The sequence below is a fragment of the Curtobacterium sp. MCPF17_051 genome, from assembly GCF_003234595.1.
In the GTDB taxonomy this organism is placed as follows: Bacteria; Actinomycetota; Actinomycetes; order Actinomycetales; family Microbacteriaceae; genus Curtobacterium; species Curtobacterium flaccumfaciens.
In genome coordinates this window covers 1-88,413 of the sequence record NZ_QKSE01000018.1, presented here as the reverse complement: position 1 = coordinate 88,413, position 88,413 = coordinate 1, and the positions used below count along the sequence as shown (strand labels likewise).

Below are 88,413 nucleotides of genomic sequence, written 5' to 3'. Positions count from 1 at the left end.
GGTTCGGCGGGTGGTCAGGACTTGCGCGGGTGCGGGGCGGCGGGTGGTCAGCACTTGCGCGGGTGTGGCGCGCCAGCGGGTCGAACTTCGTCGTCGTCCTCGTTCGTCGCGCGGTCACGACCCGTCGTGAGTGGAACGTCGAGTGGTCAGGAACGGACGGCTGCTGATGTGCCGGACGACGGTTCGTGACCGGTCGGGGGAACTGAGCGGGGTGTTGCGACCGGTGGGGCAGGCAAGCAGGCAAGCAGACGGGCGGGGGGACGACCGGACGACCGGACGAGCGGGACGAGCGGGACGGACGGGCGGCGCGCCGCGGCGTTGCGTGAGTGAGCGCTCACGTGCCAGGATGTGAGCGCTCACTGGGGACGACGAGGTTCTGGAGGAACGCATGGGTGACGACCGCCGACAGCGGATCGTGGACGGCCGCACCACACTCGGGATCGAGCTCGGCTCCACCCGCATCAAGGCCTGCCTGGTGGACGAGGACCTCGTGCCCATCGCGGCCGGTTCCCACGAGTGGGAGAACGAGTACGTCGGCGGTCGCTGGACCTACTCGCTCGGCGCCGTCGAGACCGGACTCCGCGCCGCGTACGCCGCCCTGGTGGCCGACGTCGAGGCGCAGTACGGAGTGACCCCGACCACGTACCGCGCCGTGGGCGTGAGCGCGATGATGCACGGCTACCTGGCGTTCGACGCCGCGGGCGAGCTGCTCGTGCCGTTCCGCACCTGGCGCAACACCTCCACGGGCCCCGCGGCCGAACGGCTCAGCGAGGCGCTCGGCTTCAACATCCCGCTGCGGTGGTCGATCGCGCACCTGTACCAGGCGGTCCTCGACGACGAGCCGCACGTGGCCGGGATCGCCGGTGTCACGACGCTGGCCGGCTACGTGCACCGCCGCCTGACCGGGCGGAACGTCCTGGGCGTCGGTGACGCGAGCGGCATGTTCCCGATCGAGGGCGGCCCCGTCGACAGTGGCCCCGGCGACCCCGGCGCGAAGGACTTCGACCACGCCATGCTCGCCACCGCGCAGGACCTGATCGGCGTGCCGGACCTGCGGTCCCTGCTGCCCGAGGTCCTCGTCGCCGGTGCCGAAGCCGGCGAGCTGACCCCCGAGGGCGCGGCCTGGCTCGACCCGACCGGCGCACTCGAACCCGGCGCACCGCTCTGCCCGCCCGAGGGCGACGCCGGAACCGGCATGGTCGCGACGAACGCCGTCGCCCCGCGCACCGGCAACGTCAGCGTCGGCACGAGCATCTTCGCGATGGTCGTGCTCGAGCAGCCGCTGACCACCGCGCACGAGGAACTCGACGTCGTCACCACCCCGGCCGGCGACGCCGTGGCGATGGTGCACTGCAACAACGGCGCGAGCGAGATCGCGAGCTGGGCCCGGGTGTTCGGACGCTTCGCCGAGGCCTCGAGCGAGCGGACCGGCGCGACGCCGATCGGCATCGACGACGTCTACGCCACCCTGCTCGCCGAGGCCGTCGCCGACGACACCGACCCCGACGCCGGCGGCCTGCTCTCCTTCAACTACCTGGCCGGTGAACCCGTCACCCACGTCGAGGACGGTCGGCCCCTGCTGCTCCGCACCCCCGGCGCACGCTTCACGCTCGGCAACCTGGTGCGCTCCGAGGTGCACGGCGCCTTCGCGACCCTGGCCATCGGCATGGACGTCCTGCACGGCGAACAGGTGCAGGTGGACCGGATGACCGCGCACGGCGGGCTCTTCCGCACGCCCGGCAGCCCGCAGCGGCTCCTCGCGGCGGCGTTGCGCGTGCCGATCGCGCTCGAGGAGACCGCGGGCGAAGGCGGCGCGTGGGGGATCGCCGTGCTCGCCGCCTACCTCGAGCACACCGACCAGCAGCTCGCCGACTACCTGTCCGACACCGTGTTCGGCGGGGACGCCGTGCACGTTGCCGAACCCGAGCAGGCGGACGTCGCCGGGTTCCAGACGTACCTGGAGCGCTACCGGGCCGCACTGCCCGTGCAGGACGTCGCGGCGGCGGCGACCCGCCCCGGCGCGACCACAGGACCGACCGAGCAGACCGACGGCGCCGACCCGCGCCTCCAGACAGAGGAAGTGACCCGATGACGGACGCGATCGACGAGACCACACGCCAGGTGGTGGCGACGACGCGGGAGCGCGTCGCGCGCCTGCACGGCGAACTCGTCCGCTACGGCCTCGTGATCTGGACCGGCGGCAACGTCTCCGAGCGCGTGCCAGGGACGGACCTGTTCGTCATCAAGCCGAGCGGGGTGTCGAGCGACGACCTGACGCCGGAGAACCAGGTCGTCTGCACCCTCGACGGCGTGCCGGCCGAAGGCTGGGGCAACGAGCACGGCCCGTCCAGCGACACCGCCGCGCACGCCTACGTGTACCGGAACATGCCCGAGGTCGGCGGCGTCGTGCACACCCACTCGACCTACGCGACCGCCTGGGCCGCCCGCGCCGAGGCGATCCCCTGCGTGATCACGGCGATGGCTGACGAGTTCGGCGGACCCATCCCGGTCGGCCCGTTCGCGATCATCGGCGACGACTCGATCGGCCACGGCATCGTCGACACCCTGAGCGGCCACCGCAGCCGTGCGGTCCTGATGCAGAACCACGGCGTCTTCACGATCGGCAAGGACGCGAAGGACGCCGTCAAGGCGGCCGTGATGTGCGAGGACGTGGCACGGACCGTCCACATCTCGCGGCAGCTCGGCGACGCGGTGCCGATCCCCGAAGCCGACATCGATCGACTCTTCGATCGCTACCAGAACGTCTACGGACAGAACCCCGAAGGAGCCATGCGATGACGCAGGACACCACCGTCGACCCCCAGGCCACGCTCGACAGCTACGAGGTCTGGTTCCTCACCGGCTCCCAGGGGCTCTACGGCGAGGAGACCCTGCGCCAGGTCGAGGAGCAGAGCAAGGCGGTCCACGCGGAACTCGCCGGGCACCTGCCGGTGAAGCTCGTCTGGAAGCCCGTGCTCAAGGACGCCGACGGCATCCGCCGGGCGCTCATCGAGGCGAGCGCCGACGACAAGGTCATCGGCGTCACCACGTGGATGCACACGTTCAGCCCGGCCAAGATGTGGATCGGCGGCCTGCAGGCGCTGACCAAGCCGCTGTTGCACCTGCACACGCAGGCGAACGTCACGCTGCCCTGGGCGGACATCGACTTCGACTTCATGAACCTCAACCAGGCCGCGCACGGCGACCGTGAGTTCGGCTACGCCCTGGCCCGCCTCGGCGTCCGGCACGCCACGGCCGTCGGCCACGTCTCGGACCCCCGCGTCCAGCAGCGCGTCGCGAACTGGACCCGTGCCGCCGCCGGTGCCGCCGCTGTCCGCGAGCTGAAGCTCACCCGCTTCGGCGACAACATGCGCTACGTCGCCGTCACCGAGGGCGACAAGACCGAGGCCGAGATCGAGCTCGGCGTGCAGGTCAACACGTGGGCCGTCAACGAGCTCGCGGCAGCGGTGGAGGCCGCAGAAGCGGACACGGCAGCGGTCGACGCGCTCGTGGCCACGTACGAGCGCGACTACGACGTGGACCCGTCACTCCGCAGCGCCGGCGGCGAACGGCACGCCGCGCTCCGCGACGGTGCCGCGATCGAGATCGGCCTCCGCACGCTCCTGCAGCAGAACGGCAGCGCCGCGTTCACCACGAACTTCGAGGACCTCGGCTCGCTCAAGCAGCTGCCGGGCCTGGCGGTGCAGCGCCTGATGGCCGACGGCTACGGCTTCGGTGCCGAGGGTGACTGGAAGACGGCGGTCCTGGTCCGCGCGATGAACGTCGCCGGTGCCGGCCTGCCCGGTGGTGCCTCCCTGATGGAGGACTACACCTACGACCTCACCCCGGGCGCCGAGAAGATCCTCGGGGCGCACATGCTCGAGGTCTCGCCGACGCTCACGACCACGAAGCCGACGCTCGAGATCCACCCCCTCGGCATCGGTGGCAAGGACGACCCGGTCCGCCTGGTCTTCACCGCCGACTCCGGCGAGGCCGTCGTCGTCGCGCTGTCCGACACCCGCGACGGCTTCCGCCTCACCGCCAACGTCGTCGACGTCGTGCCCCCGACCGAGGCCCTGCCGAAGCTGCCCGTCGGCCGCGCGGTCTGGGAGCCCCGGCCGTCGTTCCCCGTCGCCGCCGAGGCCTGGCTCACCGCCGGCGCCGCCCACCACACCGTGATGACGACGGCGGTCGGCCTGCAGGTCGTCGAGGACTTCGCGACCATGGTCGGCACCGAGTTCCTGGTCATCGACGAGCACACCACCGCACGCGGGTTCCGCGACGAGCTGCGTCTCCAGCAGACGTGGCACCGTCTCGACCGCGGCTTCTAGAGGAGTCAGGACCCACGATGGACGACGTGATCGCGGCCGAGCGCACCCGCACCAACTGGGCGGGCAACGTCACCTACCGCGCCTCGGCGCTGGCCCGGCCGACGTCGGTGGACGAGCTCCAGCAGCTCGTCGCCTCGACGCCGCGCCTGACGGCGCTCGGCTCGCGACACTCGTTCAACACCATCGCCGACACCGACGCCGTCCAGGTGTCGCTGTCGGACCTGCCGCCCGTGCTCGACATCGACGCGTCGCGTCGCGTCGTGCGGGTCGCGGCCGGCATGACGCACAGCCAGGTCGCGGCCGGTCTGGAGGCCCGTGGCTGGGCACTCGGGAACCTCGCGTCCCTGCCGCACATCTCCACGGCCGGGGCCGTCGCCACGGGCACGCACGGCTCCGGTGTGCGGAACCCGTCGCTCGCGCAGGCGGTGGTCGGCCTCGACGTCGTCCGCGCCTCCGGTGAGCTCGCGCACGTCGACGCCTCGTCGCCGGACGGGCTGCTCGACGCCCACCGGGTGGGGATCGGCGCGCTCGGCGTCGTCACCGCGGTGGAGCTCGCGATCGAACCGACGTTCCAGGTCGCCACGACGGTGCACCTCGACCTGCCGTGGGACGCCGTCGCCGAGCAGTTCGACCAGGTGATGTCCGACGCGTACTCGGTGTCGATGTTCACGTCGTTCGACGACCGCGGTGCCCGGCAGGTCTGGGCCAAGCACCGCGTCGACGAGGCCGCACCGACCGTCGACCTCGTGGCACTGGGAGCCCGAGCGGCCTCGGGTCCGGTGCACCCGGGCGAGAACGACCCTGCCGGGGTCACCGAGCAGGGCGGCGTGCCGGGGCCGTGGTCCGAGCGACTGCCGCACTTCCGGTCCTCGTTCACCCCGTCGACCGGGGCCGAGATCCAGGCGGAGTACCTGATCCCTGCGGCGTCTGCCGTTGCGGCCCTCGAGTCGCTCCGACCGCTGGCGTCGCTGTTCGCCCCGATCCTCATCGCCGCCGAGGTCCGCACCATCGCAGCCGACACCGCCTGGCTCGCGCCGTCGTCCGGACGGCAGTCGGTCGGCCTGCACTTCACGTTCCGTCGCGACCCCGCCGCCGTGGCCGCGGCGGTGGCCCGGATCGAGGACGTCCTGGCACCGTTCGACCCGCGGCCGCACTGGGGCAAGGTCTCCGCCGCGAGTGCCGAGCGGCTGCACGAGGCGTACCCGCGGCTGTCCGACTTCGCCGCGCTCGCCCGGGACCTCGACCCCACGGGGCGGTTCCGCAACGCGTTCCTGGCGCGCATCCTGTCCTGAGCCGCGCCGGTTCCCAGGGGATCGGGATGCGTTGCGCGGGTGTCGCACCGGAGCAGCGCCGGGCCTTCACATGTGAGGACGGAAAGGTCGGGGCATGGCGAACCTCAACCGCATCCTCGGCATGGCCTCCAAGGCCATCGACAAGCAGCTCCAGAAGCGTGGGCAGGGGGGAACCGCACCCGGCGGATCGCAGCAGGGTGGTACCGACTGGCGCGGCATCGTGCGCAGCGCCGCGGACAAGCTGACCGGCGACGACCGGAACCAGCAGCAGCCGCAGCCGCAGCCGTACGGCCAGCCGCAGCCGCAGCAGTACGGCCAGCCGCAGCCGGCGCAGTACGGCCAGCCGCAGCAGCACGCTGGCACGCCGCAGCACGGGGCCGACGCCGACAAGGTCGCCCTGGCGAAGTACGACTACCTGCTCCGCACCTCGTCGCCGGAGCAGCTCGAACAGGTCCACCACGACGCCTTCGCGCGGCTCACCCCCGCGCAGCGCCAGCAGGTCCGCGACCGCCTCAACTCCGAGCTCCCGCCCCACGAGCACCTGCGCGACGACTCGGCGGGCGGCATGGCCCGTGCGATGACCCGCGGTGAGATGTCGCGTCCGGGTCTGGTCCGACGGGTCCTCGGCGGTTCCGGCGGCTCGGGTCGGTCGGGTCCCGGCCGGGGCCGTGGCGGCGCCTTCGCCGGTGGTGCAGCGGTCGGCGCCGGCGCGATGGCGTTCGGTGGCCTCGCCGCCGCGGTGGCCGGGGGAGCGGTGCTGAGCGCCGCCGCCGGGCCGGTCCTGGCAGGGGCCGCCGACCTCGGCGTGGACTTCGAGGGCATCGCCTCGGGCATGGGCGACCTCGGGCTCGGTGACCTCGGTGGTGGCGTCGAGGGACTCGTCGGTCAGGGCGAGCAGTTCCTCGGCGGGTTCGGCGAGCAGGCCGCGGGCTTCGGCGAGCAGGCGTCCGGTCTCGGCGAGCAGGCATCGAACCTCGGCAACGACTTCCTCGGTGGGCTCTTCGACCGCTGACGCACCGCTGTGCGAACGCATCGGGAATAGCGGGACGGCGTGCGGCGCTTGCAATGTTTCGTCGTGCGTCGTCCGAGGCGCGCGAGATTCGGACGGGCCACCGTCGCGGTGTCAGGATGGACGCCGCCCGGCGGGTGAACCGTTCCGCCGCCGCAGCGACCGCCACCGCGATCGCGACCCCCTTCCCCGAGGAGCAGCACCGTCATGAGACGCCCCAACCGCCTGACGATCACCGCGGCCGTCGCCGCAGCAGCAGCCCTGGTGCTGACCGGCTGCTCGGGTGGGGGTTCGTCCGACGACGGCGCCGAGGGCACGGCGAAGGGCGGCACGCTCAACATCCTGACGCCGCAGACCTCGTTCCACCTCGACCCCGCGACCAGCCAGAGCCTCGGCATCACGTCGCTGGGCCTCGTCGCCCGACGGCTCACCACGTGGGACGTCGAGCCGGGCAAGACGGCGAAGGTCGTCCCCGACCTGGCGACCAACACCGGGGTCTCGAGCGACGACGGCAAGACCTGGACCTACACGCTGAAGGACGGCGTCGAGTTCCAGGACGGCACGCCGATCACGACGAAGGACATCAAGTGGGGCATCGAGCGCTCGTTCGCGCCGACGCTGAGCGGTGGCCTGAGCTACCACAAGTCGCTCCTGGTGGGCGGTGCCGACTACAAGGGTCCGTTCGACGGCGAGTCGCTCGACAGCATCGAGACCCCGAACGACAAGACCATCGTCTTCAAGCTGAACGACGCGTACGGCGACTGGCCGTGGCTCGCGTCGATGCCGGCCTTCACGCCGGTGCCCGAGGGGGACGGCAAGGACACCGGCGCCTACGACCTGAAGCCGGTCGCGTCCGGTCCGTACCAGGTGCAGTCGAACACGCAGGGCTCGCAGGTCACGCTCGTCCGCAACGAGAACTGGAGCGCGAAGACCGACGAGGTCCGCACCGCCGGCCCGTCGAAGATCGTCTTCAAGGAGAGCCAGGACCAGTCCACGGCGACGCAGACGCTGATCGCGGACAACGGGGACGCCAAGAACTCGTTCGGCGCCATCTACCTGGGTGCCGCCGAGCTCAACCAGGTGCGCAGCAACCCGGCAGCTCAGGAACGCCTGGCCACGTCGAAGGCCGGCCCGATCAGCTACATGGCGATCAACACGCAGCGCGGTGACCTCAAGGACCTCAAGGTCCGCCAGGCGCTGCAGTACGCGGTCGACCGCAAGTCCTTCCGGATCGCCGCCGGCGGTGCGATCGCCGGTTCGTACGCCTCGACGCTCATCACCCCGGGCATCGCCGGTCGCCAGGACTACGACCTGTACGAGACGAAGGCCACGGGCGACGTCGACAAGGCGAAGCAGCTGCTCAAGGAGGCCGGCGTCACGGGCCTGAAGCTGACCCTCGTGACGCAGAACGACCCGACCTACCTCGCCCAGGCCCAGGCGCTGCAGTCCGGCCTGAAGCGCGCTGGCATCGCCGTGACGCTCAAGCCGCTCGACTACGACTCCTTCACCCAGGCGACCACCAACGGCACCGACTTCGACCTGTCGCTGTCGAGCTGGCAGCCGGACTTCCCGAGCGCGAACGCCAACCTGCAGCCCCTCTACGACTCGTCGCAGATCGGCGGCGGTGGCTACAACGTCTCGAAGTACAGCAACCCCGAGGTGGACGCCCTCATCGCGAAGGCGAGCTCCACGGTCGACCAGGACGACGCGCAGAAGCTCTGGGCCCAGGCGGACCAGAAGATCATGGCCGACGCCCCGGTCGTGCCGCTGATCTACGCGAAGCAGTCCTTCCTCGCCGGTTCGAGCGTGCAGAACTTCCAGATCGCGGACTTCCCCGCGTACCCGAACTACCTCAAGGTCTCGCTCGAGCAGTGACCGAACCGATCCTGCAGGTCGAGGGGCTCCGCGTCGCGTTCGGTGACGCGGAGCCCGTCGTCCGTGACGTCTCCTTCGACCTGACGCCCGGCCGGGTCCTCGCCCTGGTGGGGGAGTCCGGTTCGGGCAAGTCCGTCAGCGCCATGAGCGTGCTCGGGCTCCTGCCGCCGCAGGCCTCGGTGTCGGGCAGCGCCCGGTTCCGTGGCGAGGAACTCATCGGTGCCGCCGTCGAGACGGTCCGCGCTGTCCGCGGTGCGGGCATCGGCGTGGTGTTCCAGGAGCCGATGAACTCCTTCACGCCGGTCCTCTCGATCGGCACGCAGATCGCCGAGGCCGTCCGGGCACACCCGACCGGGCTCGACCGCGCCGGGGTCCGGGCACGCGTCGACGAACTGCTCCGTGACGCCGGCCTCACCGACCCGGAGCGCATCCGGAAGGCCTACCCGCACGAACTGTCCGGCGGCCAGCTCCAGCGCGCGATGATCGCGATGGCCCTGGCCGGCGACCCGGTCGCACTCTTCGCCGACGAGCCCACGACCGCGCTCGACGTCACCGTGCAGGCCGGCATCCTCGACCTGCTGCGGCGGCTCGGCCGCGAGCGTTCCCTCGCCGTGCTGCTCATCACCCACGACATGGGCGTGGTCGCGGACGTCGCGGACGACCTGCTGGTGCTGCGCCGCGGCGACCCGGTCGAGCACGGCACCGTCGCCGAGGTCTTCGCCCACCCGACCGCCGACTACACGCGCGAGCTCCTGGCGGCCGTCCCCAGCCTGGAGGCCCGCCCCGCGTCCGACGAGCCGCTCGCGTCGACCGAGACTCGGCCTGCCGGACAGGATGCGGCCTCCGAAGGCCGCGATCTGTCCGCAGCGGCGAGTCTCGGACGGGCGCAGGCGGGCCCCGCAGCGGCGAGTCGCGCCTCCCGGCCGCCCGTCGCGCGCCTGCGCGACGTCGCCGTGCGGTACTCGCGCCGGGGCGGACCGACCGTGTCCGGCATCGACCTCGACCTGCACGCCGGCGAGACCGTGGGCCTGGTGGGCGAATCCGGTTCCGGCAAGTCCACGATCGGGCGTGCGCTCGCGGGGCTGGTGCCCGTCGTCGCCGGCTCGGTCGAGGTGGACGGCAGCGACCTGCGCACCGCTCGCGGACGACGACTGCGCGAGCTGCGCAGTCGGGTCGGCATCGTGTTCCAGGACCCGGCGTCGTCGCTCAACCCGCGACAGACCATCGGCTGGAGCATCGCGGAACCGCTGCTCGTGCACGGCACCGACTCCGCCGCCGACCGCGCCGAGCGGGTCCGAACGCTGCTGACCGCCGTCCAGCTCGACCCGACGTGGGCCGAGCGGTTCCCGCACCAGCTGTCGGGCGGACAGCGGCAGCGCGTCGCCGTCGCACGTGCGCTCGCACTGCGGCCGGCACTCCTCATCGCCGACGAACCGACCTCGGCACTCGACGTGACGGTGCAGGCCGCCGTGCTCGACCTGCTCGCGGGGCTGCAGCAGGAGTTCGGCTTCGGCATGCTGCTCATCAGCCACGACCTCGCCGTCGTCCGCCAGCTCGCCGACCAGGTGATCGTGCTGCGCGACGGCCGGGTCGTCGAGCGGGGGAGCACCGACGCCGTGCTCGACGACCCGCAACAGGACTACACGCGCATGCTCCTCGCCGCAGCACCCGTCGCCGATCCCGTGCGACAGGCCGCTCGCCGCGAGGCGTGGCGCGCGTGGGAAGGAGTGGCCTCGTGACGGCCAACGTCGTCGACCGACCGGTCGCACCGTCCGGCCGCACGACCGGCTTCCGGGCCGTGGTGCGACGCGTCCGGCAGGACCGCTGGGCGGTGGCCTCGGCCGTCGTCATCGCGGTGTTCCTGGTGGTCGCCGTGGCCGCCCCGCTCATCGCGAAGGCGTCCGGGCAGGACCCGTACTCGTACGACATCGACGCGCTCAACTCGTTCGGTGCACCCCGGGGCGCCGGCGGCGGCATCAGCGGCGAGCACTGGTTCGGCGTCGAGCCACTGACCGGGCGTGACCTGTTCTCGATCGTCACGTACGGTGCGCGGACCTCGCTCGGCATCGGACTCGCCGCGACCCTGGTGTCGATCGTCATCGGCGTGCTCGTCGGCGTCACGACCGGGTTCTTCGGTGGCTGGTACGACCGGGTGCTCTCGCGGGTCGTCGACGTGATCTTCGGGTTCCCGTCGCTCGTGTTCATGATCGCCCTCACCGCGATCGTGCCGTCGACGTTCCCGAAGCCCGTGCTCGTCGTGCTCGTCATCGGGTTCTTCGGCTGGCCAGCCGTGGCCCGTGTCGTGCGGGGGCAGACGCTGTCACTCGTCAGCCGCAACTACGTCGTCGCCTCCACCGCGATGGGCGCCGGGCGCTGGCACGTCATCCGCACGCAGCTGCTGCCGAACCTCGCCGCGACGATCACCGTCTACGCCACCATCTCGATCCCGTCGATGATCGGCGCCGAGGCCGCGCTCTCGTTCCTGGCCGTCGGCGTCAACCCGCCGACGCCGTCGTGGGGTCGCAGCATCGGCGACGCCATCGGCTGGGTGCAGACCGATCCCATGTACCTCGTGTTCCCCGGAGCCGCACTGTTCCTCATCACCCTCGCCTTCAACGTGCTCGGTGACGCTCTGCGCGACGCCCTCGACCCGCGAGGGGGCACCGCGTGAACGCTGCCACCCTGCGGTTCCTCGCGATCCGCGTGCTCGGGGCCGTCGTCGTGCTGCTCGTCGTCGCGGCCATCACGTACGCGCTCTTCATGCTCCTGCCGACCAACCCGGCGCGGGCGATCTGCGACAAGCCCTGCACCGCCGACCGGTTGCGTGAGGTGCAGGCGTTCCTCGGTACCGACAAGCCCTGGCTCGCACAGTTCGGCGCCTACCTCGGCGGCATCTTCGCCGGCCGGACCTTCGGCAGTGGCAACAGCGTGATCGAGTGCGCGGCGCCGTGCTTCGGGTACTCGTTCCAGCTGCACGAGAGCGTCACCGAGCTGATCCTGGCGCGCCTGCCCGTCACCGCCTCGATCGCCGTCGGCGCCGCCGTGCTGTGGCTCGTCGCCGGGGTCTTCGGCGGCACCGTCTCGGCGCTGCGCCGCGGCACCTTCGTCGACCGGGCCGTCATGACGGTCGCGGTCGCCGGCGTCTCGTCCCCGGCGTACCTGGTCGGGCTGCTCGGCATCCTGCTCTTCGGCTTCGTGCTCGGGATCCTGCCGACCAGCGGGTACGTGGCCTTCAGCGACGACCCGGTCGGCTGGTTCACCCACCTGATCCTGCCGTGGTGCGTGCTCGCCTTCATCAGCGCTGCGATCTACGCCCGGTTGACCCGTGGTGAGATGCTCGAGTCGATGTCGCAGGACTTCGTCCGGACCGCCCGGGCCAAGGGGCTGCGCGAGCGCCAGGTCGTCGTGCGGCACGGCCTCCGGACGGCGATCCTGCCCGTGGTGACGCTGTTCGGGCTCGACCTCGGGTCGCTGCTCGGCGGTGCGGTCATCACCGAGAAGGTGTTCTCGATGCAGGGCCTCGGTGCACTGCTCATCGACGCGGTGCACACCCTCGACCTGCAGGTGGTCGTCGGCTTCACGGTGTTCTCGGCGCTGCTGATCGTCACGGCGAACGTCATCGTCGACGTGGTCTACGCATTCGTCGACCCGCGGGTGCGGCGCCGGGCGTAGGGCCGCCTCCGCTCGCGCCCCACCACGCGGGCGACGTCCGTCAGAAGTACGTGATGCCGTGCGGCGTCCGCGGCGGCAGCAGCAGCGCGCGGAGCAGCTCCACCGACGCCGGGTCCGCAGCGCGGACGAGCCCCGCGGCGGCCAACGTGACGGGGGAGACCGAGCCGATCAGCAGCGCACCGAGCTCGGCGACGTCGAGCTGGACGTCGGACCCGGCCACGTCGACGTCGTCGGCGATGCGCGTGACGGTGCCACGGGCCTCCTGGACGTCGAGGCGGTACGTGCCGGTGGTGAAGCCGAGTGCGTCGGTGACCCCGAGTGTCAGGGACCCGTCGACGGCGAACGGCCGCGAGGCCAGCACCGCCGGCACGTCGAGCACACGCAGCCAGACATGGTCCTCTTCGTGGTCGACGTCGTACGCACGGTTGTCGCCGAGCGCGGCGACGATCGGGTCGTCGAGGCGGGAGCGGTTGTACTTCACGACGTCGTTGAGGTCGACCGAGAGCAGGAACTCCCACAGGGCGGTGTAGGCCTGGTCGTCCGCGTACACCAGGTCGACGATCTCGAGCGCGGTGTCGGAACCGCGGTCCTCCTTGACGCGCCAGGTGACGTAGCCGTCGATCTCGTCGGAGCTGTCGGGACGGTGCACCGCCGCACGGACGTCCTTCGCCTTCTGCCCGTCGTGGCCGAGCAGGCCGAACGCGACCGGCCAGGTGCCGGTGTTGCGGACCATCGAGCCGGGGGTGCGGGCGTGGAACCGGTCGAAGACCGCCTTGCCCGGGCCGTCGGCCAGCCACTGCGGCGTGACGACCGACACCGTGCCGGACGTCGGGGCGAGCAGGGGGAGCGCACGCTCGCGGCGCACGTGCACGGCACGCTCGCGGATGGCGCAGCCGAAGCCGAAGCGGCGGTAGATGGTGCCCTCGGACGCGGTCAGCGACGCGACGGCGTAGCCCTCGGCGACCCCGCGCTCGAGCGCGTGCGTCATCATCCGGCGCAGGATGCCGCGGCGACGCTCGGTCGGGCGGACGGTGACCGCGGAGATCGCCTGGGTGTCGACGGAGGAGCCGTCGCCCCAGCTCAGCGCCTTGCGGAACCACGTGAAGGTGCCGGCCGGCCACGTCTCGTCGACGGACCCCGGGAACGGCTCGCGTACGTAGACCCCGAGGAACGTCTCTTCGTCGGCGATGAAGTACGACGCCATGCGGGCCGCGCCCTCGGGGTCGGGGTCGGCTTCGTGGAAGCCCATCCCGACGGCCTGCATCCACGCTGCCGTCTCGGCGTTCGGTGCCCCCTTGTCGTCCGTCCCGGGCGCGAACTCGCGCAGCTGGTAGCGGTCGTCGAATGCCTCGTTGCTCACGTCCCGACACTATCGGGACCGGGTGACGTCGCGACAGGCGCGTGGTCGGTCCGGTCGGCCTGGAGGCCCGGATCGCGTCCGGTGGACCGTGTGCCGTGTGGGGTCGGCCGGCTCAGGGCCCGTGCCCGGTGCCGCGTCAGTCAGTCGCGCCCCGCGGGGGATCGACGAGCAGCCCGACGCGGTCGTCCAGGTAGTCGGCGAGGGGGACGGCGGCGCCGGCCGTCGGGGACCACCGGACCGACGGCACGTCGTCGATGACGACGAGCACGCCCTCGGCGTCGAGCAGGGAGTCGTCGACGGGGATCGGGGCGGCGCCGTGGTTCACCGTGTCACCGGCGCTGAAGTGCCCCTTCGCGGCGGCGGCTCGGTAGGCGCGACGGACCTCGGCCGAGACCGACTGGTACTGCGACCGACCGGGTTCGGTGACGCGGGTGATCGACCCGGTGGCCCAGACGCGGCCGGCGGTCTCGGGGGACGACCCGATCAGGAGTGCCCCGACCCGCCACACCCGACCGAGGGGCCGCATCGTCGGGTCACGACGAATCCCGAGGACGGCCTTCGGCTGCACGTACTCGCCGAGTGCTTCGTCCGGGACGTCCGCGGCGCGGAGCCGTCGGGCCGCTGCGTCGAGGAGCTCCCGCGCCCGCTGCACTCCGTCCGTCACGTCCACCGAGCCTAGACCGGGTGGTGGTCGTCGTCTCGGTGGTGGTCCGTTCGACGTGGTGCGCTGCGCTGCGTCGTCCGTGGCTGGTGCCGACGCGGCGGGTGTCGGCGCGGCTGGTGTCGGCGCGGCGACGGCGTGCGGCGCTCACGAAGCCCGCGGTCATCATGACCGCCCCGTAGGTCAGGAGCACGCCGGCGACCGCGGGGACGAGCCAGCTCCGCGACCCGTTGACGACCTGGTTGACGATGCCGATCTCCGGCACGGAGTACCAGACCACGCCACGGATCTGCACGGCGGTGACCGGTGCCGGGTCGGCCTCGGCGTTGTTGTCGCCCTTGAGCACGAAGGTCCGCTCGCCGTCCGACGACGACGACACCGAGACCACGCGGTGGCTGACGACCGCGGGCTGGCCGGACACGATCTGGTAGGTGACGACGTCGCCGACCCGGATGTCGTCGATCGGGGTCGGACGGACCACGAGCAGGGTCCCCGGGGGCAGGGTCGGCTCCATCGACTGCGTCAGGACGGTGAGCGGCATCGAGCCCGTGGCCTTCGGCACGACGATCAGCACGACCGCCAGGGCAGCGACGAGCAGCAGGAGCCCGGTGCTGAGGCCGAGCACGACGGCGTGGACGACGGCGCGCCAGCCGGACCGCGGGGTGGGGGTGCTCATGCGCCGCATCGGATCGCCGCCCCGTTGTCCTGCGTGAGGAGCGTGACCTTGCCGGTGCCCGCGACGGTGCTCGTGGGGTTGCCGGCGCTGTCGAGCACCTTGACGGTGACGGTCAACGTGCCGGAGGCGCCGGCGCTCGCGGGGACGTCCGTCGGTGCGATGGTGATGAACGCGGAGTAGTCCTGTGCCTTCTGTCCGACCGGGGTCGAGCCGACGAAGGCCCCGTACCAGGTGTCCATCGGGCGGTTCGCGGCGTCCCACCGGATCTCGACGTACCAACCGCCGTGGTCGGTGCAGACCAGCGAGGGGGTCGTGTCGACGACCGCAGCCGGGGTGGTCAGGGTGAAGCCGCCCGCCACGACGCCCGAGGTCCAGGTGCCGCTCGTGACGGTGAGGTTGACGTTCACCTTGGCGGTCGAGCCGGCCGGGGCCGACGACTGCAGGGTGCTGCGCGTGCACCAGACGGCGGAGGCACCGGCGGCGAGCTTCGCGCTCATGCTCGGCAGCGACGCCCAGGTGCCGGTGACGGACCCGGAGCCCACGGCCGTGCTCGTGGTGCAGCCCGCGGTCGAGGCGACCGGCCAGGCGACGACGGTGACGGCCTTGGCGAGTGCGGTCGAGCTGCCGGACACGACGGAGACCGTGGTGGTGGCGGTGCCGGCGAGGGTGCCCGAGTCGGTCAGGGTGATCGGCTTCGTCGTCGAGGTGACGCTCGACGAGAACGCCGTGGTGAGGGCGCTCGTGCCGCTGATCGACGCCGTGACCGTGCCGACGGTGGTGCTCGCCGCGGTGGTGCCCGACGCGCTCCACAGTGCCCACGCGGCGCTCGAGGTGCCACCGACGAACACGGCGGTGAGCAGCACGGCGACGAGGAGTCGGAGGCGGCGGTTCATGCGGAGACCTGCGTTCCGGTGACGGTGAGGGTGAAGTCGGTGGTGGCACCGGCGACGGTCTGCGGGGCGTCGGCGTCGAGGCCCATCTCGAGGCACGCGATCCCGCTGACCCCGGCCGGCAGGGTGAAGGACCCGGTGCCGGTGTCGAAGGTGGCCAGCCGACCGCTCGTGCCGGTGAGTCCTGGTGCGCACTTCGCGGCCGACGACACCATCGCGAGGTGGAGCGTCAGTTCACCGGTCGCCGCCGCGACGGACGACTTCGAGGCCGTCGTCGTGACGCGCACCGACAGCGGGACCGACCCGGTGTTCCGCACCGTGAAGGTGCCGGTGGTGCTCGTGCCCGGCCCGAGGACCGCGGTGTTCATCGCCGTGGTGCTGCTGACGCTGACGGTCGCCGTGGCGGAGCGCACCGTGGTGGCCGCCGTGCTGGCGGTCCCGTTCCAGAGCGCGTACGTGCCGCCGGTGCCGAGGAGCGCTGTTCCGACCGCGACGACCAGGGCGAGCGCGACCGGCCAGACCCAGCGGTGCCGTCGGGCTGCGCGGTGGCGTCCCGTCGTCCGCGGTGTGGCGGTCATGTGCCTGCTCCTGGTCGTCGTGGTCGGTGGGGTGCGATCGGTGGATCAGGAACCGATCGCGGTCTGGGTGAGCGTGAAGGCCAGCGCGCTGAGGTTGATCGAGCCGCCCTGACCGGTGGTCGCCGACGCGGGGAGCGTCACCGTGAAGACGACCTTGACGGTCGACGTGGACGAGGACGGCGAGACCACGAAGGTGTTCGCGTTCGACGAGGACTGCACCACCGAGGCGCTCGTCGAGGTGACGGCCAGCGTCTTCGTCGTGGCGGCGAGCAGCGCGGCGTCACCGGTGATGCTCTGGTTGGCGTAGGTCAGGTTCGCCTTGAGGTCCTGTCCGGTCGCGCCGATGTTCAGCGTCTGCGTGAACTGGAACGTGTTGCCCGGGACCATCAGGGCCTTCGTCGGGTCGATCGCGGTGGAACGACCGTTCGTGATGTCCGTCCAGGCGCCGTCGTTGTTGGCGCTCAGCGTCAGGGTGCCGGCGCTCACGGCGGACGCGGCGCTCGAGGCGCTGGCGTTCCAGAGGGCGAACGTGCCCGCACCGCCGAGGAGGAGTGCGACGCCTGCTGCGCCGGCGATGGCACCGGTGACGATCTTGTGCATGGGGAGGATCCGTTCCTGCGTGCTCGGGGCACGCTGAAGCCCACCGGGGACATTCGGGCGTCGTGTCCGGTGGGGAGGTTGTCATCGACCCAGTGGTTGGAGGGGGTCGCGGCTGACCGGTGCCGAGAGCGGTCGCCGGGCCCCGGAGCGCATGTGCTGCTGCTCGGGCGGGCTGGACTCGCTCTGGTGTCGACGTTACCTGTCCCCCAAAGTGCGGACAAGTGAGAACGATCGTTCACGTGAACCCAGAACGGGGGTCATTTTGGTCCCCGACAAGGAGGACACGTTTTGTACCCCGATATTCTGAGTGTGCGCTTTGCGTGCGCAGAGCGATCACAGAAGGAATGCCGGTAGGCACGGCGTCGTTGCACCGTCCGGAAACGAGGAGGGCCCATGGACATCGTGCGCTGGTTGTTCGACGCGCAGATCGTCATCGGTGACCAGACGGTGCTCTGGCGCGAGGTGATCGGCAACGTCTTCGGGCTGCTCAGCGCGTTGGGCGGCATGCGTCGGAAGGTCTGGGCCTGGCCCGTCGGGCTGGTCGGCAACGCCCTGCTCTTCACCGTCTTCATGGGGGCGCTCTTCGACACCCCGAACCCCGTCAACCTGCTCGGGCAGGCCGGCCGCCAGGTCATGTTCATCATCGTGAGCATCTACGGCTGGTACCGGTGGACGCACCGCCCCGAGGACGCGACGACCGTGATCGACCCGCGCTGGGCCTCCTGGCGGACCCGTCTGCTGCTCGTCGTCGGGATGATCGGCGGCACCGCCCTGCTGACCCCCGTGTTCCGGGCGCTCGGGTCGTACGAGCCGGTGTGGAGCGACGCGTGGATCTTCGTCGGCTCGCTGCTCGCCACCTACGGCATGGCGAAGGGGTGGGTCGAGTTCTGGCTCATCTGGGTGGCGGTCGACCTGGTCGGCGTGCCGCTGCTGTTCTCCGCCGGGTACTACGCCTCCGGGCTGATGTACGTCTTCTACGGCGTCTTCACCCTGACCGGGTTCTTCGTGTGGATGCGCCAGCGGGTCCGCCCGCCGGCGGCGCCCGTGACCGTCGGCTGACCGCCGTGGTGCTGGCGCGCTGACGCGGCGGGGAGCACGGCCCCCGCTCTGGGACGAGACAAACGGCCCGGAATGCGCTGAGATGGTCGGATGGAACCCCTGCACGGCGAACGCGTCGAGGACGACGAGTCCCTCGCAGAACGCACGGTGCGCGCGGCGATCCGCGCCTACCGGTTGCACCCGTTCGACGACGTCGACGCGGCAGTCGTCGCCGACGTCGCGGGCATCCCGCTCGAGACCGTCGAGCGGCTGTTCCCGACCTGGGACGCCCTGCTCCTGGTCACCTACGACCGGTGGTCGCAGCTGCGGGGGACCCGGCGGAAGAACCCGCCGGCGTGCACGATCGAGCACGTCCGCCTGACCCTCGCCGAGGACGTCGCGGACCCCGGGCTCGTCCGGGTGCTCGCGGGGCTGATCACCGTGGCCAGCTCGGAGTCCGGGTTCGCCGAACTGTTCCGCAAGCGGTTCGAGGAGTACGCCGAGCAGCTGACCGTCGGGCTGCAGCGTGACTTCGACAAGGGCGCGGAAGAGGCCGGCATCCCCGCCTACCAGGCAGCGACGCAGCTGCTCGCGGTCTTCGAGGGGCTGCAGATCCAGATGCTCGTCCGCCCGCACATCGACGTCCTGGTCGAGTTCGACCGTGCGGCGAACACGCTGCGCCAGGGATGGAAGCGGCACGCTGTCCCGTCGTGGGACCTCGACGAGGCACCCGTCCGCGTCTGACGCCGCGCGGCGACGACCGACGGGGTCAGCCCCGCCGCCCCCGCCACGACAACACCTGCCGCACCGTCACCTTCGACCCGTACTGCGCGACCGAGTGCCGGAACAGGTACTCCGCGAACCACAGCAGCAGCCCGGCGACGACGAACACCTCGACGATGCAGACCACCGACTCCGTCACGGTCAGGGCCCCGACGGCGTTCCGCACCATCGCGGTGATCGGCGTGAAGGTCGGGAAGTACGTGAAGAACTGCGCGACGGGCGACGTCGGCGTCGTCATCACGAAGAACGCCGCGTACAGGGGGATGATCAGCGCGAAGATCGCCGCCGACTGCAGGGCCGAGGCGTCCTTGATCGACGGCACGGCGGCCCCGACGGCGACGAACAGCCCGGACGCCAGCAGCACCCCGCCGACGAGCAGCAGCGCCCCGGTCACCATCCGCCACGGGTCGACCGTCAGCCCACCGAGCTGCGACGACACCAGCGGCAGGGCGACGAGCAGCCCGACCAGGCCGGGCACGACGAACACGCTGACCTGCACGAAGCCGACGAGCAGCATGGCGACGACCTTGCCGCGGATCAGGTCGCCCGCGGTCACCGTCGTCAGGATCATCTCGGAGATCCGGTTCTCCTTCTCCTCGACCACGACGGTGACCATCCGGGCGGCGAGCAGGATGACGAGCCCGAAGAACGCCGCGACGAACAGGAACGGCGGCACGACCGACAACCAGCCCGGCGCGACCCGGCGGTCGGCGTAGGTGGTGACGTCGGTGGCGGGTGGACTGCGGAGCAGCTCCACGGTCTCGGGGTCGTCGACCGAAGCGGCGACGCTCTGCTCGAGCACCCGTTCCGCCAGCGACGACCAGACCCCGTTGGCGAAGAGCCCGCGGTCGGCGGCGTCGACCCGGATGGCCGTCGTGGACGGCGACGACGGGAACACGATGAAGGCGTCGAGGTCGCCGGACCGCACGGCGGCGCGGTCGGCGGCGGCATCGGTGGACGGGGTCCCGCCCCACTTCGCAGCGACGGACTCGGACACCAGGCCGGACTCGTCGACGTAGTGGAACGGGGTCTTCGTGGCGGACGACCCGGACACCACGGAGTTCGTGCCGGCGGCCTGCCCGATGCCGACGAGCAGCGAGACGACCACGATGACGACCGGCAGCGCGAGGGTGCCGATCCAGAACGCGGGCTTCTTGACCGCGCGGACGAACTCGAACCGGACGACCGTGCCGAGGTTGCTCATGCCGCGGCTCCGTCCGACGACGCAGCGGCGAGGGCGTCGTGCCCGTAGACCTGCACGAAGATCTCGTCGAGCGGGATCCGGCGCATCTCGAACGAGGTGACGTGCACCCCGGCCGCGACCAGTTCTGCCAGGACGTCCGCACCGTCCGGAGCGGCGGCCCGGGTCGGGACCAGGTAGGCGACGTGCCCCTCGTGGCGGGCGAGTCGGTACAGCGGCGACTTCGGCACCGGGCCGTCGAGCCCCACGCGGGCGACGGCGCCACCGAAGGCGTCCTGCACGTCGGGCACGGATCCGTACGCGGCGGCCCGCCCGTCCTTGAGGAGCAGGATGCGGTCGCAGAGCCGCTCGACCTCGTCCATGTGGTGCGTCACGAGGACCACGGTCGCGCCGTCGGCCTTCCGTTCGTCGACCAGGTCGAGCAGGAGTCGCCGGTTCACCGGGTCGAGCCCCTTCGTCGGCTCGTCGAGGATGAGCAGCCGCGGCCGGTCCATGATCGTGATGCCGAGCTGCACCTTCTGCTGCTGCCCGCCGGACAGCTTGTCGACGCGCAGCTTCGCGCGGTCGGCGAGCCCCACCCGGGCCAGGTAGTCCATGCTCCACGCGGTCGCCTCGGCACCGCGGAGCCCGCGCAGGCGCCCGAAGTAGGTCATCACGTCGATGACGGACTCCTTGCGGTACAGCCCGCGCTCTTCGGGCAGGTAGCCGATGCCGCCGGTGGCCGGCCGGTAGGGGAGGCCGTCGATCGTCAGCGTTCCCGCCGTCGGGGTGGTGATGCCGAGCAGGGCCCGGATCGTCGTGGTCTTGCCGGAGCCGTTGCTGCCGAGCAGCCCGAACGTCTCACCGGGGGCGACGTCGAACGACAGCCCGTCGACCACGTTGCGGTCGCCGAACCGCATCACGAAGTCCTGCACGCTGATGCTCGCCCCGCTCATGCGGCGACCCTACCGGGACTTTCTTCCCAGAACGGCCGCGATGGGATGCGAGAACGGGCGTACCTGGTCAGAACTTTCGACCCAGTACGCCCGTTTCCGGCAGGTACGCCCGTTTCCGCCGGACGGGAGGCGCGGTGTCAGCCGGCACCGCGCCTCCCGTCCGTCGTCCGCTCGCGCCCAGGGCGCGAGCGTCGCGTCAGGAACGCAACCAGGCCGTCCCCACGCCCGACAGGGCGCCGTCGACCACGGGGGCCGAGGCGAGCAGCAGCTCGCCGGCCGGCAGCGCGAAGGGGTCGTCGCCGAAGACCGTCACGCTGGTCCAGCCGTTCGGCCGACGGAATGCCAGCACGTCGTCTCGGCCGGTCTCGATCCACTCGAGCTGTTCCTCGGACTGCAGCTGGCCTCGCAGGCCGAGCGCCTTCCGGTACAGGTTCAGGGTGGAGTCGGGGTCGGCGTCCTCGGCCTCGACGCTGGAGTCCGCGAACCACGCCGGCTGCGGCAGGTGCGATCCGTCCGGACCGAAGCCGAACGACGAGCCGGTGCGCGTCCACGGGATCGGCACGCGGCAGCCGTCACGACCGACGTCGACGCCGGGGTTGCGGAAGAACGCCGGGTCCTGGCGGTCGGCGTCCGGGATGTCACCGACCTCGTGCAGGCCGAGCTCCTCGCCCTGGTACAGGTAGGCGGAGCCGGGCAGGGCGAGCTCGAGCAGCGTGGCGGCCTGTGCGCGGCGCAGGCCGAGCGACCGGTCGAGCGCGTCCTGCGAGCCGCCGGCGAGCAGCCAGGCGCTGCCCTGCTTGTCGGTGCCACCGGCGCGGGGCGGCAGGGCGTAGCGGGTGGCGTGCCGGACGACGTCGTGGTTCGAGAACACCCACGTGGTCGACGAGCCGGACTGCTCGGCGAGGCCGAGGTTGAACTCGATGATCGTGCGGAACTGGCCGGCGTCGAAGTCGGCCTCGAGCAGGTCGAAGTTGAACGCCTGACCGAGTCCCTCGGCGCTGGCGTAGCGGGCGCGGCGGTGGGCGGGGACCCAGGCCTCGGCGACCGCGGTGCGGGCCGGCGTGTACTCGTTGAAGACCGTCCGCCACTCGGCGTAGATCTCGTGCACGTCATCGCGGTCCCAGAGCGGGTGCGTGCCGTCCTTCGGCATCTCGGCGAGCTCGGCCCAGGTGGGCAGGGTCTCGCCCAGGTCCTTCGCCAGGCCGTGGGCCACGTCGATGCGGAACCCGTCGACGCCGCGGTCGGACCAGAAGCGCAGGGTGTGCAGGAAGTCGTCGCGGACCTCGCGGTTCGCCCAGTTCAGGTCGGGCTGCTCCTTCGCGAAGCTGTGCAGGTACCACTGGCCGTCGCCGACGGCGGTCCAGGCCGGGCCGCCGAAGATCGAGATCCAGTCGGCGGGGGCGTCCTCGCCGGAAGGTCCGCTGCCGTCGCGGAACACGTAGCGGTCGCGGGCGGGGGAGCCCTTGGGTGCCGCGAGGGCCTCGCGGAACCACTCGTGCCGGTCACTCGTGTGGTTCGGGACGACGTCGACGATCACCCGGATGCCGGCGGCGTGCAGTGCCTCGACCATCCGGTCGAAGTCGTCGAGTGTGCCGAGGCGCGGATCGACGTCGCGGTAGTCGTCGACGTCGTAGCCGCCGTCGGCCAGGGCGGACGGGTAGAAGGGGCTGAGCCAGACGGCCTCGATGCCGAGCGAGGCCAGGTACGGCACCCGCTCGGTGATGCCGGGCAGGTCGCCGATGCCGTCGCCGTTCGCGTCGGCGAACGAGCGGGGGTAGATCTGGTAGACGCTGGCCTGGCGCCACCAGGTCTCGTCGTGCGTGGTGGCGGCGGGCTGGGCGAGGGTGTCGGTCACGTCGGGCCTTTCGTGGTTCGAGGGGTTCGAGGGGTGTGTGTCGGTCGGGCCTGCGCCGGCGATCGCGGTCGGGCCCGCACCGGCGGTGTCGGTCACTTGATGGCGCCCTGGGTCACGCCGGCCATCACCCACCGCTGGGTGACGAGGTAGACGATGATCGCCGGGGCCATCGCCATCAGGTACGAGGCGAACGACACGTTGTAGTTGTTGCTGAACTGCGTCTGGAACATCTGCTGCAGCACCGGCAGGGTCTGCAGCGCCGGGTCGGAGGTGATCAGTGACGGCATCACGAAGTCGTTCCAGGACGCGAGGAACGCGAAGATGCCGACGGTGGCGCTCATCGGTGCCAGCAGCGGGAACACGAGTCGCCAGAACACCTGCCCCGTGCTCGCACCGTCGATGCGTGCACTCTCCTCCAGCTCCGCCGGGATCGACCGCAGGAAGGCCGTGAAGAGCAGCACGCTGAAGGACAGCTGGAACATGACGTGCAGGATCGCGACGCCGAGCGGGTTGTCCAGGTGCGCGAGTCCGGTGAGCTTCACCTGCGACAGCGCGAGCACCGGGAACGGCAGGAACATGGCCGCGAGCAGGTAGAAGAACGACCAGCGGAACAGTCGTCGGTCCCAGTTCCGGGCGATCGCGTAGGCCGTGAACGAGGCGAGCAGGATCGTGCCGACGACGGTGATCGCGGCGACGAACACCGAGACCGCGAAGGCCCGCGGGAAGTCCGTCAGCTGCCACGCCTGCACGAAGCCGTCGACGCTGAACGGTGCCGGCAGCGAGAACGCGTTGCCGTCGACGGCCTGGCCGGTCGTCTTGAACGCCATCGTCAGGGTGACGTACAGCGGCACGAGCACCGACAGCGCGCACAGCACGAGGACGACGGTGACGGGCCAGTTCGAACGACCCCGGCCGGCCTTGCCCGAGCCGGAGGACCGGTCGGCGTCGACGGAACGGATGCTGCCGGTCGCGGTGGTCCCCGGTCGCAGGGGTGCTTGCAGGGACATCAGAGCGCTGCCTTCCCGCGGGTCGCCCGCAGCTGGATCACGGCGATGACGACCGCGATGACGAAGAAGATCGTGGCGTTCGCCATCTGGTAGGCGTAGTCGCCGCCGTTGAAGCCCTTGAAGATCGACATCGCGACACTGGTGGTCGAGGTGCCGGGGCCGCCGTCGGTCAGGCCGACGATGATGTCGTACGAGTTCAGGAAGTTCTTGAACCCGATGACCAGGTTGATCAGGATGTAGCCCGCCGTCAGCGGTGCGGTGATCGAGACGAGCTGCCGCCAGGCGCTGGCACCGTCGAGGGCGGCTGCCTCGTACACCTCGCCGGGGATCGAGAGGACACCGGCGATGTAGATGAGGAGCGTCGACGGGATCGCCTGCCAGGCCGTGACGACCACGATCGCCAGCCAGGCCAGGTCGGGGTTCGCCAGGATGCTCTGCTCGAGCGGCCCGAAGCCGATCGCGGTGGCGAAGGCCGGCAGACTGTTCGCGAACAGGAACGAGAACACGTAGGCGATGACGATCCCCGAGATCACCATCGGCAGCACGAACACCGCACGCAGCGCGATCTTGCCGCGGATCTTCGACGTCAGCGCGATGGCGAGCAGGAACGCGATCGCGTTCACGACGATCACGGTGACGAGCGAGAACCCGAGCGTGAACAGGTACGCCTGCAGGATCGCGGGGTCGGAGAACACCGCGACGTAGTTGGTGAGCCCGGTGAAGCGGAACTCGCCGAAGCCGACGGAGTTCGTGAAGCTCAGCACGATGCCCATCACAGCCGGCAGCGTGATGGCGAGCGTGAAGAGCACCAGGGTGGGCAGCAGGAACGCCAGGAAGAGCGGGTCGACGCGGGGCTTGCGTCGTCCGTTCCGTCCTCCGGCCTGGAGGCCCGTGGCGGCTCCGCCACGGCGGCGGCGGTCCGCCGTCGTGATGGATTCGGTGGTCGTGGTTGCCATTCGGACGTCTCCTTACGCGGCCGTGCGGAGCGCGAGACGCGCCCAGTCGGCGTCGAGGGTGCGGAGCTGACGCTGCGGGTCGCCGCCGAAGGCGATCGACTGCGCGTAGTTCGCGACCGGGATCTCGGCGGGGATGAGCTGCGAGGCGCCGAGGTAGAAGGCTGCGTCGTCGTAGTACGACTGCATGCCACGGAGGGCGGGGTTCGACGCCGGGGGAGCGTCCTTGCGCACTCCGAAGCCGTTGTTGTCCGCGTTGTACTCGTCGTTGACCCGCTTGGACATCAGGAACGACAGGAACTCGCGGGCGGCCTCCTGCTTGCGCGACGCCTCCGGGATCCAGAGCGCGAGGTCGACGTTCACGCGCACCTTCCGGTCGGCCGGGTCGTCGGTGACGGGCAACGGGAAGGTGCCGAGGTCCATGTCCTTCGTGGTCTTGGCGATCTCGCCGAGGGCCCACGGTCCCTGCAGGTACATGCCTGCCTTGCCCTGGGCGAAGGCGAGGTTGCCGTCGCCGTACCCGCGGCTCGCTGCGCCGTCCTGGTGCCAGGCGCGGAGCTGCACCATGCGCTCCATCGGCTTCCGCAGGTCGCGCTCGAACGAGACGGCGGATCCCTTGCCGACGTTCGTGCCCTCGCGGCGGAGTGCCTCGAAGGTAGCCGGGGTGTCGATCATGCCGCCGATCGAGTAGTCGAACATGCCCTGGGCGATCGTCCAGTTGTCCTTGAACGTGCCGTAGATCGGCGCGATCCCGGCCCTGGTGAGGCGCTCGCACACGTCGGCGAACTCGCTCCACGTCGTCGGGACCTCGAGCCCCTGCTGCGCGAAGAGCGCCTTGTTGTAGATCACCGACGCCGCGGTCACCGAGTACGGCAGGGCGCTCTTCCGGCCGGGGTAGTCGGCGGTCTGCTCCATGAGCGGCCACAGGTCGGGGTTGATGGTGTCGGCCTGCGGCAGGTCGGACAGGTCGGTCAGCGCGCCGTGCTCGACGAACGGCACGACCGAGAAGTTGTAGTTCCAGCAGCCGAGGTCCGGCGGCCGGTTCCGCACGAAGTTCGCGGACATGCTCGAGGTCGAGTCGCGCACGACCCGGACCTTCGACTGGGTCTGGTGGAACTGCGCGATGACGTCGTCGAAGTAGCCGATGACCTCGGGCTTCGACACGTAGAACGTGATGGTCTCCGGCTTGGCGCTGGAGGACCCGATCGGGGCGCATCCGGCGAGCGCGAGCCCGCTTGCGATGCCGCCCGCTCCGAGCAGGAACCCGCGTCGGCTGACCGATGCTGCGCTCCTGGCGGTGGCGTGTGCTTGCACGTCGTCTCCGTCCGTCCGGACCCGGCGTCCCTGCCGTTCCGTCCCGCGGGTGGCTCCGATGCCACCCGCGGAACTAAATGTAGCGAGAAAATCTAATTCCGCAAGGAACTCGTCGCGCGATAGGGTCACGACATGCCGCCACCCCGTGGAACGAGCGCAGAGACGCTGCTCGCGTACGCCTTCGACTCGTCGGCGTTCACCGCGACCGAGGCGATCGACGCCACCGGCCTGACCCGGTCGACCGTGCTGGGGGCGGCCGAGGAACTCGTGCGGCTCGGCTGGCTCCGCGAGCTCGACGACGCCCGCGCCGCGGGGGAGTACCGGATGGGACGCCCCGCCCGCCGCTACGAGCTCGACACGGTCGCCGGGGTCGTCGTCGGTGTGGACGCCGGCCAGCACCGGGTCACGGCCTTCGTCGCCGACCTGCGCGGCACGGTGCTGGGTCGTGCCGAGGGCACGCTCGGTGAGTCGGGCCTCGACGTGCCCGTGCGGCTCGGGGTCCTCGCCGACACCGTGGCCGCCGCACTCGCCTCGGCCGACGTCGACCGCGCCCGGGTCCTGGTCACCGTCGTGGGCATCCCGGCACCGGTCGACGCCGCCGGTGCCTCGCCCGATGATGGCGGCTTCTGGGTCCGGATGAACCCGGGGTTCGTCGACGCCGTGCCGGACGGGCGGGTGCTCGTCGAGAACGACGCGAACCTCGCCGCGCTCGCCGAGCGGCCGTCCTCGGGTGACGCCTCGTTCGCGGCGTTGCTGTCCGGGGAGCGGTTCGGCGCGGGCCTCGTCGTCGACGGGGTCCTGCTGCGCGGTGCCCACGGCGGTGCGGGCGAGATGCGGGTGCTCGAACTCGTCGAGGGTGTCGGCTCGTCCGACGGCATCGGCGCCGTCGCCCGCACCTTCGTGGCCGACGCCGTCGCCGCCGGGCACATCCCCACCGACGCCGCGCTCGCCGCCGACGCCGCCCTGGTGTTCGCGGCCGCACGGAGCGGTGATCCGGTCGCGCGCCGCATCGTCGACCGCCTGGGGGACCGCCTGGCCCGGGTCTGCATCCTGCTCGCGAGCCTGCTCGACATCGACCGCGTCGTGGTCGCCGGCGCGATCGCCCAGCCCGCGGTCGCTGTCATCGACCGTGCACGCGACCTCCTGGCGAAGGGGCACTTCGACCCGGTGCCCGAACTCGTGGCGTCGTCGCTCGGGGCCGACGTCGTCGTCATCGGGGCCGTGGCCCACGCGGTCGACGCGGTGCGGGCCGAACCGCTGTCGTTCCCGGTGCTCAGTCGGGCAGCGGCACCTCGAGGGTCCGGTCCCACGACTCTGTCCAGCCGAGTCGGTCGAACAGCGCATCCAGCAGCATCGCTGTGAAGCCCCACACCAGGTGCTCGTCGCCGTCGGCCTCGATGGTGAACGCCGGTCCGCGCCACTCCTGACCACTGCGGCGGAGCACGGTCACGCCGCGGTTCGCCGGGTCGAGCAGGTCGGCCACCGGCACCCGGAACACCGCCGCCGACTCGTGCTCGTCGACGACGCGGATCGGTGAGGGGTCGCGCCACCAGCCGATGACGGGCCGGACCAGGTGGTTCGAGAACGCCAGGGGCACGGCCGGCAGTGTGCCGAGCACCTCGACGCCGGCGGGGTCGAGTCCCGTCTCCTCCTGTGCCTCGCGGAGTGCGGCGGCGACGGCGTCCGCGTCACCGGGGTCGATGCGTCCACCGGGGAACGCGACCTCGCCGGCGTGCGCGCGCAGGGTCGTGGCCCGGGCGAGGAGCAGGACGTCGAGGTCGCGCGGGACCCCGGGTGCTGCTGCCGGTCGGTCGCTCGGCGCGTGGTCGAGCGCGCCGAAGAGCATCAGGACCGCGGCCCGTCGGGGCGAGGCCGTGCTGCCGGGTTCGACGAGCGGCCCACCGTCACCCCAGCCATCCGCTGCGACCGCCGCGAGTGCAGCCCGTACCGATCCGTCGTGCGTCACCCGTTCACCCTAGGTGTGCGCCACCGAGAGGTCTGGCGGCACCGTCGCACCGGACGCTGAGCTGGGGGTCGTTCGAGTGCCGCCTGAGAGCTGCACAGGTGGGAACTGTGCGAACCGGAAGCGCCTGGGTGCCCCGTTCGCAGCGGGCCGCCGCCACGATTGCATCGTCCGCCGGGAGGCCCCATGTTCCACGATCTGCTCCGACCCCTGTTCCACGTCGCCGTCGTCGCACCGGCCGTGCTCGTCCCGGTGGACGTCGCCGCCGGGCTCCTCGCCGTCGCCGCGCTGCTGCCGGCGTTCGGTCGTCGCTCCCGGCACCCGGTCCGGGGGCTGGTCTGGCGGCTCGGTGCCGTGGCCGTCGGTGCCGTGATCGGCCTGGTCGCGGTGTGGTGGTTCGGGGACGTGCAGGACCTGTACGGGGTGTCGTTCACCCCGATCACCCGGATGTGGGTGGCCCTGGCCTTCGGCGCTGCCGGCCTGCTCGTGGTGACGGTCGTCCAGGGCGGCTGGGTCCGCCGCGTGCTCGGCGTGCTCGTGGCGGTGGCGGTGGCCCTGGCCGCCGTCCTCGGCGTCAACGTCGACTTCGGGGCGTACCGCACGATCGAGCAGGCCGTCGCGACGGATCCGTACCCGTCCGGTCCGATGGCACACGAGACGGGGGTGGGGCGCGCCTCCAGTCCGGTGGTCGACCCGGCCACCTGGCGAGCCCCCGCCGACATGCCGCGACGCGGGGAGGTGCTCTCCGTCGCCATCCCGTCGACGGTCTCCCACTTCCACGCGCGGCCGGCGGACGTGTACCTGCCGCCGGCCGCCCTCACCGACCGACCACCGACCCTGCCGGTCCTGATCAGCCTGGCCGGACAACCCGGCCAGCCGAGCGACATGTTCCAGGCCGGTCGGCTCGGCGCGGTGATGGACGCGTTCGCCGAGGCCCACCACGGACTCGCCCCGATCGTCGTCGCGCCCGACCAACTCGGGGCACCGGACCGGAACCCGATGTGCGTCGACTCGCCCCTCGGGCACTCCGCGACGTACATCACGACCGACACCACGGACTGGATCCGGCAGCACCTGCGCGTCGGGGCAGCGCCCTCGGCCTGGGGCATCGTCGGGTTCTCGCAGGGCGCGACGTGCGCCATGCAGTTCTCCACCGCGCACCCCGGCGCGTTCGGCACGACCTTCGCCATCTCGAGCGAACTCGCACCCCTGAACGGCTCCGTCCAGCACAGCATCCAGGTCGGGTTCGGCGGCTCCGCCAGCCGGTACGCCGCAGCAGCACCACGGGCGATCATGCGGGCGCACGGTCCCTACCCCGGGCGCCTGACGGTGTTCGCCTACGGGAGCGAGGACGCACCCTACGTCGCGTCGACCACGGCGCTCCGCGCAGCTGCGGACGCCGCGGGGATGCAGACCCGACTGTTCGTGTCCGAGGGCTCCGCGCACGACTGGAACACCGTCCGCCACGCCCTGCGCGTCGGGATGCCCGGCGTCATCGCGCACCTGGGCCTCCGGTGAGCGCGGTGACCGCGGCCCTCGCGGGGGCGAATCCGAAGCGTCTCGTGCCGGTGGCTCGTCGGTACCCACTGACGAGTGTCGTCTCGGCCCTGACGATCGTCGCCGGCATCGCCGCCGTGGTGCTCCGCTGCATCGGCGCGCTCAGCGGTCGGACGCCCCACATCCTGAGCGGGACGATGGGCCCGCTCAGCGTGGTCGCGGTGACGAGCAGCGTCGTCGGGTTCCTCGTCACCTTCGTCGCCGTCGTGGTGTGCACCGGGGCGTCCGAACGGCTGCTCGGCTGGCGGCGCACCCTGCTCGCGATGGTCGTCACGACCGTCGTGGGGACCGGCCTCGCTGCCGTGCTGCAGCTGTTCGACGGTGCCCCGGCGACCCGTGGCTTCCTCGTGCACCTGGGACACGTCGGCCCCTGGACCTGGATCGTCGGGACCATCGCGACCGCGAGCGCCTTCGCCGGCGCGCTGTGGCGACGCCGGATCCGGGTGGTGTCGATCGCCGTCGTCGCCGCGCTGCTGCTGTACTCCGGGCACGCGTCCGACCTGCACGCGGCGCTCGCCCTGCTCATCGGCCTGGTGCTCGGCCGCGTGTTGCGGCGGTCGCCGGTGCGGAGCGGCTGGACCCGGAGTTCCTCACGCGAGACCCGCGTGCTGCTGGTGGCCGCGGTGACGGTGTCGGCCGTCGGCCCCGTCCTCGCGCTCGTCACCGGTGCCCAGCTCGGGCTGCTCGCCCCGCTCGCCGTGGTGCTCGACACCGGGCCGACCGGGCGGATGCCGCACTGCTCGGTGACCGGGGTGACCGCCAGCTGCGTCCGGGCGCTCGCCGCGGTGCACCCGCACGGCCCGCTCCAGTCGCTGCTGGCCGTGATGCCGCTCGTGGTCCTGGCGGTCGGTGCGGTGGGGCTCCGACGCGGCAGCCGGTTCGCGCTGTGGCTCGTCGTGACCGTCGACCTGATCACAGGCGTCGCGACCGCGGTCTCGTACGGGGTGCTGCCCGAGCGGCACCACGCCGTCGTGCAGCGTCTGGCCTCGGACCACCTCGCGGTCTCGCTCTCGCTCGTCGCGTCGGTGCTGGTGCCGATCGCCACCGCCGTGGTGCTCGTCCTTCGCCGCGCGGACTTCCCGGTGCGGACCGACCGGCGACGACTGCTGGGGTTCGCCGTCACGGTCGCCGGATCGGCCGTGGTGCTCGCGGTCGTCGTCGTCGGCGTCGCCGTGGCTTCGGGCGACAGCGTGCGCGCGCCCCTCCACCTGGCGCTCGCCGTGCTCGGTCCGATCGCACCCGTGACCCTGCCCACGCACCTGGCGCAGGCCGAGCCGGCGCTGCGGTTCGTCGTGGGCATCTCGGGCCCGCTCCTGTGGCTCGCGGTGGCGATCGCCGCGGTCCGGCCGACCGGGGCCGGGCCCTCGGACAGCGACCTCGACGGGCAGGACGCCGCGCGGGTGGCCGCTCGGGCGCTCCTGGTCGCCGGCGGCGGCGACACCTTCGGGTGGATGACGACCTGGCCCGGCAACGAGTACTGGTTCACCGAGGACGGCCGAGCTGGGGTCGCCTACCACCGGACCGGCAGCGTCGCCGTGACGACCGGCGGCCCCTTCGGGCACGAGGACGCACGGCTTGCGGCGCTGGAGGGCTTCGCGCGGGCCGCGGACGACCACGGCTGGACGCCCGTCTTCTACGGCATCGACGCCACCCTCGGCGCTGCACTCGCACGGCTGGGATGGACGACGCTCCCCGTGGCCGAGGACGCCGACCTCGACCCGCGCACCTGGACCACGACCGGCAAGCGCAAGCAGGACGTCCGCACGGCCGTCAACAAGGCTGCGCGGTCCGGCACCACCGCGCTCTGGTCGGACTGGGCCTCGCTGCCCGGATCGGTCACCCGCCAGATCGAGGCGATCTCGGAGGAGTGGGTCGCCGAGCGTGAACTGCCCGAGATGGGGTTCACCCTCGGCGGCATCGACGAGATGCGCGACCCCGCCGTCCGCACGCTCGTCGCCCTGAGCGAGGACGACACCGTGCTCGCCGTCACCAGCTGGCTGCCCGCGTACCGTGCCGGGCAGGTGGTCGGGTGGACGCTCGACGTGATGCGCCGCGCGCCCGACGCCCCGAACGGTGTGATGGAGTTCCTGGTCGCGAGTGCGGTCGACCGGATGCGCACCGACGGTGCCGAGCGGCTCAGCCTGTCCGCTGCCCCGCTCGCGTCCTCGGCGGAACCACAGGGCGCCGGCCGGAGCAGCGTCGAATCGGTCCTCGACGTTGTCGGCGGTGCGCTCGAGCCCGTCTACGGGTTCCGCTCCCTGCTGCGCTTCAAGGCGAAGTTCGGGCCCGACCTGCACCCCCTGGTGATGGCGTACCCGGACCCGGTGGCGCTGCCCACGATCGGCGTCGCGATCGTCCGCACCTACCTGCCGGGGCTGTCGCTGCGCCAGGCGGTGGCGATCGTGCGGGAGCGGCGTCCGGCACACGGAGTCCGGGCCGAGCCGCCGGCGGAACGAGTGGGCTGACCCGGACGGGCCCGCCGCGCCGTCGGTACGTTCGGAGCATGGGAACCGAACGGGCCGACGGACCGGCCGTGGACGAGCACGGGCACGAGCACGATCCGTACGAACGCCGCCCCGGGTACGTCACGAGTGTCGACGGCCGGACCGACCGGATGACCACGGACATGTTCGTGGGCATCGCGGTCGGGTTCGTCCTGGTGATCGTCTTCGGGTCCTTCCACATCGTCGAGTGGATCGCCATCGGAGCTGCCGTCGTCATCGGCGCCGCGGTCTGGTTGGTCCTGCGCAGTCGGCGACGGCGTGCAGATCGCCGCGCGGATCGGTCGCCCGACGCCGTCCCTCGTGCTCGGGACCGCGCGATCGCCGAGGCGAACGGTGGGCGCCGGTTCTTCGTCGCGCAGAACCCGGTCGTCGTCATCGTGATGGGCGCAGTCTTCATCGGTGTCGCGGTCGCCCCGCTGCTGTTCGGTGGAGTCTCCATCGGCCGGATCGTGACCGGCGTCGTCGTCGTCGCGAGCGGTGTCGTCTGCATCGTGCAGGGGATCGGCACCCTGCGGGTGCGTCGTCGTGAGCGCAGCGGCGGTTGAACCGCGGTCGACAACCGCCGCCCGAAGTGGGCGCATCCGCGTGCCCCGCGGACCGATACGCTCACCACCGTGACTGCACTGCACGCTGGGCGACGCTTCGGCACCACCCGAGGCGAGTTCGCGCTCCTGATGACCGTGACCGTCGTCCTCGGACTCGTGGTCCCGGCAGGCGGGCTGCTGGCCGCCTTCGGTTCGCTGCTGACCGGCGTCCGTGACGACCGTCGCCGCGTCCGTGCCCTGTTCATCGTCGGCCTGAGCCTGTTGGTGCTGCAGGTCGCGTTCGTCGCCTTCGCGCTCTGGGGGCCGACCCAGGTCTGCGCGTCGACGAACGGCGGCCCCGAGACCTGCCAGACGTACTGGCCCTGGGAAGGCTGACGCGTCGTCGACGCGACCACAGGGCGGACGGGAGGCCCGGTGCCAGCTGGCACCGGGCCTCCCGTCGGTACCGGGTGGACCATCGGGCGTCAGGTCGCCAGTGCTCGCATGTTGCGGGACCGTGACCCGGCAGGGCGTCTCGTTGCCGTACTTCGTCCGGACGGGTGGTGCAGGGTCCACGGTGGCGTCGACAGCGGCCTACGACACCTGCGGCCAGGTTGGGTGGAGCGAGTAGGAGTGCACGGACTGCGGCGCCGTGCTCACGGGGTTCCGCCGGGCCCTGCGGCGAAGAGCCCGCCGCGACGAAGCGGCGCCCGCACGCTGAGCAGGCCGAGGCCGGAGCGAACGGGGGCAGCGCCGGCGCGAACTCCGAATCGTGTTGCTGGTTACCGCAATGTCGCTGAGGAACCATCGCGTGCGCCGGTTGTCCGGCAGTACGGTCCGGGAACAGCCTGACTCGAGGCTGCGCGAAGCCGAGCCGAAGGCGACCCGATGGAAAAGCGCGACAAGCGACGGCCTCGCGCCCTCGCGTTCAAGAAGGATCTCGGCGCGCAGTTCAGCGATGATCCGATGCGGACGAGAGCAGCTCAGGTCGCGCCACGACTCCTCGGTGCGGCGAAGGCGAGTGCTACGCGAACGCACACCGCAGGCGGCTCGACAGCGAACGGCGGACTCCGCAAGGTCGGCGCTGAGCCGGTCCCGTCGCAGCTCGGTACGGCGCGCGAGGGGCTCTTCCTCGCCAGCAGGAGCGTCCCGATCGGATGTGGTGTCGCGCGCACGATCAGCCCGCAATCCCTGCCGGTCGCGAGGATCGTGGATCTCGAGTTGCGCGATGCAGAGCTCGACGAGCGCGGCGGGTCCGAGTGGCAGGCCGTCGAGGTGCTCACGGAGTCCTGGCCTCCGGTCATCGAACTCGCTGCAGAGGAGCTGGCGGCGGACACCATCGTCATGCCCGTCGTCGGCGATCGCGTGCACTACAGCCGCGGTTCGGGGCACCTCATCGGGCTGCAGGGAGTCGTCGTCGCGTCCGATGACGGACGAGCTCTGCCGCGGGGGCTGCGGTCCGTGCAGCTCGATGATGAGGCGTGGCCGATCGTCGTCGCGGTGGTGTGCCTGGATCGGATCTAGCTGATGCTGCGACCCGGTCCCGGTCCCGGTCCCGGCATGAGCGCCACGATGCGCTCGTGCCGGGGCCGCCCTCAAATGGCCGGGCCGAGGAGGCGCCAGGTGAACTCGCGCAGGGCCTGCACGGCCCGCTGCGACAGGGTCGCGTCGGGCACCATGCTCGTCGATCCGTGGAACGCTCCCGGCCACACGTGCAGTTCCGCCTGGACTCCTGCCGCCCACAGCGAGCTGGCGTAGGCGACGGTCTCGTCGCGGAACACCTCGGTGCTGCCGCAGTCGATGTACGCGGGCGGGAGCCCGGTGAGGTCGGTCGCGCGCCCGGGTGCAGCGTAGATCGACACGTCCTCGTCACCACGCCGGTCACCGAGGTAGGCGTCCCAGCCGAACCGTGTCATCTCCCGGTCGGCGACCCCGACACCGTCGAACTGCCGAGCCGACAGGGTCGCGTCGCGGTCGTCGAGCATGGGACTCACGAGCACCTGGCCGATGACGGAGGGCCCCTGTCGGTCGCGGGCGAGGAGGGCCGTGCCGGCGACGAGACCGGCCCCGGCGCTCTGCCCGACGAGGACGATGCGCTCCGGGTCGATGCCGAGTTCGTCGGCGTGCTCGGCTACCCAGAGGAGACCGGCGTAGCAGTCCTCGACCGGGTACGGGTCCGGGTGCTCCGGCGCCAGACGGTAGCCGGGGCTGACCAGGACGACATCGTGCACCAGCAGCCACTCGTCGTAGGAGTCGAGGTTGCCGAGGTGGTGGCCGAACACCATGCCGCCGCCGTGGATCGCGTAGGCCAGGGCAGCTGTACCGGTACGGCCGGTGCGTTGGATCACGGCGAGATCGATCGGGGCGCCGCGGTGCCCCGGGATCGTGATGCTGCTCCGTTCCAGGCCGCGAGCATGCAGCCCTTCGTCGAGCTGCGCCTCCGTCATGTCCAGCTGTCGCATCTGCGGCAGCATCTGGGTCGTGAGGTGGAAGCGGCCTCGCGCGTCCATGGCGGTGAGGAAGGGCACGAACTCGGGATCGAACGGCGGGCGGGGAAGGGCGATGGTGTCAGGCACGGGAGGTCTCCTCGGTGATGGTGGTCCGGTCGGTGTGTGCAGGGGTGGTGTCGGCAGGTTCGGCCGGGGCTCCGTCTTCCGGTTCGACGGTGGGCCGGGCTCCGAGCATGCCGAGCACGACGAGCAGTGCTGCGACCGCGGCGAGGCCGAGGCCGGCGACGGTGAGGGCGTCCTGGAAGCCCTCGATCCGGGCGGCGGTCCAGGTGGTCGTGGTGATGCTCCCGGCGACGAAGGCGGCGACGATGGTCCCCGCCGCGGCAACGGCGGCACCGCCCGCGAGCTCGCTCGAGGTGTCGACGAGCGCCGCTCCGACGGAGGTGCGGTCCGCGGGCAGGCCCGTGAGGACCGACGCGCCGGCGACGACGCCGACGACCCGCATGCCGGCGGCGACGAGCACGAGCGCGACGAGCACCCACGGGTACCCGTACCGGCTCAGGGCGCCGAAGACCGCGAGACCGGAGACGACCGAGACGGCGCTCATCCAGGCGGCGCGGCCCAGGCCGACCCGTTGCACGAACGGCCCGACGAAGCGGCCACCGACGAGCAACACGACCACCTGCGGCAGCGTCCCGACCGCGGCCAGGGCCGGCGACCACCCCCAGGCGAACTGCAGCTGCAGGGTCACGAGGTACGACAGTCCGGCGACGGCCAGACCCGACGCGGCCTTGAACGCGAGGCCGCTCGAGACGAGTGGTCGGGCGAGCAGGTGCAGGTCGATCAGCGGGTGCCGCGCGGTCCGCTCGCGGGCGACGAACCCCACTCCGCAGGCGACGGCGAGCGCGAGGACGCCCCACCCCCACCAGCCGGCGGCTCCGGACTCGACCAGGATCGTCGGCGCCACGAGCGCTCCAGCCGTGGTCACGGTGCCGAGCAGCGCTCCGACCACGTCGACCGGATCGCGACGGAGCCCTGCCGCCTCGTCGCGGGTGACACCGAACCGGATGCCGATGAGCGCGAGGACCGCGATCGGCACGTCGGCCAGCAGCAGCACCTGCCACGGGGCGACGGCGAGCACGAACCCGCCGACGGTCGGACCGATGGCCAGCCCCACGAGCCCGGCCGTCGAGATGACGGTGAGTGCCCGCACCCGGAGACCTTCGTCGTCGAAGAGGCGGAACGCCAGCGCCATGGACCCGGGCGTCGTCATCGCCGCGGCGACGCCCATCGTTCCCCGCACGGCGATCAGTTGCTCGGTCGACGTGACCACCGCCGTGGCGAGGCTGGCCAGGGCCAGCAGGACGAGCCCGGCGAGCATGACCCGACGGCGTCCGATGCGGTCGGCGACGGCGCCGAAGAGCAGCATCAGCCCTCCGAAGGCGACCGAGTAGGCACCCGAGACCCACTGCAGGCCCGTCGTCGACGAGCCCAGGTCGCGGCCGATCGTCGGCAGGGCGACGTTGAGCACGGAGTTGTCGAGCATCTCGAACAGGAACACAGCGGACAGCCCGGCGAGGGCGATCCAGGCGTCGCGCAGACGAGGAGACGAGTCACCGGCAGGCACGTGCCCGGTGGTGAGAGCGGGACTGGGGGACACGATGGCGCACTCCTTCGAGGGAAGAAGTGGCGACTCGTTCGATGCCGCGTGCGGGTGCGTCGCAGATCGCGGCGCCTTTTACCTCAGTGATCGAGACCATACCCGGACTGCTCGCGCGAAGGAAGTCGGCGGTCGGAGGCCCTCTCGCTACCGGGACCACTCCTCGCCGTTGGCGAGCTCCGAGCCAGTCTCGCCAGCCGTGGCAGCGGTCGGCGGCGGTTCCCCGACATCACAGTTCGAGGTGGGAAGTGGCAGGACCTACCCTGGACGGATGCTCTCCCGCCGCGAAGCCGCCGTCCGGCTCGACATCCCCCTCGAGATGGCGACCCGCCACGGCATCCCGTCGCGCCTGAGCGAAGCGGAGCTCGACGCGATCGAGCAGGACCCGCCCGCCTGGCTCGTGCAGTCCCGCGCCAACCGCACCGGCACCAAGAAGGTCTGGACGCGCCTGGAGTGCGTGGTCTGCGGCTTCGACGAAGAGGCGCGTCCGAAGAAGTGGTGGCCCGAGTGGGACTACCTGATGTGCGACTACCACGCCCCGTACCAGGCGCCCGAGCTCACCGCCGGCCTGACTCGGCGTGAGGTCGAGGGCATCGGCAGCCGTTTCATCGCCCTCGTCGACGAGAAGCACTAGCCCACAGGCTCCGCAGGGCGCGCTGCGGCAAGCAGACGCGACCACGCAGACGGACGGGAGGCCCGGTGCCAGCCGGCACCGGGCCTCCCGTCCGTCTCGGGTGGAGCTGCGGACGCTACTCGGTCGTCGAGACCCAGTCGATGAGCAGGTTGCCCTTCTCGCCCCAGTTGCCGACCTGGAACATGAAGCGGTGCGGGGTCGTCGGCACGTCGTGGGTGACGGTGCCCAGGACCTTGCCGTCGACGCTGTACGTGACGGACTCACCGGGGACCCAGTCGACCTTGTAGGTGTGCCAGTCGCGCCACGAGACGCCGGTGCCGAGCTGGACGCGCTCGGCTTCCTTGCCCGGGGTCATCGAGTGGTGGAACACCGAGGGGCTGTCCTCGAAGTTGCCCTCGGGGAAGTCGATCTCGCCGTCGGCCCACACGTTCGACGTCGGCCACAGCATGAAGGCCGCGCCGTTGCCGTCGCCGCCGGTCGCCTTCGCGCGGACCGAGAACGAGCCACCGACGTGGTCCCAGGCGCCGTCGGAGGAGCCGAAGGTGCCGGCCGCTCCGGCACCGGTGCCGAGGGCGACGTCCATCACGCCGTCGTGCACCGACACGGTCTTGCTCGGCGCGTAGATGCCCGAGGTGCCGTCGGGGTAGGCCTGCCACGACTGCGGGTAGAGCGACGAGACCAGGCCGGTGACCGCGTTCTTGGTGAAGTCCTCGACGAACGAGGCGTCCGGTGCGATCGCGGAGAGGTCCGCGGGGGATCCATCCGCTTCGGGTGCCGCCTCCGGCGCGGCCTCGGGCGCGGGCTCGGCGACGGGGGCGGAGTCCTCGATCGGCGCCGAGTCCTGCTCGGACTCAGCATCCGGGGTCCACTCGTCGGTGGGGGCCGGGGTCTCCGTCTCGTCCGGGGCCGGCGTCGGGGTGGGGTTCACCGGGGCGTTGTGCCAGCGGCGTTCGCCGTCCCAGCCCCACCAGGTGCGGGCGGAGGCGGCGGTGGGGACGCCGAGGACCAGGGCGCCGGCGGTCGCGATCGCGAGGATCGCGCGGTGGCGGATCATCGGGTGCCCCCTCGGGTGGTCAGGGGCGTGGACGTGTTCCGTGGGGTCGTGCCGCGCGAGGGCGTGCACGTGCTTCGGGTCGAGATGTCGGGCTCCTCGTGGATGCTCGGGCGCAGGATGCGGGGAGGGACGGACGCATCAGCCGGCCGGATGCCGAGGGTTTCGTTGACACGTCCACGGACATCTTGCATCATTTGTGACCCGTTCGGGGGGCGTCACGGAAATCGACCGACGAACGCCCGGTGTCCGACCGTCGAACGTGCACGGTGCAACGCGCGGCGAGCCGACGGGTCAGACCCGGGGGATCGGCTGCAACCGCTGCAGCTGCGTCACGTGCCCCGGCTCGAGCTCATCGAGCGAGGCCACCCCGAGCAGCCGCATGGTCCGCTCGATCTGCTCGGACAGGATCTGGATCATCCGGTCCACCCCGGCCTCGCCGCCGGCCATCAGCCCGTACAGGTAGGCACGGCCGACCATCGTGAACTTCGCGCCGAGGGCCACGGCAGCCACGATGTCGGCGCCGGACATGATGCCCGTGTCGAGGTGCACCTCGGTGTCCTTCCCGACCTCCTTGACGACGGAGGGCAGCAGGTGGAAGGGCACCGGGGCGCGGTCCAGCTGCCGGCCGCCGTGGTTCGACAGCGTGATGCCGTCGACCCCCAGGTCCGCCAGGCGCTTGGCGTCGGCCAGCGACTGCACGCCCTTCACGACGACCTTGCCCTGCCACTGGTCACGGATCCAGGCGAGGTCCTCGTAGGTGACGGTCGGGTCGAACATGTGGTCGAGCAGCTCGCCGACGGTGCCGGACCAGCGGTCGAGCGACGCGAACGCCAGCGGCTCGGTGGTCAGGAAGTCGAACCACCACCACGGCCGCGGGATCGCGTTCACCACGGTCCGGGCACTCAGCTGTGGCGGGATCGAGAACCCGTTCCGCTTGTCCCGCAGCCGCGCACCCGCGACGGGGACGTCCACGGTGACGAGCAGGGTGTCGAAGCCGGCCTGCTGGGCGCGGGAGACCAGCGCCATCGACTTCTCGCGGTCCTTCCACATGTACAGCTGGAACCAGTTGCGCCCGTGCGGGTTGGCGTCGCGGACGTCCTCGATCGCGGTGGTGCCCATGGTGGAGAGCGAGAACGGGATGCCGGCACGTCCGGCGGCCCGGGCACCGGCCCGCTCGCCCTCGGTCTGCATCATCCGCGTGAAGCCCGTCGGCGCGATGCCGAACGGGTAGGACACCGGCGCCCCGAGCACCTGACGCGAGGTGTCCACCCTCGACACGTCCCGCAGGATCGCCGGGGTGAACTCGATGTCCTCGAACGCCTGCCGGGCACGGGCGAGGGAGATCTCCGCCTCGGCCGCGCCCTCGGTGTAGTCGAACGCGGCCTTCGGGGTGCGACGGGCGGCGATGTCCCGCAGGTCCCAGATCGTCAAGGCCTGTTCGAGGCGCTGACGCCGACCCGGCAGCGAAGGCTTCTTGAACTGCATGAGCGGCGCGAGGTCCCGCACCGTCGGCAGCTGCCGCTTGACCCGCGTGCGGGCGGCGGACGCGGCGCCGGTCGCGGGTGCCGGTGCGCCTGTTGCGGGGTCGATCCGGTGCTGGTCGTCGGTCGTGGTCATGCGTGGCTCCTGACGGGGGATCGATCGGGATCGGCGCGCGACGACGCCGAGGGGGTGTACCGCACGGGCTCGACGCTCCGTGCGACGATGCTGCGGAGTGCCTCCAGTGAAGCCCCTCCGAGGCCCGCGAGTCCGACGGCGCGCGCCTGCACCAGCACGTTGCCGAGCGCGGTGGCCTCGACCGGCCCCGCCACGACCGGCAGGCCGGTCCGGTCCGCGGTCAGCTGGCAGAGCAGCCGGTTCTGCGAGCCGCCGCCCACGACGTGCACGACCCGGATGGCCTTGCCGGTCACGTCGGCGATGGTGCGCAGGGTCTCGGCGTACGCCGTCGCGAGCGACTCGAGGATGCTCCGGACGAACTCCGCGCGCGAGGCGGGGGCGCTCATCCCGTGCGCCGCGCACCACGCTGCGATCCGCGCCGGCATGTCGCCGGGTGCGGTGAACGACTCGTCCGCGGGGTCGAAGACGGGGACCGGGGCGGTGACGGCCGCGGCGGAGGCGAGCAGGGCCTCCAGGTCGACCTGGTCGCCACCGCGCTCCCAGGTGCGGACGCTCTCCGACAGCAACCACAGTCCGGACACGTTCTTCAGGAACCGGACGCGACCGTCGACACCGCCCTCGTTCGTGCAGTTCGCGCGTCGCGCCGCGTCCGACAGGACGGGCGCGTCGAGCTCGACGCCGACGAGCGACCACGTGCCCGACGAGATGTAGGCGAAGTCCGGCTCCGTCGCGGGGACCGCGACGACGGCGCTCGCCGTGTCGTGCGAGCCGACCAGCGTCACGTCGGCCTGCCCGCCGACGAGCTCGGCAACGGACGGCAGCAGGGGGCCGAGTCGGTCGCCCGGGTCGCGCAGCGTGGGCAGCAGCCCGGCCGGGAGGCCCGCAGCAGCCCGCACCGCCGGGTCCCACCCACGGGTGGTCGCGTTCAGTGCCCCGGTCGTCGAGGCGTTCGTGCGTTCGGCCGCCTCGACCCCCGTCAGCCAGTACCCGAGCAGGTCGGGCACGAGCAGCGCACGCTGTGCGAGTTGCAGCGACGGGTCGGCAGCCCACTGGAACAGGGTGTTGAACGGCAGGTGCTGCAGGCCGTTCCGGGCGTACAGCTCGGCGGCGTGCATCCGGTCGTGCACGGGGACGACACCGCCCTGGTGCCGGTCGTCGCGGTAGTGCGACGGCAGCCCGAGCAGTCGGCCGTCGCGGAGCAGGCCGTAGTCGACCGCCCACGAGTCGATGCCGACGCTGGCGATCGCGGGGTGCTCGGCGAACGCACGCCGCAGCCCCTCGGTCACCTGCCGGTACAGCTCGACGACGTCCCAGTGCAGGGCGTCGCGGCCGGTGTCGTCGTCGCCCTCGTGCAGGGTGACGGGGCCGTTCGGGAACCGTGCGACGTGGTCCATCCGGACCCCGTACTGGTCGACGTGGCCGACGATCACCCGGCCGCTGGTGGCCCCGAGGTCGACCGCGGCGACGCTGCCGCTGGTGTGCATGCTCGTGCTCCTGCTCGTCGCTACCGCAGGAAGGCCGCGGCGACGCCCGCGTCGACGGGCACGTGCAGGCCGGTGGTGTGCGAGAAGTCGTCGGTGCAGATGGCGTAGACGGCGTTCGCGACGTTCTCGGGCACGACCTCGCGCTTCAGGATCGTGCGCTGCGCGTAGAACCTGCCGAGGTCCTGCTCCTCGATGCCGTACGTCTTGGCGCGGTTGGCACCCCAGCCGCTCGCGAAGATGCCGGAGCCGCGCACGACCCCGTCGGGGTTGATGCCGTTGACGCGGACGCCGTGCTCACCGAGCTCGGCCGCGAGCAGCCGCACCTGGTGGGCCTGGTCGGCCTTCGTGGCGGAGTAGGCGATGTTGTTCGGCCCGGCGAACACCGAGTTCTTCGACGAGATGTAGACGATGTCGCCGCCCAGGCCCTGCTCGATGAGGACCTTCGCGGCGGCCTTCGACACCAGGAACGAACCCTTCGCCATCACGTCGTGCTGCAGGTCCCAGTCCTGCTCGGTGGTCTCGAGCAGGCTCTTGGACAGCGACAGCCCCGCGTTGTTGACGACGAGGTCGAGGCCGCCGAAGTGCAGCAGGGTCTGCTGGATCGCCCGGTCGATCGCGGCGGCGTCCGTCACGTTCGCGGCCACGCCGATCGCGCGGTCGCCGTCGCCGATCTCGGCGGCGGTCTCCTGCGCCTTCGCCAGGTCGAGGTCGGCGATGACGACGGCGGCACCCTCGGCCGCCAGGCGCTTCGCGATCGCCTTGCCGATGCCGGACGCTGCCCCGGTGACCAGGGCGATGCGCGTCGCGAGCTTCCTGGGCGCGGGCATCCGCTGCAGCTTCGCCTCTTCGAGTGCCCAGTACTCGATCCGGAACTTCTCGGCCTCGTCGATGGGGGCGTAGGTGCTGACGGACTCGGCACCGCGCATCACGTTGATGGCGTTGACGTAGAACTCGCCGGCGACGCGGGCGGTCTGGGCGTCCTTGCCGTACGAGAACATCCCGACGCCGGGGACCAGCACGATGAGCGGGTCGGCGCCGCGGATCGCGGGGGAGTCCGGCGCCCGGTGCCGGTCGTAGTACGCCTGGTAGTCCGCGCGGTACTGCTCGTGCAGTTCGTGCAGGCGGGCGGTCTGCTCGTCGACGCTCGCCGTTGCGGGCAGGTCGAGGACGAGCGGCTTGACCTTGGTGCGCAGGAAGTGGTCCGGGCAGCTCGTGCCCAGCGCTGCGAGGCGCGGTGCCTGCTCGCTCGCCAGGAAGTCGAGCACGACGTCGGTGTCGGTGAACCGACCGACGACGGGCTTGTCGTGTCCGGCGATGCCGCGGATCGTCGGGGCGAGGGTGGCGGCGCGTGCACGGCGTTCCTCGGTGGGCAGGGCCTCGTACCCGGGACGGACCGGGCCGAACGGGTCGGCGGTGCCGTTGGCCGCGAGGTACTGCTCGGCGGTGTCGATGATCCAGCGGGAGTTCGCTTCGGCCTCGTCGCTCGTGTCACCCCAGGCCGTGATGCCGTGGCCGCCCAGGATCGTGCCGACGGCGTCCGGGTGGTCGCGCTGCACGGCGGCGATGTCGAGCCCGAGCTGGAACCCGGGTCGGCGCCACGGCACCCAGACGACCCTGTCACCGAAGATCCGCTCGGTCAGGGCCGGACCGTCCGCCGCCGTGGCGATCGCGATGCCGGCGTCGGGGTGCAGGTGGTCGACGTGGGCGGCGTCGACGAGGGCGTGCATCGCGGTGTCGATCGACGGCGCTGCACCGCCCTTGCCGTGCAGCGTGTAGTCGAAGGCGGCGACCATCTCGTCCTCGCGCTCCACCCCGGGGTAGACGTCCTGGAGGGCACGGACGCGGTCGACGCGCAGGACCGCGAGGCCCGCCGGGGTGAGGGTGCCGAGGTCGCCCCCGGAGCCCTTCACCCAGAGCAGCTCGACCGGTTCGCCCGTGACGGGGTCGGTGTCGGTGCCCTTGGCGGAGGTGTTCCCGCCCGCGTAGTTCGTGATCCGCGGATCCGAGCCGAGCGCGTTCGAGCGCGCGACCAGCGCCCGGATCGTGGTGTCTGCGTCGGTGCCGTGCATTGCGGGGTCCACCCGTGCCTCCACTGTGTTCGTCATGTTCCTACGCGCCCCAGCCGGCCTGGACGCCGCCGACGCGGTCCGCTGCGATCGACTGCTGGTACCCGGACTCCAGGTAGGCGCGCATCGGGTTCGCCGGCAGCCCGCGGGACTCGCGCCAAGCGGCGAGGTCCTTCCGGACGTCGGTCTGGTACGCGTCCATGAAGACCTCGTTGGCGCCGAGGACGTCGTGCGCCTCTTGCGCGGCGGTCAGTGCGACGCGGTCGAGGAGCAGCGCGCGAGCCGTCATCTCCTGCACGTTGAGCACCGAGCGGATCTGGCCGGGGATCTTGTCCTCGACGTTGTGGCACTGGTCGAGCATGAACGCCACGTCGGGGTTGTCGTAGCCGCCGCCGCGGATGACCTCGACCAGGATCCGGAACAGCTGGAACGGGTCCGCGGCGCCCACGATCAGGTCGTCGTCGGCGTAGAAGCGCGAGTTGAAGTCGAAGGAACCGAGCTTGCCGAGGCGCAGGAGCTGCATCACGATGAACTCGATGTTCGTGCCGGGGGCGTGGTGCCCGGTGTCGAGGCAGACCATCGCCTTCGGCCCGAGTGCCGCCGTCTGCACGTAGCTGGTGCCCCAGTCGGGGACGTCCGTGTGGTAGAACGACGGCTCGAAGAACTTGTACTCGAGCACCAGTCGCTGGTCGGCGCCGAGGCGGTCGTAGATCGTGCTGAGCGACTCGTGCAGGCGGTCCTGGCGGGAGCGCATGTCCTCCTGCCCGGGGTAGTTCGAGCCCTCGGCGAGCCAGATCTTCAGGTCGCGGCTGCCGGTGGCGTCCATCACGTCGATGCAACGCAGGTGGTGGTCGATCGCCTTCTGCCGGATCGTCTCGTCGACGTGGGTCAGGGCACCGAACTTGTAGTCGTCGTCCTGGAACGTGTTCGAGTTGACGGTACCGAGGGACACCCCGTGCTCCTCGGCGTGGCGCTTGAGGTCGGCGAAGTCGTCCACCAGGTCCCACGGGATGTGCAGCGCGACGGTGGGGGCCAGGCCGGTGTACTCCTGCACCTGGGCGGCGTCGGCGATCTTCTCGTAGGGGTCGCGCGGAGTGCCCGGCGTGCTGAACACCTTGAAGCGGGTGCCGGAGTTGCCGAAGGCCCAGCTGGGCAGCTCGATCTGCTGTCGTGCCAGCTGGTCGGCGATGCCGGCGAAGCTCGGGGTCGATGTCATCGTGTCACTTCCTCGTGTGCGATTGAATCGTTTCATACGGTACGCGCTGCGCGGGGGCCGCGCAAGCGTGGTGGGTGGGGTGGTGCCGCAAAACACCGGTGTTCACGTGTTGAACACGCGCGTTCGGGGGTTCGACGCGCGAACACCGGTGTTTTGCGAGCCAGGCCCCTACGCGGCGGGGACCGCGGCAGGCGCGCGCAGGTCGTGCGTGCCCGCGCCGACGCGCTGCTCGGGGGCACCCGGCAGGCGCACCAGGGCCGAGACGCCCTCGGGCACGGTCGCCCGGACGCGCAACTCCCCGTCGACGAGCTCCCACCGCACGGCGACGTGCCCGTGCACCGTGTCGAGCGAGGTCTCCGCCCACGTCAGTCCACCGCCCGGCTGCGGCGCGATCAGGACGGCCGAGTACCCCGGTGACAGCGGCGACAGGCCACCCACCACCCGGTGCATCCAGTCCGCCACGGCACCGAGTGCGTAGTGGTTGAACGAGGTCATCTCACCCGGGTTGATCGTGCCGTCCGGCAGCATCGAGTCCCAGCGCTCCCACACCGTCGTCGCGCCCATCGTCACCGGGTACAGCCACGAAGGGCACTCGGTCTGCAGCAGCAGTCGGTAGGCGTCCTCCAGGTGGCCCGTCTGCGTCAGCGCGTCGGTGATGAAGGGCGTCCCCGCGAAGCCCGTCGAGATCCGGTACCCGGACGCCTCGACCAGCTCGGCGAGACGCTCGCCGGCCACGGCCTGCTCCTGCTCGGACAGGATCCCGAACACGATCGCCAGCGTGTACACCGTGGTCGCGTCCGACAGGATCCGCCCGTCGTCCTGCAGGTAGTGGGTGCGGTACCCGGCCTGGAGGCGCGTGGCGAGTTCCCGGAACTCCGCCGCTTCCGCCTCGTGACCACCCAACAGCTCCGCCGCGTCCGCCACGATCGTCGCGGACCGGTAGGCGCAGATCGTCGCGACGACGCCCTTGTCGGCCTTCGCGTCGGCCGGGGCCTCGGGCGGGGCGTCCGGGTCGAGCCAGTCGCCGAACTGGAACACGGTGTCCCACAGGTCCTCCGGGGACAGGTGGTCACGGACCCGGCGCAGGTGTGCGGCCATCGAGTCGAACTGCTCCTCGAGCACCGCGGTGTCGCCGTACGCCTGGTACAGGGTCCACGGCACCCAGACGCCGGCGTCCGACCAGACGGCGGTCGCGTCGGGCTTGCCGAAGTCCTCGGCGGGGGAGTACTTCAGCACGTCCGGCACCACGAACGGGATGACCCCGTCGGCGTGCTGCTGCTCGAGCCAGACGTCGCGCAGCCAGTCGGCCAGGAAGGTCCGCGTGTCGAACAGGTACGAGGCCGTCGGCGCGAACGCGGCGATGTCGCCCGTCCAGCCGAGTCGCTCGTCGCGCTGCGGGCAGTCCGTCGGCACGCTCAGGAAGTTGCCCTGCATGCCCCGGACGACGTTGTCGTGGAAGGTGTTCAGCAGTTCGTGGCTCGATTCGAAGGTGCCGGTGCGGGTGAGGTCCGAGCCGACCTGCACGGCGGTGACCGCGGCGCGGAGTTCGTCGTGCGTGCCCGGCCAGCCGTCGACCTGCGCGTAGCGGAACCCGTGGAACGTGAAGCGGGGCTCGAACGTCTCGGGCTCGTCGTCACCGCGCAGGGTGAAGTGGTCCGTCGCCTTCGCGGTGCGCAAGGGGCGGGTGCCGAGCTCGTCGTGCTCGAGCACCTCGGCGTGCTGCAGGGTGAGCACCGTGCCGGCCGGGCCGGTCGCGGTGACCCGGACCCAGCCGACCAGGTTCACGCCGAAGTCGACCAGGGTCGCTCCCGACGGGCTCGTCCAGATCTCGACCGGGGCGATCTCGGCAAGCGGACGCACCGGCGGCACCGTGTCGGCGACGAGTTCGCGCTCGCCGATGTCGACCGTGTGCACCGTGCTCGTGCGGCCCTGGTGGCCGTCGACGCTGGGCACGGTGACCTCGCCGGGCGTCAGGAACGAGCCGTCGCGGAGTCGGGCGTCGATGTCCTGCCCGTCGTAGAGCTGGTCCGCGGTGATCGCACTCGACAGGGCCTGCCAGTCGGTGTCGGTCGTCACGCGCTGCTCGTGCCCGTCGGTGAAGGTGATCCGGAGTTCGGCGAACCCGGCGCGCTCGTCCGTGTACCAGCCGCCACCGCCGCCCCAGGCCAGGCGTCCGGCGGCCCAACCGTTGCCGACGATGAGCGCGAGCACCGCGGGATCGCCCGGTGCCGCGTCGACGAGGTGTGGCGTGACGTCGTGGGACACGACGCGGATGCGCCACTCGTAGCTCGTCCACCCCGGTTCGAGCAGGTGGTCGGAGACGCGCTGTCCGCCGAGCCAGGCCTCGACGACGCCGAGTGCGCTGACGTCGAGCGTGGCGGCTGTGACGGCGCCGTGCCCGTCGTCGAGGGTGAACTCCCGACGCAGGATCGGGGCGCTGCCGAGGTCGCTGTCGGCCGCGATGAACGGTGCGGTCCAGGTGGTCATGTGATGGTCCTTTCACGCGACCGGTCGTCGTCGACCGGTGCGGGGTCGTTGGCCCGGCCGTGCGCCCGGGCGGGCGGTGTGGCGGAGGCGCGTCGCGCCTCCAGACCGGGGTGGGCGGTCAGCCCTTGACGGCGCCGCTGGTCATGCCGGCGACGATCTGACGGTTGAAGAAGACGTAGAGGATCAGCGGCGGGATCGTGATGAGCAGCACGTCGGTGAACAGCAGGTTCAGCTGGCTGACCGACTGGCTCTGGAACGCGTAGAGCGTCTGCTGCACCGTCGCGTTCTCGGACCCCGGCAGGAAGTACAGCGGGTTGGTGAAGTCGTTGAACACCGTCACCGACTGCACGAGCACGACCGTGATGATCACCGGCTTCAGCAGCGGCAGCACCACCCCGAAGAACAGGCGGATCGGGCCGGCGCCGTCGAGCACGGCGGCCTCGTCGAGTTCCTTCGGGATCGTCGCGACGAACGCCCGGAACAGCAGGATGCAGAAGGACAGGCCGAACGTCGCCTCGATCAGGATCATCCCGCCCATGGTCTTGAACAGGTTGAGCCCCTGCAGCACCCAGATGGTCGGCACGATCGCCGGCGGCACGATGAGCCCCGCCAGCACGAAGAAGTTGATCAGGCCGTTCCACCGGCTCGGTCGCCGCTGCAGGACGTACCCGACCATCGCGGAGAACACCACCATCACGGTCACGCTGCCGACGGTGAGCAGGGCACTGTTCCAGAACGCGCGGAGGATGCCTCCGTCGCCGCTCTGGAACACCGCCTGCAGGTTCTGCCACAGCTGCCAGTCGGTCGGCAGGCTGAAGCCGAGCTGGTTCGCCTCGGCCGGGTTCTTCGCCGCCTGGAGCAGGACGAAGACGAACGGCACCAGGAACACGACGAAGCTGACGACGATGGCGATCGAGCCGATGATCCACCTGCGGGCGCGCCCGGGGTGGCGGTTCCGGCTCGCCGGTGTGGGGCGGCGGCTGCCGGACGCCGACGCGTGACCGGTTCCGGGGGTGGTGACGGCGGTCACAGGTCCGCCTCCTTGCGGTTGAGGAGCCATGAGACGGGCACCATGATCGCCGTGACGACGACGAACAGGACCACGTTGCCGGCGGTGGACAGGCCGTAGAAACCGGCCTGGTACTGCTTGTAGATCACGCTCGCGATCACGTCGCTCGTGAACCCCGGCCCGCCGCCGGTCATCGCCCAGATCAGGTCGAACGACCGCAGGCCGCCGATGAGCGACAGGATGATGACGGTGCCCATCGCGGGGCGGGACAGCGGCAACGTGATGTTCCGGAAGATCGACCACGCGCTCGCGCCGTCGACCCGTGCCGCCTCGAAGTACTCCTGCGGGATCGCCACGATGCCGGCGATGAAGATGAGCGTCGCGATGCCGACGCCCTTCCAGACGTCCACCGCGGCGACGCTCCACAGCGCGAGCGCCGGGTCGGTCAACCACCCGGGGGTGGGCAGGCCGACCGAACCCAACACACCGTTGATGATCCCGTGGAACGGGTCCATCAGCGCCTTGAACGTGATGCCGATGCCGATGGTCGACACGAGCACCGGGAAGAACACGACCGCCCGCAGGTAGCCGCGCCCCAGCACGGGCGACGTGAGGAGCAGGGCGAGGGCCAGTCCGAGGACCACCTTCGCCGCGCTCGTCACGAAGCCGTACTGGAAGGTGTGCACGAACCCGGAGACGAGCTGCGGGTCCTGGAAGAACCGGACGAAGTTGTCGAAGCCGATGAAGGTCTGGTCGAACAGCGTCCAGCGGGTGAGCGAGAAGTAGAACCCGGCGAAGGTCGGGACCGCGAAGAACACGACGTACAGCGCGATCGCCGGGATGAAGAACCACGCGGGGTAGAACGAGCGCATCCGCTTGCGCGCTGGTCCGGGCCGACCGGCCTTGCGGGTCTGCGGCGGGGCCACCGCCGTCGTGAGGGTCGCGGTCACGCCGGTCACCAGCCCTTGATGCCGAGCTGCTGTGCCTGCTGCACGACGTCGTCGTCGTACTGGTCAGCACCCTTGGCCGCGGTGGTGATGCCCGAGCCGACCTGCACGCAGATCTTCTCGAGGTTCGGGCCCTTGATCGGGGACAGGAACTCGAGCGCCGGGCTCGCCTTGCCGTCGTCCAGGTACTTCTGCAGGTCGTCGATCATCGGGGGTACGTCGTCCGGCAGCGAGCAGGTCGAGATGACGTACGGGCCACCGGGGGTGCCGGTGTCGTTCTGCACCTGGCAGCCCTCGGACGAGTTCGCGAAGGCGATGAACTTCTTCGCCGCCGCCAGCTTGTCGCCCGTGGTGGTCTTCGGGATGTACAGGCCGTTCGGCTCCCAGATCGTCAGGTTCGTGTCCGCGGCGTCCTCGGCGGGCAGGGCGAACGCGCCGATGTCCTCGACCGCCTCGGGGGAGTCCTGCTGGATCGCCGAGATCGCGTTCGTGAGCATCGGGTACTGCGCGCCGGTGCCGTCGGCCAGCATCTTCAGGCCGTTCGCCTGCGTGGCCGAGGCGTAGTCCTCGTTGTACAGGTCCTTGTCCTTGCCCTCGGCGAGGTGCTCGAACCCGGCGAGTGCGGGTTCGTCGGCGTAGGACTCCTTGTTGGCGGTGTAGTCGTCCGCCCACTTCTCGTCCTGTGCGGTGATGTTCGCGAAGTCGCCGAGGACGAACAGCTGGCTGGTCCAGGTGTCGCCGTAGGTCTGGATGATCGGGGCGACGTCGCCGGCGTCCTTGATCTCCTCGCTGTTGCTGATGAACTCGTCCCAGGTGGTCGGGACCTCGAGACCGAGGTCGTCGTAGACCTTCGTGTTGTAGAGCACCGCACCGCCGAAGCTCGTGCCGAACGGGGCGCCGTACATGCCCTTGTCGGTGCTGACGACCTTGGTGAACTGCGGGTCGACGTCGCCCGCCCACTTCTCGTCGGACAGGTCCACCAGGGTGTTGTCCGGGTTGAGGGCCTGCATGAGCGAGCCGGAGTTGTAGTTGAAGACGTCGGCGGCCTCGCCGGTCGACAGTCGGGTCTTGATCAGGTTGTCGCCGTCGGTGCCCTGGGGCCGGGTGTCGAACTTGACGGTGATGCCGGGATTGGCCTTCTCGAAGGCCTCGATGAGCGGCTTCGCGGTGGCCGCGGTGGCCGGCGCGTTGTCGGCCTGGTAGGTGATCTCGACCTTGCCGCCGCCTTCGTCGGCGGAGCCGCCGGACGAGCACGCTGCGAGCCCGCCGATCAGGACCGTCGCGCCGCCGATGGCGATCGCGCGCTTGGTCATGGAACGAACTGACATTCCTTACCTCCTCGTAAGGCCCGGGGCTGGGTACCCCGGGTGAAACGGACCCGGATCCCGCGCCGTCGCGGGGTCCGGTTACTGCGTTTTAGAACGTTTCAATCAGGATGGAACCACGCGGATTGAAGCGTGTCAATCGCTGTGCCGATTTCGTTACGCGATCCCGCGGAGCGGGTGCGGTGCGGTGTACGGGGTGGTCGCTCGCTTGTCCATTCGTCCGCCGACGCGCGGCGCTGCACCGTGCGCTGGTCGCGCCGCCCGCCGGCCGGGAGGCCCGTGTCGGCGCCGCCCCGCGCCTCCCGTCCGGTGCCGGGTCGCGTCCGCAGGCCGAGTCTCGGCTCCGCGGGCACGATGCGGCCGTGCGAGGGCGAGTCCTGTCCGCCTGGCCGAGTCTCGGCTGACGTGGTCAGGCCTCGGTGCGCCTCGGGTCGCTCGACGTGATCGTGCCCGCGACGACGGCTGCGGCGGCTGCTGCGGCCGCGCCCTCGCGACCGAGCGTGCTCTCGCGCGGCACCAGCTCGCTGCCGAGCACGACGGTCCGGTGCACGTGCATCGGGTCGGTGAGTTCCTCGAGCAGCAGCTCCACCGCGGCCGCACCCATCTCCGAGCCGTGCATCGTCACCGAGGTCAGCGGCACCGCACCGCCCCACGCCACGGAGTTGTGGTCGCAGCCCGACACGGGGATGTCCTCGGGGACACGGATCCCGGCGGCTCGGAGCTCGGAGACGACGGCCATCGCGAGCAGGTCGGTCACTCCGAGCACCCCGTCGGGGCGTTCGTCCGAGGGCATCCGGGCGATGCGGAGCCCGGCGTCGGTGCCACCCGGAGGGTCGATGTCCCCGGCGTCGACGTCGACGAGCTCGACCCCCGGGTGTGCCGCGACGGCCCGCAGCACGCCGGCCCGTCGCCGGTCGACGGGCTGCAGGTCCGGACGGGCGCTCACGAACCCGATGCGTCGGCACCCGCGCTCGATCAGGTGCTCGGTCGCCAGGAACCCGGCCTGCTCGTTGTCCACGACCACCGCGCACGCGTCGAGTTCGGTCGGCTCGTGGTTGACGTACACGACGGGTCGGCCGTGGCGCCGCGCGACCTCGACCTGGTCGCGGGATTCCGTCATCGAGGCGAGCAGGATCCCCGACACCCGGGCGCTCTCGAGGTAGGCGAGGTGTTCGCCCTGTGCCTGCAGGTCGTCCTCGCTGCTGGTGATCAGCAGGGTGAAGCCGCGTTCCCGCGCGGCCAGCTGTGCGCCGTTGACCATGTCGCTGAACAGGGAGTTCCGCAGCGACATCACCACCAGGCCGATCGCGCGCGTGCTGCCGGACACCAGCGCCCGGGCGTTGCGGTTCGGTGTGTACCCGAGCGCGTCGATCGCGTCCCGCACGCGTGCGGCGGTCGCGTCGGCGACCCGCTCGGGGTGGTTCAGGACGTTCGAGACCGTGGCGAGCGACACCCCGGCCCGGGCTGCGACGTGGTGCACGCTCGGCGGACCGTCGCGCCGGGGGACATGCACCATGCTCCGATCGTAGGCGGCGGGGGAGCCGTGTCCGGACCTCGCCCTAGGCGTCGGCGACGGAGGACTGCCGCACCACGAGCTCCGGTGTGAACTCCACGTGCTCGAGGTCGATGTCCTGCCCCTGCTCGACCTGCTTCGTCAGGAGTTCGATCGCGCGGCGACCGAGGTCCTGCGCGGGTTGCCGCACCGACGTCAGCGGGACCACGGCGGACTCGGCGAACGCGATGTCGTCGTAGCCGACGATGGCGATCTGCTCGGGCACCGCGATGGTGCCGCGCATGATGAAGGCCTGTTCCAGCCCGACGGCGAGCAGGTCGTTGGCGGCGAAGACGGCGTCCGGGCGTTCGGCGGCCGGGCGGGCCTGGATCGCTTCGCCGATGCGGCGCCCTTCGAGCACGGACAGCGAGGTGGTCGGCAGGGCTTCGAGCCGGATGCCCGCGGCCTGTGCGGCGGCGAGTGCCCCGGCGTGCCGGTCGGCGACCTGGCGGATGCCGAACGGCCCGCCGACGAAGGCGATGTGCGTGCGGCCGATCGCCGCGAGGTGCTCGACCGCGATGCGGCCGCCGGCGATGTCGTCGACCGAGACCGAGGCGAAGTGCTCGTCGTCGGCCCGACGGTCCACCAGCACCACGGCGGTGCCCTGGTCGCGCAGCCGCGCGAGCCGGGACAGGTCGTCACCGGCGGGGGAGATCAGGAGTCCGGCGACACGGCGTTCCTCGAACAGGTCGACGTAGGTGCGTTCGCGGTCGGTCGACTCGTCGGAGTTGCCGATCAGCACCGCGAGGCCGTTGTCCATCGCGGCGTCCTCGGCGCCCCGGGCGACGTCGGTGAAGAACGGGTTGCCGCCGTCGAGCACGATGAGCCCGACGGTGGAGCTGCGTCCGGCCCGGAGCTGCCGTGCGGAGTCGTTGCGGACGAACCCGAGCGTCGCGATCGCCGACTGCACGCGTTCCACCGTGCCGGGCGCGACCTTGTCGGGGCGGTTCAGCACGTTCGACACCGTGCCGAGGGACACGCCCGCGAGCGCTGCCACCTCTCGCACACTGACCGCCATGTGGCCATCCTGGCATCGGCGCGGTCCGCGCGGTCGGCCCGCGCCGTGATCTGTGGAAAACGCGGACGGGAGGCGCGGGGCGGGCCGGTGCCGGGCCTCCCGTCCGTGGGGTGGTCGCGTCGACTGCCCCCGCACGGTGCGAGGACCGGCCCGGCGAACCCGCTCTTGCCAGCGCGCACACCGGAGCGCTATCGTCCTCGTCGTCCCGTTGAAACGATTCACCGACGAACACGCGAACGGAGGACCAATGGCGGTCCGCATCGGAGCCCGGAACACCACGGGCTGGAAGGCCACCGTCTCGGTGGCCATGTCGAACTACATCGAGTCGGGGTCGATCATCGCGATCGCCACGAGCCTGAGCCTCTGGCAGGCCGAGTTCCGGATCGGCGACCTCGAGGTCGGCCTGCTCGCGAGCCTGTCGGCGAACGCCTTCGGTGCCGCCCTCGGCGCGATCGTCGGCGGACCGCTGTGCGACCGGTTCGGCCGGAAGTTCATCTACACGTACGACCTGCTCCTCTACATGCTCGGCATCCTGCTCGCGGTGTTCGCCGGCAGCTACGGCATGCTCCTGGTCGGCTTCATCCTGACCGGCATCGCCGTCGGTGCGGGCGTGCCGGCGAGCTGGACCTACATCGCCGAGCAGGCCCCCGCGGACAAGCGTGCGGCCCACGTCGGCACGGCGCAGCTCGCGTGGTCGATCGGGCCGATGGTCGGGTTCGCCCTGGCGATCGCCGCCGCACCGCTCGGCCTGCTCGGCAGCCGCCTCATCTTCGCCCACCTGTTCGTCGTCGCCGCGATCGTGTGGTGGCTCCGCCGCGGGCTGCCCGAGTCGGCGATCTGGAAGGACGAGCGCGCGGCCACCGGCACGGCGAACTTCTTCCACGGGATCACGCAGCTGTTCAGCCGCCGGAAGAACCTGACCGCGATGCTGTTCCTGTTCGGCGTCTACGCGCTCTGGAACACCGTCGCCGGACAGGCCGGCATCTTCCAGCCCCGGGTGTACGCGGCGACCGGGGTCACGAGCGTCACCGAGCAGTACGGGTTGCAGATCCTGGTCTGGGGCTGCACCGTGGCCGCGACGTACTTCGGCTTCATGCGGTACGCCGACCGGGTCAGCCGCCGCGCGCTCTACGCCGCCGGGGCCGTGCTGGCGATCATCGCGTGGGCAGTCCTCATCTACGCGCCCGCCAACCTCGGCACCCTGCTGTTCTTCGCCGTGGCGTGGGGCGTCTCGTCGGGCATCGGCGCACAGGCGTTCTACGGCCTGTGGACGAGCGAGCTCTTCGCCACCCGGTACCGCGCCAGCGCCCAGGGCGTGCTGTTCCTGGCCGCCCGCGTCATGGTCGGACTGCTGAGCATCTGGTTCCCGCTGCTGCTGTCGGAGATCGGGCTGCGGGCCCTCGGCGGCCTGATCCTCGGGCTCCTCGCGCTGTCGTTCCTGGTCGGCACGATCTGGGCACCGCGCACCCGGGGAAAGACCCTCGAGGCGATCGAGGCCGAGCGCTACGGCACCGTCACGACGGTCACCGGGACGGTCCGCGCCGCCGACGAGCGCACCGTCCACGACGCCGAGCAGCGTCGCCGCGAACAGGCCGGCCGGTGACCCGCGTCTGTTTCCGGCTGCAGGTGCAGGTCGAGCTGCTCGACGCCTACCGCGAGCGGCACGCCGCCGTGTGGCCGGCGATGCTCCGGGCGATCGCGGCGGCGGGACGGCGGAACTACTCGCTGTTCCTCGACGACGACGGGCTGCTCATCGGGTACTACGAGACCGACTCGGTGGCCGATGCCGATGCGGCACTCGCGGCGTCCGAGGTGGCCACGGCGTGGGAGGCGCACATGCAGGACCTCTTCGCCGGGGCCACCGGGCGCGCCGACCAGACCGCGCGGGTGCTGCCCGAGGTCTTCAACCTCGAGAACCAGCTGGCGGCAGCACCGGAGTGACGGGGGCCGTGGCTACCGTGGACGCATGCAGCCGCCAGCAGCCGGGACCCTCCGCATCCTCCACCTCTCCGACACCCACCTGACCGGCGACGGCGCCCTGCACCAGGGCGCGGTCGACACGACGGCCGCGCTCGAACGCCTGCTCGCCCACGTCGACGGCGTGCCCGGCATCGGGCTGGTGGTCGTGTCCGGCGACGTCTCCGAGGACGGCAGCCCCGAGTCCTACGCGACCGTGCGGGACCGCGTCGGCGGCTGGGCGGAGCGGCACGGGGCGGCCTTCGTCGCGGTCCCCGGCAACCACGACCTGCGCGAGGGCTTCCGTCAGGTCCTGACGAACGGGCACGTCCTGGGCCAGGGCGGCACGGCACTGGTGCACACGATGGAGTACCTGCCGCCGACGGTCCCGGTCTCCGGGCAGTCGGTCGTCGCCGGGCGTCGGATCATGACCGTCGACACGAGCGTGCCGGGTGCCGGGTACGGCGAGCTCAGCGACACGGCGTTCGAGCACCTGCGCACAGCTCTGGCCGAAGGCGCCGGCAGTGGCACAGCCGATGCCCCGCACGGCACCGTCGTCGTCCTGCACCACCCACCGCTGCCCGCCCCGACCGAGCTGCACGAGGCCCTCCGCCTGCAGAACCCCGAGGCCCTTGCCGACGTGATCCGCGGTTCCGACGTGCGGGTCGTCCTCGCCGGCCACTACCACCACCACTTCGCCGGGTCGCTCGCCGGCGTCCCGGTCCTCGTCGCACCCGGTGTCGCGAACGACACCGACGTCGTCGGCCCGTACGACGAGGAATCGGCCGTCGTCGACAGCGGCGCACTCGTCGTCGATGTCGCCGCGGACGGCTCCGTCTGGTCGACACCGGTCCGCGTGCCCCGGGGCGACGCCGACCCGCGGGCGTTCCGCCTCGACCCCGAGACGGTCCGCGCCGTCATCGCGGCCGCTGGCAAGCACTGAGCCCGGTCCCCACGCGCGGTGGACGCGCGTGGCGGCGGACCGGAGGCCCGTGGCGGCGTCGCCACGGGCCTCCAGTCCGCCGCCTGGTCCCGTCCACAGCCGCGGTACCCCACGTCTTCGGGTTGCGTGCGGGAACACCGAGTAGCACGGACGCACACCTGGAGCGAAGGAGCACCCATGCGAGTCGGCAGTGCAGTGCAGTACGACCGGTACGGCGACTTCGACGTCGTCGAGCTCGTCCCCCAGCAGAAGCCCGAGGCCGGACCGGGCGAGATCGTCGTCGAGATCGTGGCCGCGGGACTGAACCACATCGAGCGGTTCCTGCGCGAGGGGAAGCTCCGCGACCACGTCGACCTCGAGTTCCCCGCACACCAGGGCGTCGACTTCGCCGGCATCGTGCGCGCGCGGGGGGACGGTGTGAAGGACCTCCGCATCGGCGACGAGGTGATGGGGCACGCGCCGACCGGCGGCGCCCACGCCACCTGGATCGCGGTGCCGCGCGGGGCCGTCATCAAGAAGCCGGAGCACGTCGGGTGGGAGGTCGCCGGCGGCTTGTACCTGGCGGGCTGCACCGCGGTGTCGGTCGTCCGGTCGCTCCGGCTCGGACCGCAGGACACCGTCGTCATCTCGGCCGCAGCCGGTGGCGTCGGACACATCGAGTGCCAGCTGGCGCACGACGTCGGCGCGACCGTGATCGCCCTCGGCAGCCCCCGCAACCACGACTACCTGCGGCAGATCGGCACGCTGCCCGTCGCCTACGGCGAAGGCGAGGAGGACCGCATCCGCGACATCGCCGACGGCCGGCCGATCACCGCGTTCATCGACAACCACGGTGAGAGCAACGCCGAGCTGCTGGCCGAACGTCTCGGCGTCGGCCAGGAGCGGTTCGTGTCGTCGGAGGAGCGCCGGGACATCGAGGTCCGGTTCCTCCGTGCACCCGCCGAGGACGAGGAGACCCGCGAGCTGCTGACCCTGCTGGCGAAGGCCGTGCAGGACCGCCGCGTGCAGGTCCTGATCTCGGGCTTCTACCCGTTCGAGTACATCGTCGAGGCGTACGAGGACCTGGCGGAGATGAAGTCCCGCGGCAAGGTCGTGATCGGGATGCAGACGGTGGAGACCGGGGCGCGGCTCGACTGGTACCGCTCCGAGAAGGCCCGTGACCTGCGCGACCGGTACGCCGATGCGCGGGGGACCGACACGGAGACGATGGCCGGCGGATCGGCGTCGCCCGCGAGCTGAGCAAGCTGAGCGAGCGGAGCGTCGCAGGGGCCCGACACCTTCGTGCCGGGCCCCTGCCGCGTCAGCTCAGGATGTCCTTCGAGGCGAACCGGCTGTAGGCCAGCGCCCCGAACACCACCACGTACCCGAGCTGCAGCACCGCGTTCGACCCGAACGAGTCGAACGAGATCGGGTCGCGAAGCAGGTCGCCGAACCCGAGCCACTGGTGCGAGAACAGGAACGGGTGCAGCCAGTCGAGCTGGGGGAGCTGGTCGAGCACCTGCGACGCCCCGGCGAGCACGACCGTCGCGGCCATCGCGCCGACCGGCACGTTCGTCAGCGTCGAGGTGAACATGCCGATCGCCACGAGCCCGAGCATCGACATGGCGACGTACAGCGCGAGCAGCAGGGCGCGGCCGGCGTACGACCAGCCGCCCACCTGGGTGCCGGACAGCAGCGTGACCGGGCCGATCGGGAACAGCACGGCGCCGATCGCCGCACCGACCAGCACCACCAGCAGGGTGGCGGCCAGGCAGAACGCGACGGCACCGGCGAACTTCACCAGGATGAACCGCACGCGGCCCGTCGGCGCGACGAGCAGGTAGCGGATCGTGCCGTGGCTGGCCTCGCCCGCGACGGTGTCACCGGCGACCACGCCGACCGTCAGCGGCAGGAACAGCGGGATCGACACGGTCAGTGCCGTGAACGCCACGAACAGACCGTTGTTGGTGATGTCGCCGAGGAACGCCGGCCCGCCGTCGTCGCCGTCGGTGGTGAGCTTCACGGCGACCGCGATCAGGATCGGCACGAGCGCGAGTGCCCCGAGCATCGCCCAGGTGCGGCGACGCCGGAACACCAGCGCGAGTTCGGAACCGAGCAGTGCGAACGGGCGCTGCCGGCGTCGGACGGGCAGGTCGCGCACGGCCGCGTCAGGCTGCGACATCGAATCCCTCTCCGGTGAGTGCGACGAACAGGTCCTCGAGGGTGCCGCCGCCCACCGTCAGGCCGCGCACCCGGACGTCGGCGCGCACGAGTTCCGCGGTGATCGTCTCCGGCAGCAGCGCGTTCGGCAGGTCGGCCACCAGCACGTCGGCCCCGCCGTCGTGCCGCGGGGTGAGCCCGAGCCGGGTGAGGACGGTAGCGGCCTGCCCGATGTCGGGCGTCCGCACGGTCACGGTCCGGGCCCCAGCTGCGCGCAGCTCGTCGAGGGGGCCCTGCGCGACGATCTTGCCCGTCCGCATCACGGCTGCGTGCGTGCAGACCTGTTCGATCTCGGCCAGCAGGTGGCTCGACACGAACACCGTGGTGCCGTCGTCGGCCAGGGAGCGGATGAGGTTGCGGACCTCGCGCGTCCCCTGCGGGTCGAGGCCGTTGGTCGGCTCGTCGAGCACCAGCAGGTCACGCGGTGACAGCAGGGCGTTCGCGAGGCCGAGCCGCTGCTTCATGCCGAGGGAGTACGCGTGCGCCTTCTTGTCGGCCGCGTGGGTCAACCCGACGCGGTCGAGGGCTCCGGCCACGCGGGCCTTGCGGGTACGCGGGTCCGACGTGGGGTCGGCGGCGTCGAAGCGCTGCAGGTTGGCCCGGCCGGACAGGTACGGGTAGAAGGCCGGTCCCTCGACGAGCGCGCCGACGCGGGGCAGGACGTCGTGCAGCGCCTTCGGCATCGGTTCGCCGAGCAGCTCGATGGTGCCGCCGCTCGCGCTCGAGAGCCCGAGCAGCATCCGGATCGTGGTGGTCTTGCCGGAACCGTTCGGCCCGAGGAACCCGAACACCGCGCCGCGCGGCACCGCCAGGTCGATCCCGTCGACCGCACGCTGCTTGCGGAACACCTTCTGGAGGCCCGTGGTGCGGATCGCCAGGTCGGGTCCCTGCCCGGCCGTGCTCACCTCGTGGTCGGCTGTGCTCACCTCGTGGTCGGCTGTGCTCACCTCGTGGTCGGCTGTGCTCACCTCGTGGTCGTCCGCGCTCACTTCGCGGCGTCGACCAGGGAGGCGACCGGCACGGCACCCGCGAGCACGCGGCCGTCGGCGGTCAGGTAGACCGAGACGAGCGACGTCTGCACGGCACGGCCGCCGTCGACGGGCTTCGTCAGCTGGTCGAGCAGGCCGGATGCCTCGCCCTCGAGCCCGGACCGGTCGACCGTGCCGGCGGGGAGCTCGGCGATGGTGCTCCAGCCCGTGCCCGTGAAGGTCGGCTCGTCATCGCTCGGGGTGCCACGGTGGTCGCTGTGCTCGCCCTTCGCGTGCGACCCGGCGTCGGACAGGTCCTTCTCGGTCACCTTCGCGTTCGACGGCGGGGTGAAGTCGAAGAGCCGGGCCGCCGGGGCGCCGTAGTCGAGGCTCGTGAACCCGACCTGCACCGCGGGGTCGTCCGCGCCTGCGGCCTCGACGCTCGCGCGGAGCGGGAGTCCGGTCTGCTGGTCGACGGCCAACCGGACGGCTCCGACGAGGGTGTCGGACGACTTCGGCGTCAGGGCGATCTGCCAGGCGTCGTGTCCGGCGACGCTGACCTCGGTCGGCTTCGACACGGTGGTGGTCGGGGTGATCGCGTCGATGGCCTGCCGGGCGATGTCGGCCGGTGTGGTCGTGCCGTCCTGCAGGTCCGTCGCGGTGTCGCTCGGCAGGGTCACGTGCGTGGCCGAGCGCTCCTTCGAGTCCCAGGTCCAGACGTCCGAGCCGTTGCGGACGACGTCCTGCTCGGCGAGCTGCTGCGTCAGCTGGACGCGCTGCTTGTCGGGGCCGTCGACGTAGACACGGGCGGTGTGCGACGCGGTGAGCAGCCCGAGCACGTCGGAGGCGTCGCCCTCGAGCGAGGAGCCGCCGGACCCGGTGGGCAGTTCGGGGAGGCCCAGCGCGCTCGTCTGCGAGAGCTTGCCCGAGTACTGGGCGTCCGACGACTTCGCGATGCTGGCGATGACGGCCGCGGCGCTGGGGTTCGTCCCCGCGATCGGGTCGTTCGCGGCGTTCGCGATCATCGGGGCGGCAACGGCGCCGGCGACGACGACCGGTGCGATGACGGCTGGCAGCCAGGCTGACTTCTTCATCGGGTTCCCCTCGTGGAGCATTGGAGTCGTGGGTACGGTACGTCCGGCCCCCGACAGGCAGCTGGGCGTTGCGCGGCGGCCTAACCCCGTGCGTCGACGCCCGCGGGAGCGCTGCCGTCGTACGCACAGATCGCGTTGACCTTCTCGGCACTCGCGCTGGAGGTGTCGAAGGTGTAGCCGAGCCACTCCTTCGCCAGACGACGCGCGAGCTCGATGCCGACGACGCGCTGCCCCATGCAGAGGACCTGGGCGTCGTTCGACAGGATCGAGCGCTCCACGCTGTAGGAGTCGTGCGCGGTGACGGCACGGATGCCCGGCACCTTGTTGGCGCTGATCGCCACGCCCAGTCCGGTGCCGCAGATCAGGATCGCCCGGTCGGCCTCGCCGTTCGCCACCAGCCGTGCGGCGTCGACGGCGACGTGCGGGTAGGCGGTGTGGCCGTCCGCGTCGACGCCGACGTCCCGCACGTCGGACACCCGGTCGTCGGCGAGCAGGTCGGCCTTGATGATCTCCTTGTAGTCGAACCCGGCGTCGTCGGACCCGATCACGAGACGGTACGTCATGTCTGTGCTCCTCCCGCGCCCCGAGGTTCCGGGCGCTCCCGAACCAGTCTGCGACGGCCGTGGACATCTGTCCAGCACACAATTTCTGCGGTGTGCGTGGCGGTAGCATCGCACCATGTCGGCCGAGACCCCCACCCCGGACGGAGCCCGCACCCGGTTCCCGCTGGACACCGTCTACCAGGCGGCGCGGATGTACTACCTCGAGGACGCCACGCAGGTCGAGATCGCCTCGCGCCTCGGCGTCTCGCGCCCGACCGTCTCGCGGCTCGTCGCCGAGGCCCGCAAGGCCGGACTCGTCCGCATCGAGGTCGTCGACCCGTTCCAGGACGAGACCGTGGCGCTCGCCGAACGCCTGCAGGTCGTGCTCGGGCTGCGCGCGGTCCACCTCGCCGCGGTCACCCACGCCGCCACGCTCGGCGCCGACCTGGCCGCCCCGCTGGCCGCCGCGGTCGAGGGCATGGGACTCGTCCCCGGCGACGCCGTCCTGATGTCGTCCGGCCGCACCGTGTACGACGTCGCACGGTCCGGCATGCCGACCATGCCCGGCGTGCAGCTCGTGCCCACCGTGGGCGGGCAGGCCGACCCGATGCCGTGGTTCCAGACGAACGAGATCACCCGGACGGCCGCGGAACACTCCGGCGCGATCCCGGCGTTCCTGTTCGCCCAGGCGCTGCCGTCCCCGGTGATGCGGTCCACCCTCGACGAGGACCCGGCGTTCCAGCACGTCGTCGGGCTGTGGAGCCGGGCGAAGGGCGCGATCCTCGGCATCGGGGCGCCGACGCACACGCGGGACGCCCTGGCCCGGGGCATCCCGGTCGAGGACGTGGCGTTCGACCGTGCGGCAGGCGACGTCTGCCTGAACTTCTACGCCGCGGACGGATCGGCGATCGAGTTCCCCGGGAGTGACCGGATGGTGCGGACCTCGCGCGAGATCCTGTCGACCGTGCCGCACGCGGTCGGGGTCGCCGTGGGCGGCGCCAAGGTGACGAGCATCGTGGCTGCGGTGCGGGGCGGGCTGGTCAACGAGCTGGTGACGGACGCCGCGACGGCGCGCGCCGTGCTCGACGCACTCGCCTGAGCGAGCCGGCGCCGCGCCCGATCCTTCCCATCACGCGTGAGATGGAGGGTGGATTCGGGCATACCTGGTCGTTTCTTCGTGGCAGGTACGCCCGGTTTCGGCAGGTACGCCCGGTTTCGGCAGGTACGCCCGGTTTCCGCAGGTACGCCCGGGTCAGGGGGCGACCGCAGGCGGCCTGGAGGCGCGGGGCGGGGCCGCATCGCGCCTCCAGGCCGGTGGTCCCCACGTCTAGGGCGTGCGCCGCACGTCCCACAGGTGGTGCACCGGGTCGTGCGCGTAGTAGGTGGCGAGCGTCGCGACGGTGAAGGCGCTGCCGTCGGACCGGAGCCCGGTGCGCTCGAGCACCTCGTCGGGCACCGCCGCGAAGGCCCGGGCCGCGCGGTCGGCCGACTCCCGCAGTTCCTCGGCGACGACCGCGGGGTCCTGCTCGCCGTAGCGGTCCTCGACGGCGGTGGTGTCCTGGTCCCAGTTCGGGAACGTGGGGGCGTCCTCGGTGAGCATCAGCTCGAGGCGCTCCGCCATCTTCCGGTGCACGTCCCGCACGTGGGCGCCGTACTCGAGCGGGGACCACGTGTGGTCGTCGGGGCGGTCCCGCACGTCGTCGCGTCCGAGGATCGCGGGCCAGCCGGCCGTGTTCTCGTCGATGATGCCCGGCACGTCGCGGACGGTCACCGCACTGCCGTCGTAGCCGCACTCGGGACACGCGGACTCGATGACCCACGTCCAGTTCTTCGTCTCGGGTTCGATCGCCATGGGCCGATGGTACGGCCTCGTTACTCAGCTTCCCGGTTCGCCGGACCGGTGCGGATCGGCGGCACACTGCGACGATCCACGCGTCGTTCGACTCGCGTTCTGTCGCAACATGCGCACGCACCGAACCGCCGCACCCGCCCGCGCCGCACCCGCACGCTCACTCGTGCCGGTGCTCCGATGCCGGGTCCACCGCGGGCCACACCGGGAACGGGTCCGGCCAGCCGCGCCACACGTCCGGCCCGGCGAGCAGCTCCGACGGCGTGAGCAGCGCCCCGTCGAGCGCCCGCTCGATCGCCCGGACGTCGAGCTGCTCGCCGACGAACCACAGCGCCTGCCCGATCGGGGCGTCGGCGTCCCACGACGGGTTCGCGGTGGGGTCGAGCGCGAGCATCGACCCGAAGCTCGACCACGAGCCGACGTGGTCCGGCCGGGACGCCAGGCGGAAGAACCCCCGCGACCGCAGCACGCGGCCGTTCACCCCGGCGGACAGGTCGTCGGCGATGACGGACGACAGCCGTCCGGGGTGGAACGGCAGCGGCTCCCGGTAGCGCATCGAGACCAGGGCGTCGCGGGCCTCGCGCCCGGTGTCCGCACCGCTCGACAGCGCCCGCATCCAGCCCGCACCGGTGGCGAGCACCCGCGCGGCTCCACCGTTCGAGGCCGGCAGGTCGGCGGCGCTGCGGATCGCGGGCAGGGCGACGATCACGGCCTGGGGCGCCATCCGGTGCAGCAGTGACACGAGCGCCCGACGCCGACGGCCCGACAGCGGTTCGATGCGGTCGAGGGCGATCACCGTCGCGTACTCGACGAGTGCGGCCATCCGGTCCGCGGCCACGAAGGCGTCGTCGACGTCCGACCACAGCAGGTGCGCGACGTCGTCGGCCCGCAGCACCCCGACGACGTGCCGGAGCACCCGGTCGTCGCCGGTCTCGGACCGTGCCGCGTTGGCGAGCAGCATGCCGACCGCTCGGGCGTCGGCCCCCGGGTGCAGGGTGACGACGAGCCCGTGGCCCGCGTCGGGCCCGCAGACCCGGTCGAGCTGGTCGGCGCGGTCGGCCACGGCGCGGGCGGTGGCGAAGGCACTCCCGGCGACGTGCATCCGGTGCCCGTCCGAGATCCGGGCGGCGACGCGGTCGGCGTCGACCTGGTGCAGGGCGGTGACGAGGGTGATGGCAGCAGCACGCATGTCCGCTACTGTAACTGAAAACCGTTATCAACAAGGAGGCTCGTCGTGAAGGTCCGCAACTCCCTCAAGGCCCTGAAGCAGATCCCCGGCTCGCAGGTGGTCCGACGCCGGGGCCGCGTCTACGTCATCAACAAGAAGAACCCCCGCTGGAACACCCGGCAGGGCTGACGTCGGCGGCGGTCCGTAGGGTGGCGGGATGCGACTGCTGCTCATCCGCCACGGCCAGACCCCCGCGAACGTGCACGGCATCCTCGATGCCGTGGTGCCCGGACCGGGGCTGACCGAGCTCGGGCAGCAGCAGGCCGACGCCCTGCCCGCAGCGCTCGCCGACCGGGGGATCGAGCGACTGTTCGTGTCGTCGATGGTCCGCACGCAGATCACCGCGGCGCCCCTCGCGACCTCGCTCGGCCTCGAGCCCGTGGTGCTGCCGGGCCTGCGCGAGATCGAGGCGGGCGACACCCAGGGCAAGAACGACAAGGTGTCCGTGCAGACCTACATCTCCACCGTGCACGGCTGGTCCGGCGGCGACCGGACGACCCGGATGCCCGGTGCCGAGAGCGGCACCGAGTTCTTCGAGCGCTACGACGACGCTGTCCGGCAGATCGAGGCCACCGGGGTCGCGGTCGCCGCTGCCGTCAGCCACGGTGCTGCGATCCGCACATGGGCGAGCGCAGCTGCGCAGAACACCCCGGACCACTTCGGCACGAAGCGGCACCTGGAGAACACCGGCATCGTCGAGCTCGAGGGCTCGTTCGCCGACGGCTGGCGCCTGGTCGACTGGGAAGGCGAGCCGGTCGGCGGCGACCAGCTCATCGACCGCACGGCGCTCGACCCCACCGGCGAGCGTTTCTGACGCGACCAGCGGGTCGCCGACGCGACCAGCCGCTCGCGAACGCGACCACGAACGGACGGGAGGCGCGGTGCCAGCCGGCACCGCGCCTCCCGTCCGTGGTCGGTCGCGTCGACTACGCGAGCTGCGACGCCGATGCGGACGTCAGCGGCACGATCACGCCGTGCGACTCACGCAGCACGTCGAGCGTGCGCTGGACCTCGTCCGCGCGCTCCTCGGTCGTCCAGCCGAGCGCCTCGGCGAGCACGTCGGCCAGCTCGTCGAGCAGGTCGATCGTGACCCCGCCGACGAACGCCAGGTTGGTGCGGCGCAGGACGACGTCGACCAGGTGGACGGCCTGCTCGTGGCGGGCGAAGTACGCGACCTCGGCGCGGGTGAGCGACGGGTCGGACTCGAGCCGCTCGACCGGGCCGTCGGTCAGGACGTCCACGACCTCGGCGGCACGGGTGCCGTAGCGCTCGAGCAGCCCCTCGACCAGGGACTCGTCCAGGCCGTCGCGGTGCGACTTGATCCACAGGGCGCGCTGGGCGTCGGTGGTCGGGAACTCCTTGCCACCGCCGATCGGCATGCCGGTGGTGTCGACCTTGCGGCTCATGCCGAGCTTGGTCGTCGCCTCGGTGGACAGGTGTGCAGCAAGGGCACGGAAGGTCGTCCACTTGCCACCGACGAGCGACAGCACGGTCGACTTCGGCAGCCCGGCGATCTGGGTGTCCACGATCCGGTAGTCACGGGACACGAAGCCGGGGGCGGTGTCCTCGTGGCGGGGGAGCGGACGGATGCCGGAGTAGCTGTAGACGATGTGGTCGCGGGTGACGTCGATCTGCGGGAACACGTGCTTCACGAGCCCGAAGAAGTAGTCGATCTCCTCGTCGGTCGTCGTGACCGGCTTCGCGGGGTCGGCGTCGATGTCGGTGGTGCCGATGAGCACCCGGCCCTTGAGCGGGTAGATGAGGACGATGCGGCCGTCGTCGTTCTCGAAGAACAGCTCGCGGCCCTTGGTGGCCTCGAGCAGCTCGTCGTTGTGCACGACGATGTGCGAGCCCTTCGTGCCGCCCATGAACTTCGTCTCGCCGCCGAACGCCTCGTTCGTCAGGTCGGTCCAGGGGCCGGAGGCGTTGATCACGACGTCGGCGGTGAAGACGAACTCGTCGCCGGTCTCGCGGTCGCGCAGCAGGACGCCGCCGTCGCGGGTGCCGGCTGCCTCGACGTAGTTGGTGGCGCGTGCGGTCGCGGCGGAGCCGGTCCCGGTGCCGGCGGTCAGGCCGTCCTTCAGGACGTCGAGGGCCAGGCGCTCGGGCTCGTGCACGCTCGCGTCGTAGTAGGTGCCCGTGTACTTCAGGTCCTTGTTGAGGGCCGGCATGTCCTCGAGCGCGGCCTTCTTGGTCCGGAAGACGTGCTTCGGGACGGAGCCGCCGTCGCGCGAGAAGGAGTCGTAGATCGTCATGCCGATCTTGATGAGCATCGCGCCGCGCTCCTTGGTGGAGCGCTGCTTGTGCGTCAGCATGCGCAGCGGGGCGTTCATGATGCCGGAGAACGTCGAGAAGATCGGCATGGTCGTCTGCAGCGGCTTGACGTAGTGCGGGGCGATGCGGATCAGGCCGTTGCGCTCCTGCACGCTCTCGCGCACCAGGCGGAACTCGCCGTTCTCCAGGTAGCGGATGCCGCCGTGGATCATGTGGCTCGAGGCCGCGGAGGCGCCGGAGGCGTAGTCGCCACGCTCGACCAGGGCGACGTCGACGCCCTGGAGCGCCAGGTCGCGGAACGTCGCGATGCCGTTGATGCCGCCGCCGACGACGAGGACCTGCGCGTTCGGGCGCTCGGTGAGGGCGGTCACCGTGTTCCGGGGCTGTGTCTTCTTCGACATGGTTCGTCGCTTCCTTCGTCTGTTCGTGGGGTCAGGATCGATCGTGCGCTCGTTCGACAGGGCGGGCAACTCGCGTGCACGAACGTGCAGCACACGTGTCGTCCAGGCCCGAGACGGCGGTCGGGAGGCGCGGCAGGGGTTGCAGAGGCCCTGCACGTCCGTGCATGGTTGCGTTCGACAGATCGGAGCACCATGAGCGATGCGGCTCAGCCCATGCGCACGCAGCAGGCGCTGCGCGCCGCCCACCTGTACTACCTGCAGGACCTGACGATGGACGCGATCGCCGACGAACTCGGCACCTCGCGCTCGTCGGTGTCGCGCCTGCTGAAGTACGCCAGGGACACCGGGCTCGTCGACATCCAGATCCGTTCTCCCCTGGACCAGGCCGCTGCGCTGAGCCGGAGCATCCGCTCCCGCTTCGGGGTGCACGCGCACGTCGTCCCGGTGCCGGACCACACGAGCGACGTCGACCGGCTCGAGCGGGTCGCCCTGTCCGCCGCCCGGATCCTGACGCAGTACGTCGAGTCGAACATGGTGATCGGGATCTCGTGGGGCTCGACGGTGAGCGCGGTCAGCCGCTACCTGGTGCCGAAGACCACCCACGGCTCGACGATCGTGCAGATCAACGGCGCCGCGAACACCCGCACCACCGGCATCGTCTACGCGTCCGAGATCCTGCGCCGGTTCGGCGAGGCCTACGGGGCGTTCGTGCAGCAGTTCCCGGTGCCGGCGTTCTTCGACGACCCCGCGACGAAGGAGGCCCTGTTCCGCGAGCGATCGATCCGCCGTGTGCTCGACCTGCACGAGCGGATGGACCTCGTGGTGTTCGGCGTCGGTGCCCCGCAGGCCCCGGTGCCCTCGCACGTGTACTCCGGCGGGTACCTCGACCCCGAGGACCGCGACGAGCTCACGCAGGCGGGGGTCGTCGGGGACGTCTCGACGGTGTTCTACCGGGCCGACGGCTCGTGGAAGGACATCGGGGTGAACGCACGGGCCGGCGCTCCGGACCTCGACACGATCAAGCGCGCGCCGCGGCGGGTCTGCGTCGTCGCCGGGCGGTCGAAGGCGGCGTCGCTGCGGGGCGCGCTGGCCGCCGGGCTCATCACGGACCTGATCCTGGACGAGAGCGTGGGGCAGGCGATCCTGCAGCCCTGAGTCAGGACCTGACGCAGTTTGTCGGTGGTCCGTCGTAAGTTCTCGAGCATGGTGCTTTCTCTCGAACAGCCCGGTGAGCGGTACTTCCGACGGATGGTCGGCAGCGACGTCGATCAGGCGCTTGCGTTCTTCACGGGCGACTACGACTTCCGTGCACCACTGGTCCGTCGCACCCACGAGAACGCCTACTGGGACTTCGCCGGCGTCGGTGACGAACGGATGTCGCTGCGGTCGTCGCGGTTCATGGTCGACCTGCGGAGCGAGAGCCAGGTCGACGACGAGTTCCTGGTCGCCTGGATGCGGAGCGGTTCGAGCCGGATCACCTCGGGCGGCGAGACCCACGAGCTCGAGGCCGGGGTGCCGGTCGTGCTGCCCTTCGCCGAGCCCTACGCCCTGCACCACCGGGACATCGCCCTGAACCTGGTGCACCTGGACCGCGACTTCGTCCGGGCGGTCGCCGGCGACGACGACTTCGCCTTCGAGCCCATGCGCCGTCCGACGGCCGACGGCATCGCGCTGTGGCGTTCGGTGGTGCGGAAGTACTCCGCCACGTGGCTCGACGTCGACCGGTCGATGAGCCCGAGCGTGCAGCACGACATCGCCGAGGCGTTCGCCACCGCGGCGATCCGGGCGTTCCCGCAGCGCAGCAAGTGGCGTGCGACGGTGTCCGGCAGTGGCCCCGAGCACGACCGCCTGCGTCGGGCGCTCGAGTTCGTGCACGAGCACGCGCGCGAAGCGATCGGTACCCCGGACATCGCTGCGGCGGCGGGACTCAGCCCGCGCGGGCTGCAGCAGTCCCTCCGCCGGCACCTCGACCAGACGCCGGGGGAACTCCTGCGCGGCGTGCGACTCGACGGTGCGCGGACCGACCTGGTCGGCAGCGGCCTCGACGAGACGACGGTGGCCGAGGTCGCCCGGACGTGGGGCTTCGGGCACCTCGGGCGCTTCTCGGCGACCTACCGCAGCCGCTTCGGCGAACTGCCGAGCGAGTCGCTGCGAGGGCGCTGACCGACCGACACTGAAGGCCGTTCCGCCGAATACCGTGACACGGATCGCGCTGCGGTTGTCGGGATGTTCGGCTCGGTGCTGCTGTGGGCGAATCCGGTGCTCAATGGTGGGGACGAACGCACCGCCCACGAAGGAGTCAGCATGCGCATCGGCGTCCCCACCGAGATCAAGAACAACGAGTACCGCGTCGCCGCCACTCCGGCCGGCGTCGCCGAGCTCGGGTCGCACGGCCACCAGGTGCTGGTGCAGGCCGGTGCCGGGTCCGGTTCGGCGTTCACCGACGACGAGTACCGCACCGCCGGGGCCACGATCGTCGACACCGCGGCCGAGGTCTGGGAGCGCGCCGAGCTGATCCTCAAGGTGAAGGAGCCGGTCGCGTCGGAGTACCCGATGATCCGGCCGGGCCAGATGCTCTTCACCTACCTGCACCTCGCCGCCGACCGACCGCTGACCGACGCGCTCATCGACTCGGGCGCGACGGCGATCGCCTACGAGACCGTGCAGCTGCCGGACCGCTCGCTGCCCCTGCTGTCGCCGATGTCCGAGGTCGCCGGGCGACTGTCCGCCCAGGTCGGCGCGTTCCACCTGATGCGCACGAACGGTGGGCGCGGGCTGCTGCTCGGCGGCGTCCCCGGCACGCCGAAGGGCCGGGTGGTCGTCATCGGCGGCGGCGTCGCGGGAGAGCACGCCGCCACGATGGCGCTCGGCATGGGTGCCGACGTCACGGTGTTCGACATCAGCCTGCCGCGGCTCCGGGCCCTGGACGCCCGGTTCGACGGCCGCCTCACGACCCTGCGCTCGTCGGCGCACGCCATCGCCGAGGCACTGCGCGACGCCGACCTGGTGATCGGTTCGGTCCTGATCCCCGGGGCGTCCGCGCCGAAGCTCGTCACCGACGCGATGGTCGCCGACATGCGGCCCGGATCGGTCCTCGTCGACATCGCGATCGACCAGGGCGGCTGCTTCGAGGGCTCCCACCCGACCACCCACGACGACCCCACGTTCGCCGTGCACGACACCGTGTACTACTGCGTGGCGAACATGCCCGGCGCCGTCCCGCGCACGAGCACGATCTCGCTGACGAACGCCACGCTGCCCTACGCCGTCGCGATCGCCGACTGTGGCTGGGAGGCCGCGCTCGAGGCCGACCCCGCGCTCGCCGCCGGCCTGAACGTGCACGCCGGCCGGGTCACGAACGCCGCGGTGGCCGCCGCCCACGGCCTGGTGGCGTCCGCCGAGTCTCCGCGCTGAGGCCGCGGGCGGCTGCCGCACGAGTCTTCGCGCTGAGCGACACCTCACGGGCCAACGGCCGCGTGAGGTGTCGCTCAGCGCGAAACGACGCGCAGGAGGACCCGTGTCAGGCCGCCACGGGTGCCGCCGCCCGACCGGCACGCCCGCCGACCCAGCCGACGCGGGCACGCACCACCACCGTCACGACGACCACGGCCGCCGCAGCCACCATGGCCGCGACCGCCGTCGGCACGGAGACGAGCGGCCCCTCGAACCGGGCGACCGAGACCCACGCAAGACCCCATGCGAGCGAGGCCATCGGCGCCAGACGTCCACGACCCCACAGCGCGATGAGGACCCCGACGAGCCCGGCCACCGCGGCGACGACCACGCCCCACGGGTCCTGCCCGAGTCCGAAGCCCCGGAAGCCCGCCGCCGTCAGCACCGCAGCGGTGTTGGCGGCCGTCGCGACGCAGACCCACCCGAGGTACAGCCCGAAGGTGCCGTCGGTCAGGATCGCCTCCACCACGCCGCGGGACGGGGTGCGCCGCAGGATCGTGAACGTCCAGATCAGCACGACGAGCAGTGCGACGATGATCGGCTCGCTCGCCCACAGGAACCCGAACTGCACCGACAGGATCCAGGCGGCGTTGAGCAGCAGGGACAGCACCGCCGGCACCACCAGGCGCTCGTGCCGCTCGTCGTTCGCGGTGCGGAAGAGCTGCAGCACCGCGTAGCCGATGAGCCCGGCGTAGACGACACTCCAGATCGAGAAGGCCGGGCCGTCCGGGGCGATCGCGGTGGAGGACGCCGACAGTGCGCCACCGGCGGCGTCCTGGATGGGCGTCCCACCGGCAGCGCCCGACCCGACGTACGCGCCGATGACGGCGACGACCGCGCTCACGGCCACCGCGATGCGCTTCCAGATCCTCTTCATGACAGTCCCTTTCGTCAGCATGCTGATGACCTGCACGGTAGGCGGCCCGCGCCGACGGTCGTGCAGCGCGCGTTCAGGCAGGACGCTGGGCGCATGGCGGGCGTGCCACGGGCCTCCAGGCCGGAGACCGGCCACCCTGCGTACGGTGGTCGCGTGAGCGTCGAACTGAACACCGTCTACATCGACCGGATCGCCCCGATCGCGAGTCCGTCCCTCGACGACACCTTCCGGATGCTCGACGAGCAGGGCGCCAGCGCGTGCATCGTCCTGCACCAGCCCGACGCCCAGGAACTCGGCGACGTCGCGGTCGCCCTCGGCCTGCACGAACTCGCCGTCGAGGACTCCGCCGAGGGGCACCAGCGACCGAAGCTCGAGCGCTACGGCTCGACGCTGTTCGTGGTGCTCAAGCCGGCGCTGTACAACGACCAGCAGGAAGAGGTGGCGTTCGGCGAGGTGCACGCCTTCGTCGGTGAGACCTTCTTCCTCGCCGTCGTGAAGGCCGACCCCCGTGGCAAGCAGACCGTTCCCCGGGCGCTGCAGCGGTTGAGCGGCAAGCCCGGGCTGGTGACCGTCGGCCCGCAGGCGCAGCTCTGGGCGCTCATGGACTCCATCGTCGACGGCTACGTGCCGGTGATCGACGGCCTCGAAGAGGACATCAACCAGATCGAGGACCAGCTGTTCTCGGGCGAGGCCGGGGTGTCCCGGCGCGTGTACGAGCTGTTCGGCGAGGTCGTCGACTTCCAGCGCGCCGCCCGACCCCTCATCCACATCATCGAGAACCTGCACCGCGGTGCCGAGAAGTACCATTTGCCGATCGAGATGCAGCGGCGGTTCCGCGACGTCCTCGACCACGCGATCCGGGTGGTGGAGCGCCTCGACACGTTCCGGCAGCTGCTGCAGAACGCCCTGACCGTCGACTCCACCCTGGCGGCGCAGAAGCAGAACGACGACACGAAGAAGATCTCCGGGTGGGCGGCGATCCTGTTCGCGCCGACGCTCATCGCCGCGATCTACGGGATGAACTTCACGCACATGCCCGAACTCGGCTGGACGTGGGGGTACCCGCTGTCGATCGTCGCGATGGTCCTGTTCGCCGCGATCCTGTACGTGGTGTTCAAGGTCAAGCGCTGGTTCTGAGCCGCGCCGCAGCCGGAGCCGCGCCGCAGCCGGACCCGCGCCGCAGCCGCAGCCGGAGCCGCGCCGCAGCCTGAGCCGCGCCGCAACCGGAGCCGCGCCGCCGCCGGATTTGCAGCGGACGGCTCCGGACCGGAAAGCTCTGACGTGCAACGACGCCGACTGGAGCCCGCATGCCGCACGAACTCGTCCACCTGACCGCCGGTGGCGTCTCGCTCGTCCTGGACTGCCGCGACGACGCGCTCCCCGCCGTCGTGCACTGGGGAGCGGCACTCGGACCGCTCGACACCGACGCGCTGACGGCCCTCGCCGACGCCGACGTCGTGCCCGTCGCACCGAACGAGATGGACGACCCGGTCCGCCTGTCGGTGCTGCCCGAGCCGCACCGGGGCTGGAGTGGTCGTCCGGGACTCGCCGGGCACCGTGACGGGGCCGACTGGTCGCCGGCGTTCACCGTGACGTCGCTGGCGGTCACCGACACCGCGGTCACCGCTGATGCCGAGGACACCGTCGCCGGGCTCACCGTCCGGGTGACCATCGAGATGCTCGGTTCCGGGCTCGTGCGGGCCCGCGCGAGCGTGACGAACACCGCCGACGGCGTCTACACCGTCGACGACCTGACGCTCGCGATGCCGATCCCGTCGCGGGCGCGCGAGATCCTGGACTTCGCCGGCCGCTGGGGCAAGGAACGGACCCCGCAGCGCCGCGAACTCGTCGTGGGGACCCACCAGCGCGAGGGGCGGAAGGGCCGCACCGGCACCGACGCCGCGACCGTGCTGACGGTGGGGGAGCCGGGCTTCGGCTTCGCGCACGGCCAGGTCTGGGGCGTCCACACCGCCTGGAGCGGGAACCACCGGCACCACGCCGAACGGCTCGCCACCGGCCGCCAGGTCATCGGCGGCGGTGAACTCCTGCTGCCCGGCGAGGTCCGGCTCGCCACCGGTGCCACGTACGAGGGGCCTTGGGTGTACTTCGCCCACGGTGACGGCCTCGACGACCAGGCCCGACGGTTCCACCGCTGGCTCCGCAGCCGCCCGCAGCACCCGACGACGCCCCGCCCGATGACGATCAACGTGTGGGAGGCCGTGTACTTCGACCACGACCTGGCCCGCCTCGTCGACCTCGCCGAGCGTGCCGCAGCCCTCGGCGTCGAACGGTACGTGCTCGACGACGGCTGGTTCCGTGGCCGCCGCGACGACCACGCCGGCCTCGGTGACTGGTACGTCGACGAGGACGTCTGGCCGGACGGACTCGGCCCCCTGGTCGATCGCGTCCGTGCGCTCGGCATGGAGTTCGGCCTGTGGTTCGAACCCGAGATGGTGAACGAGGACAGCGACCTCGCCCGCGCCCACCCGGAGTGGATCCTGCAGGCCGACGGCCGGCTGCCCGCCCGGTCCCGCGACCAGCAGGTGCTCAACCTGGCGATCCCCGAGGCCTTCGACCACGTGCTCGAGCGGATGACTTCGATCATCGGCGAGTACGCGGTCGACGCCGTGAAGTGGGACCACAACCGCGACCTCGTCGAGGCGGGGTTCCCGGGCGGCGGCGCAGCGGTCCACGAGCAGACCCTCGCCGCGTACCGGTTGATGGCGACGCTCGGCGAGCGGTTCCCGTCGCTGGAGATCGAGTCGTGCTCGTCGGGTGGTGGTCGGGTCGACCTCGGCGTCATCGAGCACACCGCGCGGGTGTGGGTGTCCGACGACATCGACCCGCTCGAGCGCCAGCAGATGCACCGGTGGACGCAGCAGCTCCTGCCGCCGGAGCTGCTCGGCTCGCACATCGCGAGCGGCCGGAACCACACGACCGGTCGCGTCCACGACCTCGCCTTCCGTGCCGGCACCGCCCTGGTCGGCCACCTCGGCATCGAGTGGGACCTGGCCGGCGCGACCGCCGACGAGTCCGCCGCGCTCACCGAGTGGATCGCGCTCTACCGCGACCTCCGCCCGCTCCTGCACGGCGGTGACCTGGTGCGGTCGGACGAGGTCGACGACGCGCGGCTCGTGTACGGCACGGTCGCGCCGGACCGGCAGCAGGCCGTCTTCTTCCTCGCCAGCATCGGCCGCTCCGAGGTCTCCGGCACCGGCCGGGTCACCTTCCGCGACCTCGACCCCGACACGGCGTACCGCGTCGACCCCGTGGTCATCGGCGACGGCCACGACCTGGTGCGACCGGACTGGTGGTCCGGCCCGCGGATGTTCAGCGGACGGGTGCTCGGCACCGTCGGCCTGCAGCCGCCGCTCATGCCGGCCGACTGCGTGGTGCCGTTCCGGGTGACGGCCGTCTGACGACGGGTGCTCGGGGTGCCCGGCCTGGAGGCCCGCCCCGCGTCCGGCGGCCCCGTCGCCGTCCGTCATCGGGTGCGTGCAGCCCGTTAGGCTTCCGGTCATGCCGCACTCCGGACACGCGACCCCGGTCTGGGCCCTCAAGCTCGCGGTCGTCACCGCCCTGGTGGGCGTCTCCGGCGGCATCGCCGGCATCGCGGTCTGGCTCGCGCTCCAGCTCATCCAGTTCGTCGCCTTCGGCTACGGGTTCGGCGGGCACCTCGAGGCGGCCGACGCATCGTCCGGGCTGAACCGGTTCCTCGCGCTCACGGCGGCCGGCGTCCTGACCGGGTTCGCCTGGTGGGCGCTCCGTCGGTGGGGGCGCTCGATCGTCTCGGTCACCGCGGCCGTCGACGGCAAGCGGATGCCGGCCCTGGCGACGCTCGCGAACGCCGGCGTCCAGATCCTGGCCGTGGGGCTCGGCGCGTCCATCGGCAAAGAGGTCGCGCCGCGTGAGGTCGGGGCCTGGCTGGCCCAACTCGTCACCCGTCGTGCGGGGCTGACCGCACGCGAGACGAAGATCCTCGTCGCCTGCGGGGCCGCGGCCGGCCTCGCCGCCGTCTACGACGTGCCCCTCGGCGGTGCGCTGTTCGCGGTCGAGGTCCTGCTCGGCGAGATCAGCTTCGCGACCGCCCTGCCCGCCTTCGCCACGAGTGCCGTCGCCGCCATCACCGCCCGGCTCGTGATCCCGGACGAGGTGCTGTACCACGTGCCCGCGATGCACCTGTCGCCGTCGCTGCTCGTCTGGGCGGTCGTCGTGGGGCCGGTGCTGGGGCTCGCCGGGGTCGGGTTCGTCAAGCTGACCAACCGGCTGCAGGGCATCGCCCCGAAGGGCTGGCACCTGCTCGTCGTGCTGCCCGTGGTCTTCGCGATGGTCGGGCTCATCGCGATCCCGTTCCCGGAGATCCTCGGCAACGGCCGGGCCCTCGGCCTCGTCGCGATGAACAGCACGCTCGACGACGCCTCGTTCGCCAGCCTGTCGCCGATCGTCCTCCTGCTGCTGCTCGGCGTCCTGCGGACCGTGACCACCTCGGCCACCATCGGCGCGGGTGCGGTCGGCGGCACCCTGACGCCCTCGATCGCGATCGGGTCGGCGATCGGCGGTGGCCTGGGCGGAGCGTGGCTGCTGCTGTGGCCGGCCGACGGTCCGAGCCTGGCGGCTTTCGCGTTCGTCGGTGCGGCGGCCTTCCTCGCCACCACCATGCGGGCACCGTTCACCGCCCTGGTGCTCGTCGTCGAGTTCACCCAGCAGGGCACCGACATCCTCGTGCCCTCGCTGCTCGCGGTGTCCGGCGCGGTCGCCGTCGGGTACGTGCTCGCCCGCCGTCGCAGCGCACAGATGGTGTGAGGACCCCGAACATCCCGGTACGGATGGCTGCCCGGCGGCCTACTGTCGGCGCCAGGACGGAGCGACGGGCTCCGCACCGAGACGAGGAGCAGCCGATGGCGGGGTTCGACGACATCACGAAGAAGGCCCAGGAGTTCCTGAAGGACGGCAAGGTCCGGGACGCCCTGCAGAGCGAGAAGGCCGAGGGCGTCAGCGACAAGGTGCTCGGCGGCGTGGCCGACGCGGTCAAGAAGGCCACGGGCGGCAAGTACGACGACAAGATCGACGGTGCCCGCGACGCTGCGGACAAGAAGCTCGGCAACGAGTAGCGACCGACGTGCAACGGCCCAGGACCCGGCGTTGTCCTGGGCCGTCGCGGTGCCGACTGGACGTGGTCGGGAACAACGGACACCATGGACGGGTTGCTCCGGACAGCAGCACCAGGAGGACGAGACGTGACAGTCGTGGCGCCGAACCAGCCGCTCACCGAGACCGAGGTCGAGGCGATCAAGCGGGACTTCCCGATCCTCGCGCAGGACGTGAACGGGCAGCCGTTGGCGTACCTGGACTCCGGGGCGACGGCTGAACGCCCGCGCCAGGTCCTCGACGCCGAGCGCCGGTTCCTCGAACACGACAACGCCGCCGTCCACCGCGGGGCCCACACGCTCGCGGCGCTCAGTACCGACGCCTACGAGGACGCCCGCGCCACCGTCGCCGGCTTCATCGGCGCCGCCGCCCCGACCGAGGTCGTGTGGACCGCGAACGCCACCGACGCGCTCAACCTCGTCGCGTACGGCATGGCCAACGCCAGCCGTGGCCGCGGCGGTGCCCAAGCCGAGCGCTTCCGCCTGGGCGTCGGTGACGAGATCCTCGTGACCGAGGCCGAACACCACGCCAACCTCGTGCCGTGGCAGGAGCTCGCCGCGCTCACCGGTGCCACCCTGCGCTGGATCCCGGTCGCCGACGACGGCACCTGGACCGCCGACGACGCCGCGGCGCTGATCACGGACCGCACGAAGGTCGTCGCGTTCTCGCACGTCTCGAACGTCACCGGGATGATCGCCCCCGTCGAGCAGGTCGTCGGCCTCGCCCACGCCCGCGGCGCCCTCGTCGTGCTCGACGCCTGCCAGTCCGCACCGCACCGTCCCCTCGACGTGCAGCAGCTCGGGGTCGACTTCGCCGCGTTCTCCGGGCACAAGATGCTCGGCCCGAACGGCATCGGCGTGCTCTGGGGCCGTGCCGAGCTGCTCGACGCCCTGCCGCCGTTCCGGACCGGTGGCTCGATGATCACCACCGTGACGATGGAGGGCTCCGAGTTCATGCCGGCGCCCGAGCGGTTCGAGGCCGGCACGCAGCCGGTGTCGCAGACCGTCGCCCTCGCCGAGGCCGTCCGGTACCTGCAGGGCATCGGCATGGAACGCGTCCGCGCCCACGAGGAACACCTGGCCCGCCGGATGCTCGACGGTCTCGCCGCCGTGCCCGGCATCCGGGTGGTCGGCCCGCCCGCCGGCGTCCCACGCTCCGGTCTGGTGTCGTTCGACGTCGACGGGGTGCACGCCCACGACGTCTCGCAGTACCTCGACGCGCAGGGCATCGCGGTGCGTTCCGGCCACCACTGCGCCCAGCCCCTGCACCGCCGCCTCGGTCTCGTCGCCACGAGCCGTGCGAGCACGTACGTCTACACGACCGAGCACGACGTCGACCGGTTCCTCGCAGCCGTCGCCGAGGTCCGCGACTACTTCGGAGCCACCGCGTGAACGCCCTCGACAGCCTGTACCAGCAGGTCATCCTCGACCACGCGAAGGCGCGTCACGGCGACGGCGCGATGCCCGACGCGGATGCCTCGCACTTCGAGCGGAACCCCACGTGCGGCGACGAGATCACGGTCAGCCTGCGGCTCGAACCCGGCACCGACCGCATCGCCGGGCTCGCCTGGCAGGGCGACGGCTGCTCGATCTCGATGGCCTCGGCGTCCGTCCTCACCGACATGGCCGTCGGCCGCACCGTGCCCGAGTTCCTCGCGCTGACCGAGGAGTTCCGCACCATGATGCGCTCGCGCGGCGTCGGTGAGCCCGACGAGGACGTCCTCGAGGACCTCGTCGCCTTCCACGGCGTCTCCAAGTTCGTCATGCGCGTCAAGTGCGGCATGCTCGCGTGGGTCGCGGCGGAAGCCGCCGCGCGCGAGGCGACCGCGTCCCGCTGACCCGTGTGCGGCTCGCGATCGCGAGCACCGGACAGTCGGGAGGCCCGTTGCGGGCCCGCCCCGCGCCTCCCGTCCGCAGCACGGTCAGCGGCAGACGTCCTGCGTTGCCGCCTTCGTGTCGTTGATGACGATCGTCGTCACGATGTCCTCAGCGCCGGAAGCGCCACCCGTGGTGTCGAAGTGCAGCCAGTGGCCATCCGTGGTCGGTGCCACGTACTCGCGGTAGCCGCCGATCGGTGGCTCCCACGTGTCGATCGTCTTCTCGAGCCCGGGGTACGCCGCGCGCACGTCGTCTGCGGTGGAACCGAGCGCGATGCCCGTGGACGTCAGCACGGGCGACGAGAACGCTCCGGGGTCGGTTGCCTGTCCCGCAACGCTGATGTAGCGCACGCCGGGTCCGGAGTCGTCGGACGTGACCAGGATCCGGTACCCGGACCCGCTGGGGGTGGACAGGTCGGCGGACTGCCACTCCCAGAACGTCGGGCAGCCGCTCGACGGCTGCCGCGAGAAGCCGGCAGCCGGCAGCACCGTGCTGGCGTCCGTGGCACCGAGCTGGACGGGACCGAAGGACGCGTCGCCGAATACCCAGCTCGAGGGGCCGCTCGGGCTGGATGACGGCCGGACGCTCGTCGGGGTCGTCGTCGGCGTGACGGCCGTCGCTGTCTGCGTGGCGCTCGGAGCGCTCGGCCCGGACGCTGTCGCGCAGCCAGCCGCCCCGATGAGGAGCGTGGCGATGCCGACGGTGAGGATGGTGGTGCGGAGCGTGGTCATGATTCTCCCTTCTCCTTGCAGTGTCGTCGTCCCGGCGATCCTGACGGACGTCGGCGCGGACTGATGGCGGTCACGAGCACGAGCACGAGGATGGACCACATGATCGTCGAGACAGCGCATCCCGGCTCGGCGGGATCCGACGTGATCGTGCGGGACTACCTGACGGAGGTCGCGTCGCGGTGGTACGGGCGGGCGGCGACGTCGGCCGAGGTCGACCGGGCACTCGACGAGGAGCCGTACGACGACCTGCATGGGGACTCGGGGGTGTTCCTCGTCGCCGCCGACGGGGGAGCCGTGGTCGGTTGCGCCGGCGTGCGCTTCGTGGGCGTCGTCGGCGAGCTGACGAAGGTGTTCACGCTGCCGGAGCACCGAGGCCGAGGCGTCGGTTCGGGGCTCCTGCGCCACGTCGAGGACGTCTGCCGCGGACGCGGTATCACGTCGTTGCGGCTGGGCACGCGGGCCGGGCTCGCCGAGGCCTGTGCGCTCTACGAACGGCTCGGCTTCGTCCGGGTCCCGCCGTTCAGCGACGACCCGTACTCCGACCGCTGGTACGCGAAGTCGCTCGCTACGGAGTAGCGATCAGGCGAAGACGCCGATCTCGCGGAGCGCGTCGCCGACGGTGATGCGCTCGTCGCGTTCCTGCGCCCGTGCCCAGCGGGACTTCGCGAGCGCGACGGCCTGGTCGTCGAGACCGAGGAGTTCGTAGAGGCCGTCCAGCTCTCGGGGAACGAGATCGGCGAGCGGCAGGGGGAACTTCCGTTCGGGGCTCGCGTAGCCCTGCTGGGCGAGCTGTTCGAGGACGCCCGGGTCGGTCTCTCGCTGTTCCATGAGCAGGACGACGGTTCGTGACCTCGTCGCCATAAGGAAGACGGACCGCACGTTCTCGTCCGGGTCGGTCGCCAGGGTGATCTCGACGGCGAGGGGGAGGTCTTCTTCGCACGCGAGCTCCCAGCGCTGCGAGGTGTCCCCGTGGATCGCCGTGAGCATGTCCGGGTGGACGCCGAGGCCGCGCTCGCCGCGTTGCGGTCGCAGCGAGGTCGGCCGTGGGCCGTCCCCGACGCGCGCCGTGGGGAAGCCGACACCCGTGTACGCGGTGTGAGCGATCGGCAGGAAGTGGAGCGCCTGGTGCAGCGCGGTCGCGGCGTCCTGCACGGCCGGGGCCGTCACGTCACCGTCGGCGGCCTCGATGGCGGTGGCGTAGTCGGACAGTGCGGTGTGCTGCTGGTCGATCGCCAGTGCGAACATCTCCTTGCCCCTGGCGGTGTCGCCGAGGAGCCGCGGGTCCAGGTGCAGCGTTACGGCGCTCGGGTCCTGCAGGTGCCCCCGCGGCGTGGCACCGCCCGACATCATGATCTCGAACGTCTCGTCGTCTTGCTCGTCGGAACCGGTCACGTCGCTGACGCTACCGGCTCAGGGGAGCGTCACGACGAGCTTCCGGGCGGAGACACCCGCGCGGAGCTCGGCGAGGGCGTCCGGGATCGCGGCGAGCCCCGATCCGACGACGGATGCGGTCGGCGTCGCTCGGTACCGACCGGTGCGGAGCGCCTCGGGCAGGAAGTCGCGGTAGATCGCGGGGCCGACCTCGGACTCAGTCGGACGGCCACCCCAGATCGCGGTGATGTTGACCCCGCGTCGACGCTCGAGACGTGCACGGATCGTCGTCACCGGCGTCGGGTAGGCCGATGCGAGTCGGCCGGAGCCGGTGGCTGCCCGGACGATCGGGAGCGTGCGGGTCAGCGAGCCCTGGCCGAAGGCGATGGTGCCGGCGAGCTCCCGGTCGGCGAGTGTCTCGAGGATGCGGCGTGCGGCACCGTCGTCGCGGTAGTCGAACACGGCTTCGGCCCCGAGGTCCTGCACGAACCCATGGTTCTTCGGCGATGCGGTGCCGATCACGGCGTACCCGGCGGCCCGGGCGAGCTGGACGGCGTTGGCGCCGACGCTCGTGGACGCGCCCCACACCAGGACGACCCCGTTGCGCTCGGCGGTGTCTGCGGTCGGGAGCGACAGCGCGAGTTGGTCCGGCTCGAACAGGCCTGCGGCGGCGGTCGAGACGGCGAGTGGCAGGACCGCTGCCTGCTCGGCCGGCAGATCATCCGGCACCGAGGTCGTCACGCGTTCGAGCAGCAGGACCTGGTGCTGGAAGGCGCCTTCGGCAGCGCTGTTCCGGTGCTGCTCCTGCCCCGCCGCGTGCCCGACGACCCGGTCGCCCACACGGAACCGCTCGACGCCGGGGCCGATCGCGATCACGGTGCCGGCGACGTCCGAGCCGAGGACCGCGGGGAACCGCAGCTTCGGGTACACCAGGTGCCGGAAGAGCCCGCCGACGGCGTCGACCGGGTTGACGGCGACGGCCTCGGCGCGGACGACGAGTTCGCCGGGGCCGGGCTGGGGGGCCGTGGCGGGCCCGACGGCGAACCGCCCGGTCGACGTGGTCCAGAGTGCTGCGTTGCCCGATGACGACATGGTGTCCCGATCTCTTGCTCGAAGTGGATCATGACACGGCGTGTCATCACCCAGTCAATCATGACACGACGTGTCATCACCAGTAGTCTTGCCCCATGCGTTGGTCTCCGGATGCCCGAGGGCGACTCGAACGAGCGGCGTTCGAGCTCTTCGCCGAGCAGGGCTACCAGGCGACGACCGTGCCGCAGATCACCGCACGGGCCGGCCTGACGACCCGCACCTTCTTCCGGTACTTCGCCGACAAGCGCGAGGTGATCTTCGCCGGCGACGAGATCCCCGACCTCGCCCGGGCCGCCATCGAGGGAGCGCCGGCCGGGATCAACCCGCTCGACATCGTCGTGCACGGCCTCCGGCAGGTCGCCGACGAGCGGTTCGAGGGGCGTCACGACGAGGTCGGTGCGGTGCGGCGGGTGGTGCTGTCCGAGCCGTCACTCCGGGAGCGCGACGCCCGGAAGCGTGCCGACCTGACGGACGCGGCGCGCGAAGCCTTCGTCGTTCGCGGGCTCGATCCGTCCGAGGCGGCGGTGATCGCCGAGACGTGCGTGATGCTGTTCCACCTGGCCCTCGAGGCCTGGGTCACCGGACCGGCCGAGCGCCGGATGGCCGACGTCGTCGACGAGCAGCTCAGTGCACTTCGTGGGGTGCTCGATCGGCCGCGCGCAGCGTCATGAAGACGTCGACGCCGTCATCGGTGTCGAGCACGAAGCCGTGTCGTTCGTAGAGCCGACGGGCGGGGCTGCCCACCAGCACGTTGAGCCGCGTCGGGCCGTCGTGGGGCTCGTCGAGGACGGCGTGCAGCACGGTCGACCCGACTCCACGGCCCTGGACCTCGGGCACGAGGTAGAAGTGCTCGACCCAGCGGACGTCGTCCTCGTCCCGCACGGTGATCGACCCGACGTCGCGGCCGTCGACCACGACGATGCGGGTCAGTCGCGGCCGGAACGCGTCGCGGAGGCGCTGTCGGACGCGCAGCTCGTCGAACACCCCGAGCCGCGTCAGGTCGTCGCGCAGCACCACGGCCCGGAGCTCGACGAGCCACTCGAGGTCCTCGGGGGTGCTGTCCCGCAGAGCGACGTCCATCCGCCCAGCCTACGAACACCGCGAGCGCTCAGGTCTCACTACGGAGCGATGCGACCATGCTCCGCAGGATCTGGCGGGCCTCGGTCTGCTGGTCGGTGGTCAGATCGGCGAGCATCCGCTGTTCGACACCGCGGATCGCCGCACTCGCCTGCGCCAGGCTCCGACGCCCGCTGTCGGTGAGCTGCGTGGGGAGCGCCTTGCCGACCGACGGCTCGGTGGCGCGGGTGACGAAACCGTCCCGCTCCAGGGTCTGCAGCAACACGTTCATCGACTGCCGGGTGACGAAGGTGCCCCGCGCGAGTTCGGAGTTCGACAGGCCGGGGCGCTGTGCGAGCAGTTCGAGGCAGGAGTAGTGCGTCACCGTCATGCCGAGCGGGCGCAGCACGGCCTCCATCGACGCACGGAGGGCGCTGGCGGTCTCCTTGAGCAGGTAGCCGATCGACGTCTCGAGGTGGATGCCGGTGTCGTCTTGACGCATGTCAGCAGTCTGACATAGGTTTGCCGTGTGTCAGAAAACTGACACAAAGATCAAGGAGTGCACCAATGCCCGTCACCGGCCCCGACTTCATCTCACTGCAGACCCGCGACCTCGATGCCTCACAGGCGTTCTACGAGCGGTACCTCGGCCTCGTCCGCTCGCAGGCCGGCCCGCCGCACGCCGTCGTGTTCGAGACCACGCCGATCGCCTTCGCCCTGCGCGACCTGGTACCCGGCACGGACCTCGACGCGGTGGCGCAGCCCGGCCTCGGCGTCGCGATCTGGCTGCACGCGACGGACGTGCAGGCGATCCACGACGCGCTGGTCGCCGACGGGCACCGCATCGTCTCGGCGCCGATCGACGGTCCCTTCGGTCGGACGTTCACGTTCGCCGACCCCGACGGTTACCACGTCACGCTCCACGACCGCGCCTGAGCCCTGGAACGAGCCACGCGCCCGGCGCGGGCGGCGCGCCGGGCGCGGGGCGGGCCTCCAGGCCGATGCCGGAGCCGACCGTCACGCTTCGTCACGATCCGTGACGGTCCGGGGTGTCCGACGTAGCGTCTCGACCCGTGACCACCAGCAGCGAGCACCGGCAGATCCGCTTCAACGCGTTCGACATGAACTGCGTCGCGCACCAGTCCTCCGGGCTGTGGCGGCACCCGCGTGACCGGTCGCGGGACTACCGCGATCTGACCTACTGGACGGACCTGGCGAAGACGCTCGAGCGGGGTGCGTTCGACGGCATCTTCATCGCCGACGTCCTGGGCACGTACGACGTGTACGGCGGCTCGAACGAGGCCGCGCTCCGCACCGGGTCGCAGGTGCCCGTGAATGACCCGATCCTGCTCGTGTCGGCGATGGCGTCGGTGACGGAGCACCTGGGCTTCGGCATCACGGCGGGCACCGCGTACGAGCACCCGTACCCGTTCGCCCGACGCATGTCGACGCTCGACCACCTGACCAAGGGCCGGGTCGGCTGGAACGTCGTCACCGGGTACCTGCCGAGTGCCGCGCGGAACATGGGCCAGACCGACCAGCTGTCGCACGACGACCGGTACGACGTGGCGGACGAGTACCTCGAGGTCCTCTACAAGCTGTGGGAGGGCTCGTGGGAGGACGACGCCGTCGTCGCCGACCGCGAAGCGGGGGTCTTCACGGACCCGGCGAAGGTGCACCCGATCGAGCACCACGGCACGCACTTCGACGTGCCGGGCATCCACCTGTCCGAGCCGTCCGTGCAGCGCACGCCCGTCATCTACCAGGCGGGCGCGTCGCCGCGCGGCATCCGCTTCGCCGCTGAGAACGCGGAAGCGGTCTTCGTGGGCGCACCGACCGTCGAGCAGCTCGCGTCGACCGTCGCGAAGGTCCGGGACGCCCTGGAGGCAGCTGGTCGCGACCGGTACGCCGCCCGCGTCTACACGCTGCTCACCGTGATCACGGACGCCACCGACGAGCTGGCCCAGGCGAAGTACGAGGACTACCTGTCGTACGCGTCGGAGCTCGGTGCGCTGGTGCTCAACTCCGGCTGGATGGGGGTCGACCTGTCGCAGTGGGACCCGGACCAGCCCCTCGGTGACGTCGAGTCGAACGCGATCCAGTCGGCGGCGGCGAACATCGCGGCGGCGACGGGGGAGGACGGGTCGAAGTGGACGATCCGTGACCTGGCGCGGCAGACGGCGATCGGTGGACTCGGCCCGGTGGCGGTCGGCGGGGGAGCGACCATCGCCGACCGGCTGCAGGAGATCCAGGAGCTGACCGACGTCGACGGCTTCAACCTGGCGTACGCGGTGACCCCGGGCACGTGGGAGGACGTCATCGAGTTCGTGATCCCGGAGCTCCGTGCCCGTGGGGCCTACCCGGAGGAGTACGGGTCGGGGTCGCTCCGCCAGAAGCTGCACGGCCGCGGGGACCGGCTGCCCGACGAGCACCGTGGGGCGTCGTTCAGGATCGGGAGCCGGGCGGTCGTAGGCTGATCGGGTGATCGAGTCCTCCGTGGTCGTGCGTCCTGCGACCCCGGACGAGACCGACACCTGCATCGACCTGTGGGCCGCGGCCGTGGCCGCGCGTGACGGCGCCGCCGAGGACCCGGCGGTGCGGGAGCGTGCGCGGCAGAAGTTCGCCGCGGAGCACGTCGCCTGGTTGGTGGCTCCCGGCCCGGACGGTGCGGTCGACGGCTTCGTGCTCGTGACGGCGCCCGGCACCGGGCGGTCGACGGACCCGGCGGACGCCGCCTACCTGTCGTTGCTCGCGGTGCGCCCAGGGGTGCAGGCCCGCGGGGTCGGACGGTCGCTGCTGTCCGAGGCGGTGCACGATGCCCGTGCTGCCGGGCACCCACGCGTCGTGCTGCACGTGCTCGGCGACAACGACCGGGCGGTGCGGCTGTACGAGGCGGGCGGCTTCGTGGCGACGGGCGACGAGTTCGCGCACGCGCTGAGCGGGGTCACCACCCGCGTGTACGTCGCGGGCTGACGCTGGCTACGCGTCCTGCCTGCGCACCGGCGTCCACGTGGGGTGGGTCGCCGAGCGCCCGTCGCCCGACGACGTGCGGGTGATCCGACGCTGCACCCACGGCAGGACGTACTCGCGGTAGTAGCGGAGTTCCTCGCCCAGGCGGGCCCGGGCGGCACCGGCGTCCGCGGGCTCGACCGGCGCGGGGCCGTCGAGGACCGCGTGCAGCGCCAGGTCCGCGACGCGCTGGTGCCCGGTGGCGTTCATGTGCAGCCGGTCGTCCGACCAGAACTCCGCACGGCCGAGGTGCGGGTCGCGCGAGACGTCGACGAACGGCAGGCCGCGGCGTCGGGCGAGCGTGCCGAGCGCTTCGGCCCAGGCGTCACCGCGGCGGTTGATGAGGGAGCCGAGGGGCAGGCGGGCGCTCGGGTCGGCCGGGCTGAGGAGCGCCAGGCGTGCCCCGGTGGCCTCGACGCGGTCGGCGGCTGCCTCGACCTGCCCGATGAGCGCGTCCACGTCGAAGCGCGGGCGCAGCAGGTCGTTCCCGCCGGCGCAGAAGGTGATCAGGGTCGGCGCCGGGTCGAGCGCGAGTGCGGCCCCGAGCTGGCCGTCGAGGACCCCGGCGAGCAGTCGGCCGCGCACCGCGAGGTTCGCGTACGAGACGTCGGCGTCCGAGGCTCCCGCCATCGCGCTCGCGAGTCGTCCGGTCCAGCCGGGGAACGGAGCGGGTCCGGCGTCGCCGATGCCCTCCGAGAAGCTGTCGCCGATCGCGACGTAGCGGATGGTGTCGTGCATGCGCCCATCATCGTGCACACGCCTGTGCAGGTTCCCGGCACTCCGTGCTCACGAAGGGCTCGTCACCCCCAGCGAACCCTCACAGCACCGCCTTCGGCACCCGGTGCAGGGTGACCGCGCCGACGGCGGCGAAGGGGTGCAGCGGGTCCGGGGCGGTGGAGCCGGTCGGCCCGCCGAGCTTCGAGTCACCGACCGCGCTGAGCACCGCGTAGGCGTCCTCGGCGGTCCAGCCGTGCTCGTCGACGAGGAACGCGAAGGCGTCCTCGTACCCGCGCCGGACGCTCTCCTGCACGGGGTCGCCGAGGCCGACGAACAGCCAGTCGTCGGCGGTCTCGATGCGGGGTGCGCGGAGCACCGGGCCGCCCTTCACCAGGTCGACGGAGACGATCGCGGTGCCCTGGGCCTCGATGGCGACGAACGACGACTCGCCCTCGGCCATGAGTGCGTGGATGTCGCCGATCGACAGCAGCGCACCGGGGACCCGGACGGGCAGGGACACGCTCGAGCCGGGGCGGGCCTCGGTGACGTCCATGTTGCCGCCCTCCGGGTAGGCCGGCATGATCGTCGAGTTCTCACCCTCGGCCGGGGCCGTCCCGATGCACCCGATCATCGGCCGGACGGGGAACCGGTGCCGCTCGGACACCTGCACCGTGCCGTCCGAGATCGGGCAGCGGCGGGCGAAGACCCGGTCGCCCATCACGTGCTGCAGGGCCCCGGAGCCGGGCAGGGACACCGACCAGCCGTGCGTGGTCAGCTCGATGGCGTGGATGGTCACCACGAGGGTGTCGCCGGGTTCTGCCCCCTCGACGAACACCGGGCCGGTCACCGGGTTGATCGGCGCCTGCAGCTGCGCCATGTCGTGGTGCTGGTCGAGTTCGGCGTAGACGGCGTCGGTGGTCTCGAAGCCGATGGTATCGCCGGTGCCGGGGCGGACCCGCAGCACGGGCTCCCGGTCGGCCGAGAACCCGGGGCGGCCGAGGGTGTTCGGCAGGAAGTGGTCCGGGGTCATCGTGCGTCCTCCGTCGTCGGTTCTGCTTCGGAGCCGACCTCGGTGGAACGGCCGGTGCGTCGGTAGTACAGGAACACGGCCGCGCCGACGATCAGCCAGATGATCCCGCCGACCTTCGCCTCGACCGCGGCGTTCAGCAGGACGTACCCGATGATCAGGAACCCGACCAGCGGCACGACCAGGTGCAGCAGCCAGTTGCGCGACTTCCCCTTGACGACGTGGTGCACGAAGACGGACACGTGCAGGAGCATGAAGCCGAACAGCGCGCCGAAGTTCACGAGCGACGAGATCGTGTCGATCTGCCCGACGAAGAACAGCACCAGGATCGCGGAGAGCACCGAGACGACGATGATCGCGTTCTGCGGCACCTGGCGCCCGTTGAGCTTGTGCAGGAACGCGGGCAGCTGACGGTCGCGGCTCATCGAGAAGAGCAGACGGCTCGTCGCGGCCTGTGCGGCCATGGCGTTCGCGATGCCGACGGCGAGCACGTTGACGGCGAAGAACGCGGTCGCCCAGCCGCTCGACGAGGCCTGCTCGACGATGGTGAAGAAGGCGTTGCCGGCCTCGCTGTCCGAGAACGAGTCCCGCCCCGCGGCCAGGGCGGATGCGAGCCAGGTCTGCAGGATGAACAGGAACGCCACGATGACGAGCGCCAGGATCATCGCCGTGCCGGCTCCGCCACGACGGCCGGTGGACTCCTCGGACAGCGTCGAGATGCCGTCGAAGCCCAGGAAGCTCAGCACCGCGATCGACAGGGCCGAGGCGATGAGCGGCGCCGACACCTTGGCCGGGTCCCAGATCTGCTCGGTGCCGAAGGACGCGTCGGGGATCGTGCCGCCGGTCAGTGCGACGATCGCGATGACGACGAAGATCGCGACGAAGACGAGCTCGATGAGCAGGAAGATGCGGTTCGCGAGCTTGAGCGAGGACACCCCCGCCAGGTTGATGACGGTGTTGATCGCGACGAACACGAGCGCCCACAGCCAGCGGGGCGTGCCCGGGAAGATGCCGACCATGCTCTCCGCGGCGAACACGTAGAGCAGCGTCGGGACGAGCAGGTAGTCGAGCAGGATCGCCCAGCCGGCGAAGAACCCGGCGGTGGGGTGGATGCCGCGGCCGACGTACGAGAACACGCTGCCGGCGAGGGGGATCGACTTCGCCATCTGCGCGTAGGCCAGGGCGGTGAAGATCATCGCGACGAGGCCGACGAGGTACACCAGCGGCACCATGCCGCTGGAGGCGTTGTAGACGGTCCCGAAGATCGCCCACGGGGCGATCGGGACCATGAAGACCAGGCCGTAGATGAGCAGGTCGGTGGTGGAGACGGAGCGCTTGAGCTCCTGCTTGTAGCCGTAGGCCTCGAGCTGCTGCTGTGCGGAGAGCTCGCTGTGCTGCTGCGACATGTCGGGTTCCGTTTCGGGTGGATGGACGGGTGCAGGGGGCGGTGCTGGGGGAAGGGGAGCGGGTGGTGTCGTCGGGAAGGCGGGTGCGGCTGTGGGGG

81 protein-coding genes are annotated in these 88,413 nt (G+C 71.5%); 39 read left to right on the top strand and 42 right to left on the bottom strand.

All coding sequences use genetic code 11. The annotated features are described in order from the left end of the window. Positions 1-388: 388 nt before the first annotated feature. From DEJ35_RS14300 to DEJ35_RS14260, 9 genes are all read left to right on the top strand, one after another. A complete protein-coding gene (locus tag DEJ35_RS14300) occupies positions 389-2,092 on the top strand; it encodes a xylulokinase (RefSeq protein ID WP_111192994.1) in 1,704 nt (567 codons plus the stop codon). Beyond that, positions 2,089-2,799: an L-ribulose-5-phosphate 4-epimerase gene (locus DEJ35_RS14295; protein ID WP_111192993.1), complete on the top strand. Its 711-nt coding sequence runs from the start codon at positions 2,089-2,091 to the stop codon at positions 2,797-2,799. The genes DEJ35_RS14300 and DEJ35_RS14295 overlap by 4 nt, the downstream gene beginning before the upstream one ends. Then, entirely contained in the window at positions 2,796-4,331 is a 1,536-nt protein-coding gene (gene araA, locus DEJ35_RS14290) for an L-arabinose isomerase (RefSeq protein WP_111091275.1), read from the top strand. Before DEJ35_RS14295 ends, araA begins: the two co-directional genes overlap by 4 nt. 17 nt (positions 4,332-4,348) lie before the next feature. Next, entirely contained in the window at positions 4,349-5,623 is a 1,275-nt protein-coding gene (locus DEJ35_RS14285) for an FAD-binding protein (RefSeq protein ID WP_111192992.1), read from the top strand. Positions 5,624-5,717: 94 nt separating this feature from the next. Further along, positions 5,718-6,635: a cation-transporting ATPase gene (locus DEJ35_RS14280; RefSeq protein WP_111192991.1), complete on the top strand. Its 918-nt coding sequence runs from the start codon at positions 5,718-5,720 to the stop codon at positions 6,633-6,635. A 204-nt stretch (positions 6,636-6,839) separates the two neighbouring features. Beyond that, on the top strand, positions 6,840-8,507 hold the full coding sequence (locus tag DEJ35_RS14275) for an ABC transporter substrate-binding protein (protein WP_111091272.1): 1,668 nt from the start codon (positions 6,840-6,842) through the stop codon (positions 8,505-8,507). Continuing rightward, on the top strand, positions 8,504-10,246 hold the full coding sequence (locus DEJ35_RS14270; protein ID WP_111192990.1) for an ABC transporter ATP-binding protein: 1,743 nt from the start codon (positions 8,504-8,506) through the stop codon (positions 10,244-10,246). The genes DEJ35_RS14275 and DEJ35_RS14270 overlap by 4 nt, the downstream gene beginning before the upstream one ends. Continuing rightward, positions 10,243-11,178, top strand: a complete 936-nt coding sequence (locus DEJ35_RS14265) for an ABC transporter permease (RefSeq protein ID WP_111091270.1) — start codon at positions 10,243-10,245, stop codon at positions 11,176-11,178. Before DEJ35_RS14270 ends, DEJ35_RS14265 begins: the two co-directional genes overlap by 4 nt. Further along, positions 11,175-12,179 carry an ABC transporter permease gene (locus tag DEJ35_RS14260; RefSeq protein ID WP_111091269.1) on the top strand — a complete coding sequence of 335 codons (1,005 nt, stop codon included), beginning with the start codon at positions 11,175-11,177 and terminating at the stop codon, positions 12,177-12,179. The genes DEJ35_RS14265 and DEJ35_RS14260 overlap by 4 nt, the downstream gene beginning before the upstream one ends. A gap of 40 nt (positions 12,180-12,219) precedes the next feature. Here the strand turns inward: DEJ35_RS14260 and DEJ35_RS14255 are convergent, their stop codons facing one another. From DEJ35_RS14255 to DEJ35_RS14230, 6 genes are all read right to left on the bottom strand, one after another. Beyond that, entirely contained in the window at positions 12,220-13,539 is a 1,320-nt protein-coding gene (locus DEJ35_RS14255) for a GNAT family N-acetyltransferase (protein ID WP_111091268.1), read from the bottom strand. 136 nt (positions 13,540-13,675) lie between these two features. Continuing rightward, positions 13,676-14,065 carry a glutaminase gene (locus DEJ35_RS14250; protein ID WP_181435591.1) on the bottom strand — a complete coding sequence of 130 codons (390 nt, stop codon included), beginning with the start codon at positions 14,063-14,065 and terminating at the stop codon, positions 13,676-13,678. 7 nt (positions 14,066-14,072) lie between these two features. After that, a complete protein-coding gene (locus DEJ35_RS14245; RefSeq protein ID WP_258378496.1) occupies positions 14,073-14,876 on the bottom strand; it encodes a signal peptidase I in 804 nt (267 codons plus the stop codon). Then, entirely contained in the window at positions 14,873-15,769 is an 897-nt protein-coding gene (locus tag DEJ35_RS14240) for a hypothetical protein (RefSeq protein WP_111192988.1), read from the bottom strand. Before DEJ35_RS14240 ends, DEJ35_RS14245 begins: the two co-directional genes overlap by 4 nt. Continuing rightward, entirely contained in the window at positions 15,766-16,344 is a 579-nt protein-coding gene (locus DEJ35_RS14235; protein ID WP_111192987.1) for a TasA family protein, read from the bottom strand. Before DEJ35_RS14235 ends, DEJ35_RS14240 begins: the two co-directional genes overlap by 4 nt. 45 nt (positions 16,345-16,389) lie before the next feature. After that, positions 16,390-16,944, bottom strand: a complete 555-nt coding sequence (locus tag DEJ35_RS14230; protein WP_110862326.1) for an alternate-type signal peptide domain-containing protein — start codon at positions 16,942-16,944, stop codon at positions 16,390-16,392. 393 nt (positions 16,945-17,337) lie between these two features. Here DEJ35_RS14230 and pnuC point away from each other — a divergent pair, with 393 nt between their 5' ends. Continuing rightward, complete coding sequence (gene pnuC, locus DEJ35_RS14225; RefSeq protein ID WP_035808802.1) at positions 17,338-18,003, top strand: nicotinamide riboside transporter PnuC; 666 nt, start codon at positions 17,338-17,340, stop codon at positions 18,001-18,003. A 90-nt stretch (positions 18,004-18,093) separates the two neighbouring features. After that, entirely contained in the window at positions 18,094-18,726 is a 633-nt protein-coding gene (locus DEJ35_RS14220; RefSeq protein WP_110862313.1) for a TetR family transcriptional regulator C-terminal domain-containing protein, read from the top strand. Positions 18,727-18,751: 25 nt separating this feature from the next. Here the strand turns inward: DEJ35_RS14220 and DEJ35_RS14215 are convergent, their stop codons facing one another. The 6 genes from DEJ35_RS14215 to DEJ35_RS14190 all read right to left on the bottom strand — a co-directional run bounded on the left by DEJ35_RS14215 (position 18,752) and on the right by DEJ35_RS14190 (position 26,030). Then, the gene (locus tag DEJ35_RS14215; RefSeq protein WP_111192986.1) at positions 18,752-19,969 is read right to left on the bottom strand and encodes an ABC transporter permease; all 1,218 of its coding nucleotides are present in this window, start codon (positions 19,967-19,969) and stop codon (positions 18,752-18,754) included. After that, a complete protein-coding gene (locus DEJ35_RS14210; RefSeq protein ID WP_111192985.1) occupies positions 19,966-20,901 on the bottom strand; it encodes an ABC transporter ATP-binding protein in 936 nt (311 codons plus the stop codon). The genes DEJ35_RS14215 and DEJ35_RS14210 overlap by 4 nt, the downstream gene beginning before the upstream one ends. Positions 20,902-21,097: 196 nt before the next feature. After that, positions 21,098-22,756, bottom strand: a complete 1,659-nt coding sequence (locus DEJ35_RS14205; protein ID WP_111091281.1) for a glycoside hydrolase family 13 protein — start codon at positions 22,754-22,756, stop codon at positions 21,098-21,100. Positions 22,757-22,848: 92 nt separating this feature from the next. After that, positions 22,849-23,763, bottom strand: coding sequence for a carbohydrate ABC transporter permease (locus DEJ35_RS14200; protein ID WP_027466185.1), 915 nt, complete (start codon positions 23,761-23,763; stop codon positions 22,849-22,851). Further along, positions 23,763-24,719 (bottom strand): carbohydrate ABC transporter permease, encoded by a 957-nt coding sequence (locus DEJ35_RS14195; protein ID WP_110862310.1) that lies wholly within the window; start codon positions 24,717-24,719, stop codon positions 23,763-23,765. Before DEJ35_RS14195 ends, DEJ35_RS14200 begins: the two co-directional genes overlap by 1 nt. 12 nt (positions 24,720-24,731) lie before the next feature. Next, positions 24,732-26,030 (bottom strand): extracellular solute-binding protein, encoded by a 1,299-nt coding sequence (locus DEJ35_RS14190; RefSeq protein WP_110862309.1) that lies wholly within the window; start codon positions 26,028-26,030, stop codon positions 24,732-24,734. A 132-nt stretch (positions 26,031-26,162) separates the two neighbouring features. Here DEJ35_RS14190 and DEJ35_RS14185 point away from each other — a divergent pair, with 132 nt between their 5' ends. Beyond that, complete coding sequence (locus tag DEJ35_RS14185) at positions 26,163-27,392, top strand: ROK family protein (RefSeq protein WP_111192984.1); 1,230 nt, start codon at positions 26,163-26,165, stop codon at positions 27,390-27,392. Here the strand turns inward: DEJ35_RS14185 and DEJ35_RS14180 are convergent. Beyond that, complete coding sequence (locus DEJ35_RS14180) at positions 27,304-27,996, bottom strand: CoA pyrophosphatase (RefSeq protein ID WP_258378495.1); 693 nt, start codon at positions 27,994-27,996, stop codon at positions 27,304-27,306. The genes DEJ35_RS14185 and DEJ35_RS14180 overlap by 89 nt on opposite strands. A gap of 183 nt (positions 27,997-28,179) precedes the next feature. On the opposite strand from DEJ35_RS14180, the gene DEJ35_RS14175 reads away from it, so the two are divergent. The 5 genes from DEJ35_RS14175 (at position 28,180) to DEJ35_RS17475 (ending at position 34,102) form a co-directional block, all read left to right on the top strand. Continuing rightward, positions 28,180-29,511, top strand: a complete 1,332-nt coding sequence (locus DEJ35_RS14175) for an esterase family protein (RefSeq protein WP_111091261.1) — start codon at positions 28,180-28,182, stop codon at positions 29,509-29,511. Positions 29,512-29,516: 5 nt separating this feature from the next. Beyond that, entirely contained in the window at positions 29,517-32,015 is a 2,499-nt protein-coding gene (locus DEJ35_RS14170; RefSeq protein WP_181435590.1) for a bifunctional lysylphosphatidylglycerol flippase/synthetase MprF, read from the top strand. 38 nt (positions 32,016-32,053) lie between these two features. Next, positions 32,054-32,599: a hypothetical protein gene (locus tag DEJ35_RS14165; RefSeq protein ID WP_111192982.1), complete on the top strand. Its 546-nt coding sequence runs from the start codon at positions 32,054-32,056 to the stop codon at positions 32,597-32,599. A gap of 69 nt (positions 32,600-32,668) precedes the next feature. Beyond that, positions 32,669-32,974 (top strand): hypothetical protein, encoded by a 306-nt coding sequence (locus tag DEJ35_RS14160; protein WP_110862303.1) that lies wholly within the window; start codon positions 32,669-32,671, stop codon positions 32,972-32,974. 492 nt (positions 32,975-33,466) lie between these two features. Further along, positions 33,467-34,102 carry a hypothetical protein gene (locus tag DEJ35_RS17475; protein ID WP_146244804.1) on the top strand — a complete coding sequence of 212 codons (636 nt, stop codon included), beginning with the start codon at positions 33,467-33,469 and terminating at the stop codon, positions 34,100-34,102. A 71-nt stretch (positions 34,103-34,173) separates the two neighbouring features. On the opposite strand, the gene DEJ35_RS14150 is transcribed toward DEJ35_RS17475, so the two are convergent. Further along, on the bottom strand, positions 34,174-35,154 hold the full coding sequence (locus DEJ35_RS14150; RefSeq protein ID WP_111192981.1) for an alpha/beta hydrolase: 981 nt from the start codon (positions 35,152-35,154) through the stop codon (positions 34,174-34,176). Next, on the bottom strand, positions 35,147-36,574 hold the full coding sequence (locus DEJ35_RS14145; protein ID WP_375342445.1) for an MFS transporter: 1,428 nt from the start codon (positions 36,572-36,574) through the stop codon (positions 35,147-35,149). The genes DEJ35_RS14150 and DEJ35_RS14145 overlap by 8 nt, the downstream gene beginning before the upstream one ends. Positions 36,575-36,959: 385 nt before the next feature. Between DEJ35_RS14145 and DEJ35_RS14140 the strand changes: the two genes are divergently transcribed. Further along, positions 36,960-37,322, top strand: a complete 363-nt coding sequence (locus tag DEJ35_RS14140) for a hypothetical protein (RefSeq protein ID WP_110862299.1) — start codon at positions 36,960-36,962, stop codon at positions 37,320-37,322. 115 nt (positions 37,323-37,437) lie between these two features. Here DEJ35_RS14140 and DEJ35_RS14135 read toward each other — a convergent pair whose 3' ends face one another. From DEJ35_RS14135 to DEJ35_RS14085, 11 genes are all read right to left on the bottom strand, one after another. After that, complete coding sequence (locus tag DEJ35_RS14135; RefSeq protein ID WP_110862298.1) at positions 37,438-38,376, bottom strand: glycoside hydrolase family 16 protein; 939 nt, start codon at positions 38,374-38,376, stop codon at positions 37,438-37,440. A gap of 291 nt (positions 38,377-38,667) precedes the next feature. Next, positions 38,668-39,993, bottom strand: a complete 1,326-nt coding sequence (locus tag DEJ35_RS14130) for an alpha-hydroxy acid oxidase (RefSeq protein WP_181420143.1) — start codon at positions 39,991-39,993, stop codon at positions 38,668-38,670. Further along, positions 39,990-41,477: a rhamnulokinase family protein gene (locus DEJ35_RS14125; protein ID WP_111091256.1), complete on the bottom strand. Its 1,488-nt coding sequence runs from the start codon at positions 41,475-41,477 to the stop codon at positions 39,990-39,992. Before DEJ35_RS14125 ends, DEJ35_RS14130 begins: the two co-directional genes overlap by 4 nt. Positions 41,478-41,497: 20 nt before the next feature. Further along, positions 41,498-43,546, bottom strand: coding sequence for a bifunctional aldolase/short-chain dehydrogenase (locus DEJ35_RS14120; RefSeq protein WP_111192979.1), 2,049 nt, complete (start codon positions 43,544-43,546; stop codon positions 41,498-41,500). A gap of 40 nt (positions 43,547-43,586) precedes the next feature. Then, positions 43,587-44,759 carry an L-rhamnose isomerase gene (gene rhaI, locus DEJ35_RS14115; protein WP_111192978.1) on the bottom strand — a complete coding sequence of 391 codons (1,173 nt, stop codon included), beginning with the start codon at positions 44,757-44,759 and terminating at the stop codon, positions 43,587-43,589. Between the two features lie 168 nt (positions 44,760-44,927). Continuing rightward, complete coding sequence (locus tag DEJ35_RS14110; protein ID WP_111192977.1) at positions 44,928-47,246, bottom strand: family 78 glycoside hydrolase catalytic domain; 2,319 nt, start codon at positions 47,244-47,246, stop codon at positions 44,928-44,930. Between the two features lie 118 nt (positions 47,247-47,364). Further along, positions 47,365-48,171 carry a carbohydrate ABC transporter permease gene (locus DEJ35_RS14105; RefSeq protein ID WP_258366682.1) on the bottom strand — a complete coding sequence of 269 codons (807 nt, stop codon included), beginning with the start codon at positions 48,169-48,171 and terminating at the stop codon, positions 47,365-47,367. Between the two features lie 101 nt (positions 48,172-48,272). Beyond that, positions 48,273-49,205 carry a carbohydrate ABC transporter permease gene (locus DEJ35_RS14100; protein ID WP_232536511.1) on the bottom strand — a complete coding sequence of 311 codons (933 nt, stop codon included), beginning with the start codon at positions 49,203-49,205 and terminating at the stop codon, positions 48,273-48,275. A gap of 5 nt (positions 49,206-49,210) precedes the next feature. Beyond that, a complete protein-coding gene (locus DEJ35_RS14095; RefSeq protein WP_111192976.1) occupies positions 49,211-50,530 on the bottom strand; it encodes an ABC transporter substrate-binding protein in 1,320 nt (439 codons plus the stop codon). Positions 50,531-50,936: 406 nt separating this feature from the next. Next, entirely contained in the window at positions 50,937-52,043 is a 1,107-nt protein-coding gene (locus tag DEJ35_RS14090) for a LacI family DNA-binding transcriptional regulator (protein WP_111192975.1), read from the bottom strand. A gap of 43 nt (positions 52,044-52,086) precedes the next feature. Further along, positions 52,087-53,097, bottom strand: coding sequence for a LacI family DNA-binding transcriptional regulator (locus tag DEJ35_RS14085; protein WP_071247721.1), 1,011 nt, complete (start codon positions 53,095-53,097; stop codon positions 52,087-52,089). Between the two features lie 247 nt (positions 53,098-53,344). Between DEJ35_RS14085 and DEJ35_RS14080 the strand changes: the two genes are divergently transcribed. The 4 genes from DEJ35_RS14080 to DEJ35_RS14065 all read left to right on the top strand — a co-directional run bounded on the left by DEJ35_RS14080 (position 53,345) and on the right by DEJ35_RS14065 (position 57,235). After that, positions 53,345-54,700, top strand: coding sequence for an MFS transporter (locus tag DEJ35_RS14080; protein ID WP_220036903.1), 1,356 nt, complete (start codon positions 53,345-53,347; stop codon positions 54,698-54,700). Further along, complete coding sequence (locus tag DEJ35_RS14075; protein ID WP_111192974.1) at positions 54,697-55,038, top strand: L-rhamnose mutarotase; 342 nt, start codon at positions 54,697-54,699, stop codon at positions 55,036-55,038. Before DEJ35_RS14080 ends, DEJ35_RS14075 begins: the two co-directional genes overlap by 4 nt. Positions 55,039-55,063: 25 nt before the next feature. Continuing rightward, entirely contained in the window at positions 55,064-55,996 is a 933-nt protein-coding gene (locus tag DEJ35_RS14070; protein WP_111192973.1) for a metallophosphoesterase, read from the top strand. 177 nt (positions 55,997-56,173) lie between these two features. Then, positions 56,174-57,235 (top strand): NADP-dependent oxidoreductase, encoded by a 1,062-nt coding sequence (locus DEJ35_RS14065; protein ID WP_111192972.1) that lies wholly within the window; start codon positions 56,174-56,176, stop codon positions 57,233-57,235. A 61-nt stretch (positions 57,236-57,296) separates the two neighbouring features. Here the strand turns inward: DEJ35_RS14065 and DEJ35_RS14060 are convergent, their stop codons facing one another. The 4 genes from DEJ35_RS14060 to DEJ35_RS14045 form a co-directional block, all read right to left on the bottom strand. Continuing rightward, a complete protein-coding gene (locus DEJ35_RS14060; protein WP_027466217.1) occupies positions 57,297-58,157 on the bottom strand; it encodes an ABC transporter permease in 861 nt (286 codons plus the stop codon). Continuing rightward, positions 58,144-59,121 carry an ABC transporter ATP-binding protein gene (locus tag DEJ35_RS14055; RefSeq protein WP_111124312.1) on the bottom strand — a complete coding sequence of 326 codons (978 nt, stop codon included), beginning with the start codon at positions 59,119-59,121 and terminating at the stop codon, positions 58,144-58,146. Before DEJ35_RS14055 ends, DEJ35_RS14060 begins: the two co-directional genes overlap by 14 nt. 59 nt (positions 59,122-59,180) lie before the next feature. Continuing rightward, positions 59,181-60,257 (bottom strand): outer membrane lipoprotein carrier protein LolA, encoded by a 1,077-nt coding sequence (locus DEJ35_RS14050; protein WP_146244803.1) that lies wholly within the window; start codon positions 60,255-60,257, stop codon positions 59,181-59,183. Between the two features lie 80 nt (positions 60,258-60,337). After that, a complete protein-coding gene (locus tag DEJ35_RS14045; RefSeq protein WP_110862284.1) occupies positions 60,338-60,820 on the bottom strand; it encodes a ribose-5-phosphate isomerase in 483 nt (160 codons plus the stop codon). Between the two features lie 115 nt (positions 60,821-60,935). On the opposite strand from DEJ35_RS14045, the gene DEJ35_RS14040 reads away from it, so the two are divergent. Continuing rightward, a complete protein-coding gene (locus tag DEJ35_RS14040; RefSeq protein ID WP_111124303.1) occupies positions 60,936-61,898 on the top strand; it encodes a sugar-binding transcriptional regulator in 963 nt (320 codons plus the stop codon). A gap of 228 nt (positions 61,899-62,126) precedes the next feature. Here DEJ35_RS14040 and DEJ35_RS14035 read toward each other — a convergent pair whose 3' ends face one another. After that, a complete protein-coding gene (locus DEJ35_RS14035) occupies positions 62,127-62,651 on the bottom strand; it encodes a DinB family protein (RefSeq protein ID WP_111192971.1) in 525 nt (174 codons plus the stop codon). Between the two features lie 157 nt (positions 62,652-62,808). Beyond that, a complete protein-coding gene (locus DEJ35_RS14030; RefSeq protein WP_071405048.1) occupies positions 62,809-63,837 on the bottom strand; it encodes a GTP-binding protein in 1,029 nt (342 codons plus the stop codon). Positions 63,838-63,882: 45 nt separating this feature from the next. On the opposite strand from DEJ35_RS14030, the gene ykgO reads away from it, so the two are divergent. Continuing rightward, positions 63,883-64,005, top strand: coding sequence for a type B 50S ribosomal protein L36 (gene ykgO, locus DEJ35_RS14025; protein WP_071247691.1), 123 nt, complete (start codon positions 63,883-63,885; stop codon positions 64,003-64,005). 28 nt (positions 64,006-64,033) lie between these two features. After that, positions 64,034-64,690, top strand: a complete 657-nt coding sequence (locus DEJ35_RS14020) for a histidine phosphatase family protein (RefSeq protein WP_111192970.1) — start codon at positions 64,034-64,036, stop codon at positions 64,688-64,690. A gap of 112 nt (positions 64,691-64,802) precedes the next feature. Here the strand turns inward: DEJ35_RS14020 and DEJ35_RS14015 are convergent, their stop codons facing one another. Further along, positions 64,803-66,551: a glycerol-3-phosphate dehydrogenase/oxidase gene (locus DEJ35_RS14015; protein WP_111192969.1), complete on the bottom strand. Its 1,749-nt coding sequence runs from the start codon at positions 66,549-66,551 to the stop codon at positions 64,803-64,805. A 192-nt stretch (positions 66,552-66,743) separates the two neighbouring features. Between DEJ35_RS14015 and DEJ35_RS14010 the strand changes: the two genes are divergently transcribed. The 3 genes from DEJ35_RS14010 (at position 66,744) to ald (ending at position 69,965) form a co-directional block, all read left to right on the top strand. Then, complete coding sequence (locus tag DEJ35_RS14010) at positions 66,744-67,706, top strand: sugar-binding transcriptional regulator (protein WP_027466231.1); 963 nt, start codon at positions 66,744-66,746, stop codon at positions 67,704-67,706. A 48-nt stretch (positions 67,707-67,754) separates the two neighbouring features. Continuing rightward, a complete protein-coding gene (locus tag DEJ35_RS14005) occupies positions 67,755-68,714 on the top strand; it encodes an AraC family transcriptional regulator (protein WP_110862277.1) in 960 nt (319 codons plus the stop codon). A gap of 141 nt (positions 68,715-68,855) precedes the next feature. Further along, on the top strand, positions 68,856-69,965 hold the full coding sequence (ald, locus tag DEJ35_RS14000; RefSeq protein WP_110862344.1) for an alanine dehydrogenase: 1,110 nt from the start codon (positions 68,856-68,858) through the stop codon (positions 69,963-69,965). 106 nt (positions 69,966-70,071) lie between these two features. Here ald and DEJ35_RS13995 read toward each other — a convergent pair whose 3' ends face one another. Next, complete coding sequence (locus DEJ35_RS13995; protein WP_111091244.1) at positions 70,072-70,881, bottom strand: tryptophan-rich sensory protein; 810 nt, start codon at positions 70,879-70,881, stop codon at positions 70,072-70,074. 153 nt (positions 70,882-71,034) lie between these two features. Between DEJ35_RS13995 and DEJ35_RS13990 the strand changes: the two genes are divergently transcribed. From DEJ35_RS13990 to sufU, 6 genes are all read left to right on the top strand, one after another. Continuing rightward, the gene (locus DEJ35_RS13990) at positions 71,035-72,018 is read left to right on the top strand and encodes a magnesium and cobalt transport protein CorA (RefSeq protein ID WP_110862275.1); all 984 of its coding nucleotides are present in this window, start codon (positions 71,035-71,037) and stop codon (positions 72,016-72,018) included. 170 nt (positions 72,019-72,188) lie between these two features. After that, on the top strand, positions 72,189-74,300 hold the full coding sequence (locus DEJ35_RS13985; protein ID WP_111192967.1) for an alpha-galactosidase: 2,112 nt from the start codon (positions 72,189-72,191) through the stop codon (positions 74,298-74,300). Positions 74,301-74,400: 100 nt separating this feature from the next. Further along, a complete protein-coding gene (locus DEJ35_RS13980) occupies positions 74,401-75,684 on the top strand; it encodes a chloride channel protein (protein WP_110862273.1) in 1,284 nt (427 codons plus the stop codon). A 95-nt stretch (positions 75,685-75,779) separates the two neighbouring features. Continuing rightward, positions 75,780-75,992: an antitoxin gene (locus DEJ35_RS13975; protein ID WP_110862272.1), complete on the top strand. Its 213-nt coding sequence runs from the start codon at positions 75,780-75,782 to the stop codon at positions 75,990-75,992. Positions 75,993-76,127: 135 nt separating this feature from the next. Next, positions 76,128-77,420: an aminotransferase class V-fold PLP-dependent enzyme gene (locus DEJ35_RS13970; protein ID WP_110862271.1), complete on the top strand. Its 1,293-nt coding sequence runs from the start codon at positions 76,128-76,130 to the stop codon at positions 77,418-77,420. Continuing rightward, positions 77,417-77,866, top strand: a complete 450-nt coding sequence (gene sufU, locus DEJ35_RS13965; RefSeq protein WP_071405057.1) for a Fe-S cluster assembly sulfur transfer protein SufU — start codon at positions 77,417-77,419, stop codon at positions 77,864-77,866. The genes DEJ35_RS13970 and sufU overlap by 4 nt, the downstream gene beginning before the upstream one ends. Before the next feature lie 84 nt (positions 77,867-77,950). On the opposite strand, the gene DEJ35_RS13960 is transcribed toward sufU, so the two are convergent. Further along, positions 77,951-78,637, bottom strand: a complete 687-nt coding sequence (locus DEJ35_RS13960) for a hypothetical protein (protein ID WP_111192966.1) — start codon at positions 78,635-78,637, stop codon at positions 77,951-77,953. A gap of 99 nt (positions 78,638-78,736) precedes the next feature. Between DEJ35_RS13960 and DEJ35_RS13955 the strand changes: the two genes are divergently transcribed. Continuing rightward, the gene (locus tag DEJ35_RS13955; protein ID WP_111124440.1) at positions 78,737-79,213 is read left to right on the top strand and encodes a GNAT family N-acetyltransferase; all 477 of its coding nucleotides are present in this window, start codon (positions 78,737-78,739) and stop codon (positions 79,211-79,213) included. 3 nt (positions 79,214-79,216) lie between these two features. On the opposite strand, the gene DEJ35_RS13950 is transcribed toward DEJ35_RS13955, so the two are convergent. Beyond that, positions 79,217-80,029, bottom strand: a complete 813-nt coding sequence (locus DEJ35_RS13950; protein WP_111124436.1) for a hypothetical protein — start codon at positions 80,027-80,029, stop codon at positions 79,217-79,219. Positions 80,030-80,047: 18 nt separating this feature from the next. Further along, positions 80,048-81,100 carry a zinc-binding alcohol dehydrogenase family protein gene (locus DEJ35_RS13945; protein ID WP_111091239.1) on the bottom strand — a complete coding sequence of 351 codons (1,053 nt, stop codon included), beginning with the start codon at positions 81,098-81,100 and terminating at the stop codon, positions 80,048-80,050. A gap of 95 nt (positions 81,101-81,195) precedes the next feature. Here DEJ35_RS13945 and DEJ35_RS13940 point away from each other — a divergent pair, with 95 nt between their 5' ends. Beyond that, positions 81,196-81,771 (top strand): TetR/AcrR family transcriptional regulator, encoded by a 576-nt coding sequence (locus DEJ35_RS13940; protein ID WP_111124437.1) that lies wholly within the window; start codon positions 81,196-81,198, stop codon positions 81,769-81,771. On the opposite strand, the gene DEJ35_RS13935 is transcribed toward DEJ35_RS13940, so the two are convergent. Together DEJ35_RS13935 and DEJ35_RS13930 are read right to left on the bottom strand one after the other, a co-directional pair. Continuing rightward, positions 81,725-82,180, bottom strand: a complete 456-nt coding sequence (locus tag DEJ35_RS13935) for a GNAT family N-acetyltransferase (protein ID WP_111124438.1) — start codon at positions 82,178-82,180, stop codon at positions 81,725-81,727. The two genes, DEJ35_RS13940 and DEJ35_RS13935, sit on opposite strands and share 47 nt — an antisense overlap. Positions 82,181-82,208: 28 nt before the next feature. After that, entirely contained in the window at positions 82,209-82,658 is a 450-nt protein-coding gene (locus tag DEJ35_RS13930; RefSeq protein ID WP_111124439.1) for a MarR family winged helix-turn-helix transcriptional regulator, read from the bottom strand. Positions 82,659-82,723: 65 nt separating this feature from the next. On the opposite strand from DEJ35_RS13930, the gene DEJ35_RS13925 reads away from it, so the two are divergent. From DEJ35_RS13925 to DEJ35_RS13915, 3 genes are all read left to right on the top strand, one after another. Next, a complete protein-coding gene (locus tag DEJ35_RS13925; protein ID WP_110862264.1) occupies positions 82,724-83,092 on the top strand; it encodes a VOC family protein in 369 nt (122 codons plus the stop codon). Between the two features lie 137 nt (positions 83,093-83,229). Continuing rightward, a complete protein-coding gene (locus DEJ35_RS13920; RefSeq protein ID WP_220032959.1) occupies positions 83,230-84,633 on the top strand; it encodes an LLM class flavin-dependent oxidoreductase in 1,404 nt (467 codons plus the stop codon). A 4-nt stretch (positions 84,634-84,637) separates the two neighbouring features. Next, positions 84,638-85,129, top strand: a complete 492-nt coding sequence (locus DEJ35_RS13915) for a GNAT family N-acetyltransferase (protein WP_110862263.1) — start codon at positions 84,638-84,640, stop codon at positions 85,127-85,129. Positions 85,130-85,135: 6 nt separating this feature from the next. Here DEJ35_RS13915 and DEJ35_RS13910 read toward each other — a convergent pair whose 3' ends face one another. The 3 genes from DEJ35_RS13910 to DEJ35_RS13900 all read right to left on the bottom strand — a co-directional run bounded on the left by DEJ35_RS13910 (position 85,136) and on the right by DEJ35_RS13900 (position 88,315). Continuing rightward, a complete protein-coding gene (locus tag DEJ35_RS13910) occupies positions 85,136-85,903 on the bottom strand; it encodes an SGNH/GDSL hydrolase family protein (RefSeq protein WP_258369953.1) in 768 nt (255 codons plus the stop codon). A 79-nt stretch (positions 85,904-85,982) separates the two neighbouring features. Further along, complete coding sequence (locus tag DEJ35_RS13905) at positions 85,983-86,912, bottom strand: acetamidase/formamidase family protein (protein ID WP_111192965.1); 930 nt, start codon at positions 86,910-86,912, stop codon at positions 85,983-85,985. Then, entirely contained in the window at positions 86,909-88,315 is a 1,407-nt protein-coding gene (locus DEJ35_RS13900; protein WP_071405068.1) for an APC family permease, read from the bottom strand. Before DEJ35_RS13900 ends, DEJ35_RS13905 begins: the two co-directional genes overlap by 4 nt. Between the last annotated feature and the right edge of the window lie 98 nt (positions 88,316-88,413).

What these genes read in the sequence shown, in the direction of transcription:
- DEJ35_RS13995 (WP_111091244.1), bottom strand. Translation starts at nt 70,881, where the DNA reads ATGAAGAGGATCTGGAAGCGCATCGCGGTGGCCGTGAGCGCGGTCGTC.
- DEJ35_RS14050 (WP_146244803.1), bottom strand. Translation starts at nt 60,257, where the DNA reads ATGAAGAAGTCAGCCTGGCTGCCAGCCGTCATCGCACCGGTCGTCGTC.
- DEJ35_RS14090 (WP_111192975.1), bottom strand. Translation starts at nt 52,043, where the DNA reads ATGGTGCATGTCCCCCGGCGCGACGGTCCGCCGAGCGTGCACCACGTC.
- DEJ35_RS14080 (WP_220036903.1), top strand. Translation starts at nt 53,345, where the DNA reads ATGGCGGTCCGCATCGGAGCCCGGAACACCACGGGCTGGAAGGCCACC.
- DEJ35_RS14085 (WP_071247721.1), bottom strand. Translation starts at nt 53,097, where the DNA reads ATGGCGGTCAGTGTGCGAGAGGTGGCAGCGCTCGCGGGCGTGTCCCTC.
- DEJ35_RS17475 (WP_146244804.1), top strand. Translation starts at nt 33,467, where the DNA reads ATGGAAAAGCGCGACAAGCGACGGCCTCGCGCCCTCGCGTTCAAGAAG.
- DEJ35_RS14275 (WP_111091272.1), top strand. Translation starts at nt 6,840, where the DNA reads ATGAGACGCCCCAACCGCCTGACGATCACCGCGGCCGTCGCCGCAGCA.
- DEJ35_RS14195 (WP_110862310.1), bottom strand. Translation starts at nt 24,719, where the DNA reads ATGGCAACCACGACCACCGAATCCATCACGACGGCGGACCGCCGCCGC.
- DEJ35_RS14030 (WP_071405048.1), bottom strand. Translation starts at nt 63,837, where the DNA reads ATGCGTGCTGCTGCCATCACCCTCGTCACCGCCCTGCACCAGGTCGAC.
- DEJ35_RS14210 (WP_111192985.1), bottom strand. Translation starts at nt 20,901, where the DNA reads ATGAGCGGGGCGAGCATCAGCGTGCAGGACTTCGTGATGCGGTTCGGC.
- DEJ35_RS14245 (WP_258378496.1), bottom strand. Translation starts at nt 14,876, where the DNA reads ATGAGCACCCCCACCCCGCGGTCCGGCTGGCGCGCCGTCGTCCACGCC.
- rhaI (WP_111192978.1), bottom strand. Translation starts at nt 44,759, where the DNA reads ATGACATCGACCCCGAGCTTCGCCGGCATCGCCGACCAGCTGGCACGA.
- DEJ35_RS14035 (WP_111192971.1), bottom strand. Translation starts at nt 62,651, where the DNA reads ATGGCGATCGAACCCGAGACGAAGAACTGGACGTGGGTCATCGAGTCC.
- DEJ35_RS14125 (WP_111091256.1), bottom strand. Translation starts at nt 41,477, where the DNA reads ATGCACACCAGCGGCAGCGTCGCCGCGGTCGACCTCGGGGCCACCAGC.
- DEJ35_RS14065 (WP_111192972.1), top strand. Translation starts at nt 56,174, where the DNA reads ATGCGAGTCGGCAGTGCAGTGCAGTACGACCGGTACGGCGACTTCGAC.
- DEJ35_RS13945 (WP_111091239.1), bottom strand. Translation starts at nt 81,100, where the DNA reads ATGTCGTCATCGGGCAACGCAGCACTCTGGACCACGTCGACCGGGCGG.
- DEJ35_RS14130 (WP_181420143.1), bottom strand. Translation starts at nt 39,993, where the DNA reads ATGACCACGACCGACGACCAGCACCGGATCGACCCCGCAACAGGCGCA.
- DEJ35_RS14120 (WP_111192979.1), bottom strand. Translation starts at nt 43,546, where the DNA reads ATGCACGGCACCGACGCAGACACCACGATCCGGGCGCTGGTCGCGCGC.
- DEJ35_RS14250 (WP_181435591.1), bottom strand. Translation starts at nt 14,065, where the DNA reads ATGCGGCCCCTCGGTCGGGTGTGGCGGGTCGGGGCACTCCTGATCGGG.
- DEJ35_RS14300 (WP_111192994.1), top strand. Translation starts at nt 389, where the DNA reads ATGGGTGACGACCGCCGACAGCGGATCGTGGACGGCCGCACCACACTC.
- DEJ35_RS14140 (WP_110862299.1), top strand. Translation starts at nt 36,960, where the DNA reads ATGCTCTCCCGCCGCGAAGCCGCCGTCCGGCTCGACATCCCCCTCGAG.
- DEJ35_RS14145 (WP_375342445.1), bottom strand. Translation starts at nt 36,574, where the DNA reads ATGCTCGACAACTCCGTGCTCAACGTCGCCCTGCCGACGATCGGCCGC.
- DEJ35_RS13940 (WP_111124437.1), top strand. Translation starts at nt 81,196, where the DNA reads ATGCGTTGGTCTCCGGATGCCCGAGGGCGACTCGAACGAGCGGCGTTC.
- DEJ35_RS13935 (WP_111124438.1), bottom strand. Translation starts at nt 82,180, where the DNA reads ATGGACGTCGCTCTGCGGGACAGCACCCCCGAGGACCTCGAGTGGCTC.
- DEJ35_RS14220 (WP_110862313.1), top strand. Translation starts at nt 18,094, where the DNA reads ATGGAACCCCTGCACGGCGAACGCGTCGAGGACGACGAGTCCCTCGCA.
- DEJ35_RS14185 (WP_111192984.1), top strand. Translation starts at nt 26,163, where the DNA reads ATGCCGCCACCCCGTGGAACGAGCGCAGAGACGCTGCTCGCGTACGCC.
- DEJ35_RS14015 (WP_111192969.1), bottom strand. Translation starts at nt 66,551, where the DNA reads ATGTCGAAGAAGACACAGCCCCGGAACACGGTGACCGCCCTCACCGAG.
- DEJ35_RS13985 (WP_111192967.1), top strand. Translation starts at nt 72,189, where the DNA reads ATGCCGCACGAACTCGTCCACCTGACCGCCGGTGGCGTCTCGCTCGTC.
- DEJ35_RS13980 (WP_110862273.1), top strand. Translation starts at nt 74,401, where the DNA reads ATGCCGCACTCCGGACACGCGACCCCGGTCTGGGCCCTCAAGCTCGCG.
- DEJ35_RS14005 (WP_110862277.1), top strand. Translation starts at nt 67,755, where the DNA reads ATGGTGCTTTCTCTCGAACAGCCCGGTGAGCGGTACTTCCGACGGATG.
- pnuC (WP_035808802.1), top strand. Translation starts at nt 17,338, where the DNA reads ATGGACATCGTGCGCTGGTTGTTCGACGCGCAGATCGTCATCGGTGAC.
- DEJ35_RS13975 (WP_110862272.1), top strand. Translation starts at nt 75,780, where the DNA reads ATGGCGGGGTTCGACGACATCACGAAGAAGGCCCAGGAGTTCCTGAAG.
- DEJ35_RS14095 (WP_111192976.1), bottom strand. Translation starts at nt 50,530, where the DNA reads ATGTCAGTTCGTTCCATGACCAAGCGCGCGATCGCCATCGGCGGCGCG.
- DEJ35_RS13925 (WP_110862264.1), top strand. Translation starts at nt 82,724, where the DNA reads ATGCCCGTCACCGGCCCCGACTTCATCTCACTGCAGACCCGCGACCTC.
- DEJ35_RS13910 (WP_258369953.1), bottom strand. Translation starts at nt 85,903, where the DNA reads ATGCACGACACCATCCGCTACGTCGCGATCGGCGACAGCTTCTCGGAG.
- DEJ35_RS14135 (WP_110862298.1), bottom strand. Translation starts at nt 38,376, where the DNA reads ATGATCCGCCACCGCGCGATCCTCGCGATCGCGACCGCCGGCGCCCTG.
- DEJ35_RS14280 (WP_111192991.1), top strand. Translation starts at nt 5,718, where the DNA reads ATGGCGAACCTCAACCGCATCCTCGGCATGGCCTCCAAGGCCATCGAC.
- ald (WP_110862344.1), top strand. Translation starts at nt 68,856, where the DNA reads ATGCGCATCGGCGTCCCCACCGAGATCAAGAACAACGAGTACCGCGTC.
- DEJ35_RS14045 (WP_110862284.1), bottom strand. Translation starts at nt 60,820, where the DNA reads ATGACGTACCGTCTCGTGATCGGGTCCGACGACGCCGGGTTCGACTAC.
- DEJ35_RS14230 (WP_110862326.1), bottom strand. Translation starts at nt 16,944, where the DNA reads ATGCACAAGATCGTCACCGGTGCCATCGCCGGCGCAGCAGGCGTCGCA.
- DEJ35_RS13930 (WP_111124439.1), bottom strand. Translation starts at nt 82,658, where the DNA reads ATGCGTCAAGACGACACCGGCATCCACCTCGAGACGTCGATCGGCTAC.
- DEJ35_RS13955 (WP_111124440.1), top strand. Translation starts at nt 78,737, where the DNA reads ATGATCGTCGAGACAGCGCATCCCGGCTCGGCGGGATCCGACGTGATC.
- DEJ35_RS14165 (WP_111192982.1), top strand. Translation starts at nt 32,054, where the DNA reads ATGGGAACCGAACGGGCCGACGGACCGGCCGTGGACGAGCACGGGCAC.
- DEJ35_RS14010 (WP_027466231.1), top strand. Translation starts at nt 66,744, where the DNA reads ATGAGCGATGCGGCTCAGCCCATGCGCACGCAGCAGGCGCTGCGCGCC.
- DEJ35_RS14215 (WP_111192986.1), bottom strand. Translation starts at nt 19,969, where the DNA reads ATGAGCAACCTCGGCACGGTCGTCCGGTTCGAGTTCGTCCGCGCGGTC.
- DEJ35_RS13900 (WP_071405068.1), bottom strand. Translation starts at nt 88,315, where the DNA reads ATGTCGCAGCAGCACAGCGAGCTCTCCGCACAGCAGCAGCTCGAGGCC.
- DEJ35_RS14110 (WP_111192977.1), bottom strand. Translation starts at nt 47,246, where the DNA reads ATGACCACCTGGACCGCACCGTTCATCGCGGCCGACAGCGACCTCGGC.
- DEJ35_RS14295 (WP_111192993.1), top strand. Translation starts at nt 2,089, where the DNA reads ATGACGGACGCGATCGACGAGACCACACGCCAGGTGGTGGCGACGACG.
- DEJ35_RS14070 (WP_111192973.1), top strand. Translation starts at nt 55,064, where the DNA reads ATGCAGCCGCCAGCAGCCGGGACCCTCCGCATCCTCCACCTCTCCGAC.
- DEJ35_RS13960 (WP_111192966.1), bottom strand. Translation starts at nt 78,637, where the DNA reads ATGACCACGCTCCGCACCACCATCCTCACCGTCGGCATCGCCACGCTC.
- DEJ35_RS14285 (WP_111192992.1), top strand. Translation starts at nt 4,349, where the DNA reads ATGGACGACGTGATCGCGGCCGAGCGCACCCGCACCAACTGGGCGGGC.
- DEJ35_RS14240 (WP_111192988.1), bottom strand. Translation starts at nt 15,769, where the DNA reads ATGAACCGCCGCCTCCGACTCCTCGTCGCCGTGCTGCTCACCGCCGTG.
- DEJ35_RS14040 (WP_111124303.1), top strand. Translation starts at nt 60,936, where the DNA reads ATGTCGGCCGAGACCCCCACCCCGGACGGAGCCCGCACCCGGTTCCCG.
- araA (WP_111091275.1), top strand. Translation starts at nt 2,796, where the DNA reads ATGACGCAGGACACCACCGTCGACCCCCAGGCCACGCTCGACAGCTAC.
- DEJ35_RS14020 (WP_111192970.1), top strand. Translation starts at nt 64,034, where the DNA reads ATGCGACTGCTGCTCATCCGCCACGGCCAGACCCCCGCGAACGTGCAC.
- DEJ35_RS14060 (WP_027466217.1), bottom strand. Translation starts at nt 58,157, where the DNA reads ATGTCGCAGCCTGACGCGGCCGTGCGCGACCTGCCCGTCCGACGCCGG.
- DEJ35_RS13905 (WP_111192965.1), bottom strand. Translation starts at nt 86,912, where the DNA reads ATGACCCCGGACCACTTCCTGCCGAACACCCTCGGCCGCCCCGGGTTC.
- DEJ35_RS14235 (WP_111192987.1), bottom strand. Translation starts at nt 16,344, where the DNA reads ATGACCGCCACACCGCGGACGACGGGACGCCACCGCGCAGCCCGACGG.
- DEJ35_RS14200 (WP_027466185.1), bottom strand. Translation starts at nt 23,763, where the DNA reads ATGTCCCTGCAAGCACCCCTGCGACCGGGGACCACCGCGACCGGCAGC.
- DEJ35_RS14175 (WP_111091261.1), top strand. Translation starts at nt 28,180, where the DNA reads ATGTTCCACGATCTGCTCCGACCCCTGTTCCACGTCGCCGTCGTCGCA.